Origin of the sequence: Desulfitobacterium chlororespirans DSM 11544, assembly GCF_900143285.1 — a bacterium.
In the GTDB taxonomy this organism is placed as follows: domain Bacteria; phylum Bacillota; class Desulfitobacteriia; order Desulfitobacteriales; family Desulfitobacteriaceae; genus Desulfitobacterium; species Desulfitobacterium chlororespirans.
This window is the reverse complement of the sequence record NZ_FRDN01000012.1, coordinates 57,672-173,014: the sequence shown is the minus strand read 5'-3', so window position 1 is coordinate 173,014 and position 115,343 is coordinate 57,672. Positions and strand designations below refer to the sequence as shown.

The window sequence follows — 115,343 nt, the reverse complement described above, 5'->3', positions numbered from 1 at the left end:
ACGCCCCTTCAGCTTCAACACGCTCCTTGGCCTGTGCCAGGGCCTGAGCGGCATCCTTTTTAATAAAACTAGGTAATCCCGTTTGAATTGCCCCATCTAAATACTCTGCAGCCTGGGCAAATTCACCCCGTTCATACGCTTTAACCCCCGTTAAGTACTGGATGCAAGCTTCCCCTTTTTCCTTGGCCTCCAGTGCTTTCAAGGTATTCTCATAACCCTCTCGATCCCCGATCACAAGGGCCAGCAGGGCTTTTTTCACTAATACCTGCTCTCCATATGAAGTGACTTGGACCGGCGAACTCTGGCTGCTTAATTCCTTGGCTTTCCCCCATTGACCTGTGAAGAGAGCTAAGTCATACTCTGTCTCCGACACCAAGGGATGTGTTGAGGATATATCTGCCGCCATTTGCCATGATTTCTGGGCCTGCTCCAATTTTCCCAAGGCCAGATAACTTCTGGACAAGGCAATGTTCTTCAATACCCGGTCCCCTGAGTTTAGGTCCCCCTCACTGATGCTTAACAAAGTATTAACCGCCTTCTCATGTTCTTCGCCATTACCCCAGCGCATTCCCTGGGCCAGCTTCTGAAGAGCAGGATTGTGAAGGACGGCGATGACCTTCTCCGCCTCATCGGGCCTATCTTTTAATAAATAAAGCTGAAACAGCCAGAAACGATGACCATCATCTTCATGGTGCACTAATTCCGACTCTATTTCCTCATACTCACCCTGATTAAGCTTTAGCCATAGTTCCCCTTCGGCAATGAAGGGGAGCTTCTTTAACCAAGCCGCATTTTTTTCTATCCAGGCCAGCTCCTGAGCAAGAGCAGCAAAATCATAGTGGTCTACCGCCCCCCGATAGGCACCGACATGTTGCAAATAGGGCAAACCGGCAAAAAGGAGGAGCAAGATCAGTATTCCGGATAGCAGAATTTGCAGAACTCGCTTCTTTCTCTTGTTGCGATGAGGTATTTTCTTTCTCTTTAATGTCCTTTCCATGTGGAAAAGCCCTCCCCTACCACTTCCGGAACATCGGAAATCGACAAAAATGCCTTAGGATCGCGAGTGCGGATAATTTCTTTGATCTGAGACATTTCCGTCCGGCTGATGACACAATAGACCACTTCTTTATCCTCTTTCGAGTAAGCTCCTTTAGCCTGAAAAAGCGTAACTCCCCGATCCAGCTTCTCCATAATATCCTGAGCAATTCCGTGGGGGTCTCCAGTGACGACCAGAACGCTTTTGGAGGGGTTCAGGCCCTCCTGCACCATGTCGATAACTTTGGTGGCTATAAACATATAAATCATCGCATACATGGCTCGCTCCGGGCCCAGAAAGACAGCGGCCGCTATAAAGATCAAAGCGTCAATGCCCATCAGAACCTGCCCGACACTAAAGGAGGTGGTGCGGCTGAAAAACACCGCCAAAATATCTGTTCCGCCCAAAGAGCCGCGGCTGCGGAAAATAATGCCCATGCCAATGCCACTGACAACACCGGCAAAGATACAAGCCAACAAAGGATCAGCGGTAGGATTAGGAATTGCCATGGTTACTTCTAAAGCTAAAGAAAAGGCTGCAACGCCGATGATGCTATACACCAAAAAAACTCGTCCAACCATTTTCCACCCGATAAGAAACAAGGGGATATTTAAAAGAATAACGACTTTACTGACAGGTAAATTGAACAAATAGTAAACAATAATCGCGATCCCCGTGACTCCTCCATCCGCTATCTTATTGGGAATGATCATGGAGTTGATGCTGGCGGCTACGATCACCGCTCCTATGATGATTGCCACAATTCTTTTCAAGTGAACCCACGTCACCCGTAGATAATCTTCTCTCCAGCTCAAAAAAATCCCACCCATCATGAAACTTTTCTTCCATCCATTACAATTGTTGAGATTATCATCTTATAGTGAGAAGAATCCCCTTTGATTATACTCCTAAGTATAGAGTATGCAATGAAAAAACGCCGCAATCCCTTGCGACGTCATTGTAACATATGGTGCGCCCGGCAGGATTTGAACCTGCGACCTCCGGCCTCGGAAACCGTCACTCTATCCCCTGAGCTACGAGCGCTCGAAAACAACCGCTATATCACTTTACTAAAAGTACCTGGCTTTGTCAAGACATAACGTGAAAGTCTAAAAAAACAAATTACTTTTACACTAAGGCCCTTTTGGTGACTGCATAGATTTCCTCGTGTATTTCCTCGATAGACTTCAGCCTATCTTCAGACACACAATCTATGGTCAGCCAGTTTTCCCTTACCCGGACTTTTTGGGCATTATCATAGGACTCCTTAAGATAACCCCTATTTTTCTCATGAATGTCCTGACTGGTAACCGAGGATTTGTCTGCACGGCCGGCAATAAAGCTGATACTCAGGTCAGGAGGCATGTTGAGATAAATAACCAGGTCCGGTTCAGGCAAACCCATTAAGCGATATTCGAAATCTTTCAGCCAATCAAGATAGCTTGCCCAGCCGGCGGGGTCTTTGATTTTAACAGCTTGGTGGATCATATTAGAGGTAGTGTATCGATCGGAGAGAATGATCCCACCCCGGCTGTAAAAATCCCCCCAGAGGGTTTTGTAAGAGGCATAGCGATCCACAGCATAGAACGTAGATGCTGCATAAGGATTTACCACATTAGGGTCCGTGCCGAACTCTCCTCCCAAATACATGGTGACCAGGGATGAGGAGGGGCTGGAATAATTGGGGAACTCCACTTTTTTTACTTGCAGCCCTTCATCTGCGAGGCGCCGCCATAGCTTCCGGGTCTGGGTCGCCTTGCCGCTCCCATCTCCACCTTCAATAATAATGAGTTTACCCATACTCTTACTCCATCCTCCCAGTCATTTGGCACCTTAGCCGAAGGGCCGCCGGAAATCGGCGGCCCCTGCATTTTGGAATATGATTAAAACCAGAGTTCTTTACTCCACAATGTCAGCGTACTGGAAGTACCAGTAGCCATAGGGAGAGTGCCAGGAACCTGTAATTTTGGGGCTTTGCAGATAGAACTCATTGTAATAAGCGATCGGTATGACGGCAGCATCAGCCATCATGTGATCTTCAGCCTGATGCAAGTAACCGGAACGTTTCTCGGGATCAACTTCTGCAGCAGCCTTACTCATCAGCGCATCATATTCAGCGCTCTTATATTTAGCATTGTTGTTGCCATTGGTACTGTACATCAGATCCAGCATATTGGAGGCATCATTGTAATCAAACAGCCATCCGTCACGGCTGGTTTGATAATCACCGGCACGACGCTGGGGAGTGAAGCTGGCCCACTCGACGATCTCTACATTCGTTGAGATACCCAATTCCTTCCAGGCTTGCTGGAGATATTGGGCGACCACTTTGTGATAAGCAGTATCGTTAGTGGAATAGGTGACGGCCGGGAAGCCTTTACCTTCGGGATAGCCTGCCTCAGCCATAAGTTCCTTAGCTTTGGCCAGGTTGCCTTCATGATCATCGATACTAATATAGGGTTTGCCGCCGTTGGCATTAGCCATAAAGCTGCTGCCATCCCAATCAGCTACGCCTGTGCCGATGAAATTAGGGGCAGCGGTATAGGTTCCTTGCATCAAGGTTTCAGCCACATATTTGCGATCAATGGCCAAGCTTAAGGCCATGCGAACACGGGGGTCTGAGAACTGGGGCAAGGTATTGTTGATGTCAAGATAATAGGTGCCAAGCAGCGGGTCAATATAGAAGTCATCCTTACCTTGAAGAGAAGGAATCTCCGCAGTGGGCACATCCTTGATCATCATGGCTTCGCCGGTCTTATAAGCGGCATAGGAAGCATTAGAATCCTCGATCAGGAGCAGTTTGATGGAATCCAGCTTGATGGAATCCGCATCGCGGTAATTAGGGTTCTTGGTGAAGAGGATATAGGAGCTGGGCACCCATTCAGAGATTTGGAAGGGGCCGTTACCGATATAGCTTTCAGGTTTGGTAGCCCAGGCGTCGCCGTGAGCTTCGATGGTAGCCTGTTGTACAGGGCTCAAAGTCGCGAAAGCGGCCAGCTTATCAAAGTAGGCGCAAGGATTGGCCAGCTCAACTACGAAAGTTTTGTCATCAGGTGCGGAAACAGCCAGGGCATCGGGATTGCCGTCGGCAGCTTCTGCAAATCCTTTGACCATACCCAGTACGGTTTCACCGTAAGGAGCAGCGGTAGCAGGATCGGCTACCCGTTTCCAACTATACACAAAGTCCTTGGCAGTCAGAGGTGAGCCATCAGACCACTTCAGGCCATCACGGAGATAGAAGGTCCAGGTCAGGCCATCTTCACTGGTCTTCCAGTCTTCAGCGGCACCAGGGATGATCTTGTTGTCTTTGTCCACATTGAGCAGACAATCAAAGGCAAACAGAAGCATGTTGCCACCATCTACGGCACTGTTCAGTGCGGGATCGATGGTCTCGGGGTTAGGGCCAATCTGAGCCACAAGCTGTTTAGGCTTTTTGTCGCCGTCAGCTTGAGCTGGGGCGGACTGTTTACCGCAAGCGGTAATCGTCAGAGCCAGGATCATGGTGATGACCAGTATTAGGGTACTTTTTCTTTTCATGACATTCTTTTCCTCCTTTTTCTTTTGGATATTTATCATCCACCGTGACATGGGCACGGTAAATAATTTAAAGGACGGAATCATTGCACCCGGTCCAGATGATGGCAGGCGGCAAAATGACCGGCCGAGACCTCGCGCCATTCCGGTTCCTCGGCGGCACACCGTTCGTCGGCGTAAACGCACCGGGTACGGAAACGGCAGCCGGAGGGGGGATTGACGGGGCTGGGGACATCGCCCTCCAGCACGATACGTTGGGTGCTGCGGGAAACCTTGGGGTCGGCAATCGGGATTGCTGATATCAAACTGCGGGTATAAGGGTGGACGCTGTGAAATGTCAGTTCATAGCTGTCAGCCAGCTCCACCAGCTTACCCAGATACATCACACCGATACGGTTAGATATATGCTTGACGACACTCAAATTATGAGAAATAAACAGATAAGTCAATCCCATACGCTGCTGAAGTTCTTCAAACATATTGACTACCTGAGCCTGAATGGATACGTCCAACGCCGAAATAGGCTCGTCACAAACGATAAACTCAGGGTTTACAGCCAGAGCACGAGCGATGCCCACCCTTTGGCGCTGGCCGCCGGAAAATTCATGGGGATAGCGGTTGGCATGTTCTGTATTCAGGCCCACCAAGCTTAAAAGCTCCACAATACGTTCCCGGCGTTCCTGGGCATTGGCTGCCAAACGATGAATATCGATAGCCTCTCCCACAATGTCCCCTACGGTCATGCGCGGGTTAAGGCTTGCATAGGGATCCTGAAACACAATCTGCATCTTGCGCCGGTAAGGCAGCATATTCACACGGGTGATATCTTTGCCTGCGTAAAGGATTTTACCCCCGGTGGGTTCATGCAGCCGCAGCAAAGTCCGCCCTGTCGTCGTCTTGCCGCAGCCCGACTCTCCTACAAGGCCCAGGGTTTCACCTTTATTGATATAGAAGGACACATCGTCCACAGCTTTGACAACTTTTTTCTCAAGCAGCTTTTCACTTTTCACCGGAAAATATTGCTTTAAGTGCTGTATTTCCAACAATTTATTATTATTATCAATCATGTTGAACCTCCGACTGCCCCTCGAATTTTGCTTTGTCCAGAAGCCAACACGCACTGTAATGTTCTTCGCTAAGCTTGGTATAGGCCGGCATAGTGCTCAGACAAATTTTCATACATGAACGACAGCGGGGAGCAAATGGGCAACCCGCCGGCGGATTGAGCATGTCCACCGGTAAACCTTCAATCGGCACCAATTGCTTGTGTTCCCGATCATTGATATTAGGCACGCTCAGAAGCAGGCCTTTGGTATATTCATGGGATGGCTGATAGAAAATTTCATCCGCGGTGCCGGATTCAATCACCTTACCGGCATACATAACAGCAATGCGATCACACATACCGGCCACAACACCCAGGTCGTGGGTAATCAGAATAATAGACATCCCCATTTTTTCCTTCAGATTGATCATAAGTTCGATGATCTGAGCTTGAATCGTCACGTCCAAAGCGGTCGTCGGTTCATCAGCGATCAACAGCTTGGGCTCACAGGCCAAAGCGATAGCAATCATCACCCGCTGGCGCATGCCGCCGGATAATTCATGAGGATATTGCTTTAAGCGTTTTTCTGGTTCGTTAATGCCTACTAACTGCAAAAGTTCCCGGGCACGCTCGTTGGCCTCTTTCTTGGTCTTCTTGGTATGGAGAAGAATGACCTCCCGGATCTGATTGCCGACGGTATAGACCGGATTGAGGCTGGTCATCGGATCCTGGAAAATGATCGATACCTCATTTCCTCTGATCTCACGCAGCTCCCGTTCCGTCATCTTATTGATATGATGTCCGTTGAAATAAAGATCACCGCCGATCAAGCGGCCAGGATGAGCCGTCAGGCCCATGAGACTGTATGAGGTAACCGATTTTCCGGAACCGCTCTCCCCTACAACCCCCAATACTTCGCCTTCACGAACATGCAGGGACACATCATTGAGTGCTTTTACCTCACCTGCAGGGGTAAAGAAGGAGAGCCTCTCGTTGCGTATATCAACTAAATACTCATTCATTATGTTTCTCCTTCCTTAACTCTTCATCTTCGGGTCGAATGCGTCCCGCAAGCCATCGCCTAATAGGTTAAAACTAAGAATGATCAGGCTGATCAGCAAAGCCGGCGCCATCAACAGATAAGGATAACTGTTCAGGCCGTTGAGGGCATCACTGGCCAGAGAACCTAAAGAAGGCAAAGGAACAGCAACCCCCAGGCCAAGGAAGCTCAGAAAACTCTCCGTGAAAATAGAAGATGGAATCTGCAGCGTGGTGGTAACAATCAAAGTTCCGATACAGTTGGTCAGAAGATGCTTGCGGATAATGCGGCCTGTACCGGCACCCAAAGCTCTGGCTGCCGTTACATATTCATTTTGCTTAAGGGCCAGCACCTGGCTGCGGACAATCCGCGCCATACCCACCCAATACAGCAGGGCAAACACCAGAAAAATACTGATGAGATTGGGCCCTACCGTCTGAATCCAGCCAAACCCGGGCTTTGTCGCCAGGATGCCCAAGGGATCCCGGATGGCGAAAGAAATCAGGACAATCAGGAGAATATCCGGTACTGTATAAATAATATCGACGAGTCGCATCATCATGAGATCTACCCAGCCGCCAAAGAAGCCGGACACAGCACCGTAAGTTGAACCAATGACCAAAATGATAGCGGAAGCGATTAAGCCTACCATTAAGGAAATACGGCTGCCCACCATCACACGGACAGCATAGTCGCGGCCCAAATTATCGGTTCCCAGAATATGGGGGAACACTTTTTCTCCGGCATCAATGCGCAGTTGTTCCTGAGTGGAGTAGGTCATGGGTTTGAGGTACTCAGAGCCCTTGGTCTGCTGCTCATATTTATAAGGATAAAAGCTGGGCACGATAAAAGAAAAAAACATAACGACCAGAATGACTGTAAGGCTGATCATAGCCACCTTATTTTTCCTGAGCCGCCGCATGGCATCCTTCCAAAAGCTGACACCGGGGCGCATTTGGGTGAGACTTTGCTTTTCTGCATCGGTTGCAGGCAGAAAATCTTCAACCTTTAATTGTAAGCTAAGCGGATTTTTTTCTGTCATTTTCTGCCCTCCCTACTTGAGTTGGATACGCGGATCAATAAATTTATAAAGAATATCGATCAATGCATTAATGGTAATAACAAGCGTCGCCAAGAAAATTGTGGTGCCCATAATTACTGTGTAATCACGGTTGACGATGGAACTGACAAATTGACCGCCTAAACCGGGAATGACGAAAATCTTCTCCACGATGAAACTGCCGGTCAGAGTAAAGGCCAGCATAGGGCCTACATAAGTGATAACAGGCAGGATCGCGTTGCGCAAAGCATGCTTGAAAAGGCTCTTCATCTGAGAAAGACCTTTGGCACGAGCTGTTCGCATATAATCCTGACCAATCACATCGAGCATGGACGAGCGCATCAGTCGTGTAATATAGGCTGTTGGATAGAAGGAAAGGGCAAATACGGGAAGGATATAATGAGCCGGTGTTGTGAGACCCATGGTCGGCAATACCCCTAAGTAGACGCCGAACACATACATACCTACGGTACAGATAACAAAACTGGGAAAGGCAATGCCGCAGGTGGCGATGACGATGATCAGGTCGTCGAGCCATTTACCCCGGTTAAGAGCAGCAATGCTTCCCAGAGGAATTCCAATCGATAGGGCTGCAAGCACTGCGATACCGCCCAGCTTGGCTGATACCGGAAACTTGCTGACAATAATATCGGTGACAGTGCGGCCACGTTGTTTTAAACTCAAACCAAAGTCGCCCTGAGCAGCACTTAACATGTAGTTTTTGTATTGAACAATCAGTGGCTTGTCCAACCCGAATTTCTCATGGAGCGCAGCCTGAGCTTGCGCACTAATGGACTTTTCTGCAACAAATGGACCACCGGGCACCATGTTCATTAGAAAAAAAGTTATGGTTGCAACCACAAAGATCGTCATCACTGCCAGAATAATTCGCTTAATAACGTATTTAATCATTCACTAATACTCCCTCGCTCTTTTCATAAATCTGAACCCGGCCACCCATTTTGCTCAAAACATCTAAACCCCAATTTTCATATAATTTCAACACAGACGCGTTTCAATTTTAACAATCGAAGTGAACTTTGTCAATTAGCATAGAAAGGCAAAAAACCTTCGCGCGGGCTTATACTAAAGCAAAGACACCTTTTAAAAAAACATTAAAGAACGACACTATCTACGACCGGAACAAGTCTGAACGCTCTCTTAGCGGTCGGCATTCTCTCCAGCAAAGTGATAAGGTTTTTTGGCTCATCCAATTATTGGCATCACTATCATAGCAAGAAGAGCTCTGTTGAAAGCCATGTAAACCTTGAGAGTATTGAAAAAAAGCACTCCTATCAATGATTGAATAGGAGTGCTTCGGATAAAAAAGCCTTGTTAATTTTAGCTCACTTTACTCATAACCCTCAATTTGTCGGCAAGAAGGGCGACAAATTCTGAATTGGTTGGTTTTTGTCGTTCAATATTCATGGAATATCCGAAAATGCGTTTTAAAGTCTCTGTATGCCCCCGCTCCCATGCTAATTCGATGGCATGCCGGATACCTCGCTCCACGCGGCTGGGTGCAGTATCATACTTCTTGGCAATGGCCGGATAGAGCTCCTTGGTTACCGCCCCCAATAATGACACATCTTCGACGACCATCAGAATCGCATCTCTTATGTATTGGTATCCCTTGACATGGGCCGGAATCCCGATTTGATGCATCATATTCGTCACTTCTGCCCCTAAATTAACACTTGTGCCTGCGTTGGTCACAGCATTCATTGTTGAAGTCATCGGAGTCGATGAGGAGGGTGCGCTTTGGGTCAAACTACGGATCCTCTTACCCAGAATCTCCAGATCAAAGGGCTTCAAAATAAAATAATCTACACCAAGCATCATGGCCTGATGGGTTAAGGATTCCTGACCAAAGGCGGTAAGCATGATAACCTTGGGCCGTGAAGCCGTCGTCCGTCCGTTTATTCTTTCCAAAACACCTAACCCGTCCAGACTCGGCATAACTAAATCAATGATGACAAGATCCGGTTCCTGAGCTTGAATCAGATCCCAAGCCTCGACTCCATTATACGCTACCCCTATCACCTCGAGATCATCCTGACTTTGGAGAAAATCCTGTAACATTTGGCACAAATTACGGTTATCGTCAGCGACGACAATTTTGATTTTTCTTCCCATTTTCTTTATCATCCTGCCTTATGGTAATTTTCCGGTCCCTATTATCTTGCTATAATGTCAATTCTCTCTTGTCTTCTGCCGGTGACCTTATTATACGTTAGCTGGGATGTCGAAATCGTAAAAAATAAGTAAACCGCATAATTAACCGATTATTCTTAAAGTCCTTATAATAGGGGATTTTCTGGATATTAATGTAAATTAAATCTCGTTATTTTATTCCATTTTTCCCCAGAAGGGTCAATCTGCCATGATTAATCACGAATATGCTAGAAAATTCATATAAAATCCGCTGCATTGAGATTGATGAAAAGATATTAATTAAAAAATGATCTGCATGACCATGACATCCAAACATTGCCCAAACTTCGTCCCCACTTCACGATACTTCCCGGCTTCCCAAAAACCATGCTTTTTAGCTAAGGAAATACTCTTTTCATTGGTGGAAGTAATAAGACCCAATAGCGTATGGTAACCTAATTTTTTTGCCTCCTGGCAAAGAACTTTCAGCAGTGCATCGCCCATGGATTGACCGGTCCACTCAGGAGCGATGTAGACGGAAAACTCTCCGCTTTGTTTGTAGGCCGCCCGTGGATGAAAAGGCGACAGACTCCCCCACCCTGTAACCTGCCCCTGGTTTTCCACTACATAGACAGGATAATAAGGGTCTTGATGATGATCAAACCAGACCTCTGCCGCCGCCAAGGAGCGCTCTTCCAGATCAAAGGTTGCTACCGTATTGAGGACAGCCCAATTATATATTTCATTGATTCGTTCCAAATCCTTAATTTGGGCTTGGCGCAGGATAAATTGTGATGGCATTTTTCTTCCTCATCCTTCCGTAATATGTATAACATCTCCAAAATAAGGGAACATTGAGTGTTGAGTTTAGCAAAGGAGGTCTATTTAATAATGACTGCATCAGTAGATGAAAACTGTATTGGTTGTGGTGCTTGTGCATCCATTTGCCCTGAAATTTTTCGCATGAATGACGAGGGGCTTGCTGAAGCGTATGTAAACCCTGTTCCCGGTGAACTGGAGGAATCTGCCCAGGAAGCTGCGGATGGTTGCCCCACAGATGCCATTCACCTTGACTAATACTACTCTATAGTATCACAGGGGGCGTATCATTTGGATACGCCCCCTGCTTTTTTACTCAAATTTATTTATTTAACTGTAGCCGCTGTTTGTTTTAGGCATTTACAACATTTTGAACAGCTTCTTGCAACCCTTCCAGGCCTACGCGATCAATAAGCCGTCCCAGGCGCTCCTGAGGCTTGGCGTTCTCTTTAAAATAGTCCATCACCGCATCAATGACGGGAATGAGCTGATCGGATTGGAGATTCTCCAGAAGCAAATCTCCTCGGCGCGGTTTGACGCCGCCATTTCCGCCCACATAGACATGATATCCCTTGCTGGTTCCCATGATTCCCAGATCCACATTCATGGAATCGGTACATTTATTGGGGCAGCCGGCAATCCCGATTTTAAATTTTGCAGGCAGGGACATACCATGGTAGCGCTTATCCACTTCCATTCCGATACCCAGGGTTTCCTGGAGACCTCGTTTGCAGAAAGTCATACCAGGGCACACTTTGACACTGCGAACACATAGTCCTATAGCATGTCCGGGATCCATCCCCAAATCATCCCAAGCAGCAGGGATGACTTCCGGCTTCAAGCCTACGATAGCAATCCGTTGGGCGGAAGTCACCTTAATTGCGGCAGCATTGTATTTTTCCGCTACATCGGCAATTTTTCGCAATATTTCGGGGGTAGCTACCCCGGCCGGAATATGGGGGGCAATAGCGAACGTCTTTTTATCCATTTGCAGAATGGCACCCTTGGGTTGAGCTTTAGCTTTGGCAGCTTCAGACATCTCCCCTTGCTCCACTGAATTAACAGCCTCCAGGAGCTTTTCAGGGTCGAGCTTGTGCATTTGCGCAGCATTAAGCAGGGTTTCATTTACCGAAAAAGGACACCCCAAACAATGCAACCCTAATTCCTGCATCGCTTCAACCGTTTTAGGGTTGGTGGCCATGATGTCCTTGAGTTTCATTTCTAATGTAAATTTCATTTTAAACACCTCGATATCCTTTAGCCATGAATTAACATAGGCAGACAATGCACACAAACGTGCTTTTCATCCCCTTGATGTACATAAGTTATAACAGGTGTAAGCTCACTGGTTGTTCCGCAATGTGAGCATTCCCGCTCAATATTTTCTTTTTTCGTATCGGCCATGTTTATATCCCCCTTTACAATTATGGCTTAAGTCTAACAAAAATTTATCCCTGCCGATGTGACCTACAGCACTCTTAAGTGTGTTTTTTGGAACACTTTCAGGTTTTACATCTCAGTTTAAACCGTTCTGAAGAGAAATATACTTAGAAAGTATCTAACGCAGATTTATGCTTTCTGACAATAAAAAAACGCGCTCCAAGGCGCGTAAGTTATTGAAGAGCTAAGGACTGAACATCCATCTTTTGAATTTGAATGATTTTCCATCCTTCAGAGGTGGCTCGGGTTTCCATTACATAAGTTTGCACGATTTTATCCTTGACCGGCGAGGTCCATTCTACATTGACCAAAACGCTGTTGGGCTGGGGAGAATCTGCTAACTCCATCTTCTTCAGGCTGATTAAGGGGTTATTTTTAACCTGAGCCTTCCATAATTCAAATTCCTGCTGCCCCAGTGGATTGAGTTCCTTATCCATGAGCAGCTGTTCTGCCAACTCCAGTTGTCTCGTGTCCAGGTAACCCCAAAAACGCTGTACAGCGGCCTGAGGTGAATCCGCATAGTGGGGTTGGGTCAGAGACACCATCACAGATTGAGGAGATTTCCAGGCAACAATCCCCAGTAAACAAACGAGTGTAATTCCCATGATCCAGACATAACGACTTCTAGCCATGTTTTCCCTCCTTGCTTGTCTTCCTACTCTATATCTATAGGAGGGAACTCTCTTTCATGTCATGTCTTAAGTAATTTTTATTTGACTAATTAAATACCTTGCGGAGGAAGCTGAGTACGAACTCAGGCAGACGGACATAGTAAACCTTCATTCAGATCACCTCTTTCCTTCTTTATTACTTTATGCAATCGGCCACCTGATGGGACTCAAATAATTTGGTAATTTTTCACTGCGTCTTCCAATTGAGCAACCAGTAATTTTTCCTCTTCGCTGCTGGCTGTAAAATAAAGCCGTCCGATAATGGAGCTGATGATTTTCAAGACATCCTCAACAACAAGTTTTTCACTCATAGCTAATTGGGCACTGGTCTCTACTAAAGCGATACCAAATTGATGACCGACCCCTTCTTTCATGGTCCTCATACAGGTTTTTCCCAGCAGTTTCATAACTAAAGAAGCCTCTTGGGCGTCGAGCTGCCGAATAGCATCAATAACGGTTGTTAATCCTTGCACCATTCTTAATCCAACATTGGCCCAATTCACTTGTTGATTATCCATGCTCTTCCCTCCATACAAGTGTTTTCCGTGCCATACTATATGCACAAAGCCTTGAATGGGTGAACACAAAAAGGATACAGAGCAATACTCTGTACCCCCATAATATCAACACTTTTTAAGGACAGTAAAACTTATCATTTCCCCAGCTTAGGCACTTTGAACGTGGAGACCATGAGAACGGCCAGCGCTGCCAAAGCCACAGGAAAAACTAACCAAGGCAGATTCCTGTAAAAAAGAACCATTAAGGCCATGAGTCCGCCGGCAAAGGTGATCGGCACGCCCAAAAAATGGGTGCTTATATTAAGAACATTAAACCGTGCCAAGCGGACTGCTCCACATAAAGCAAAAGCTGCGGCAAGAAGCATGCCCCAAACTCCCATATGGGCGGCCAGCACCAGTTGATAGGTTAAAATCGCCGGTGCCACGCCAAAGGAGACCACATCGCATAAAGAATCCAGTTCTTTGCCGAAATCTGAACTCACGGAAAGTTTACGGGCTACCTTTCCATCCATACTATCCATAAGCACAGATAAGAGAATAAACCCGGCAGCCATTTTATATTCGCCATTCATCGTCCAAAGCAAAGACAGAAATCCAAAGAACAAATTCCCTAAGGTAAAGAAACTGGGTATCATATCCATTTTAATGGGTTTGCCACTCACACAACGTCACTCTCCCAACATTTACTAACCTGACTTTGCTTCATCTTATCTCCAGCTGATGGGAGAACATCTTACATCTCATCTATACACCCTGGTAAGGCCCAGGAAGCTTGACTGCAATTATGCTTAAGTGTATCATCTTTTATCAAATTATAAAAGCAGTTCCTTTTGATATTCCTCGTCAAACCACAGATCAATTTTGTCGAGAATTTGCGACCTGCTGGTCCGGATATGAGTTTTGACCGGCAGGGAACTCAGGAAATGTCTCCCATAGCGTTTATGAATAACCCGGCCATCGCATAGAATCACCAGCCCTCGATCCGACTTAGAGCGGATTAAACGGCCAAAGCCTTGTTTAAACCGAAGTACGGCCTCGGGAAGAAGAAACTCGTAGAAGGGATTTCTCCCCTGTGCTTCAAGATACTCCGACCGCGCTGCAATGAGCGGGCGATTAGGCGGGCCGAAAGGTAGTTTTACGAGAATAACGCAGGACAATCCATCTCCAGGGATATCAATACCTTCCCAGAAGCTGCTGGCCCCCAACAAAACACTCCTGGAGTTGTTGAGAAATGCTTCGAGAATGGCCTGACGTCCTCCGTCTATACCTTGAGCCAGCAGTTCAATTCCTGAGCCTCCGAGGTAGCGGCTTAAAGGCAAGTGAATCTCCCGCAAAAAGCGATGGGAGGTAAAAAGCACCAGGGTCCTCCCCTGCATGCGCTCAGCTACCTCAGATATAAAAAGCGCCACTTCCTCTGTATTGAACAAATCACTTTGCTCCACATCCACTAAGTCCTTTACGACCAGCAGCTGCATCTGACGATCATAGTCAAAAGGAGAATCCACCAATAAAGACGGCGTACTTTCATCCAAGCCAATTTCCCGCAAAAAATGCTGAAAGGAATTGGCAATGCTGATGGTCGCGGAGGTCAACACAGCGCAGTCCAGGGTTGCAAACAGTTTCTCCTTAAGAAGGTTGCTCACATCCACCGGCGAGGTTTTCAGGAGAATCCGATTGCTTTGTTCCAGCCAGCTGACCCGGGTAGGTTGATCCACTTGCTGAGCAAGAACAAAACACTCTCGCATCTCTTCAAGATTTCGTATTCGCCCTGAAATCTCATGGGCAAGAGCGGCCGAGTCCTCATCATCCTGTGCATCAAGAAGATTAAGCATGGCTTTCAATAAATCCGTTATGATCTTAAGCCGCCCTAACAAATTTTCGATCTGCACGGCAACGGTTTGCCACCAGCTTTCCTGGTAGCAGTGAACGGTTAACCGATAGGAAAGTTCATTTCCCACTATTTGGGCAAAGGTGGCAAAAAGCTCCTCAGCCTGCTGATAGAGTTCATCACAGGCTTCCGGTAGTTTCTCAAGATAGCCGCGAAAACGCTCCCAAAGAGCCACAGAAAGAATGCGTTCCCACACTTGAGCCCTTGCTTTGACATTCCCGTAGAAGCTGCCTGCCATAGAACGGCTGAGCAAATTCAGGACCCGGGAAATCTGTTCCAGGCTGATCTCATTGCCTAATTGCTCCAAAGCCGCTTGATGGAGATGATGGGCCTCGTCTATGATCAATTCATGGTACTCGGGCAGGATATTCTTCTCCGTCCTGATATCCGAAAAGAGCAGCGAGTGATTAACGATGATCAAGTCGGCCTCTTCGGCGCGTTTACGGGACTGCAGCATATAACAGCGATTGGCGTGAGCGCATTTTCCGGGGATGCAGCTCTCTTCCTCGCAATTCAGACTCCCCCATAGCTTGCCCAGGTTAGGAATTTGGGAGACCTCCTGCCAATCCCCGGTGGTTGTTTCTCTAAGCCACACCATAACGCTGAGCAGCGCCAGCCGCTCACCTGGATCTAATTCCGTAGTGATGCCCAGGGTAAAAGACCATCTTTTCAAGCATATATAATTTGATTTCCCTTTTAATAAAGCCCCACGGAAAGAAAAGGGCAGGACCTGAGCAAGGAGAGGAAGATCTTTTTTGAATATCTGCTCCTGTAAAGGAATGGTATGAGTAGCCACCACGACTTTTTTGCCTGTTTTTTTAGACCACCACAGGCCGGGAATTAAATAGGCATAGGATTTCCCTGTACCCGTTCCAGCCTCGATGACGATATGGGTCGAGCCTGTTAAGGACTCACCCACGGCTTTAGCCATCTGCAGCTGGCCAAGACGGCTTTCATAACTTTTAAGTTTATTTTCCAGAATGCCCCCTGAAGAAAAGCAGGATTCAATCCATCCCACGTCTTCTGCGAAGGCTTCTTCCACCTCTAGATCTTCAAAAAGGCCTAAATCCTGCTCATAAAGCACTAAGTCGGTTCGAATCAGGCGTTCAGGAAATTTTCGCTTGACGGTTTTCTCTAATTCCCGCAAAAAGCCGGCCACCCGAGCGCTGCCGGCAAGGGAAAGGGCTCTTTGATAGAAACCCAAATCCAAAGTCAATCCTTTTTCCCAACAGACTTGCAGCAGCTCCCAAGCGGCCCGGGCGTCAAATAATGCCCGGTGGGCCTTTTCCAGGGGCGTCAAACCGAGGCTCTTGGTTAAGTCGCCCAGTTTGTATTTAGGCATATTAGGATAAAGGATGCGTGCAATCTCCAATGTATCCCAGAGAGTGTTTTCAAAATGAATAGTTAAGGCCCGCTCGAGAAACCCTAAATCAAACTCCACATTATGCCCCACGATAATGGCATCCTGGAAGAGAGCCAGAATTTTATCACGATAAGCCTGAAGGGAACCGGCTTGCTTTAGTTCCTCCGGAGAGATACCCGTCAGTCGTAAAATCCGCTCCGGAACTTGCCTCCGGGGTGAGATCAAAACGCTGAAAGCCTCCGCTTCCTCCCCCTCTTCAATGCTCAGGGCAGCAAATTCTATGATTTCATCGTTATAGATATCAAATCCGGTAGTTTCAATATCAATAACTACTATTTTTCTTTTAATCATTAATGAGCCCCTTTCTGAAAGTCATTTTACACATATTTGCCCGGGGAATCAATGCAGGACTTCAAAAAAAGGGTTTAGCTTTTTTAAAGCGAATTAATAATAATTGACATTAATGCAGCGTTCAGGAGGAAATAAACTTGATTAAGTTTCGCAGGATATCTTCACTGATGTGCCTTATTCTGCTGCTCTTTATTTTGAGCGGCTGCGCCGATAGACCTTTTTTAACTAAAGAGGGCACTTACAGCATCGTCTCCATTTCTCCAGAGGATACTATACAAAAAACGCCCATTGAATTAACCTGGAATTCGAATATCGCTGTCATGCAAAAACTTCTCCTTGAAGCCTCCTTTGTTTTAAGCGATCTCCATTCTATTCCTGAAGCAGAGCCTGGAGAAGCCTTGGCCCAGGAGGAGGCCACACTTGTACAAGCTGAAGAAAGCACTGCTGCCCTTACCGATGCCATAGAGCCGGCTCAGGATCTGAACGAACTCAAAATAGACAGCAAAGCTGAAATCCCGGGCAATCTACCCGGTGAGCCCGCCGGAGTCGTCCTTTTGGAAGCAACCTTTCCTGAGGTGAAATCCTTTGAGCTTCTCATTGATAATGAGCTCAAGACTCTACATATATCGTCTATTCAGATTGAGGTCATCGGTAATCATCCTAGTCGGGTCCTATTGAACCAAAGTATCGTCCTGCAAGGAATTCCCAATCCGAATCTCCAATCCGCTTTTGAAGAATATTTAAAGATGCAGCAGAAAACCGAACAAATACCTGGCAACGCCTAGGTTAAAACTCCATTTGACGCACCGAAAAACAAGAAGCTCGCTTGACAGCGGCTTCTTGTTGTCTTTATCGATCATTTAAATCACTATCAAGGGTTGGCTTTAACCGGACTGGGAAAATGGCGGCAGAATCGATTGAAGCCAAAGACATACATGGCTAATTTTTCGGGTCGCAAGTGCATCCATTCTGACACGTTCATTTCTTCACCGAAACGATTTCGCAGCACCCCGTCACTTTGTATCCAGCCGCTAGGGCCATCCTCATGTAATCTGACTTCCCAGATCGTTTTATTTTCCAGACATTGCACCGATGAAATATGCAGCCCGCATCGAGCATGGTAAATTTCAATGAGCTTGACAATTAAAGTCATCAAGGGGTCAACGTGATGTTCCGTATCCAAGGGAGTGATTTGAATCTCTTCCTTTATTTGTCTTGCTAATTCCTCAAGGCCTTCTTCCTTACGGTACCGTTGTTCAAGGGGGATATTCAAGTTTTTTGTATATAAAGATCCCGAGCGCAAATCAAAATGGAGGGGGTCATGTGCCTGGAGATTAACGATTAGCCGACTTCCATCCACTTGAATTTGTCCCGGTACACTTGACAGGAGCTGGTGAGCGATTTGGTAGGCAAGAATATGGGCAGATACTTCCCGCTCATCACGCTGTGTACAGCTTTGGCATTCTTTTACAGGATTGACCACTAACGCTACCCTCAAATCTAACACCTCCATAGTTTCTCTATTGAGTCTATCCCTATTATACACAAATCCTAAAGAAAAATCCTCACAATATTTTAAATTTTATAACAATTCACCGCAAAATTTTTGTGCTTTATTAGCCCTGTGAGAATAAACTCTATCGCCCCTGATAGGTACAAGAAAAGGAGATCCTGCTCTATCTCCTTTTCTGCCTTCAACCTCTTGCTTACATCATTCTTTTAAAATCTCTCATCAATGACATCAAACATCTGCGGGGTAGCCTGCTTAAAGGCTTTGTTCTCGCCAACTCCGGCCGCCCAATTTTCGTATGCGTTGAGATCATCCCATTTGGTCATCACCATAATCTCATTGGAATTGGTTTGTTCGTTGATGCTGGCGTATTTAAACCCGCCCACCTGCTCTAACGTGTCCAGACCGCTGCGAATATCCGATAATAACCGATCACGATCGGGTGCATCAAAAGTATGAACGATAGTAAGCATGCTGGTACCTCCTGAGCGAACATTTTATTTGCTTTTTATTCTATCCCAACCCTTTATCAATCATGCAATAATTATGAGCGCTTCACTTTTTTTCCTTGTGTTACATAGACTATTCTGTAAGGCTTTTCGATCATGGCGAAGAAAATTCTTACAGTCATCGTTTTTTGCTTCTTAAAATGCTATACTTGAATTGTGAATCGCATCAATGTGTGACAAGGAGGATCCTGATGAAGTTAGTTTATCTAAAAACAGACTTCCCGAACGGTCGATCCCATATCCTCATGCGCAATACTGAGTCCCCAATCCCCGAATTAAATCATTTTGTACTCGTACTTACCAATCGGGGAACCCTTTGGGTTGATGTTTTTTGGCCATATGATGATGAATCTGAGCGCTATACCCGGCGTATTTCCGAACAGCAATTTTGGCAGATATTCCGGGAGTGGCGTCTTAACGGAGTCCAACTTGGCGATACGGAGCAAGTAGCTGCCGTCTTAGCCAAGCGGCAATTAAACCTAAAAAAACAACAGGTCGATGCCTAATGAACAATAATAAGGCAGCCGGGATCATGATCTCGGCTGCCTTATTATTGTTCTAAATGAATTAGCTGGCGTTTATCACTTCTGTCCTCACTGGTTTAGTAAAGTCCGAATGTTTTTGCGCCATCAAAATTAGGAGCAATCATTTTCAGATCATCGGCTTTAATAGCATAGTCCATAAACTTTAAGCGAATATATTCTCCTTTTTCCAAAACATTGCTTTTGCCGGAGGCCGAAGCAATGCCGATGGCAAACCCATCATGCGTGGCTGTGTCGCTGTTAGGTACATTAAAAGCTGAAAATACATCCTCGGCGGTGATTCGGCCCAAGGCCTCTTCCAGAGCAACATATTCGGTTTTCAACTCCAATGACGGCTCTTTAAAAAGCAATTCCAGGGCCTCTTCCCTGGTTGGATAATCGCCATACTGTCTATGGCAACGTGTTGCACAGGTTCGGCAGGGTTGTGCACAATTTTCGATCGACATAGGAGTTGCTCCTTTCATGCCTGTAAGCGAAAAACTCAACCTTCGGCGATGGTGATTCCGCATTGCTCAGCCATGGCCCGCTTAGCCGGCCTGCTGTCACGGTATTCAATATTATCCTCACTAAAGGATGCTTGCTGACGAGTACCTTGCCAATAATCCACTTTTAGATTGACGGCCAGTGCAAATAAGGAGTTACCGGCCCCGGCCCGAATCCCCTGATTCTGCTCTTGTTCCGTCCAGCCGGCCGCTGTTGTTACATTAAGGGAGCGATAAAGCAAGCGGGCAATCGCTACCAGGCGTGCCGCCTCCTCAACAGAACACGCTTCCCAGTCATGCATGGGGATTGCCGGATCTGGAGTGAATTTTGAAATATACACACTGGCTAAATGGGGAAACTGAGCAATATCAAATAAGCTGTTAACATAATCTTCATAGCGGGTCTCCTTAGGCCCTAATCCGGCCATGATCCCTGAACCCATTGCCAGTCCCGCTTTTTGAATATCCCAGGCAAATTGCATCTTCTTGTCAAAATCGTCTCCGGGCTTCACCTTCCGAAAAACTTCCCGGTTGGTGATTTCAAATACGGCACCAATACTGTCGACGCCCCATGCTTTTAATTGTTCCATGGTCTCCACACTCATGGCGGCACCGCAGTTAACGTTGATTTTCATATCCGTCAAACCTGCTTCATAGATGCTGCGGACGATCTCCAGGACTTCTTGGCCTTCGCTTCCCAGAGTTGTTCCACCGCTGAGGTGAAACTTTTTTACCCCTTCCCTGCGAAAATACCGGGCTCCCGCCACAATCGCTTCCACCGGCAGGGGATTTTGATCTTTTTTCCGCCAATAGGGACAATAATTACAGAGGGGCCGAAGCCGGCAAGGCAAGACACTGGCGATCCCGCCGGTAAAGTGATACACATCCCCGGTTTCTGCTTTGCGAACAGCTCTGGCTGCGGCAAACAAGCTGTTCCGCTTCTCTTCCGTCTCAGTGTTTTGAAACAGGAACAAGGCCTCCTCCCGGGTTACGGGACGCTTCAGAACACTGTCAAGAACGTCATGAAAGTTCAAAATCCAGTCACCCCCCATTTAATCCAACGCTAAGGTCTTGGCGCCATCAGCATTGTTCACCATGATGTCCCAGTCAGAATCTTTCATCTCATAGTTCATAAACTGGGCATAAAAATCCTGAGCAGCTTCTTTGATGTTGATGTCTTTAAATAAGTCCGGATACATGGTTTTAGCCAGAGTCAGAACACCTAAAGCATTCTCCAGTTTGCCACCCCAAAGTGAGATACCGTGAGGCATAATGTAGAAATCGCCGTTTTTCAGAGCTGTTATGCCGGTAAAACGCTTATCGCTGCTCATTTCCTGATAACGGGGCTTTAGCTCTTCTCCGGTGGAAGCGACGGCATATTGGAAGATCAGATCGGGATTCCAGCCGACCAGCTTTTCTGCGTCCACTGTATTATAGAACTTATCGGAAAAAGCATCTTTAGCAACATTGATTCCGCCGGCCAGGCTGACACTCAGGCCTAAGATATTCATTTCATTAAACACTTCTGTAGTGGTGTTGCGCAGGCATAATACAGTCTTGCGCTCGGCATCCGGAATATCCTTCACCCGCTCAGCAACCAGATCCAGCCATTTTTTCTCCCAGGCCTGATAAGCCAGGGCCTTTTCTTTCTCACCCAGCAGATCGGCTATCGCCAGCAGTTCCTGCTCATTGCCTTCATAGGGATCTCCTTTAGAGGTGACTCCGTCTACATAAACAGGCAAATTCAGGGATTGCATCTGCGCATTGGCCTTTGCTGCCGCTTCCGGCGAGAAGATGATATCTGGCTGGGCCTTAACTAATTCTTCGACATTGACATCATCGAAAGAACCGTAATTCGGTAATTGGGCCAGTTCCGGATAAATTTCCCGGAGCCAGCCATATCTGGTCGTATCAGCCATACTTGTCACCAGATCTTTATGCCCTAAAAGCACGAAAATCTCAAAGGCACCCTTCCAGGAGGTAATTGCCACCGATTTGAGCTGAGCAGGAACTTTTACTGTATTGCCGGCCAGGTCCGTTACCTCCCGATATTCCGACTGAGCCTGTCCTTGGGCCGGATTATCACCGGTTTGAGTTTGCCCGGGGCTGCCGCAACCGGCCAGCAATCCCAGGATCATGGTTATTGACAAAAATGAGGCCACAATTTTTTTCTTAATTTTCTTCATGTTCTTTTCCCCTTCTTTTAATAGACTAATGTGATGACATGGTTTATATCATTGCTTATGCATTGATACCGTAGGTCAATCGACAATAAAAAAAGCGGCTTGCCTTTTCCAAGCAAACCACCCCGATAAAAATAAGCAACAAGAAAAACAGAACTCAATCTGCTTTTCTGTTTCCTTTTCATCCAGTGAAGGTCAGCTTGTTTCCTGACTGACCCCGTGAGCGATTTGCTCAGGCCCTTCCCTCATGAGAAATTCTTTTAGATGAAAGGGCTCGGAAACCATCGAATATTGTATTTTTATAACGAATATCACACTGACACAACTATGTTGGATTTACGCCTGACTGTTTCTGATCTTATTTTAGAAACAATCATCTCAACCTCTCAAGCGGATATAACATAAGATAACACAAAAGAATTTAAATATAAATAGCTTAATTGAAAATACATTCATTTTTATTTATGTTGCATTATATTGTTTTTCATCATTTTTCAAGAGACTATGCTAATTTTCAATTCATGAAATATAAGGGCATACCATCAGAATTACAAACTGATGGTATGCCCTTATGCTTCATATCCTCAACTTTTGGTACGATCTTTGGCAAGTTTATCCAGACGGTAAACAAACGCTAACAGTTCGGCCACAACTTGGTAGAGTTGTGGCGGAATTTCTTCACCATACTCCACTCTCATGAGGGTTTCCACAAGAACCTCATCCTTTTGGATGGGGATTCCATATTCGATGGCTTGTTCAATAATTTTGCGAGCAACTTCTCCAGTGCCTTTAGCAACCACTTTAGGGGCACCGCTTTGATCATAGGCCAGAGCAGCGGCTTTCTCTCTCATACTTGATAATCCACCCCCTCACGCAGCTCTCCTTTAAGAAAACGATGGAATTCATCGGCTGTCTCAAGCTGTCCCACCGTGATAGGATGCAAGCTCATTCCCATCTGATTAAAAATTTCACGGGTGTGGGCAAAATTTTCTTCGACCAAAGACTGCAAACGCTCCGGATTATCGCTAAATACCTTAAGGGTTAGTTGGGCTTCATAGATCCACCCTTCCAAGCCCAGTTCGCCTAAGGTGGGGGTCTCGGCATGAAGGGCCAGGCGGCAATGATCCAAGTCCAGTTTGTTACCTTTTCGAGAGGCCTTAATGGCTAAGGTCTGATTATAGAGTTCTCCTTCAGCTTGAAGAGGGATTTCCATAAGATAAAAGGGCGCTTCGGAATTCCCACCCTGCAAGAGGATCTGCTGTCCGGTTAAGCGCTCAAGAAGGTTAGTGGCAAGGGATTTCTCATCACCATTGGCGCCACCTCTTGTAAGTAAGGAGAGAAGAATTCCTTTAAGACTCCTCTTCAGCTCTGCCTGTAAATTACTCTTTTCAGGATCCTTAGAGCTGTCTAAATTCTTAAGCCTGCGTTCATAGTCCAAACCCAGCCCCCGAAAGAGGAGAAAGAGCTGCATAAAACCATCTTTGCTTAAACTGGACCATTGCGGGACAGTGTTGTTTACAAACGAAGCAATAAGTTCTTTGCTTGTAAGGCCTATTCTCTCAGCATCAGAATCATTTTGAACACCACCCGGGGCATTCAGGTTTTTACCTTCGCTTAACTGTACGACCTTTGCCTCATTGAGTACGGGGGAACTCTTCCCATCATTGGGTACCGGCGTACTCTTGCCATCATTGGCTACCGACGCACCCTTGCCATCACTGGGTATCGGCGTACTCTTTCCATCACTAGGTGCTGGCGTACCCTTTCCATCAAGGGGTACCGGTGTACCTTTTCCATCACCAGGCACTAGCGTACCTTTTCCATCGCTGGGCACCGGCGTTCCCTTCCCATCACTGGGCACTGGCGTACCTTTTCCATCGCTGGGCACCGGCGCACCCTTCCCATCACTGGGTACCGGCGTGCCCTTCCCATCACTGGGTACCGACGCACCCTTCCCATCGCTGGGCACTAGCGTACCCTTCCCATCGTTGGGCACTAGCGCACCCTTTCCATCGCTGGGCACTGGCATACCTTTTCCATCACTGGACACCGGCGTACCCTTTCCATCACCGGGCACCGGCGTTCCCTTTCCATCACCGGGCACCGGCGTTCCCTTCCCATCACTGGGCACTGGCGTACCTTTTCCATCACTGGGCACTGGCGTACCTTTTCCATCGCTGGGCACCGGCGCACCCTTCCCATCACTGGGTACCGGCGTGCCCTTCCCATCACTGGGTACCGATGTGCCCTTCCCATCACTGGGCACTAGCGCACCCTTTCCATCGCTGGGCACTGGCGTACCTTTTCCATCACCGGGCACCGGCGTGCCCTTCCCATCACTGGGCACTGGCGTACCTTTTCCATCGCTGGGCACTGGCGTACCTTTTCCATCACTGGGTACCGGTGTACCTTTGCCATCACCGGGTACCGGCGTAGCCTTACCATCACTGAGAATTTGCCGTAACAAATTCGATAGTGAATTTTCTTTGTTTTGTCCAAACTCAATATACAAGCGCTCTATTCCTTGAGGATCTAACAGAGCGGCTTTATCCCCAATGATACTTTTATCCCGTGCAAGTACGATACCACTTGCATCGATCCTTTGCACTGTTGCCAAAAATTTCTCTCCAGGCTGAGCGGAGGTCTCCAGCAAAGCCGGGATAACCTGCCCTCCGATGCGAATCTGGGCTTTTCCGCTGGGATCTCTATGGATTACTTCGATAAGAAATCTCTGACCAGGTTGAATGCTTTGATTTTTCAGTGGTAGATTAATTGACCCTAGACCTTGCAGTTCCACGAATTATCCCACTCCCCAATGAATTAGTCTTTCCCGAAGTTGAATTCCCCCTAGGTATTATATCGGAAACTTGCAGGCATTGGCTTAGCTCATCATTTCATCTGACTGAAGAATAAATATGCTGGGCTTTGATGATTTTGCCCTCAATCCAAATCATCCCCATGGAATACTGAGGCTGCCTTCGCTTATCTGTGGGCGAACCTGGATTAAACAAGAGGATCTCCCCTTGCTTTTCCTGGTAAGGAATATGACTGTGTCCAAAAATTATCAGCTCCACTTTATCCTGATCAAAGGTCCGCAAAGCCCTCTCGGGAGTAGAACGCCCCGGCCCATAAGCGCCATGAGTCACTCCGATCCTAATCTCTCCACAGGTGATGATCTTGTGATGGGGTAATTGTGCTAACTCCCATCCATCACAATTACCCTGAACTGCTTCCAAAGGAGCAATCTGCCCCAAGTCGCTCAGGAGGCTTGGGCACCCCACATCTCCGGCGTGAATAATGAGGTCTGCGACCTCACATTGTTCCCATACCCATTTCGGCAAGGCCTGACCACCCCTTAAATGGGTATCAGACAAAACTGCTATTCTCATGACCTTCATCCTTTCGATAATGCCTTAGCCAAAAAACGATCCCACTCATAAACAGTAAGGTAATAGTTCCACTGATGATAAAGGTCATCCTCGCTCCCCATAAATCGGATAATGTCCCGGCGTAAAGGCTTCCTATGGGAATCATACCTCCAAAAACCAGATTATAAACACTCATGACTCTTCCCCGATATTGACCGTCCACTGTAATCTGGATTAATGAATTAGCTGAAGCTGAAAAAATAATCATGGAGCAACCGAGAAAGGCTAAGAAAAAAGCACTGAAAAAATAAGTGTTCTGGAATCCTACCACCACATTAAAAATCCCTAGTCCAAAGCCCCCTACCAAGAGCAGGCGGGGTTGTGGTCCTCCCGCACTGCTTATAGTCACAGTTAACGCACCGATGAGGGCACCCAATCCTAAAGCGCTCATCAGAAGTCCATATCCTAAGGCTTCTGCATGTAAATCAATTTTGGCCAGGACCGGGATCAGTACATTAAAATTCATAGCAATGATGCTCAAAAAACCCATCATCATCATGACGATCAGAATGGAGGGTGTTTTTCTGATATAGTTCAAGCCATTGAGTATATCTTTCCTCAAGGTTTCTTGTTTAGGAGTGACCTTTTCCTGATGAGGAATGGCAGGAACAAAAATTAAAATTGCCAAAACACCGATAAAGCTCAAGCCATTAATCAAGAAACACCACATGGGTCCCCAGATTCCCATAATCAATCCAGCAATAGCAGGGCCAACTAAACGGGCACCATTAAAGATCGCCGAATTTAGGGCGATGGCATTGGCTAAGTGCTCTCTTCCTACCAATTCAATAATAAAGGATTGGCGGGTGGGGACATCCACTGTGTTGGACACGCCCAGGATGAAGGCCATCACAAGAAGCATCCAGTAGCGGAGGGAACCCGAACCTACCAAAAAAGCTAAGGTAAAGGCCAGCAGCATCATCACCATCTGGGTGGCAATCAGTACTTTGCGTTTCGGCAAATGATCGATCCAAGCTCCGGCTTGCAGGGAGAACAGCATGGTCGGTACAAACTGCATAGCGGCCACCAACCCCAGCAAAAACGGTGAATTTGTCAGCTGCAGGACCAACCAGGCCTGGCCGATATTTTGGGTCCATGTCCCAATCAGCGAAATAATCTGTCCACCCCAAAACCAGCGGAATGGAGGATGACTGAGTGCTGGAAATGCCCGATATAAAGAATTATTCCTATGTAAGCTTGCCATGTCGAACCTCGGTTAATCTTAATTATATTTCAATCAAATAAAGCATCGCCACAAATGCCCAAGGAGCCTTTTAACAAAAAAAGATATCTTTAACAAAAATTATAACATAATTTAAGGTGTTGCAGAAAACAATAACATTTAACTAATAAAGAAAACCCGGCTTCACCGAACCTTAAAGTATGCTTGCAAATAAGGCAAAGCCGCTGTTGCACTTATGCTTAGAAAGTATGGCGCAAGCTTATACTTTCTGACAGTGAGAAAAAGGCGCAGCTTTTGGCCCGCCCTTGGAGGGAAATCTAGTGATAATATCTGCCTACGGATTGTTGCTTTTTAATCGCTTTCCGCACTTCATTGGCGACCTTCCAGGTCTCTTGATATTGGGGAGTGATTAAGCTTAATTTCCCCGTATGTTTATCGATTAGGATATCGACTCCGGGCTTTCTTCCCTCTGTCGCTTCACCGGGATGCAAAATATCAATCCCTATTTTATTTTCATCATATTCCGGAGGGATTAAATAGTTAAGCACTTCTTCAGTGGCATCGATCAGTTCTATCACTTGTTCTTGAGGATATCCCTCTCTAAGTAAAATATCTCTCACTTGAGAAAGAGGGTGATCAAGAGTAAGCAGCATCTGGGCCCGTTGTACCAAATTATAGTCGATTTCCACGACGCCACCTCTTTTCATTTTTCTTTACAATTTCATTTTCCCCTTCAGCTCAGTTTGAAATACGAACTACTTCTTGTCGAACTTGGTGAAGATGACCATTTCCATCAAAATTTAATTTTGGAGGTTTGCATGAACAAATTTTTATCGCTACCGGCCGTTATCGCCGCTATTTCCGGCATTACAATGGCCATTCAAGGCACTTTGAATTCTCAACTTTATCAAAAAACTTCGATTTTAGCCGCCACTTTGGTTGTACACATCATTGGAACCGTGCTCGCACTGATTGCCGTAATGGTCGCCAGAGTCCCCCTCTTGGAGTATAATTGGTTATCCATTCCTTGGTATCTTTATCTTGGCGGTATTCTTAGTGTTGTGATTGTCGGCTTGGTCGCCTTAAGCATTCCCAAGATTGGCGTATGCAATGCGACCACAGCGATCATTATCGGCCAGGTAGGAGCTGCACTCATCATCGATCATCTGGGCCTTTTCGGCGCGGAACGTCTTGCCTGGAATCCTTGGCAATTTCTTGGGTTATTGTTCTTTGCCGCCGGCGCAAAGCTCCTCTTTAGTTGATCCACCCTTTAAATAATCCACCCTATGGTGTCTCCGTACTCTCATCCTGCTTTCGCCCGCGTCTCAATAGCTGCCATATTGGTTACGATCTGGTAGATTTCATTGGTTACGGTAAACTTCCGAATCTGACCGTTAGCAGCTAAAATAAGTGTATTTTTTCCTTCTCCCGTTTGATCCCTTTCAATTAAACGCAGAAGAAAAGCATACCCCTCGCTGGTCACGGAAAACTGTTTAAAATCTCCATCTGCCACAAAAAGCACCCAATAGCCGTTGGCGACTTCATTGCCAAGGTAAAGTGATGTAGACGAAGAACCGTAGGTATTCCCCGCCGAATAGAGATAGTTGGAGGTTGTATTTGTGTAAGGATCTATGGAGTAAGGATCGTCCGCAACATATCCGTCATAACCGGGATCATAGGTTCCGACGGTTGTGTCCGCCAACTTGCTCACGGGATCAGTAAGGCGTGAATAAACATCACTAAAAAAATTGGGGAAAAGAATAAACGCTCCTACGCCAATAATGAGTACCCAAAAGGCCAAAGCCTGTATATCCTGCCATAGTTCATTCCGCGGAGGCCGCCCCCAAGAATTCGGCATATGTATCCCTCCTTTTCTTATCCATGACCTTATTACTAATTATACGAATGAACGATGTCCGATATGTTTGTCCCCGAGGGGGAGCGGTCATTAAAGTTAGCTTGCATTACCGGCCATCTCCGACTAGAATAATACCGAGGTGTTCAAATATGGAGATACTTCGGGAAAAACTTAGCTTACTACCGGATAAACCGGGTGTCTATCTGATGAAAGATGCATCCGGCCAAATTATATATGTAGGGAAAGCGAAGGTTCTCAAAAACAGAGTCCGCTCCTATTTTACGGGATCCCATAATGGCAAAACCCAGTTGATGATCAGCCTGATTGCGGATTTTGAAACGATTATTACCGATTCCGAGGTAGAAGCATTACTCTTAGAGTGCAATCTGATTAAAAAACATAACCCCAAATATAACATTTTATTGCGCGATGATAAAACTTATCCTTTTATAACCATTACTGATGAAGCACATCCGCGGATACTGGTAACACGACAGGTCAAAAAAGGGGCAGGAAAATACTATGGTCCCTACCCTAATGCTACAGCGGCTAAAGAAGCGGCCCGACTGCTCAACCGTCTCTTCCCTTTTCGCAAATGCCGGCAGATCCCCAACAAGCCCTGTCTCTATTACCATCTTGGGCAATGCTTAGGACCCTGTCAGGTAGACGTCCCCAAAGAATCCTATGACAAAATCCGTAAAGAAACGGCCGCTTTTCTTAAAGGAGATCAGGGAGCAATTCTTAAAGCCCTGGAGAAAAAAATGAAAGAGGCCTCAGAAAATCTGGAATTCGAGAGAGCCAAAGAATACCGGGACCTGATGGAGGATCTCAAAAAAGTAGGCGAAAAGCAGAACATCACCTTAAACGACTTTGTCGATCGGGATGTGGTGGGCTATGCTTATACTCAAGATCAACTCTGTATCCAGATCTTTTATTTGCGTCAGGGCAAGCTGCTCTCCCGCGATAATTTCATTTTCCCTTATTATGAGGAGCCGGAAGAAGCTTTTGTCTCTTTTCTGGCTCAGTTCTACACAGAGAGTTCTGCTCTTCCTCAGGAAATTCTCCTGCCCCCGCTGGATATCAGTGTTTTGGCAAAGCTCTTCCCTATGGTAGTGCCGCAAAAGGGACAAAAGCGGGATTTGGTGCAAATGGCTATGGAAAATGCTCAAACCACCTTACACGAACAGATTTCCATCGAAATACGCAACTTGACGGAATGCACGCAAGCTTTGGCGGAAATCGGCAATGCCTTAGGCATCCCTTCCCTCCGCACCATCGAGTCCTTTGATATTTCCAATATTGCCGGTACCCATAGTGTAGCAGGAATGATTCAGTTTCTTGATGGCAAACCTAATCGTAGCCAGTATCGCAAATTTAAGATTCAACCCATGCCGAATATGGACGATACGGCCTCCATGCACCAGGTGATTGAGCGCCGTTATGCCCGCCTCCAGCAAGAAAACCTGCCGCTCCCGGATCTGATCCTGGTGGATGGGGGCAAGGGACAGATCCATGCCGCCCTGGCTGCTCTCCACAGCTTAAAAGCTGCGATCCCTGTTGCCGGTATGGTCAAAAACGACAAGCACCAGACTTCGGCCTTAATCGACTCTAAGGACCGCATTCACTCCTTGGATCGCCGTTCCGCCGGTTTTCGTTTGTTGGAACGCATTCAAAACGAGGTCCATCGCTTCGCTATTACCTTCCATAGACAGCAACGGACTAAAAGCATGACCCTTTCCGAATTGGACGGCATAGCAGGGGTCGGTCCCAAGCGCAGACAACAGCTCCTTAAGTTTTTTAAATCCATAGATAGTATCCGCCAGGCCACCCTTGAGGAACTGCAGCAATCCGGCCTTCCTGCCCTGGCAGCTGCGGCGGTCTATCAACATTTCAACTCTCATAAGGAGGAAAGCCATGATTCTTAATTACCGTGTGGAACTCTGCCGCCAATGCTACTATAAGCGGATGAAGCAATGTGCCAAGACGGACCTCTATATCCACAACCAGACATCGGCGGAGCCCGGAGGGGAATGCAAGAGCTATCTGCCGGTGCCCTGGCTGCCTTATTGACGATTAAAGCCAAATTACCAACCGGTTGGTAATTTGCTTCCGATCCGAAAGGATGGTCATAGCATAATTTAGCAGACGGAAACAGAGCTGGGAGAGCTAAAAAGGAGTATCACTCACTGCTTTAAAAAAGCAATGAGGCGATACTCCTTTAGTCTATTCCCCATTATGTTCCTTTGTCCCTATTGACAAGCCTATGAACTAGAAAACTCTTCTGGCCCCAAGGTAACGACCAGCGTAATAACTGTCCGATAAGCCGGTGATCTTAATGCCACTGCTGGCGGCATGAATAAAGTTGTCTTCACCTATATAGATTCCCACGTGGGAGGCTCCGCTGTCGTAAGTGGCGAAGAAGACCAAATCACCGATCTGAAGCTCATCTTTGCTGACTGCTGTTCCTATTCCATATTGTGCGTATGAGGTTCGGGGCAAGTCAATTCCTGAACCTTTTAATACATATTGAGTAAAACCGGAGCAATCAAAGCCATTCGTAGTCGTCCCGCCAAACACATAGGGGGTACCGATCAGCTCTTGGGCATTGTCGCTGATTTCTTCAGCTTTGGAACTGCCGCCACGAGAGATTTCCTGGACAGGAGCCACTGCAGCTTGTCTCAAAGCCCGCTCTTGGGAAAGCTTTTCGATGTCCATCGCTGCCGTCGTTTCTTCAGGGGTAGTCACGGTATCTTCCTGAGCCGCTTCTGTAAATTGCTGTGATTCCCTCTGACTATCCATATCGGCAGCTACAGATTCCGAAGCGTAAGCTAAGGTCATTGCTGCTTCACGTTGCAGGATCACATCCTTTTTTTCTGCTTGAACCCCAGGGGAGAGTACCGTATCGGCAACAGTTTGAGTTTGAGCCTGAAACAATGAAGCGTTCCTTAAGAGAACAGATTCGGAGCCTGTAACAGGCACAGCGGCACTTCCAGGCCCATAGATGCCCGGGAGGCTGCTTACCAATAAGGTGCCGGATAACACCACACTGGCCACCCATCCCCTCTTAAAGGAAGAGTCCATGAATTTTCCACCTTTCGTCGCTTACGAGGTTAGTTGACGGATTCGGGCAAAAAGGTGCAAGCCCTACGCATGACTGCGATTCACCCCAAAAGATTATCCCCCGTTCCAGACACACGGTCCGGATTCAGCCCACATTCCTTATGCATTGTAGTATTCGCGGAAAATGCCTTTAATCCTTCACACAATTAATTATAAAAGTGATATATTTTGGAAATTTATTCTATTAATATCAGACTATTCACTCATCTGCTTTTTGTGCCTAAAGAAAAGGTTAAAGAAAACCCCGAAAGCACTGCTTTCGCACTTGTTGCTTCGCCGAGCTTTATGTTTTCACGCCCACAAAAGGCGAAGTCGCTGGTTCCCCTTATGCTTAGCAAGTATACAGCGCAAGCTTATACTTCTGAAAGTGCATAAACGTAAAAACACCTCTCTCACGAGAGGTGCTGCTCTTTGAGCCTTAGGACACCAACGAATAAATATTGCGCCATAGGTCAAGTAGGTTTTCCCACTGAGCTCCTGCAGTTTCCTGACAGGCGGTTTCCCTTTTTCCTCAGTCCAGAATGTCACCATTTCCAGCACTTGATCGCCACTAAGAACGCACTTTAATCCTCATTAGTTTTCGCTCTAGAAGTTTTCCTTCACGCTCCGTGACGGTCTAGCCTCTTTTGCAGAAAAGAATTTCAGGCAAACTTAAGTTCATCGGCCAATGAACAGAAGTTCCTTCAGCCCTCCCAACTTCTCCACCTCAAGGCAGGCTACACTGCACTAAGTTCCTTCCTAATGCAGGTTCATACCCCAAGCCGTAACCAAAAGCAGCCACGAACTTAGGCCTCCACGGAAGAGGGTATCGCCCGCATGCCATTGCAGATCCCCCTCATCCTTAACTCCCAGCAGCAACCCTCGACTGGGCGTCGAAAGCCACCACCAGGAACTTCATCGGTATGCCCTTAGCGGATTCTTAGGCCCGCCTTCGACAGTCATTTTACGCACTAGAATAGCGCACCCTAGCTCAAAGAAGATTACATCGATTATTGTACACTGAAACGAACAATTTTTAAAACGACCTTTGCCTATTCATATTCTCGATTGCCTTTGATAATGAATGAAAAGAAGCAGCAAATTGAAAAAGAGAGCTTTGCGCTCTCTTTTTGGCTTATTAAAGCAATACCGGCAAAATCAATGGTGTTTTATCAAACTGATTTGGCTTCAGATGCAGGTTTTCCGTCAGAAAAGATTTTTCGCAGCATTACTTCGATACTTCCGGGCAAGTCCCGTGCCGCTTGTTGGATCTGAACAGACCGCCAGTGGATTTCCTCCAATAAAACCTGTGTTCGCGGTGCGGAAATATAGGCTTGTGGCTGTTCCGGAGCAAATAAGCCTTTGGCAGCCATAAGTAAAATGAAAATGATTAAAATACGTCCCAACCAGCGCAATGGATATACTTCCTTTCCTCAAAAAAGATATATCCATAGTTTAACCAGCTTAGTTTTTTTTAAGCCTCATTTTCTCCAGCTCGGACCAAAAATTCTCGGAATACAAAAAGAGCGGTTCAAAAAGCACCCGCGCAGTCTGGGTGTGGATATGCTCATGGTAGTGGCGAATCCTTTCACGGTAAAAGGATTCACAGGAATCCGGCCCGAAAAAAGGTTTTCCTTCTTTTCCCAACCAGACAAAAAGCCTGGCAATCCCCATCGGACCTACAAAATCTAATTTATCGGCATCATAAAGAATCTTTGCTTCCAAGGTTTCCGGTTCATAGCCTTCCCGCGAGTGAGAAAGGACAGCAGCTTTAACAGCGTCAATGGTGTCTTCCGGGTATCCGCATTTATGCAGGATGCCACCGGCCAAGGCCGCGCCGCTCTCAGCATGGGTTTTCGATAAGGTTCCGGAACGGCCAATATCATGAAGAATAGCTGCCAGCTCCACAATCAATAGATCGGCACCCTCCTGTATCCCAATCTGCTTGCCCCATGCTCTGACCCGGAGAGCATGTTCCAGATCATGAGCCTGATCTTTACGGCCATAAATTCCCTGCACAGCGTTAATTACCTGGCTTAGAGGGTCTTGATTCGTTTCCGGCAAGGCAATCCCCCCGATCGGAATTTGCGTACAAAATCTTTTCAAAATGATCGATACTGCTTTGGGAAAGGTTTTTACCATAGCGTACTGTAAGCATATTGGCCGGATGGGAACATATCTCCTCATCATCCGTCTCCCTTATGTGCAAACCTGCGCTTGACATAAGGCGGTCCATCACTTCACGGTACTCCCAAACCCGCAGCCCTGTCCTTTCCAAATCCCAGTGCCAATAATACTCTGTAGCTATGACGACATGATTCTCCATGGCGGGATCGGAAAAAGCGACTTGCAGCAGTTTTTTCCCCACCCCAAGCCCCCGGACTTTTGGGGAAACCTCGATGGCCCCTAATTCCAAAAGTTCCGGAGGGCCTTTAGCCCACCGCTCAAAACAATCCGGGGGATGAAAGGTTACATAGCCCATAATATCATTCTCGATTCGGGCAATAATAATGCGGCCATCAGGAATTTCACTGATTTCAATCAAGGCTTCTTTTTGGCGCTTCGGAGGGCGGAATGCCCTCAAATCATCGTCAAAACTCAATAGACTTAAGCTCTCTGCCGTAACCGGCCCTTCAACAATAAGCTCCCCCTTGTGGGTCGGAAAGGTCTGTTTCACCCTGTATCCTCCTTACGCAACCTTGGTATGGTTGGTTATGGATTAAGATTATACCGCTTAAGCTTATTGTACAGTGTTGCTAAGGAAATGTTAAGAGCTCTTGCCGCTCTTTTCTTTCCTTCCAGTGTAAATCCATAGCGCTCCAAAGCACTTCGTAAAAGGATTTCCTCCATTCGCTCCAAAGGCATTACCCCGTGGCTGAAGCCATCTTCTTTGGATATTCCCAAATTGTCGCTAAGATGACGCTGGGAGATATGGGATTCGTTGGACAGGTGCATGGCTCTGTTGATAATCTGCTTTAGTTCATCCACATTCCCCGGCCAACGATATGCTAAGAGAATTTCTTCTGCTTGTGGAGTTAGCCCCTGAATAGACTTTCTTAATTTCAAATTAAATACTCCGATATAGTGCTGGACTAAGGGAAGAATATCTTCTTTTCTTTGCCGTAGGGGTGGAACAGCAATCTCCCCTTGACTGGCATAATCATAGAGATCGGGATCAAAGGCCTTTTCCATTCTCATTAAATGAATATTTTGAGATGAGCTCAGAAATGCTCTGATTTTTCTCTTTTCTATTTTTTCAAGAGCTCTATAGAGCTGATTCTGTTTCTCAAGGCTGAGGGTTGCCACTTCACGAAAATAAATACTGCCTCCCTCATAACGGTCCAGCTGCTTGCACTCAGAACCGGGAGCAAGTATTTCGCGAATCATGTCCTCGTCCTTAATGCAATCCACCACAAGCAAGGGCTGCCGGGAGTGTTTACTCTCTTTATGCAGAAAGCCGGCTAAAAGTAGTTTACCCGTGCTGACCTCACCCTGAAACATAACCGGGTCACTTTCTTTAGCAGCTTTTCGACATCCCTCAACGGCCTGTCGCAGCCCTTTGCTCTCTCCGATGATATCCTGGCTCAAGGAACTAACGAGAAACATCGGCATATCTATCCCCCCCTACAATCACCCAAGACTTATCTGATACTAATACAATGTATTGTTTCTATTGTATACTACAACAGAATAGAACAAAAGATATTTTTCACTCTTTTACAATGTTTTTAAACGACAAAAAGGCCCTCATGACTGTTGATCATCAGGACCTGAATACTGAATTGTTTTTAAAGGGCTCTTTCTTAACTATGCTGCCAACTGGCGAGGTAGCGTTCTTGCTCCTCAGACAATTGATCGATGCTTAAACCTAAGGTTTTTAATTTTAACTCAGCCACTCTCCTATCCATCTCCGTCGGGACAGAGTAAACTTTTGGCTCCAGGGGGGCTTTTACTGTAGCAAGATAATGCAGGGCCAAGGCCTGCAAAGCGAAGGTCATGTCCATCACTTCGGCGGGATGACCGTCTCCTGCCGCCAAATTGACCAAGCGTCCTTCTGCCAGGAGATAGATCTTGCGCCCATCCTGAAGCAGATATTCTTCAATATTGCGGCGGACCTCACGACAACTTTGGGCCATGGCCGCCAACTGAACTTTATTGACCTCCACATCGAAGTGACCGGCATTGGCGAGGATTGCTCCATCCTTCATGACCTGGAAGTGCTCACTTGAGATGACATTCTTATTTCCTGTTACTGTGACGAAGAAATCGCCTAAAGGAGCGGCAGCCAGCATGGGCATTACTTCGAAGCCGTCCATCCAAGCTTCATTGGCTTTAATAGGATTGACTTCACAGATAATTACCCGGGCACCTAAGCCTTTGGCACGCAGAGCCACACCTTTGCCACACCAGCCATAGCCTACTACACAAACGGTCTTGCCGGCCACCACCAGATTAGTAGTGCGCATGATCCCATCCCAGACCGATTGGCCTGTGCCATAGCGATTGTCAAAAAGGTATTTCATCTCAGCATCATTGACCGCCATCATGGGGAAGGCCAATTCCCCGTTTTTCTCCATGGCGCGCAGTCTGAGGATGCCTGTCGTGGTCTCTTCAGCACCGCCCAGGACCTTAGGCAGCAGCTCCCGGCGCTCCTTGTGCAGGGTGGATACCAAATCTCCCCCATCATCAATAATATAATCCGGCTCAAAATCCAAAGCCTTGTGCAGATGCTGGTGGTACTCTTCATCGGTAGCGCCATACCAGGCGTGGGCTTGGACACCGCCGGCTACCAACGCAGCCACCACATCATCCTGGGTGGATAAAGGGTTGCTGGCTGCCACGGTCACTTCTGCTCCCCCGGCTTGAATCACTTTGGCCAGATAAGCCGTCTTGGCTTCCAAATGCAGGCAAATGGTGACTTTTTTGCCTTGAAAAGGCAGGGTTTTCTCAAACTCTTCTCTTAAGGTGTTGAGAACCGGCATATGGGCTTGCACCCAATCGATTTTTAATTGTCCTTGCGGTGCCAATCCGATGTCCCGAATCGTTGATTCCATATTGTCCTGGCTAAGCCAGGTCACCCCCTCTTTCAATTTTAATTTTACCTCTTCTTTTTAGTTTTGCTTTTTTGGGTTTTGCTTTTCTTTTTCTGCTTTTACTTTTGCTTTTCCTGTATAACTTCAGCCAAATTTTTGGCAATTTGCGTAAAGTCAGCGGATTCATAATCCTCTATCTTGCCCAGATCCGACATGGTGGCCAAGACCGGATCAATGGGCAATTGGCCCAGATAGGGAATCTCATTTTGAGCAGCTTCTGCTTCCCCATGGGGTTTTCCGAATATCTCAATCCGCTCCTCACACTGAGGGCAGGCGACATAGGCCATATTTTCTACCAAGCCATAGATCGTTGCATCGTATTTCTTGACCATATTGATAGCCTTACGCACAATCATCCCCGCCAGTTGTTGAGGGCTGGTTACGATGACCACACCGGATACGGGCAAGGATTGCATGACGGTAATGGGGACATCTCCTGTTCCTGGCGGCAAATCAATGAGCAGATAATCCAGCTCTCCCCAAACGACATCCGTCCAGAACTGCTGCACCAGCTGGGTAATGATGGAACCACGCCAGATCACCGGATCATCTTCGTTAGGAATCATGAGATTGAGGGACATCACCTTAATTCCATGGGGGGTTTCACCGGGAATAACCCCCACTTCATTCATATTGGCCTTATCCCTCAGTCCGAAAATTCTCGGAATGCTGGGTCCGGTTATATCCGCATCTAAAATCCCCACTTTAAAGCCTTGACGCATTAAACTCACCGCCAGCATGGAGGTAACGGAGGATTTCCCTACTCCCCCTTTGCCGCTCATGACCGCGATGACATTTTTGATATTGCTGGCTTGTTGTGCTTTGGTTTTCTCCGGTTGTGTAGAAGGGCAGCTTCCCGTAGTACAGGAACTTGCCGATGGGCAGGAGCCGCAGGCGTCACTCATGATCTTTTCTTCCTTTCTTTCTGCGAGTCAGCGTGTAGAGCTGAGTTCTTTTATAGCATAGATTTTGGGGCGGGTGTTTGTGCCTATGGGGGCGCATCGGCGGAGGGCGCGCTTGGTTGTCCGAGTTGTCCGATTGTCCGGGTCGCGTAGCTTTACGCACAACGCTCACTCCATAGCTCCAGGGCTGGTCAACTCGCTTTCTTAACAGCTACGCCAAACCTCAGGGTAATACCTGATGTGAACCGTGGCTCCGCTAAGTTAAGAAAGCTTCGTTGATCTGACCGCCCCTCCGCTAAATCCGTTTCGCTTTTGTGCGCAAAGCTACTGCTTGCGGGTTTCTTTCAGCCTTCCCCTGGGGTCTAGAGGTTTGGGAAGCCCGAGGCCTGACGTTTTTTGCAAGGCATTTCCGGGGGTCGGGTCAGTTCATCCCTCCTTCAGAGCCTTGCTTGATCGCCGACCCCGCCGCTATAGCGGCGTCGGTAAAGACGGAAAAGGCGGCTAGAGCAGGGCAATTTACTCCGCACTTCCTACAACGCTCTGCTCACCCAGACCCGAAAAACGGCCCAAGGATTTTGATTTACACTAGGGAAGCGAATTTAAGCGAGCGGAAACAAAACTTCGCGAAAAGCCCGCTGCGGAGTCGGGTTGGAAACAGGACGTTTCCAACCGGCCATTGAGCAGGAGCGATTTGGCCACGAAACCCGGACGAGGGTTTCGCCCAAGCCGCCACGCCACAGAAAGCTGCTTAGCGGCGCAGGTGCACCCGACGGAGCGGCGGGCTTTTCGCGTTAGTTTTGTCCGCGCAGCTTATGGAGCGACCGGTGTAAAGCAAAATTCTGGAGACTCAACTTCCGGGCAATCCTGAAGAATCGGCTTCCGGGCAATCCTGAAGACTTCCGGATACCTCCGGAGACTCAGCTTAAAGCAGCCCCTCCAACCGATCCAACAGGCTCGTAAAGACCTGCAAAGCCTCCCTTACCGGCACCGGCGTCTCCATATCCACACCAGCCTTGCGCAGCAATTCGATCGGATAATCGGAGCTGCCGCTGGACAGGAATTCGAGATAGCGCTCCACAGCCGGCTCCCCTTCATCAAGAATCTTCCTCGCTAAAGCCGTAGCTGCCGAGAACCCTGTGGCATATTTATAAACATAAAAAGCATTGTAAAAATGAGGGATTCTGGCCCATTCAATAGCAATTTGCGGGTCCATCACCACATCCGGTCCATAGTAATCCTCATTAAGCTTAAGATAGGTGCTGGATAACAATTCTGCGGTGAGAGCTTCACCTTGTTCCACCAGAGCATGGGTTTTCTTTTCAAATTCCGCAAACATGGTCTGACGGAAAACAGTGCCTCTGAACTGCTCCAGATAATGGTTCAGCAAATAGGCCAATAACTTGGGATCTTCCGTGGTTTTGAGCAAATGGTCCATCACCAGAGCTTCATTGAGAGTAGAGGCCACTTCAGCCACGAAAATCTTGTAACCGGCATAGATATGAGGCTGAGTGCGATTGGAAAAATAGGTATGGAGGGAATGCCCCATCTCATGGGCAATCGTAAACATCGAATCTAACGTATCCTGATGATTGAGCAGCACATAAGGGTGGGAACGGTAGGTCCCCCAAGAATAGGCACCGCTGGTTTTCCCCTGGTTTTCATAGACATCAATCCAGTGGGAAGTGAACCCTTCTTCCAAGACCTTGCCATAGTCTGAGCCTAAGGGTTTGAGCCCCTCCCGGCACATCGCCACGGCTTCCTGATAAGGAATCGTCATCTTGACCTCTGAGACAATGGGAACATAAATATCATACATATGTAGTTCGTCCAGCCCCAAGGCCTTCTTTCTCAGCTTTACATAGCGATGCATCTCCGGCAAAAACTCACGGACGGTATCGATCAAGGCATCATAGACCCCTAAAGGAACTTTATCATCATCTAAGGAAGCCTCAATGGCCGAAGGGTAACGCCTGGCCTTGGCGAAAAAAACGTCCCCTTTAATATTGGAGTTAAGGATGGCCGCCCAGGTATTAATTTGTTTTTGGTAGGTGCCATAGAGGGTTTCGAAAGCCTCTTGCCGCACCCGCCGGTCTTCGCTTTCCATGAACTGAATATAGTTTCCTTTGGTGAGCTCGACTTCCTCATCCTGCTCATTCTTAATACTGGGAAATTTAAGATCGGCGTTATTGGCCATACCAAAAATGGTGCTGGGACCTTCAGCTATCTCGCCCATTTCAGCCAGTAACTTTTCCTCTTGAGAACTTAATACATGTTCACGTTTACGCAAAATATCTTCTAAGGCGTGGTCATAAAGGGCCATCTTTTCATTCGCTTTGCGGAATTCCCGGAGTCTTCCTTCCGGCAAAGCGAGAATTTCCGGAACTATAAAAGCTAAAGCACTCCCCACCCGGACAGATAGAGCACCGGCCCGATCCGTCAAAGCCTGATAATAAGCATTCCGGTTGTCTTCATCCCGGCGCATCCGTGCATAGGTGTAGATTTCACCTACACTTTGCCCCACTTCATCCATCCAGTCAAAGCAGGTTAACAAAGCTTCGGCACTATCCCCCAAATGCCCTTGGAATGATTCAGCTCGTTGCAAAAGCTTTTCAGCTTTAAGAAATTCCTCTTCCCAAGCTTGATCACTAGGGAAAATATCCTCAAGATGCCATTTATATTGCTCAGAGATTTCTGAACGTGTTTTTAGTTTAGCTTGTTCCATAAGCATTCCCTCCTTATTGACTTACCCTAATGCTTATTATACACAGGATGGGGAAAATTTAGCAAAATTATTGTCAATAAAAAGTGAAACAGGCAGCGTACGTTCCACTGCCTGTTTCTGCCACCTCGTCCACCTTATCTCCCAGGAAGGTTCCCCAACCTTCCAAACATTATTTTAACGTGCTTGTAAGGTTTCTGCAAGTTTAAAGTGTACAAATATCTAAAAATCAAGAATTTACTAAGTTTTGCTTTTCAATTGCACCAGTTCTTGATATAATTGTTAAAATCGAATTTCCAAATCAACAACAACGATGAAAGAGAGCATCTGTTAGCCCAGACCTTCAGGGAACTAAAGCCGGAGACTGAAAGCTTTAGTGGTTGCTGGTAACAGATATTCACTCCGGAGTTGCGTTCCTGAACTTAAAGTAGGGAATGCCGGCCGCTTCCGTTAAGAGCCTTGATTCGTTCCAGGATCATGTGAGAGGCTGTTGTACATACAGCAAAAAGGGTGGTACCGCGTGACTTAACTCGTCCCTTATTCAGGGGTGAGGTAAGTCTTTTTTTATTTACTAATGAGAGCAAGACGAGGAGGATAAGACGATGAACATTGGCTATTTAGGGCCGAAAGGCAGCTTTTCTGAAGAAGCGCTTCAACTCTTTTTAGCGACTCAATCCGATCTATTGGAACCGCCGCTGAACCTTATGCCCTTTACGACCATTCCCAAACTATTAATAGCCTGCCAAAACCTGGAGATCGAAGGGGCCTTTGTCCCTCTGGAGAATTCCACCGAGGGCCAGGTGGGAGTGACCATGGATATGTTAGGCCAGACGGAAAGTCTGTATATCATGAGAGAATTTATATTCCCTGTGGACCAATGCCTGATCACCGCTCAGCCCCTTCATTTAGCTCAAATAGAGCAGGTCTATTCCCATGAACAAGCCTTGGGACAGTGCCGTGATTTTCTGGAAACTCATCTGGCTCAGGCCGAGCAATTATCTTGCCCTAGCACCGCTGAAGCCGTTACGAAAATAGCCCAGAATCCCGCTCAGCCTTGGGCTGCTATCGGACCCCGGCGCGCCGCGGAAATCTATAATTTACACTGTAAATCAGAAAAAATTCAGGACTCTATGCTCAATGCCACCCGTTTTATTTTTGTAGGACATCATCTTGCGGAGATGAATGAGGAGGATAAAACATCCCTTTTAATCATTACCGGAGATACCCCCGGAGCCTTAGCCCATGCCCTTCAGGAATTTGCCCTGCGCAATATTAACTTAAGCCGTATTGAGTCCCGCCCTTCCAAGAAAAAGCTGGGCGAGTATGTGTTCTTTGTGGACATTGACGGCTATGTCTTCTCCCCATCGATCCAGGAGGCTTTATGGGCTCTCAAAGACAAAGGGGTCAGCACTAAACTATTAGGCTCCTATCCTAAGGAAAAGCTTTCGGCCAAGGAATAACCAGTTAACTTTAAGCACCAACGACATACGCCGTTGGTGCTTTCTTAGTGCTGAACTTCCTTAGTGTAGAACCTTCTTCGCCCAGAATCCCCCGCGGAAATTCTTCGGTTCCTCAAAAATGACAAAGGCATTTGAACACAGGCTGTCGATCCTGTTTAACAGCTCTTTCTGGCGGTTGCGCTTGGCCAACACCATCATGACCATACGCGGCCCGGTTTTCCCTTCTCCCAGCCAGCTCGTCACGCCAAAGCCGGCGTCCCTCAGTTCCCCTGCCAGCCCCTGATATTCGCATTCTACGATGACCTGGGCCATAATATAGCCGAGGGCCAGCCGTTCTTCGATTCGGCTGCCCAGATAGACCCCCACTCCATAACCACAGCAATAAGCCGCAATATTCCAATAGCTGTCGAGGTTGTCCAGGATAATGGAAAGCCCCATGATATAGATGAAGACTTCCAGCACAGACAAAAGCGAAGCATAGACCCGCATGCCTTTAATCATTAAAATAAAGCGGATGGTCGTTAAGGTCACATAAGTTATATTAATAGCAATGATAATTAAAACAAACTGTAGAATTGAACCCATGCTATCACCACTTTCTCCCTTGTCAAGATTTTTCTCTTATGTCAAATCTCATTGTTCGGCATGAATAGATTATCTCCTTTTTTCTGAAAAGTTTTTCTTCTTAAGGGAAAAGAAAAAAGGGCTTATCTGGTGATAAACCCCGAAGATGCCAACAAGCTGTCAGATATATCCTATCTGTGCAATAGCTTATCTATTGGGAATGTAAACCTTCTGGATGAGTTCCGGAATCTCCTCAGGTTGCACCGGCTCCAAACCAAAGGTCTCTTGATCCTCTAACCCTTGCAGCCCTTTGGGTATGCACCAGCCGGTAATCTCCCTCAGCCTCCGTAAATTTGTCCATTCATCATCCGCTAAGGCATCGGCATCAATGCCCGCTAAGACGGTTTTGGCAAATTTGAAAGGACTGGCTGTTGAGGCAATCACGGTAAATGTGTTGTCTCCTGATTCCCGAAGATAATCTTGATATACTTTCACCGCTACAGCAGTATGAGGATCCAGAACATAGGCATGTTCTTTATATACGGATTGGATGACCGCCAGAACATCCGCCTCACCGGCCCATCCGGCAACGACTGCTTCTCTGGCTCTGGTTAAAGTATCTGTATCCACAGTAAATTCACCAAGTGCCTGAAGATCATCATACCACTTCCCTACTTTAGAGCCATCCCTTCCGGAAACTTCGTAGAGGAAGCGCTCAAAATTACTGGATATTAAAATATCCATCGAAGGTGAAGATGTCACGAAAAAGGGACGCTTGCGGTTATACACTCCTTGGCTGAAGAAATCTGTCAGCACATTATTCTCATTGGAGGCACAAATGAGTTGATGAATAGGCAGTCCCATTTCCTTGGCATAATAAGCGGCAAGAATGTTGCCGAAGTTCCCTGTGGGTATCACCACATTCATCTTTTCCCCGGGACGGATTTTTTGCGATTCCACCCCTTGCAAATAAGCCCAATAGTAATAGATGATTTGCGGCAAGAGCCTTCCCCAGTTAATCGAATTTGCCGAAGAAAAGGCAATGCCTTGTTCCTTAAATTTTTCTCTTAAGTCAGGATTGCCAAAAATCTCTTTCACGGCGGATTGACACTGATCGAAATTACCGGCAACGGGAACTACTTTAGTGTTGACCCCATCAGTTGTGGTCATTTGCCGCTCCTGAACAGTGCTCACCCCATGTTCAGGATAAAAGACCATGATCTCTGTACCCTCAACATTCTTAAACCCCTCCAGGGCGGCCTTTCCGGTGTCTCCTGATGTAGCGACCAAAATCAGCACCTTGTCGGTGTGGGTGAGAACCTGCATGCTTTCTCCCAAAAGATGGGGCAAAGCCTGCAAGGCCATATCTTTAAAGGCGGCAGTAGGGCCATGCCATAGCTCCAGTACTCCCAGATCTCCCACATTCACCAGGGGAGCCGGATTATCCGAATCGAAAACTCCATCCGTGTATATTTTTGAAGTCTCAACACATTTCTCCTCCGGAAAATCGGGTAGATAGCGTTTAAAAATCAATTGGGCCAGTTCAGGATAGGAAATGCCGCGAACTTCCTCCCAGTGGATTTGCGGAAGTTCTTTCGGAACAAATAACCCCCCTACCGGAACCATGCCCAAGGCAATCGCTTCTTTTCCAGTTTGATCAGGGAAATTCCCTCTCGTGCTTTCATACAACATGCATTCACTCCCCAAGACATTATCCGAATTGTATTCGCCAGAGATGGATATTTTTCCTTCTCCAGTATACCATATCTTTTTAAAATCATTCTCAAAAGTAACAGGAAGGAAGGATTCCTCTGTAGAATTAAGCTTAAGACAGACTCTAAAGAAAAGAGGTGCCTCAATGAGTGTCATGGAAACGACCCATCGTCAATATCGTCAGACCCTTATTTTTGGCTTAATTAGGATTGTGGAGGAGCTTTTTCCTCAGGAGGAAATAAAGATTCAATACTCCATTTTAGATGGTATTTATTGCGAGTTAGAGAACTCACCTCTTTCGCCTCGGGAAGTAGCGCAAATCGAGGAAAAACTCCATCACTGGTTGGACTCTAAGCCGAAGATCATGTCCTGTGCGGAAGAAGACGGCTTCTTTCACACGAAGGTCAATCATATCTTCGTCAAGTCTCTTTATCCCGCTATGCACCCGGCAGATACCTATTATCCTTTTATCCTCATCTTCTATCATCCCGGCTTTATTTTGCTCTTTTCTAATCCTGAGCATCCCTGCGAGCTGCCCAATTTTGTACCACCGGAAAAATTAACCGCTACTTTCCTGGAGTCCCAGCGTTGGGTGGAAAACCTCCATTTGGATAAGGTGGGTTCTATTAACCTTAATATCCAGAAAGGCAAGACCACGGAACTCATCTCTTTAGCCGAAGCCTTGCATGAGAAAAAAATTTCCTTAATCGCTGATCGCATTCTGGAGCAGCGCAGGAACCTCCGCATTATTCTCATTTCCGGTCCCTCTTCCTCTGGGAAAACTACCTTTGCCCAACGTCTATCCACACAGCTTCAGGTTAATGGCATCCGCCCCATTGCTTTGTCGTTGGATAATTATTTCTGCGATCGGGAACACACACCTCTTGATGAGTATGGACAATATGACTTTGAAGCTCTCGAGGCTCTTGATCTCCCCTTGCTGAACCAGCATGTCAACGCCTTAATCCATGGCGAGGAGATTGAGTGCCCTATTTTCGACTTTGTGGCAGGCCGTCGTCAACCCGAGGGTATACGCATGAAATTAGAACCTGATGAAATATTGGTCATGGAGGGGATTCATGCCCTCAACCCCCGGCTTTTGCCTTCCCTGGAACGCTCCCATCTCTTCAAAATCTATATCAGCGCTCTTTTTCAACCCAATATCGATACCCATAATCGTATCTCCACAACGGATGTACGCCTGATTCGCCGCTTGGTTCGTGATGACAAATATCGTGGCATCAACCCGGAGAAAACCCTCAATCAATGGTCCAGCGTACGGCGGGGAGAAAATAACAATATATTCCCCTACCAGGAAGAGGCGGACGTTATGTTCAATTCCAGTCTGCTCTATGAATTGAACGCTCTTAAGGCTTATGCCGAACCGCTTTTAATCAGCATTCCTAAGGATCATCCCTATTACGCCACCGCCTCCCATCTCTTAAGAGTGCTTTACCACTTTGAAATCCTGGATATAGCCAAAGTCCCCTTTAATTCCATCTTGAGGGAGTTTATCGGCGGCGGGATCTATTAGGCCTGCCGGCACCGGTGTCGGCAGAGTATTAAGAAGCTGACCGCCGCCCTTGAAAATATGACCAGTTCCCTAAGCATTCCTTTCTGTAACTAACATAATTTAGGATATTGTAAAAGAACCGTGGGGCTTGCACTCTTTTTGTGCAGGCCCCACGGTTCTTTTACCGTTTTAATTTAGTAATGGATACTATCTGCGCATTCCAAAACACCTGGAATTGTATTATAGTAATATGTAAATGGATTCTATCCACAATCGGTTTTATCTCCGATCCCTATGGCAAAGTCATAGCCCTTCTCCTTGGCCAGGCTCAAAAGATACTGGGGATTATCGATAAAGCGTTCCTTTTCCTTGCGTGCTGCCTTTTTTATAAAAGCTTCCAGCCGCAGTGCCTGGCTCCGGTTCTCCACAATCCAGGCCTGCCTAAGGGATACCGGCCGCCGTCCCCGGGTGTATTTCGCTCCGCTGCCTTGATTATGTTCTTGAATTCGGCGTTCCAGCCTTGGCGTCGATCCGGTGTAGAGTGTATTATCGGCACAGTGAAGAATATAAACCCAGTACATGGCGTTCCTAACGGACAAGGTTGTGCAGCCGGCCAATGCCTTCGATTTCAATAGCAATTGCATCACCGGTTTTCATGGGCCCTATGCCTTCGGGAGTCCCAGTCATGATCAAATCTCCAGGATTTAAGGTCATAATCTGGGAAATATAGCTTACCAATTTAGGAACAGAATGGATTAAATGGCTGGTTTGGGAAGACTGCCTTACCTCCCCATTCAACACTGAGCTGATCTTCACATTTCTATAGTCCAGGTCTCTGACGATCCAGGGCCCAATGGGGCAAAAGGTATCAAACCCCTTACTGCGGGTCCATTGCCCATCTTTCTTTTGCAGATCCCTGGCTGTAACATCATTGCCGCAGGTGAAGCCGAAAATATAGTCTTCAGCCTGATCTTCAGCGAGATCCTTAGCTGTTTTACCTATAACCACCACAAGCTCTGCTTCATAGTCGACCTGCTGACTCATCGCCGGCAGGATAATTTCATCCTCCGGCCCCACTAAGGAAGTGACAGGCTTCAGAAAGATGACAGGGTCATCATGAAAATCATGGCCCAATTCTTCAATATGTTTGGCATAATTCAAGCCAATACACACGATCTTGGTCGGCTCAACAGGTGCCAGCAAGCGAACCTGATCTGCCCGGAGGATCTGACCCGTTTTTTGGCAGCCTGCTTCCAAATAAGAGCGGTCAAGAAGAGCAATGGCTTCCCCTTGAAGCTGACCAAAGCAAATTCTATCCTCATATGAAAATCTAATGTACTGCATCGCACCGTTTTCCTTTCTTCATGATCTAATCTTGATCGCAAACTATCTTTTGATCACAAACCATCTCTTGATCATCAACTATCTATTAGGAGGCTAACATGAGCAACGTAAATTCTATTCTGAGCATCTTGGCGGCGACCTACCCCGAGGCCCATTGTGAACTCAACTTCTCCACCCCATTTGAGCTGCTGATTGCCACGATGTTGAGCGCTCAGGCTACGGATAAAAAAGTAAATCAAGTCACGGAAAGACTGTTTAGAGATTACAAAACCCCTGAACAGTTCTTAACCATGTCTTTAGCGGAAATGGAACAGGCTATCAAAGAGCTGGGGCTTTATCATAATAAAGCCAAAAATATTTTAGCTACCTGCCATATCTTAGTTGAAAACTATGGCGGAGAAGTCCCCGGCTCCATGGAAGCTCTGACTCAACTCCCCGGTGTGGGAAGAAAAACAGCCAATGTGGTACTCAGCAATGCTTTTCATATCCCCGCAATGGCCGTAGACACTCATGTTTTACGAGTCTCCAACCGGTTAGGGCTGGCCTCAGGGACGAATCCTGATCTGATCGAGAAGCAGTTGATGAGCTGTATTCCCCGTTCCCAATGGATTCAAGCTCATCATTGGCTCATTTGGCACGGACGGAGAATCTGTGCCGCCCGCAACCCCAAATGTCCGGAATGCCCCCTGTCACCACTATGCCCCAGCAGATTATTGCCGGCTTGAACGGAACTTCCTTCAGGAATAAACCAGAACCTCAGTTTAAACCAGAACCTCATTAATGAAGACGGTTCGGTTTTCAACCATATTATATTCTTTGCCTTGCCCGGCTTCATAATTCATCTCATCATAAACACGGACCACCGGCCGGGTAGGGATGCTGGGATTCTGATCCACCACTACACCGATTTCTCCCGTATTAAGCCGAACGGTGCTCCCGGTAGGATAAGCGGCGATATTGCGCAGGAACAGGCGGACCGGTTCCAAGGGAAACTGTTTACCCACAAGACCCATGAGGATTTCACAAGCTTCATGAGGCATAACTCGTTTCATCCCGCTGTTATCGGAGGTCAGCTTATCATAAAGATCGGCGATGGCCACGATTTGAGCCAAAGGATGAATTTCATCGCCTTTAAGCTGACGGGGATAACCGGTTCCATCAATATACTCATGGTGCTGAAAGGCTATATGGGCAACCACAAGGTTAAGCTCTTTGCGCTTCCTCAATTCTTCAAATCCCAAGGTGGTATGGGTCCTGTATTCTTCTTCCTCTTCTTCTGTACGTTGTTCGTGATTCTCCAGTATATTCTGGGGCAGGTGAACCATACCAATGTCATGAAGTAAAGCGCCGATAGCCAGGGTTTCCAGCTTTTCTTTATCCAGATGCATCACCTTGCCCAGAACTGTGGCCAAGACACAGACGTTGACAGAATGAGCAAAGGTGTAATTGTCTTTGCTGCGGATGTCCATCATGCTCACCAGGATATCTTTTTTAAACAGAATCTCTTCGACAATCTTGCTGACGATATTGCGCAAATGAAAATCATCCAGATTTTTTCCCAGCCGCACCCCTTGAGAAGCTTGCTCAATGATTGCCATAGCCTCCCGGCGGTTCTCTTCATCAATAACATCTTCGGGAATAACATCCTCAAACCGATCGTCCTCAATATAAACAATGGTGATCCCCATATCTCTCATCTTACTGATATAAAGTGGTGTAAGTTTAACCCCTTTTCCCAATAAGACCCGTCCATTGCTTGAATAAATGGTTTTACCCAAAACGTCACCGATTTTTAGGGAATTCACACTGACCTGACGCACTAAGTCTCCCCCTTTTGAACACCTTCTTATTATTCATCCTACACTATTAGCAGGTTTTTTTAAATCGCCTTAAGCCGTATATCAGAACAAAATTTTCTCATGAGAAAGAGGATTATTATGTTGGACGACATTATCCTGCTCTGTATCCTCGGATTTATAGCCGCCCTGATCGACGCCATTGCCGGAGGCGGAGGATTAATCAGCCTCCCCGCTTTGCTGCTGGTTGGTGTTCCTCCTCATCATGCCTTAGGAACCAATAAATTTGCCTCCACCATAGGATCTTTGACCAGCTCAATGACTTATGCCCGCTCTGGAAAAGTATTTTTTTCCGTGGTTAAATGGCAGATTCCTTTTACGTTGATGGGAACCTGTTTTGGGGTATGGTCTGTCCTGCACCTTTCTGCTGATTTATTAACCAAAGCCGTTCCTGTTTTGATTCTTTTAGTAGGTTTTTACACTTTATTGCAAAAGAATCTAGGGCTTGAGGATAGATTTCAAGGAGTAACGCCCTTAAAGCGGTTTTTGGGCTTCCTATTTGCTTTTGCTCTGGGCTTTTATGATGGATTTTTCGGTCCGGGAACCGGCTCTTTTCTAATCTTTGGCTTTATCACCCTTTATGGCTTTAATTTTATCGTCTCTTCAGCCAATGCCAAAGTCCTCAATTTCGTGAGCAACCTTGTTTCGCTTATTCTCTTTGCTTTAAGCGGCAAGATCATTTATACCTACGGAATCCCGATGGCTTTATCCATGTTTTTGGGTTCCCGAATCGGTACCACTCTGGCCATTCGTAAAGGCAGCGCCCTGATTAAACCCATCTTTATCACCATGTCTCTGCTGGTTGCCCTGAAACTCATGATTGAAAACTACAGGTAATTGAACCTAAACATGAAAGCCGCTCACAATGGGCGGCTTTTGTATCATTAACTTTTATATTGCTTATTACTTTAACCATTCTCTGGGTTTTACAGGATAACCGTCCGGTTCGTCAAGGGCAGGGTGTTCAGAATCGGCCACACCGAAAATTCTCACCCGAATCCAATTGCCCCCTGTGGCCGCATTAAGCAGCAGATAACCCTGAGTCGTGTTCCGAAAGCGGAAATCCAGCGCTCCATAAGCAACCGTAGCATCCTGCCCCACCGGAACATAGGAAACCGGCAGAGAATGGCTGTATCTTTCCAGTACTTCCAGCTTGGCCTGTTTGGTCGCTTGATAAAGAGTGGTCGAATCCTGGCAAATTCCTCCGCCATCATCTGTGACAACCCTATTGCCCATATACATTAAAGCCGGTAAATACCCTCTTTCAGGCTCACGTTTTCCCACCGTATCATTAAAGGAAAATTCACCACCCGGCGGAAGAATAAGTCCATTGATCGCTTCAGCAGCAAGCCGTACATTGGTAACCCGTTCATGAAAGGAAGGGTTAAAATAGGTGGTGTAATCCCCCAAAGGATCTTTGACCTTCTCTAATTCGGCCGTAGTAGGGTGAACCACTATGACCTCAGTAACAAGCGGCACAGTCTCCATGCCTTTGCTTTGCTGCAGTTGTTCCCATGATTTGTCCACATCAAGTCTGACTCCCAAACTGCCCTCTTCGATGACGATCTCGCCATTCTCATAATAGGCTTCAGCCGCCTTACCCGGCTGATCGATATCCAGGGCGAACTTGCGGAGCTGAACAAGAATCTCCTCTTGATTGAGTAGCTCAGGAGACGGGATAGTCCTTGACATTCTGTGCAGGTACTCAAAGGCATCCGTAATGACATTTCCGGTGGAAATGATGTATTGACTTGCCAGATAGTCCTTTAGATCTTGATCGGTTTGGTTTAGCTCCAAGGAATAAACCGTCCGGTCATAGACGACTGCCTTGGGGATTACTTCGGCAAGGACTGCATAGGCCTCTTCCTTGGTCATGCCACTCAGATCTTTTTCCCAAACCGTCAGCCCCTCGGGCGCTTTGGCATAGCCCGCGCCGTAGGTTACCGTAGCTCCCAAAAGTACGGACAAGCTAAGCTGACTAAATAAAATTACCAAAAGAAAGACCCATGGTTTCCTTCTTAACATAGCATAACCACAACTTAGTTTTTATGGAGTAATGAGGTAATTTCCATTAATTTGTTCCGCGTGGTAATCTGACGGATCGTCTCTTCAGTCATAGGCTCACCGGCGCGCAAAAGTTCACCATTATCTAAAACAATATCCTGAACTACGGCTTTACCCACAAAATACTGTAATTGACGCTGCTCAAAAAGGTTAAACTCCGTTACTTCATTTTGTTGTTCCGCCGCAGTTTCTTCAACTGGAGCAGCGATTGCCTGAGGCACTTGCTCTTCCACGGGATCAGCACTTATAGAGCTTACAGGACTTACAACATTTACAGTGCTTACAGGTTCGCTTACCACTTCTGCCTTTATTTCACCAGGGGTTCCTTCGATAATTAAAAGTTCCTTACCGTAAGTGATGATTTGCTCTCCGGCTACCTGATGCTCTTCACCTTGATTATCAGTAAACAGGCATTGGGCAATTTTTCCGGTCTCTTCATCGATGAGGATCTCTTTAACCTCGCCGCTCAATGCTCCTTTTTTGGTCAGCACTTTCGTTCCGATGACTTCTACACCTTGTTTAATCAGTTCCTGAGCCACATTATTGCCTGCCACACTTTGAATCACATCGGGATTAGGAACAGTCAAAGCAAATTCTCCTAAACCAACAATATCAGCATAAGCAATGACTTTCGCTCCAAAATAATCAGAGGGCTGATCCACTACAAAAAAATCCAAGCTTCCCTTTTGAGGGTTTAAAATGAAATCCTTAACCGTCCCCACTTGTGTTCCCTCTGATATACTAATAATTCGTAAACCTTTGATTTCAACACTTGCCTTCATCTACTTAATCAATCCTTCCTAAATTCCCCTGGAACAGGTAGATTTTCATTGTCCAGCCATTCCAACAGTTGGGTTCTCCACTCCGGGGGTGCATTTTGAATATACTCATTGATATAAGGGGTAACCTTATCCAACGCATCATAAATAGAGGAGCCATTCTTCCAATGCCCACAGGTCTCCACAATGAGGTAAAAAGCGATATCATAGGATGGCTTTTGGTCTAAGGCCAGCATAAACCATTCCGCCGCCAGGTGGAAACGCTCCTGTTCTTTGGCCTGAAACCCTTTTTCAATTAACTCTTGCAGGCTGAATTCCTTCATATGTATAAGCGGGGGCTCAGTTTCTTCAACCGGCTCGGAGGCCGAGAGAATTTCATCGTTTATGCTCTTTTCCTCAGGCCTTATTTCTTCAAGCTTGGTGACTTCTTCAAGTAAGTTCGCCTCTTCGCATAAGTTCGCCTCTGTTTCCACAGATTCATCTTCATCGAGAATTTCCATAGGCTCAGCATCACCGGCTTCTTCTTTAACAGCTTCTTCAGCAGCTTCCTGCTCGTGCTCCGGCAGCAGAACCTCAGGTGTGTCGGCTCTCTTTTCTTCCACCGGATCAGATGGGCCGTCTTCCGAAGGAAGGGATACCGTATCTTCTTCCTGATAGGATATGGCAGCTTCCTCCTGGTGAGATATGGCAGCTTCGTCCGGACAGAATACATCGTCTTCTTCTTTCGGTTCATCCACAGCGATGCTGCTTTCAGGCGGAGGTTGTGAGCGGTTTCTGATGGCTGTTATCCCCACGGTGAACAAAAGAAGGCCGCAAACGCCAAGGAGCCAATGAAGAACTTTTTCACAACGAAGAACAGTGGGAAAAACCAGAGCAAAGGTGATCATCAAAAAAGACACCAAGGCAGCTTCCCATTTTTTTAAATTGAATCGATAGGCCATCCGAGTCATGATTAGGATAAAGGGAGCACTGACAAGTATTACTGTTATCCAATATAACGAAATCTTCTGCTCCCCCCTCATTATCTTATACTATCTCGTATATTCGACATAAACCTAGTTTCTCCTTCTCTTTTGTACAGTTCCTAAATCATAGTTGAAACAGAGTCCACCCCAGAGCCGTGAGGATTGCGGCAAGATAAGCCGGCAGGATATATTTCATGAGCCGTTGGACATCCACACCTGCGACTGCGGATGTCACCGCCGCAAATCCCCAGGGTATTAATGCCGCACCGGTCCAGATCCCGACCACTTGGCCCAGAACGGCTAAAGGAACAGCAGGTATTTGCGAAACCTGACTCAGGGCAATCGCCATTCCCCCCACTAAAGGCAAACAGGAAAAGCCGGACCCATCCAAGGAAGCAAGGACCGCAGTAAAGGTGACCAGCCCAACCACCGTCCACTTAGTGAGCGGGATCCATTCAGCAAGCAGGATCGTATAATCATAAAAGAAACCCGCTCCTTCTTTAAGAAAAATCTGTTCACTCCCCGCGGCTGTTCCCATAAAAAAGAAACCGGCCATCATCACAATCGGAGTAAATACTCCCATAGCATAACGCAAGCCGTCCTTAATGTAATTAATAAATTGACTGAAAGCGTCCTTTCCCTCCGTAAGCACAGTGCAAATGCATAAAATAAGCAGAGTAACCCCACCAATTAACCCGCTGGCTTCATCACCATGAATCTTAAATGTTAGAATCATGAAGACAGTTCCTATATATCCTAAAGCCATTATTCCAGCCAAGAGCCGGCCACGTTCATGGGGAGCCTGCTGTCCTTCTGCCCCACCCTTGCCCTTCTTTTCTAAGGGTTCAGAACCGGGTTCGGACCTTGGGTAATCTGCCGCCCCTTGTTCCCCACTTAAAAAAAACCTTAAAGCGATATAGCCAAAACCCGCTCCGCAGATTCCGCTCAAGATGACCACTGGAAAAGATGCTGAAAGCAGAACCGTTACGGGAATTCCCGTGGCTTTGCTCACTAAGGAAGGGGCCCCTTGAATGATAAAATCACCGGACAGCCCTATACCTTTGCCGAAGATGGCTAAGCTTGCTGCCAGCACCAGAGGATGAATGCCAATTCTCCCCAGAATCGGCACCACAACTGCACCTAAAAGGGTTAGGGCCGGAGTCGGCCAGATCAAGAGGGTTAACACCCACATAGTGACCCCTACCGCCCAATAGGCCAAACTCATGGATTTTATCTTCAGCAGAGGACGCACTAAAATTTGATCTGCTTTGGTTTTTTGCAATAATTGGGTAAGGGCGACCACCAGCCCAATCAATACAATGACCCCGAGGAGATTGCTTGTGGCCAGGATAAGGGCTCGAAAAGATATCTGAACCGCCTCGATCCCATTGCGGCTTTCCGCCAGTCCCACTCCAAATAAGCCGATGGCTGCCGGAAGAATCGGGGGCTTACGAAAGAATAAGGTTACGATAATCATGAGAATAAAGAAAAAGAATACCCAATGAGCTAAAGTAAGCATGGCTCTCCTCCTTATCCTCTTAATGTACCACTAGGTTAAAGGAAGTATGCGCCCAAGGACAGAGAGCGCGCAACAAAAATAGACCGTCCCTTGGGGGGGACGGCCTATGCCTATCTTTTCAATTGATAGTTAAGCTTGTGCGGGCTTAACAAACTTTTTGGTTCCTTTTGGGGTATTAAAGGAATTAAAAGTCACATTAAAAATCTGACGACAAGATGCAAAAACAGCCACTCCGCAACTTAATAAAAACGCACCCAGAATGAACATCGCAATCCAACCTAACATAATTTCAGCCTCCTCCACTTGGTTATTTAAGTAGTGACAAGGTGTTCTATCTAAACTTCGTTATTTAATGCACTAGCTTTAGTTATATTATATGTGAAAACAAATGCATTGACAAGTGAAAGTTATTTTTTTCTTATATTAAAAATAGTCTGACGATTCGTACAGACTCAAATTCCCAAACGTTTGGGAATTTGAGGAAAAAGACCGCAGCCCCATGAATATTAAAGTTCATTGAGCTGCGGCCCCTTCTCTCAAATATTAATTTGATTGCTCCGGGCACAAGGTATTCCCTATTTCCCTGGGAACAATTTTCTGATCGGCAAAATCAGCCAGCCACTCTCTAAAGCGCTGATTCTCCTCCCAGGGAATATACACTTGAAGCTTGACCGTAGCCAGAAATTCCTCCTCGCCGGTGGCCCAGGAAAACTGTTTAAACCAATATTTCAACGGTTCATACCAATCATAGCCTGCTTCAATCTCATAGATAAGATGGGGTACCAACCGCCCTATGGAGGCCTTATCCATCAGTTGGCGTGCTGTCCCTCCATAGGCTCGTGTCAATCCTCCCGCGCCAAGGAGAACGCCTCCAAAATACCGAATGACCACAATGAGTACATCCCAGATCTGACGATATTGCAAAACGTCAAGCACCGGTCGGCCACCGGTGCCCTGGGGCTCTCCGTCGTCGGTGGATTTTTCCAGTTTTCCTTGATACAAACGATAGGCATAAACATAGTGCCGGGCATTAGGGTAATTTTGACGGATATCATGAAGTCTTTGCTCCACCTCTTCTACGTTCTTCACAGGGTGAACAACTCCAATAAAACGGGATTTCTCAATGACTTGCTCCCATGTTGAACTTTCGAAGACTGTAACATAGCTTTCCACAGCAATTACTCCCGTTCTCCGCTTTTGGCTTGGGTCTTGGTCATGAATTTTTCCACCTCGATGATAAAACGCTCATGGGTTCCGGAACCGATAAGTTCTTGATCATCGTATGCTTCCAGTTTAAAGACCAAACGACGACGATCGACTTCTATTAGTTCGGCATTAGCCCACACTTTCATGCCCAGAGGAGTGGCTGCCGTATGTTTAATATCCAGAGACACACCGACGCTGCTTTGCTCTTCTGACAATGTCAGCGCACTCACTGCTGCTTCTTCCATCATCGCTACTAAAGCCGGAGTAGCGAAGACATCCAATGACCCGCTTCCCATAGTTTTTGCCGTATTGGTTTGATCCACGATTTTTTCCGCTCTTCCCTTGACACCTATTGTTAACTCCGCCATCTTGATCACCTCGTCAATTTTATCACTACTATTTTACCATAATTTTATGCAGGAAACTTGGGCTTTCGGCCACTGACAATAGCCACTACCCCACCGGCAAGGTTTTGATAGCGGGTTTCTGTCAACCCGCAGCGAGCAAAGATATTGGCTAACTCCTGTTGTGCCGGGAATTCTACGGCAGAATCATGGAGGTATTGATAGGCTTTGGCTTTTCCAGCCCAGATTTTTCCCATCAGGGGAACGAGTTTATTGAAATAGAGCCAATACCCCTGCTTAAATCCCGGCATGGTTGGCTTGGCCATATCCAAGGAAACCACCATACCGCCCGGTTTGACCACGCGGATCATCTCCTGAACCCCTTTTTCCAAATCAGGCAGATTGCGCAGCCCCCAGCCTACCGTAGCTCCGTCGAAAGAGTTATCCGCAAAGGGCAGATTCATGGCATCGCCTTGCCGCAATTCAATGATAGAACGATAAGGGGAATCCGCTAAATTCTCCTGAGCTTTTTCCAGCATATTTTCAGAGAAATCCAAGCCGGTTATATGCCCTTGCTCTCCCACAGTCATAGCCAGTTCCAAAGAGAGCTGAGCTGTGCCGCAGCATATATCCACCATAGTCATGCCAGGTTTTGCTTCGACAGTCTGAACGGCCTTTTTGCGCCAGCCCTTGTCTAATCCGAAACTCATGAGAGTATTCATAACATCATAGCGTTTGGCAATAGAATTAAATGTATCCTGTACATAAGCAGCTTTATCTTTACCGGAAAAATCCATGAGTAATTCCTCGCTTTCATAGCCTCTATCGCAATCCTTCATTAGGATTGTAATGGATTATCTTTGGCTTGTCTACTTTACCCCGCCGCGGCTCAAAATCTCTTTAAGCCGGGTTTGGGAAACGTTCTGCCCCAGGGCTATACTCAGAAGCAAACGAACCTTCTCTGTGGAAAGATCTCCGGCAAAAAGTGCCCCATGGCGTTGAAGCTCTGCTCCGCCGCCGGGATAGCCGTAGATAGGAGCAGTTCGTCCAAATAAACAACGTGACGTAATGACCACAGGTATATTTTCTGCCGTAATCCTCCCTATAGAAGGAATAACCTCCGGAGGGAGATTTCCCCGGCCAAAGGCCTCGATGACGATACCCTCCACTTGAGCATCCACCATACATTCCAGCATTCTTCCGTCCATGCCGGTATAGCCTTTGCAGATCGTAACCCTGGCCAGTTTTTCAGGGAGGTCAAATTTTACCGAGGGCTCAGGTTTGCGATGCCATAACACCTCATCATGATCAATGCTTCCTAATGAACCTACTTCGCCGGAACTAAAAGCATCCACGTGGCTGGTGTGTAATTTCCGCACATCCCTGGCGGCATGAATCTCTTCATTGAGAGCGATCAATACCCCTCGTTCCTTAGCGTGGGGATCCATGGCAATGCGCATGGAGTTATGTAAATTGCGGGGGCCATCGGAATCTCTCTCTGAAGCATCTCTTTGGGAGGCTGTCAATATGACCGGCCGGCTGTCTTTGACTGTAAGCTCCAGAAAATAAGCTGTTTCCTCCAAGGTATCCGTTCCGTGAGTGATGATGATCCCCAGGCAGTCGGGATCGGCGAAAGCCTCTTCCACACGCTGTGCCAATTGCAGCATCCGCTCCGGATTAAAATTGCAACTGGCAAGATTGCTGAATTCCTCCACATCCCAAAAGGCTGATTCCCGCAATTCCGGTATACTTTCTAAAAGATCATGTCCGGTAACCGCCGGCACGGTCTTGCCCTGGGAGTCTTTGCGCATAGCAATCGTCCCCCCGGTGGCAATGAGTTTAACCTTTTGCATATCTTTCCCTCATTTCACAATGTGGCCCAGTGGTATTTTACCCCAAACTGTTCTCCAGGTGTACATTTTTCCTTATTTTTCTCATTAATAAATAGTGTTGGCAATGGCTCAGGATGGATTGAGAAGAATTTTGCAAATTCTCTTGTGCCTAAACTCAATTCCATCTATTATAAGAGTGAATAGAACCATTGACTAGGGAGGTAGAAAGATGTACGAATTAAAAAACCACACCGAAGATGTGGTGCAGCATGTCCTCAAAGAGTATATGCAAAAATTCAAACTACCTTGTGATTGTGAACGCTGCCAGGCCGATATCAAAGCCCTTACTTTAAATCAATTGCCGAGCAGGTACTGTGTTTCCCTCCGGGGGGAAATACTTACCCATTTGGAATTGGATTCCTTGCCGGACAAAACCCGGGTTCTTTCCGCTATTGTTCTGGCTGCCAAGCAGGTGGCGGATACGCCTTCACATTAATCTTACTTATCCTTCCTCCGGATAGAGTCTTACACACTGCCACATGCCATAATCAAGACGATGACCAGGAATTGAATGATCAACGCGGTGATTTTAAAAGGTGAGTTAGCCGTAAACTGAACCTCGATGGGAACGCTCTCTGATTTTTCCATCTCAACTCTCCTTTAAAAATTTTTGCTATAGATCCCTTCCCCGCTTTTTAAACAAAGCTATCTAATACTAACGAAACTATCTACTACTATTAGTATTCGATGTCGCGATATCATGTGAAGATCTTATTTGAATCAAAAGTGAGGTATCCGCTTTGCTTGACCCACGAACTCTCAGGCAGTTTACTTTGTTTTCGTCTCTGGCGGATGAGGATTTGCTTCCGCTGCTGCCTCAATTTAAAACCCGCAAATACAGAAAAGGCCAGATCCTTTTTATTGAAGGGGAGATCGGCTCCCAGGTCTATTTTATCTTAGAAGGCCAAGTCAAGCTCAGCAAGACCTTGCCCAATGGGGATGAACAAATCCTCGATTGGTGCGGCCCCAGGGACAGCCTTGCCGAAATTCTTCTGGTGGAACCGGGTTCCTATCCGGCCACGGCGGAAGTACTTAAAGAAAGCACGCTCCTTGTGCTTTCCAATCAGGGCATGGTTAAGATTCTCGAAAATCACCCCCGCCTGGCCGTTGCTCTCATTCGTAAACTCAATATGCGTTTGCGGATGAATCAAGAGTTTATCCGGATCTTAACCAGCCGGTCCACTGCGGGGATTTTGGCTATGCTGCTGCTGCGCATGGCTAAGCCGGCCTCATCACCCGGTGAGCCCATTTACTACGATGCCACCCTGACCAATAAGGACTTAGCCAGTATGATCGGTACTTCACGGGAATTGGTCAACCGCACCCTCAATCAGTGGAAAAAATCAGGCGTCCTTCGTCTTAATGAAGATCGCATGGAAATCCTTCGCCCCCATGAACTAGCGGACTGGCCATGAGGAAAGAGGCCGCGGGCTTGTGATCTTTTCCATCTCAAAGGACTGGAGACCATTCCAAATACCATCCCAGGATAATTCGGGATTGCGCCGCCAAAAGATCATGGCGGCTCTTACTTTTTCTACACTGCTTTCCTGGGCAATTAAACGCAAAAAACTTTTTCCGCCCCAAGCTTTCACCCATTCCCCATAACAATGCTGAAATTCGGGAGGATGCTTCTTCAGATGCTTGAGGGTAAAAAAGGAAGCAATGCCGATGAGAACGGCATCCTCATTGCCCCGTTGGCAGGATTGGCCATCCAAATCCTGACCTGCCAGAATAAGCAAGCTGTACAGAAAATGGACCCGCACCACTTGCCGCAAAATCTCGGGGCTTAATTTAAGTATCTCGGCAAGTCTTCCCAAAGGCCTCAGGAAGATTTTGGCGCAAGGATCAGTATAAGAGAGTGTGGCAAAGGCCGATAGCGGCAGCGGGAATAAATCCTCTAAGCCGGATTCCACTAATTTAGATATCAATTCATGTTCCAGTTGGGAAACTTTGCGATCCTGATGCTGAATCTTTTCCGATGTTTCGCGTAAAAAAGACTCAGCTTCTTTAGGTTGCTCAGGCAGTTCTTCCAACCATTCTTTCAGGCGGGCGCGACGGGGCATGAGGATCTCCAGCAGGGTGGCTGTCTCCTGGTGGAGGTTCTTAAATCCTTTTTTGATATCGTCGGGATCACGATAAAGACCCCGCATAAGCACTTCAGCTCCATGGGGCACCTCCATCGTTTCCTCAAAACGAATGACCGCCTCACCATTTCTCTCTGGGAAGCGAAGCCCCATAGCTTGTTCGGCCTCTAGGCGCAATGACATTCAGACTCCCCCCTTGGCCAGTTCTTGTTTCATCATATGGGCTTATCGCCTTCCTCATGCCATTTTTTGCAGGAAATCCTGCCATAATTTGACCCTGGAATAAGGGTTTGCTAAAATGAGAAGAACTCCTGGAAGAAATGAGTTGATTTTCGTGTCTGAGCGCACATACCACGGCTTAGTTTTGGATCGGTTTCAAGAAGAAGCCTTAGATGCTATTGACGAGGGGCAATCTGTCATTGTTGCAGCTCCCACCGGTACGGGAAAGACCCTTGTCGCCGATTACCTCGTGGAAAAAGTCATGTCCGAAGGACGCCGGATTATTTATACCGCCCCGATTAAAGCCTTAAGCAACCAAAAGTTTAAGGACTATAAGCAGCTTTTCGGCGTAGATAAGGTCGGAATTTTAACGGGAGACGTGGTGCTGAACTCGGAAGCTCCTTTGCTGATCATGACCACCGAGATTTTCCGCAATCAAGTGATCACCGGCGATCCCGCTTTAGAATCGGTATCCTACATCATCTTTGATGAGATTCATTGGCTTAACGATGAAGAACGGGGCACAGTCTGGGAGGAGTCGATCATCTTAGCCCCTCCCCATATGAAACTGTTAGGCCTTAGTGCTACCGTGGCCAATGCCCGGCAATTGGTGGATTGGATCGGCAGCATACGTCAGGAAGAGGTTGCCCTGATCCAGGAAAACCATCGTATCGTACCCTTGGAATACTATTATTTCGCCAAGGATACCGGTCTGGTCAATTACGAGAAGCTCTGGAAGTATTACCGCCAACGGATCCAATCTGCCCAGCCTACAGAAGGCAGTATCTTTGCCCCCACCCATCATCTGGATTTAATTAAAGTGATCCAAAAACACTATCTGCCTGCCCTTTATTTTGTTTTCAGCCGCAAGCAATGTGCTGATAAGGCTTCTGAGCTAGCTTTGATCGCCAATTATTTGAAACCCCAGGAAAAAAGACAAGTAGAGGACGCCTTCCTGGAACATTTCGGACCGGAAAGCGATTGGTACCCCTCCACCAGGCTTTTGCGACGCTTAGCCGTCAAAGGGATCGCCTTTCACCATGCCGGTCTGATGCCCTCGCAAAAAGTGTTGGTGGAGGAGCTTTTCCTCAAACGCCTCATTCATGTTCTCTACTGCACCGAAACTTTCAGCGTTGGCATTAACTATCCCGTTCGCTCCGTCTGCTTTGATACCCTGAATAAATTCGACGGCCGCAACTTTCGCCCCCTGGCCAATCATGAATTCTTCCAAATGTCCGGACGGGCCGGACGCCGGGGATTGGATGAGCGGGGTTACTCCTTTGCTTTAGTCGATCTGAATTACATGGAAAAGAACCCACCTCCGCGCTTTAACATCAATCGCCTGGAACCGCTCACCAGCCAATTTAAATTAAGTTATAACACGGTCCTCAATCTTCAGGCCACCCTTTCCTATGAGCAAATCCAGATTTACTTTCAAAAGAGCTTTGCAGCCCATAGCAATCTGCAAACTCACGGTCAGTTGATTGCTGAGCTGGCTCAACTGGAGGAACAATTCAACGGCAAAGGGGAGCATGTGTGCCGGCACACCGACTCCTTTGCCTGCCCTGTGAAATATCTGCCGAAAAAGAAAGAGCTTGATCGTCTCAAACGATCCTATCAAGCCTTGGGCCCCCGCCGCCAAAACCGGGTCTATGGCCGGGAAATGGCGCGCAAGATTAAAAACTGGGAAAGGCTCCTGGCCACACCCCCGCAAAAATGCCCCGGCGCCAAGCTGGCTCTTTGCGAGGAGGAAAGCAAACAACGGCGAAAGCTGCAGCAAAGGATGATTGAAATCCGTAAAGATCTGAAAACTCTGCCGGATCAGAACTTCTTTTTCAATGAATTCCAGTTTAAAAAGAATCAATTAATCCAAATGGGGTACATACGGGAGGACGAGCTGCTTCCCCGCGGTGAATGTGCCCGTCATATTTATGTTCAGGAATTATTGGTCACGGAGCTGATTTTTTCAGGACTTTTGGAAACTATGGATGATGACCAGTTGAATGCCTTATTATCGGCCATTGATTTTGAGGCCCGCAAGAACGATTACTTTCAAAGGCTCCCCGTTCTGGACTGGACTCCGCTGCAGGATTTAGCCCGTTACATTCAGAGTGTCTGCGGCCCGGAATCCGTCCGTTATGATCCCCGGGTAGCGGTCATCGTCTATTCCTGGAGCCAAGGGCTTTCCTTTGCCGAAGTTCAGCGTTTGTCCAATCTGGATGAAGGGGATATTATCTCTGTCATTCGCCGCACCATTGACCTGCTGCGGCAGATGAGGGATGCGGTTAGGGAGCCGGCTTTGCTTCAGCGCTTAAAGCTTTGCATGGATAAGCTGGATCGGGATGAAGCTGCCGTCCTTGCTTTATAGAATGCATAATCATGCCGGGAAAAGCTCATAATGGTCTTGAGGTGATAAATTTGAAAGATCAAGACGTTTTCAGAGAGACTCCAACACCTGTGCCAAATAGTCAAAATCCTGACCGCGATAGGATAGCCGATACGACCTCCGAGATGACCTCCGCTGCAATGGCCGGTCAAGATCAAGATAGCGCAGCACTTGGCTATCCAATGTCCATGCCCGGTGCCGAAAGCAATACGGCAGAACCGAGCTCCGCCCGGGCCGCCGTGACGGATAATGGTGAATTTGAGCCGGTCCAAACCGACAGGGATATGTCCATCTATCGGGACACCGGCGAGCCAGGATCTGACTATGAACTTCCTTCCGATACCATAAGCTGACTTGCTTTAACACAGACAGAAAGCCGCCCTGCTGACCGAAACTCAGCGAAGCGGCTTTTTTCTATGTCTATTGATAAATTGCAAATAATTCCCCCTGATTGATGCCTTACTCTGCCCGTGATATAATATTTGTGAACTAACATAAACATAATATAGCACTATAGACGATGCTGAATGGGGTTTTCGGGCCCCCAATACAATAAATCATAGGATGATGGAGGAATAACGCATGAGTATACTGGGGAGATTCAAAGAGATCATGTCAAGCAATATCAACGCCTTGCTTGATAAAGTGGAAGATCCGGAAAAGATGATCGAGCAGTGCCTGCGGAACCTGAACAGCGATCTGGGCAAGGTCAAGTCGGAAACCGCCACCATTATGGCGGAAGTACAGCGCGCCCAACGAGAGCTGGATGAATGCCAGGCCGACATTGAAAAAATGCAGTCTTACGCGCTCAAAGCGCTGGAAGCTGGCAATGAAGCGGATGCCAGAAAGTTTCTGACCCATAAAGCCTCTTTGCAAGCCAAGCTGGTCGGACTGCAGGAAGCCTACGATCTTGCCCAGGCCAACGCTGCCCACATGCGGCAAATGCATGATAAGCTGGTTTCAGATATCGGTGGACTGGAATCCCGCAAGGATATGATTAAGGGCAAACTAGCCGCAGCGAAGACCCAGGACCGCATGAACAAAATGATGTCCTCGGTTTCAGGTGCCAACGATTCCATGGCCAGTTTTGAGCGGTATGAAGCGCTGGCGGATAAGGCCCTGTACCAAGCCAAAGCCATGGCTGAGCTGAACAAGTCGTCCCAGTCTTCCATTAAGGATCTGGCAGCCAAATACGATACAGAGCCTGATACCAGCATTGATGATGAGCTTGCCGCCTTAAAAGCCAGCTTAAATAAGTAATTATGGGGGAAGCTGCCTGAGAAGAAATCATCCGAGGCAGCTTCTTTTTTGCATCATACCTCAAAGACTTGAACTATGTTCCAGGAAAAGAAGCAGCGCTGAAAGGAGCAGACGAATCCATGGTGGTACATTATAAGTGCCCGAATTGCGGAGCCGATATGGCATTTAACAGTACCAGCGGCATGCTGCATTGCGACAGCTGCGGTACAGATCAGAGCATCGAAGATATACCCAAGCAGGGTGATGCCCAAAACCCAGGAACTGCGACTTCTGAGGAGCACACCCCTTGGGCCGAGGGCGCAGTCAATCAATACCACTGCCAGAATTGCGGTGCGGTACTGATCACTGACAAAGACACTGTGGCAACTTCCTGCAGCTTTTGCGGTGCGGCAGTTGTTTTGAACGACCGCCTTAAAGGCAGTTTTGCCCCCGCCAAGGTTATTCCCTTCGCCATCGACCGTCAGCAGGCCCAGGAGGCCTTTAAAAGATGGTGCCGTAAGGGTTTGCTTACCCCTAAGGAACTGATGTCCGCCAACCGCATCAAGGGCATCACCGGCATCTATGTGCCCTTCTGGCTGTATGATCTTAATGGCTGGGGAGAAGCCACGGCGGAATGCACTAAGGTAAGGGCTTACTCAGACGCCGACTATAACTACACAGAAACCAGCTTTTTTCATGTGCACCGCACTGTTGACCTGAATTATCTGCAAGTGCCTGTGGACGCCTCACAGAAGATGGACGATGCCCTGATGGATAAACTGGAACCCTATGATTATGGCAGCTTAAAGGATTTCATGATGCCCTATCTGGCCGGTTTTCTGGCTGAAAAGTATGACTATGACAACCGGGAGCTGTTCCCCCGGGTGCGCGCCCGAGTGGAGGGCTATGTATCCGATTATATCAACTCCACCATCAGCGGCTATACCACCACCAACTTCATCAGCAAGAATATCAACATTAATGAAAAAAAGGCCGATTACGCCCTTTTTCCCGTGTGGATGGTTCGTTATGACTATGGCCGGAAGGAATACATTTTTGCTATGAACGGCCAGACCGGCAAAATCGTCGGCAAGCCCCCCCTCAGTCCGGGAAAAATTGCGGCCTGGTTCGCCGGTATCAGCACAACATCCTTTGTCATCATCAAAATCATTGCCATGTTGGCGGGGGGAGGGGTTTTATAATGGGCAAAAGAGCGGCAAAGCTTGCTCTGCTTTTGGTGATCATGCTGTATGCCGTCTATCCAAGCAGTGTGACGGCAGCGTTGCAGGATCAACATATTTTTGATGGCGCACAGCTGTTCACTGAAGACGAGCGCGCATCGCTGGAGGAAACCTGCCAGCAATATGGCTCGGAAAGCGACATCGATATTGTTATCGTGACAACCAGTGATCTGGACGGAAAAACCCCGCAGCTCTATTTGGAGGAATTCTATGATGCCAAAGGAGCCGATGGAGACGGCGTGTACCGTTCAGCAGCGCTGCTGCTGCTAAATATGACACCCGGTGCGCGCAGTGTGGAAATCCAAGGCTATGGCAGGTTGCAAACCTATCTGAACAATCAACGGATCGAATACATCCTGGATGATATTACGCCGCAGCTGGCTGACGGAAATTATTATGATGCCATGCTCGGATATGCTGAACAGACTGCTTCTTATATGCAGCAGGAGGTTCAAGGTTCCCCCGGAGTAAACCCTGGCAGCTCCCCCCACTATAACCCGCCCCAAAGCAACGGTGCCGGATACAGCAAGCAGGAAGACTCCATCTTTTTCAATACCTTTTTCCAGCTTGGCCTGGCGGCGGTGATCGGTGCCGCAGCGGTGAGCATTATGGCGGCCCGCTCCGGGGGCAGGATCACGACCAATAATCGTACCTATCTCGATCCGGCACATTCCCGTCTTCTTGACCACAGTGACCAGTATATCCGAACCACCGTGACCAAAGTAAGACGACCGAAAAAGGACGAGCACAACAACAGCGGCTTTGGTGGTGGCAGAGGCGGGGGCGGCGGAGTTTCTCCCGGAGGTCATTCCCACAGTGGCGGCGGTCGAAGCTTCTAACACTGAATTAAAGACGCGATTTTAGCATAGAAAGGATGGAAAATACATGGGATTTTTTTCAGGGCAGTTTTCCAATGTCGTAGAGTGGGAAGAATTTCGCGAGGACATGATCTTCTGGAAATGGCACAACCGCGAAATCAAAAGAGGCAGTAAGCTGATAATCCGCCCAGGGCAGGATGCTATTTTCCTTTTTAACGGCAGGATAGAGGGAATTTTTAAAGACGAGGGCGATTATGACATCGAGTCCCAGATTATCCCCTTTCTGTCCACCCTCCAGGGCTTTAAATTCGGGTTCAATTCGGGGATGCGCGCCGAAGTGCTGTTTGTCAACACCAAGGAATTTATGGCAAAATGGGGGACCAAAAGTGCCATCAACATTCCGACACCCCAGCTTCCCGGTGGTATTCCCATCCGTGCTAACGGAACATTTACTTTTAAAGTCAATGATTACGTTAAATTGATTGACAGAATTGCGGGTGTAAAGGATTCGTTCCTGGTGGAGGATGTCAGGCTGCGCATCATGGCGGTGCTGGACCAACTTCTGATGAAATGGATCGTCCAGGAAGGCAGGGATATGTTCAATCTGCAGTCCAACTCCTTCGCTATCGCTGACGGCCTGAAAACGGATCTGGATATGCAGATTTATGATCTGGGCATCACGGTAAGCCAGCTTACCATTATGAGCTTCACCTATCCGGAAGAAATCCAGCAAATGATTGCCAAAGCTGCCTCCCACACCATGATTGGTGATATGGGCCGCTATCAGCAGGTATCCGTACTGGACGGGATCGCCGGCGGCAAAGGACAGGGCGGCAGTGCTGCAGCCGATATGGCCGGTATGGCTATCGGGATGCAGATGGCCAATGAAATGATCAAGGGCATGAACAGTCCCCAGAAGGAACAGACGCAAGGGAGAGGCAGCCACGCACCCCAGGGTGGCAGCGAACCCGGTTTAATAAAGCCTAATTTCTGCCCCAACTGCGGACAGAAGACCGAGGGCGCCAACTTTTGCTCCAACTGCGGTCAGAAGCTGGTTTGAACACATTGGAAGCTGTTTCCGATAACCTTCGGCGGAGATAAGTCTGCTCCAATAACAGGCCTTCTCATGATTGCTGCTGCAATAGGTTATCCGCTTTATATAGCGATCATCAATTACTTTTCGTCCTTAGAATAGTGTCGAATCTTGAAGGGATACGACATTGAAGGATTAATTTCCCCAAGGAGGTGAGTGATGTGAGAGTATGGCTAACCCTGTTCTTGACATTATTCTTATGCGCGGGCTGCAGCAACCCGCAGATAGGTAATACTGCCGTACTCAGTCAGGCTGATCAGGATGCGGCGGTAGAAGTTGTAAGGCAGTATCTGGAAGGCATGAAAAACGATTTCGGCGTCATCAGTCTTGAGATAAACAGCCTCCAGGCCGTTCGGAACGATCAGCATATTCAAACGATCTTAAGCAGTGAAGCTGCCGTCACAATGGGCTTGACTGAAGAAAAGATCGCTTTGGTGGGCGCTTATCTTAATGCTCAGTATGACGGGACTAAGGTTCCTTACAACAGCGGAGAGAACCAATATATCGGCTTTACGCTGGTCAGGGAGAATACAGAAAGACCCTGGATCATAGCGAGTTACGGCCAAGGTTTGGGTGGCGTACCTCTTGTAGACCTTGAGAATCCCTACCCGGAGAAAAGCGCGGAGCTGTACGTCTGGAAAAATAAAGAATTGACCGGCAATGCCCATACTTATTTCACGGTATTTGATAATGATACCAATAGGCTAAACAAAAACAGGCCGGAAAGCGAGATCTATAATCTTGACGCGGCGAGCGACAGCATCGACTCTATCAATTTAAGGCTGGCGGGGATTCCCAACCTGACCTGCCTGGCGGTCTATCAAATGAACACGACGGATTTCACTAAAGACGAGATAGAGGACATCGTCGGCAAGCTTATTCTCAATACCGATCATCACTGTATAAGCCTTGGCCTATGGGAGCCGGATAGTTTGAGTTCGGTGAATGGTTCCCACATCATAAACAGCTTGAAAAGAAAGGGTTTTAACGGAAAGCTTAAAGATATTACGGACGATCTAATCCAGCATCCCGAACTGATTCCCTATGACGGGGTTCTGGGTGGAACGATGGGCTTCTACTTTCCGGAGGATATTCATGTCCTTACGGATAAATGGGTCTTTGCTTATTTTGAAGATGGCCATATCAGTGGCTATATGCTGCTGGAATATACTATAAATAATGACTCAATTTCCTGGCGGGTCATCGAGTCTTATTTGAACGGAGAATGAGCATATTAAAATATCCCGAATGATCTGGAGAAATGTGTATACGCTGTCACATCCATAATCCAACCGCATAGACTATAGTAGATGTCCGGGAAAATAAATAAAATTCACCAGGAAGTACGGACTGGTGACGGGCATCGCCTTGGACGAAAAGAATTCAAAATCTTCATCGATGAAGATTTTGCCTTACTCCCAGTCTGGGTTCTGTAAAGTTTATCCAATAAAATTGCAAAAAACCTGTCACATTTGACAGGTTTTTTTATACGGGGACATTATCCTTCGTATACTTCAAATTGATCTTTGCTTACACCGCAAGTAGGACATACCCAATCCTCGGGGATATTCTCAAAAGCTGTGCCAGGAGCTACTCCGGAATCCGGATCTCCTACTTCAGGATCATAGACATACTGACAGATGGTGCATACATACTTTTGCATCATAATTCCTCCCTTTCATGGTTTCATTAGATTAACTTTTGATTTTTATCCTCTGAGAGAATATCTTTTATATTATGTCCATTCCCTTTTTCATCATTCCATTAATAAGTAAGACTAGATGGAATTCCCATAAAATGAAATCCCGTACCGGTTCCACATGTATTTGCGGAAAGTCTCAGCACATTGACAAGGAGACTCATGCTCACAAAAGCCAACTTCCAGCTTCCCTAACAGATGATGATAGAGGATATGAACATTGATATAAACATGCTGTGATACCCTGCGCACTTTAACATACTGCACGAGGGTCAGAATAAATCCCACCAGCAGCAGGCTGTTGAGCCAGAAAGAAATCGCCGGGTACTTGGGAAAGAGCATGCCCCAAAGGCTGAGAAAACCGAACACAATAACAGCCATCAAGAAGGCGATTTCCCGATGCCTTACTCTCTGCAACTCGCTATATCTCCTTAAAAACTCTTCAAGGACACCCCGGATATGTTTAGGCACATGATTTGATTCTGCAGTATTCAAGACCCTTGACGGCACCTGCTGAACAAATACTCCCATTCCAGCTCCCTCACTTTGGCTAGTACTAGAGACTTCCTTCCCGAATCTTGCCGGTCAGATCAGAAATATCCCCTTGGTAGGTTGTCTGAATCCCCTCCACTGGCTCACCTACATAAAATGTCTGCATGCCAATCTCCTGAGCAGCCACATCCTCTACGGGATGATTGCCAACCATGAGGCATTCACTGGGCTGCAGGCCAAGATTCTCGGCTAACTCGGCATAGAAGCCCGTGTGAGGTTTGCAGTAATGAAAGGATTCTATAGACGGAATGACAGAAAAGATTTGGGGAGACAACTCTGCCCAACGAATCCGCTCTTCTATGGCCAGCAACGGCATAACCGGGTTGGCCGCAATAGCTACCGTATACCCCTTTTGTAAAGCAGTTTCTACAGCCTCTTTGCCATGGGGATTTAACTTGACTAAAAGACGTAAAGCCGGAAAGTCGGTGGTGTAGAAGGCTTCAAAAACCGGCCATAATGTATGATAAGTCAACCCGGTCGCTTTGGTAAAATCAGCAAAAAAAGTTTGCAGGTTGGTTTTACCCTCCTGAGGTTGTTTGATCATCACCTCAGTAGAACGGTTGAGCTGCTTGGCGAATTTATCAGGGAAAATATACTGTTTAAATCGCGGAGCCAAAAGTCCTATGTAGTTTTTCATGAATTCTTCCTGATCCATTAAGGTTAAGGTTCCATCTAAGTCAAAAAGAATAGCTTTAATCATTGTTTCTCCCAGCTCCCTGTTTATCGATAGTTTTATTTTACCACAAAATCTGCATTTCTAGGAAATATTACTTAAATAATTAAGGGAAGCACGGCTACGAGAGCAGTGCTTCCTTTTATCTTTCCCTTTTCCACCGGTTATTTAAAATTATTTTTGCTTTTGGCGTTTTTCCAGGAGCAACTCTGCGGTGTGCTTTACCTTGACCTTCAGGTCTGTTTGATCCAATCCTCCATTAATCTGCATCAGGCAGCCTGGGCAATCCACAGCCACAACATCCGCCCCAGTGGCTTCAATATTGCGAAGTTTTCTTTCCAGAATCGGTCCGGACATTTCCGGGAATTTGATGGAATAAGAGCCTGCAAACCCACAGCAACGATCTGACTCATTCATCTCCACCAGATCCACGCCTTTAATATTGGAGAGTATATTCCGTGGCTCCTCAATGACCCCCATTTTCCGTCTTAAGTGGCAGGAATCATGATAAGTAACTTTTAAGGGTACTCCGTCTCCCCCTTCCTCAAGGCCGCCTAAGACCGTCAGAAGCTTGGCGAAGTCCATGGATTTCTTACTGAGTTCTTCAGCGCGTTTGAGCAGAGCCGGATCGTCGGCCAGGAGCTCTTTGAAACTATCAATCAGGGCATGAGTACAGGTGGGGCAAGCCGAAACCACATAATCCACCTTTTCGGCATCCATGGCTTCGATGTTCATAATTGCCGATTTGCGGGCATTTTTGCGGTCGCCCATGTAAGATGCGGGAGCTCCACAGCAGGACTGACCTTCCGGGAAGGTAACCTTATAACCTTTTTCATTTAAAACCCTGACCACCCCTTCACCGATTTTGGGATAGACAAAGTCCACCAGACAACCGCCAAAAAAGGCAATGGTGCCTTTAGGGTTCTTAACATCCTGGTTCATCTTTCTGATCACATCCCGGAAAGGAACATCGGCAATCGTCGGCAGGCTTCTCTTCTCCGTCAGTCCTGACAAGAAGAAAGGCAAATGACGAATGGTGGGCTGACCTTTGGAAAAAGGCAGCTGGGCTTTCGATGCCACACGCAATAAAGAGTGGAAGAGGCGTCGGTTAGAGACCACATCCAGGATGAATTTCGGAGTCATGGGCAAGCCCTTTTGATCACCGATGCGATTGCGAATCTCCAGGATCATTCCCGGAATGTCCAGTTTACCGGCACATACTTCCGTACATTTGCCGCATTGGAGACAGAGGTTTTGCGGATTCTCGGCATCCTTTTCCGAATTAAGGAAAGCGGTCAAAATGGTGCCGATACCCCCGGTATAAATATGTCCGTAAACATGTCCGCCCACCAGTTGGAAAGCCGGGCAAACATTTAAGCAGGCAGCACAGCGGATACATTGGAACACTTGTTTGAACTGCTCATCGGCATACATTTTGCGCCGGCCATTATCCATAAGAATAATATGAAATTCTTTATCTTCTATGGAACCGTCGGGATAATAAGTGGGATTAGGACCGGTGATCATGGTTACATAACTGGTAAGCTGCTGAGCTGTGCCATTCCGGGGCAGGGTCTGCAGAATATATCCCGCATCTTCAAAGTTCGGGACAAATTTCTCTAAGCCGACCAGGAAAACATGGACACGGGGCCAGGTAGACGTTAAGCGGGCATTTCCTTCATTGGTCATCATCATCAAGGTGCCGGTTTCAGCTACCGCAATGTTGGCCCCCGAAATGCCCATATCCGCCTCCACGAACTTTTTGCGCATTTCCTGGCGGGCCGTCTTCACCAATTTAGCAATCACCGGATCGCTGGTATAGCTCAGATTATTATTAAAGGTGTCCGCAACCTGCTCTTTGGTCATATGGATAGCCGGCATAACCATGTGGGAAGGTCTCTGCCCTGCTAACTGGACGATCCATTCCCCTAAATCCGTTTCCTGGACATCAAAGCCTTCTTTAAGCAGAGCAGCATTGAGATGAATTTCTTCGGAAGCCATGGATTTGGATTTGACAATATTTTTAACTTTCTGCTGTTTGGCCAGCTCGATAATATATTGCTTGGCATCATCACCTGTTGCGGCATGAAAAACCTTAGCCCCCCGCGCAGTGGCAGCCTTTTCGAATTGCTCAATCATCTCATCCAGATGCTCGGCGGCATAGGATTTTACTTCAACAACCTTTTCCCGCAGGGCCGGAAAATCATACCCTTGGTAAGCTTGTTCCCGGTTTTTCCCATAGACATCCCCGAAACGGCCTAATGCCCCTCTAAGGATATCATTCTCCAGTGCATTCTCAATTTCTTGTTTAAAATGCGCATTAGCCATTGGCTACACCCTCCCCTGCCTGTTCATCCACAAATACGGCCACCAGCTGCTCAGGGCCGTGAACGCCGATGGTCAGGACCCGTTCAATATCCGAAGTCCGGCTGGGACCTGTGATAAAACCAACAAATCCCGGAATTCTGGGTTCGTTATGAACAGTAGCCAGAGCAGTCATAAGATTCGGCAACAGAGCCGATGTTTGAACTAAGGCTATATGTATGGGAGTAAATGAGGAACATAGGCGTTCATTCACATCTTCCGCATATTGAACCAAGGTCCCTAATTCAGCAACAGCCCATTTCACCTCTGTGATCCCCGCACCGACCGTAGGAGTAACTTCCGGATAGCGCTCCATATATACTGTTACCCCGTGAGCTGAAAGCTTCTCTGGCAAGTTCATCGCTTCAGCCATGGGAGAATTCACCATTGCTACGCTTTCAATTCCCTTTTCTTTCATGATTTGAGCAATAAGCTCCTCAGCCTCTTTGAGAGTTTTTACACGATGACTCTCGCCAGACACAGCTTGGAGCTTCGTCTGAAAACGCTCATATAAGAGATTCAAGTCTTCCATCAGGCACACCCCTTCTTCATTCTCTCTCTAAAAACTCGGGGCCCTACATACAGTATTTTTGGTCAGGCCACCATGCCAATAGGTTACCTCAAAATACAGAAAATTTCAATGTCTTTCTAAAATTTATTCAACATAAATTGTCTTTGGATAGGAAAAAGCAAGGAAAAGATGGTGTGAACCCATCTCTTCCTTGCTCAAAGGTTTTAGGTTATGGTGGTTTATGAAAAAATCAAGAAATATTCTCTTATTTATATTGGTTTGCCAATCTCTTTTTAAGTCCATCAGCAACTTCCTGAGGATCCATGGGGCGTCTGGCAATGCCGGAATCTATGGCTGCTTTAGCGACTGCGGCCGCTACGGCAGGAGCAACTTCCGGATTGAAGGTGCTGGGAATGATATAATCGGCACTGAGTTCTTCATCCTTGACAATACCGGCGATAGCATAGGCAGCAGCAACTTTCATAGCATCGTTGATATCGGTGGCCCGCACATCAATCGCTCCGCGAAACATTCCCGGGAAGGCCAGCACGTTATTGATCTGGTTGATCACGTCAGAGCGTCCGGTGGAAATAACTTTGGCACCGGCCTCAAACGCTCTTTCGATCGGCCAGATTTCCGGTATGGGATTAGCCTGGCAGAAGACGATAGGATCTTTAGCCATGGAACGGATCATGTCTTCATTGAGAACATTAGCCGCGGAAATTCCGATGAAGGCATCGGCACCAACCAAAGCACCGGCAAGATCGCCGCTGAATTTCTCAGGGTTGGTTGCTTTAGCGATTTCTTCTTTCCAAGGATTCATACCTGCTGTACGACCTTCGTAAATCGCTCCTTTAGTATCGCACATGATCACGTTTTTCAAGCCCATGCTCATGAGAAGCTTAATGATCGCGATACCGGCTGCACCCGCACCATTGGCAACGACTTTAATGTCTTCGATTTTCTTGCCTACGACTTTAAGGGCATTGACTAAGCCGGCCAAGGTAACAACAGCTGTACCATGTTGGTCATCATGGAAAATCGGTCCTTTGAAAATACCGCGTGCTTTAAGTTTTTCTTCGATTTCAAAGCATTCGGGAGCTTTGATATCTTCTAAGTTAACACCACCAAAGGTAGGTGAGGTTAATTCAACAATCTCGACAATTTTATCCACATCGGTTGTGTTTACGCAAAGAGGAAAGGCGTCAACATCCCCAAATGCTTTGAAGAGGAGTGATTTACCTTCCATAACCGGCATGGAAGCCGCTGCGCCCAGGTCACCGAGACCTAGAATAGCTGTTCCGTTGGAAACGATGCTGACATAGTTGGCGTGATTGGTGTAGATATCGAGGTTTTCCAGATCGGCGGCAATTTCCTTGACAGGTTCCGCAACGCCGGGAGAATAAGCAAGTGTGAGGTCATCCCGGTCTTGGGCCGGAACGGTAACACGAACTTCCAGCTTACCCGGCTGCACTTTGTGAAATTCTAAAGCTTCTTCACGCAGGTTTTTAATACGAGTCATCGTGACATCCCCTCTCATTTTCGATTAAAGGATAGTATATGTTCTACCTGAAAATGTATGACAAATCAGCAACGCTTACATATAATGAAACAGTGTTTCGCAGTTCTTCAATATGGGCGGCCGCTTCCTAAGAAGCGACCCGCCCTATTCAAATCTACGCTTGAAACAGCATGTTTATGACGGTTTATTTGCCGGCGTTTTTAGCATCAATTTCAGCTTGAGAAGCTAAGATATCTTTGGCATTGAGATAAACAGGGGTGTCGACCATTTTTCCATTTAAGGAAACGGCAGCTTTGCCTTTGGCCAGACCTTCTTCTTCAAAGACTTTTACGACGTCATTTGCCCATTTAACATCGGCAGGATCCGGAGCATACATTCTGTTGGAAGGTTCAACTTGTCCTGGATGAATGATCATGCGGCCTTCATAACCCATTTGCTTACCTTCGGCAACATTCTTTTCGAAGGCAGGGATATTGGCATAATCAACGAAAGGAGCATCGATAGCAACGATTCCGGCAGCGCGGCAGGCTACGCCCACTTTAGCACGGCCATATTGCTGTTCAACAGCTTCATTGGTGATTTTAACGCGCATGTCACGGCAATAGTCTACAGCACCAAAGATAGCATTGACATTGCGCTTGCTGGCTAAGCAGCATTCTTCAGCATTGGCAATACCTTTAGCGGTTTCCAGAAGCATGGAGATTTTAACGGTTCCCACAGGAATTCCGCGGCGCATTTCCAGCTCTTCCAGTTTCCACTCCAGACGTTGTACGTCTGCGGCACAACCGGTTTTTGCCAGGGTAACGCCATGGAGACCGGGCCAAACGACGGCTTCCAGGTCATCATTGGTTAAACCGGTTTCCCAGTTATTGAGACGAACAAATACTTGGGCGCCGCCTTTGGCACCATATTCTAAATTCTCTCTTACGATCTGACGAGCTGCTTCTTTTTCCGCGGGTGGTACAGCATCCTCTAAATCGAAGGTAATGATGTCGGCAGGAATTTCAGGTGCTTTAGCCACCATTTTAGGATTGTTTCCGGGAATGTACATAACGGATCTCATAACAGCCATGGTAGATATACCCCCTAATAATTTAATAATATTTCTAAGAGCATTTGCTCCTAGTTGCGAAGTGAATCAGCGGATGCCCGCCAGTTATTTGATGGTTATTCGATGGCTGACCGCCACTGAATCTGAACGCCACTCAGTGACGCTAAGTCATCGAATAACCGACTTTATGTTCCCCATTCCGGTATAGACGGGGCTATACCGTCTATACCGGAATGGTTTGCGGTGAATAATTCGAACTTATTTACCCAGCTTTTCCTTAAGGATCAACGGAATATCTGTCGGTCTTTCCGCTACAAAGCCACCAGCCTTGGTGATTGCTTCCATCTTGCTCTTGGCCGAACCGCGTCCACGCTCAACGATATTGGAGGCATGAGAGAAGCGTTGACCTTCAGGTGCCCAAGCACCAGCCACATAGATGACAAAAGGCTTTGTAAACTTGCCGGCGGCAATAACTTCCGCACATTCTTCTTCCTGGGTGCCGCCGATTTCTGCGTAGACAGCTACGCCATGAGTATCGGGATCTTCCTCGAAGAAGGGTAACAGATCGGCCATGGAGGTGCCAAGCACCGGCTCTGTTCCGGTATGAATAACGGTGCTGACCCCGAAGCCGCCTTCTCTAAGCACCCAAGGAATGGTACCTGATTGACCGCCACTGCGTGAAAATACACCGATATGGCCTTTTTGGAAAAACTTATTAGCCCACTCCACGTTGCCGCCCAGCCAGCCGACGACAGCTTCTCCCGGTGTGAGAATACCAATGGAACCCGGTCCAATCAATCTTGAACCTTTCCCTTTCGCATAGGCGATCATTTCCATAATGTCATGAATAGGAGTACCTTCTACGCAAGGAATAATGTTTTTAACTCCTGCATCGGCAGCTTCCATGACAGCTGTCTTTAAAGCACTTCCCGGTACGAAGATAACACTGAAATCAATGTCACCTTGTTCGCGGACAATCTCCTTGACGGTATTGAACACCGGAACACCGTAAATCTCCTGCCCCATTTTTCCGGGACTTGTGCCGCCGATCAGATTCGTACCATAGTCTTTCATATATTTTGTCCGCACCGAGCCTTCTCGTCCGGTAATTCCCTGGACAACCACTTTGGTCTCTTTGTTGATCAAAATGCCCATTCTTATCCCTCATTTAAACAAATTGCTGGTTTACCCAGTGTAACCTATCTATAGAGTTAGTCTTTCAATCGATCCTGTGATTATGCGCGTTTTGCCAAGTATGCGTCCAGACCGGCTACAGGAACTTCAATCGAGATAGCATCCTTGCCGCGGAATTTACAGGCAAATTCACAGGCCAGACATTCTGTGCCGAGACGAAGAACTTCTTCCTCAGTCCGGTGAGCCACTGAAGCTCTGCCTTGATCATCTATGCCCAGCAAACCTCTCGCATACTTTTTGCAGGCGTCTGCACATGCTTTTGTTTCGCACGCATCACACTTGCTGGTATCGATTGTGATTTTGCAACTTTTTTCAGCGAATTCCAGCACGTTATTTCCCTACTTTCCTTGAGCTTCTTTCTCAGCCCGATAGTCTTTGCTCAGAGCTAAGAGTCTTTCACCAATGAACTTCGTATCGGTTACATATTCTTTTCCGTAAATCTCGATTCTTTTCCCCGGTCCATCACTGGTCATCAGATCAGCCAGTCCGGTTTTGAGAATTTCCAGAGACTCATCTTCCCGGTTACCACAAAGAAGGAGCACACAAGGCAATCCTGGTTTTTGGGTGGGGAGGATTTCACGAAGCACTTTGACTATAGCATGAGCATGATGCCATTGTTCTTGGTTGGCCATCATAAAGCCCCCAAGGAGGTAGCCGTCGATATTAGGCTGGGAAAGCACCGATTTGGCAACACGATAAATTTTGGAAGCTACGGGGTTGCCGCTGGTGTCGGCATAGTTGGCCGGCTTCAGACCCACTTGATTGAGAGCATCCAAGCCCATCATGGCCGAACCGCCGCCGATGGGATGATAGCCAACATAGCCGGGGCTGACTTCATCGTATCCCATATTCATGAGGAAGCCTGTGCCACGGGCATCCGTTTCCTCAATGCTCCAACCGATGTAGTCCAACTCTGTGGGCTCACCAGGCAGGTCACGGGCGATGTCAAAGCCAAACTCGGGATGACGGCCTACGGAACTGTTGTCGATTTCCATCTTGCAGTCGGCACAGATGAGATTGCCATTCCCTGTCATCACGAAGGGGTTGATCTCAAGAGTCATACAGTCGTATTTCTTATAAGTTTGAGAAAGTTTCGTCAAAAATTTAGCAAACTTCGTTAATTCTTCCGGAGCTATTCCTGCTTTAGCAGCCAAATCCACTGCATCATAAGTCTGCAGTCCATTGATCGGGTCCACATTGATCTTCAGTAATTTCTCTTCCGGAACACTTTCGATATCCATACCGCCTTCAATGCTGAACATAAGCATTGGTGAACGGGCTTCCCTTGCTCCATTAACGACAAAAGAGCAATAGAACTCTTTTTTGATATCCAATTTCTCTTCTACAAGAACTTTGCGCACCGGTAAGCCTTTTACTGTTTTGGAGAGAATTTCAGCAGCAGCTGCTGCTGCCTCATCGGGAGTGTTAACCAGTTTAACAATCCCAGCTTTACCACGACCACCCGCTTGTACCTGACCTTTTACCGCAACAGGACCGCCAATCCATTCAGCGGCTTCTCTTGCTTCTTCGGGGGTCGATGCCGGACGACCCTTAGGTACCGGCATTCCTGCTTTTGCAAGCCATTCTTTACCTTGATACTCTAGAAATCTTGCCATGCATAAATCCCTTCCATACTGTTTTTTCTTGACCAGAGACTTTTTTTACCTGACTAAAGAAGTCTCTCACCCCTTCCCTTGACTCTACTTTAAATCAATGATTTTAGTTTGAGCACCATGGATAGGATAAGGAATACAAAGGTTGTTGTTTCACTCATCGAAACTCAGTTTCATTATTCTTTGTATAATCTTATTATCTATGGAACAGGTCTTTTAGTCAACCTTTTTGTGCATAAATTAGATAAGATAATCTATTGCGAATATTTGGAACTCTTTTTTCCTAATGAGTTGTGTTTTTCATTTTAATAAAACTACGTTTTACCATTCAAAACATTAGTTATTAACTTCTATATTCTCTACCAAAATCCTGCAAAGAATTCAAAAATTATTATACCTCCTGAAGGTCAGACCAATAGAAGGGAAAGCCTTTTTGCCGTTAAGGATTAAGAGTCTCTCCCGGATCATCATTCCAAGTATCATATTGCCTGAACCAGGCTCATATAATTCACCATAGATTGTCTTAGATCAGGAGGTTATGCATGCGTCAAATCCAATATGATTTGGAAATCATCTATGTCTATAAACTTTATTACTTCTTCTCTTTGCTTATCTTCATTTGCCCGACCAGTCTCATCTTAGGCTGGCGCTTTGGCCCAATGCTCGGGCTCTTGCTCTTTATCCTCGGTTTTCTTCTTGCCTATTTTTTAATGATGCACAAAAAAAGCTTTCCCACCCCGGACAAAAAGATCACCGCCCGCAAAATGGCAAAGGAAATCACTCAGGACTCCACACCCTTAGCAATTTCCCATTTTTCCAGTCAGCTTTATTTTTATTTCAATGAAAAGAAACAGGCTATCGCTTTATTGGAAAAATATCAAAACACCCATGATCCACTTTTGTGTGCAACCCTTGCCGACATTCTCCTGCGTGAGGGCCGCCCCCGGCATGCCTTAAGGATAGTTCACGATAACCCTCACCATACTTCAGACCCGCTTCTGCTTTGTGTACTGGGCCATATACTGCGGCAGATGAATGAATGGCAGGCTGCCATCAGGATTTACGAACTAAGCCTGGCTTTATCCAGAAAATCCGGGTTTCCCTGCAATGGCGCTAATCGGTTCACTCAGTTTCTGCTCACCTTAAGCTACACTGCCACGATTCACCATGCCCTCGGCGATTGTTATGCCATGTTGAAGAATTACTCCCAAGCGAAAAAGCATTACTTATTGGGGAATATTCGTATCTTTGATATTTCTCTTTGGCGAACCGGCAAGGTCCCCACGACTCATCCGGCATAAATTTACGCAAAAACACTATTTTTCATCATTCTTTATCTATTTAAACGGCTTGTTCTCTCCTAATTACAACACTTTTCACGGAAAGAATTTTTTATAATAGAGACAACTTAAGATAATACAGATTTCTCTAAAATATTTTTTCTTTGTCAATAGAATAAGTAATAGGAAGGTGAAATGGGTTATGTTGTCATCTCATGAGGATGCCCTAGAATTTATTCGTGAATTTGAGTCTTCTTGCCGAGAGGTTTTAATTGCTCAGGGTACAAGTGAACATGATTTAGCCACTGCTTACCTTGAGTTACAATGGAAATTTCTGCGCATGATACTCGACGACAGTGGAACCTTGTCACACCGCTCTGCCCGGGGAATCTGCCATAGCAAATCCTCTTCGATTGCCTGATTACAGGTTCAGCATCATGGCGTTTTCATCACAATTAGGAAATTTTACACAATGAATGCAGTCTTTCCATACCTTATGGGGCATGTCTTCTTTATTGATCATAATAAAACCACAGCGTTCAAAAAAACCAGGTTGATAAGTCAGAGTAAACACTCTGGGGCAAAGAATGGTTCGGGCATCAGTCAATAAAGCATTAACGAGGCTTCTGCCTACCCCTTGCCCCTGATACCCTTCCAACACGGCAAGAGTTCGTATCTCAGCCAAATCATCCCAGATAATATGCAGAGCGCCTATGCCGATGATCCTGTCCTGTTCTTCGACCACCAAGAATTCTCTGAGGCCTTCATAGAGTGAGTTACGTGACCGCGGCAGCATCAGCCCCTGGTCGGCAAAATGATTAACAAGCGACATCATCGCTTCTACGTCCGGTAATTTTGCTCTTCTTAAGTTCATAGTGTGTTCCTCCATACAATTTGTATAATTATACAACACATTCAATATTTATTACAGAACTTTTTAATTGAGTTCAGCAAAACTATCCCAAATGGCTTCGCCATGGAATAAGCAGTGCAGAACCCCCTGATGTTCATCGGTATACAGGGGGTTCTGCACTGTTATTATAGCTGTCAGAGTTCTCCGAACGCCTAAGAATACTCATCAATGATTCTCTCCCGGTAGGGGGCACTCCGGCAAACCAGCTCGTTAAGGCCTTCTGCTTGCCAATCATTGGGCAAAATCCACACCTGATATCTCTCCGGATACTTTAGCCAGGAAAGCCACAATCTCAGTTCTTCTTCAAAGTCCTTTAAGGTAAGCCAATGAATTTGCATATCCCAGGCCGTGTTGGTTTTGGTTTTATCAGGATGAAGCAAGGTGCTCTTTTCCAAAACGCTGGAGAGCAGAATCGCTTGACTGGCCTGTGTCAACGGTTTATCCAGGATGGGACAAATGACACTGATTTGGCCGTTTCCTTCGAAATAATGCCATTGGCCCAATTCCGCTATCCAGGATTCACTTCGATCCTTAGGCAGCCATGGCCAATCTTTGGGCGCCCCCCATAAGGAGGAAAGTATCCCGCCCCCTTGATAAAGCCATAAAGACAGTTGATCTTTCGGCTTGAGCTGCCCTTTGCGCTCCTTCTCCTCTAAATCGTCTAAAATTGTCAGGATTGCTGTACAGAATTCGCTGTTCAATTCTCCTGAAGCATCCACCCAGCCTTGACGCAGAAGGGACTGAGCCTTTTCATCATGTTTCAATCCCTTGAGCTTGGTTGTCAGTTCAAATTTCTTCCCCTTGCGTTTAATCTCAGCAATCTCGATGTTCCCCCGCAGATAGGAAATAGTCAGGGGTTTCAGCTCACATCGCACCCCCCGTTGGGCAAGTTTATCAAAAAATCCTTTCACCACAAAGAGTTGGTGCTGGGCTACCGGGTTTAATTCCTGCCTCCATTTCAGCCAGTTGGGCCGGCGTTCACCAACCGCAATCCGCTTCTGACCACCTGAAGGTGCTTCAGGTATCAAATAGAGACTGGGCGATAAGCGCTCCCGCCAATACACAGCCTTGGCATTGATGAGCCCTCCCATTTTTGCTAAAGCATGCAATAGAAAAGGTGAAAAATCAGGTGCAATAAAATAGATAACCGTTCGTGCCCCATTGCTCAAACGGTTCGCCCAAAGCATGCCGGCTAATAAAAACTCCTCTTCTTTCGGCAGAATTTGGCTGGCCACGATGCCAACCCGCAATGCAGTCTCCCCACCAAAGAAATAACTGTACTGCTGTGGCAGACGCAAATCTTTTCTTTTTTCAGCAGGGCACTCCTGCCAGTTTTGGGCAATAAAAACATCCGGATGCTGCTCCCAGATTTCAAGCCAATTATTCACAATGATCCTCCCTTAACTTTTGTCACACTACATATTTACGCGCAAACCAGGAATATCATGCCATCTTCAGGAGAAATTAGCCCATCCAGGATAATACTTCGTCAATGGGAAGCGCTTGGCATAGATGTCCGTCCCGCCCTGCCATCGATGTAGCATAGAACAGAGAATTCCAGATACTTTCAGCCGTTATTTCCACTGCTGCCTGAAAAAAGGGGTCCAGGTCCCAATCACTGAGCGGAGCTGCAAATTCCAAGCCGGTGTTGCTGACCATCAAGCAAAACTCTCCGCTCCCCATCCGCGATATCCCCCCCGTCCGGCCTAATCCCAAAGGGGCCCTTACCGCCAGCATATGCAATTGCCGGCAGCTGAGGGGGGCGTCCGTCATACCCACTAAAATAAGAGAGCCCGGAACCTGGCAAAGCATTTTTTGCTGGTTAGCCCTCTTCATCATTAAACCTATCGGAACACCGTTGATAAGCATCTCCTCTAAATGTCCAAAATTGGTCAAGGCCAACATACCCATTCTATATTCTTTGCCCTGGCTGGGAACAATACGTGAAGCACTGCCAATCCCGCCTTTCAGCTGGAATAAGCACATCCCTACTCCGGCCCCCACACTCCCTTGAACTATCGGCCCCGTTGATGCACGGTTCAGAGCTAAAATTCCATCCCAAGGCTTCACATGACGGCCACGGATATCATTCAGATAGGAGTCATCGCATTCAAAAACCACCAAATTAGGGGTTCGGGCATCATGGCCGATCTCCGGATTTTCCTGCAGCAAATAAGTCAGCATTCCTTGGGCCGCGTCATAGACACTTAAGGTATTGGTTAAGAAAATGGGAGAATTCAGCAAACCGGTCTCCTGGATATAAGGCACACCCAGAGACTTGCCAAAGCCATTCATGACGTGAATCCCCGCCTGGCAGGGCTCACGATAGATATTTCCCGGGTGAGGACGTATGGCTGTAATGCCGGTGCGGACAGGACCCACCCCGGGAATGAGGGGACCGTAACCTTTGATTAAGGAAACATGACCCACCAAGACTCCGGGCACATCCGTGATATCGTTATGTAATCCAGGTGCCAGCTCCCCCATCCATAAGCCGCAGGACCGGGCACTTCGCCGTTCCATTTATACCACCCCCTGACACTTTATGCGCCCTGGGGGATAGATCAGAACAGTCTCTTAACTTAGGCTCTGAGCTTCCGTTCACTCAGTCCTTCAAAAAAAAGATTAAGGATATCCTCCATCTCTTTCTCTAAATCTCCTTCTCCTGTAACAAACCAATGCAAAAAATGCTGCAGCACCATACCCTGCAGACTTTCTGCCAAAAAGACCGGATCATAGCGTTTATTGATTTCACCAATGCGCTGGCCATGGCTGATAATACCGATAATTCCATAGTGCAATCCTTTATCCAGCTCAGCTTCTTCCCTGTTTTTAAGCGCTACCCAGGCCAATTCCCTTTCTCGGATCATAAATTGAGACCAATTCCTCAGCACATGAGCCAAGCGTTCCTGAAGAGAGTACCCAGCCTCCCGGCCTGAAGCGATCAGCTCCTGATAGTTGCGCCGGGAATATTCCAAAACAACGGCCTCCTTGGACTGAAAGTAATTATAAAAGGTACCCTTGCCTACGTCAGCCAGTTGGGTAATCTGCTCTACTGAAGTTTGTTCATAGCCTTGTTGACGAAAAAGCTCCATGGCACACTCATAAAGTCGGGTATACGTCTCCAGTTTCTTTCTCTCCCGGCGAGATAACTCAGACATACTCAATCCTCCTTTTACAAATCCAGGAAAATAGCACCTCTTTCTTTATTCGTCACATTCCATTATTTTCCTTCTAAAGAAGGCCATGTCCGGCATATTTTCCAGCGTCCTGCCCCAGATGTTGTTAACACCGGTTCTAACACCGGTTAATGTACAATCAGCAGGGTCCGTTGTAAAATGGTATAAAGGATATTAGCAAATACTGAATTTCAGGGGGTCTCCATGTTTTACCGCGTCCACCAATTTTGGCAAGCCACCCACCCTATCATCACAGAAGATGAATTGGCCTGGGCCATATCCCTGCTGCCTGCCCCTTGCCTTCCTCTGTTCCAAGGTCAGCCCCTTCCGGAACAGCGTCATGCACTGGATGTGGCACAGGACTTATGGAATTCCGGGATTCGGGATTCACATCTTCTCATCGCCGCTCTTCTTCATGATTGTGGCAAGACAAGATATCCGCTCAAACTATGGGAGCGGGTTGCTATTGTTTTGCTGCAAAAGGCACCCCGTAAAATTTGGCATACTTTAAGCCACTCCTCCCTCCCACTTGCCGCCTCCTTGCAGGCGGCTGAAGCGCATCCGCTTTGGGGGGCCGAAATGGTGTCACACCTCAGCTTAGATCCCCGCATCGTCGATCTGATCAGGGAACATCACACGCCTCACAGCCAGGAAGGATATTTGCTTTACCAGGCGGATAACCGGCATTAATAGATAAAGAGAAGGCTTCTTAGTATTTAAGCCTTCTCTTTGTATTCCTCAATTTTTTCCTGCAACTGAACGATCTCCCGATTCTTGGAGAAAATCCATTTGGCAAACCGTGTATTGTCCCGTTGCAAACGGATATTTTCCTTTTCCAGCTTATGAATGAGAGCGACTTTTTCCCTCTCTACTTTTTCCAGCAGATTCATAAGGACTCTGCGGCTGACTCTTAGATGCTCCACCCGCTGTTCCAATTCCCCGATTCGTCCTTTGGCAGCCCTGAGTTCTTCGCGAAGATTTTTGACTTCTTCATGAATCTCCAAGTCTCTGTCCCCCCTAGCCATAGTCTACATAGGTATTCTATGCCAAGGTTGAACTTTTTAACCCTGGGCAGCCAGAAACTCTTGAACCCGCCGCACCGCCTCTTTCAGGACCTCCTGATCCTGAACCATGCCGATCCGCACATATCCTTCCCCGTATTCTCCAAAGGCAATACCGGGGACGACAATGACTCCGGCCTCCCGGGCTAAGGCAAAGGCAAAGCTGCGGGAATCCTGTGCTGTGGGTACCGGAGCCCAAATAAACATGGAGCCTTGGGGCGAGGGCATGAACCATCCTGCCTGAGCACACCCTTTAACCCAGATATCTCTCCGTTCCTCATAAGTCCGGCGGTTTTTTTCAACATTTTCCTGAGAGGCACTGAGGGCATAAGCACCGGCCTGCAGGGCAGGTTCAAATACCCCATAATCGATATTCGATTTCAACTCAGCCAAGGCCCCGATGATTTCCGCATTGCCCACTGCAAATCCCAGTCTGACCCCTGCCAAATTGTAGGTTTTGGAGACGGAGTGAAATTCGATCCCTATTGCTTTGGCACCCGGAACCTGAAGGAAGCTCACAGGACGGTAACCGTCAAAGGCCAACTCCGAGTAAGCAGCATCATGACACACCACAATCCTGTTCTTGCGGGCAAAATCAACGACCTCTTCGAAAAAGGACAAGGGGGCCACCGCCGCAGTGGGGTTGTTAGGATAATTAAGAAACATAATCTTAGCTGCCTGTGCCACCCCATCCTCAATGGCCGACAGATCCGGCAAAAAGCCGTTTTCCTCCCTTAAAGGCAGGGCAACCTTTTCTCCTCCGGCCAGGACTAATCCCGCCGTGTAGATGGGATATCCCGGATCAGGTATTAAAGCCACATCTCCGGGATCGCACAGGGCTAAAAAGATATGGGCGAGCCCGTCCTGAGAGCCCATTAAAGGCAGAACTTCTTTTTCCGGGTCCAAATTTACGCCAAAGCGCTCTTTGTACCACCGGGCACATCCTGACCGAAAACTCTCTGTCCCCCGGGTCAGAGTGTAGCCATAACTCCCGCCGTCAAGGACCCCTTCCGCCAAGACCTTGCGAATCTCTGCGGAGGGGGAGCGGTCAGGGCTGCCGATGCTAAGATTAATCAGCTGTTTTCCAGCCTTCTCCAACTCTTTTCTTAAATCATCCATTTCTGTAAATACAGATGCTCCTAAACTGCTTAAACGCCGCGCTTTCAATACCTTACCTCCCACTCATTGCCTCTTTCCAGTGATTTAGATATGATGCGAACAGGCCAGATTGGCCAAATTGCGGATTTGTTCCACGGTCCCATAGGAAGTTCCCCAGCCGCCTAAGCGAACACCTGGCTTGCGCTTTTCCCCATGAAAATCTGAACCACCTGTCATCAGCAATCCGTATTCTTTGGCTAGTGCCCGGTATTTCTTTTCATCTTCAAGGGTGTGTTCAGAGTGGCTTACCTCAACTCCTTGCAGCCCTGCTTTGACCCATTGCTCAATTCCTTTTTCCAGTTTACAGATGCCGGGATGGGCCAATACGGCAACACCACCGGCTTTGCGGATAAGCACGATTCCCTCTTCCGGGGTTATTTTTAACCGGGGAACATAGGCCGGCCCTCCGGTTCCTATATAGCGATCAAAAGCTTCAGCAATAGAGTTCACTATTCCTTTATCAACAAGAACCTGAGCAATATGGGGTCTCCCCACAGATTCCCCCTTGGTGATTCTTTCAACCTCAGCTTTCTGAATAGGTATCCCTAAATCCTGCAATTTTTCAATGATCGTATAGACTCTTTTGAAGCGAGCCTCCCTCAGTTCGGAAAGCTTGTCTTCAAGGATCGTCGCTTGGGGATTCATCTCGTAACCGAGAATATGAACCTCGACACCAGCCCACTCCGTATTGAGCTCGACTCCTCTGAGGATGTCTACATTGAAATGTTTGCCTGCTTGGCCGGCCTTTTGCCAGCCGCTTAGGGTATCGTGATCCGTTATTCCTACCGCCTTAAGTCCTAATTCCGCGGCCTGCTTAACCAGCTCCCAGGGCGTAAGCACCCCATCGGATGCACTGGTATGGCAATGCAAATCAGCTTCCGGATATCTAAGTTTAACTTCGGGCATGACCTTTACCTCTTTCCAGGGAATATACACTGACTATTTTAACACGGTAGAGAGCAAACGCATAAAGTTTTTATACATTATTTTCTCTATTTCCTGATCGTTAAACCCGGCGAGATGCAAGGCCTTAGCTAAATCTCCATATTTGTCCGCGCCCTCAAGACCTGCAGGGGTAGACTCGATGCCATCAAAATCCGACCCCAAGCCAATCACGTCGACTCCCGCCACTTCCGCAATATATTGGATATGGCGCACCACATCTTGCAGGCTGGCTTTAGGCTCCTGAGTTAAGAATCCCGGATAAAAATTCACTCCCACTACTCCCCCGTTTTGAGCAAGGGCCTTAAGCTGTTCATCAGTGAGATTGCGGGGGTGCGGACAAAGGGCGTAGGCACAGGAATGAGAAGCCAGGATAGGTTGGGTGCTGAGCTTGAGGACATGCCAAAACCCCGCTTCATTAAGATGGGATACATCGATCAGCATTCCCAGTTCATTCATCCGTTGAATGACTTTCTCACCGAATTGGGTCAGGGCGCTTTGGGTCAATTCCCCGGCGCCGTCGGCAATGGCATTTCTCTGATTCCAGGTCAGACCTAAGGCACGCACCCCTAATTCATAGATAATATCCAGGAGAAACAGGCTGTTGCCAAGAATCTCTCCCCCTTCAATACTTAATAAGCAGCCCACTTGAGAAGGGGCGAGGCGGCGCAAATCCTCTGCTTGTCTGACCAGAACCACACTCTCCCCATTGATCTGAATAAATCGGTGGACAGCATGTATGAGCTCCAATCCTCTCAGAGTGCCTCTCTCCGGTTTATATTGGCTCTCAATGAAAGCAGCCATGAACTGGAGCATGACTTTGCCTTCTTTGGCTCTTTGGATATCCCAATGCCCGCCCTCCTGAGGGGTGGTCAGACTTCTTTTTCCTTCTAAAAAATCGAGGATACTGTCACAATGACCATCGATGACCCAAACATCCTTCATACCTTATCCTCCCTTACACAATCAGAAACACCTGCCGCTTTAAGCCAACAGGTGTCCTGCTTCAAAACCATGAACACTTAAAAGATAACTTCCCTACCGAACCTTTCTTAGCGTGGTTCTACAATGAGCTTTATTGCCGTTCGCTCTTCCCCGTCAATTTGTATGTCGGTGAAAGCAGGAATACATACAAGATCGACTCCGCTCGGGGCAACAAACCCTCTGGCAATAGCTACGGCCTTTACAGCTTGATTGAGTGCACCTGCACCAATGGCCTGCAACTCCGCACCTCCCCTCTCACGGAGCACACCAGCCAAAGCACCTGCGACAGAATTTGGACTTGATTTTGCTGAGACTTTTAACACATCCATGAACGACAACCTCCTGTTCGAATCACTGACAGATATTCCTAACACACTAATTGTATTCTCCAGAAGGTGGAAAAAATCCTCTTTTTTCCGAGAGCTTTCAGACTTTTTTAAATATTTTTTCCAATCGTCAAAATTTACTCTTTCACCCGTTGAATAGCCGTGATGGAACGGGCTTTCCCTGTGGCCTCATCCACATCGATCACAACGGCATTAAGCTGTATGGGGCCTGCCGCTAATTCAAATTTAGCGGGAAGTTGGGTCAAAAATCGATTAATGATGGTTTCTTTTTTAACCCCTAAAACAGAATCCCGGGGTCCGGTCATCCCCACATCCGTAATATAGGCAGTCCCTTGGTGCAATAAGCGGGCATCTGCCGTCTGGATATGGGTATGAGTCCCCAAAACAGCGGAAACTTTGCCATCCAGGAACCAACCCAAGGCCACTTTCTCTGAAGTAGCTTCGGCATGAAAATCGACAATAATAAGGGGGGTTTCCTGCCGTATCTCATTGATCCAACGAATGGCGCCACTGAAGGGATCTTCAAGACTATTGAGAAATACCCGGCCGGAAAGATTGAGCACTCCGACCTTCTTACCCTTTGTCCTTATGTAACCATGCCCTTTTCCCGGTGCACCCACAGGGTAATTGGCCGGCCTGATCAAACGGGCTTCCTGGTCAATAAATTTCATGATGCTCCGCTGATCCCAGACATGATTGCCCATGGTGATAAATTCGATGCCATCGTCATAAAGCTCTTCGGCTATTTCCTTGGTTAATCCTTTACCCCCAGCGGCGTTTTCTCCATTGGCTATGGTTAAATCAATCCCATACTCTTTGATAAGCGGTTTAAGCAACACCTTAATCGCCTCACGGCCAGGATTGCCAACAATGTCGCCAATAAATAGTATATTCACTCCATAAATCCCCAATCATCCATCAATCCGATTATAGTATTGATATGTCCAAAAAAGAACCATCTAAAACCTAAACACTCGACATCTAACTATTATAGACTAAAACCCTTCCTTCCTCCCGAACCGCAATAAATCCTTTTTCTAAACGGCAGTCCCGGAAAGACTGGAGAATCTGTCCAATAACTTCCTCCTGAAAGATCTGCTCCTCCTCAGGAATCTCCGTATCATCATAGATAATGCTCTGAGCGATGTTTCTCACCAAATCAACGATCAGACCAATTTCCCTCTCGTTCATACTCTCAACATCCCGGGTAATGGTCACTAAGGTTACACCGCTTTCCAGCTTATGTTCTATCTTGCAGATCCGCATAGGATGGCCTTCTAATTTATGATAAGCCCTTAAAGCCTCTTGCAAGGTATCCAGGAATTTTTCTCCCTGCACGGGGCCCGATACCGTAAAGCGAAAGGTCAGGGCATGTTCCGGCTGTTGGTAACGGACGGAGCAGACCTCAGGATAGCGAATTAAAATGGATATCAGCAACCCAACTCCATCAGGTGCACATCCCCCATCTTGATAATGGAGGTTCAAACGTCCCATAGTGTCATCCTCTTTCTTATCATACTGACTATTTGCTCTGAATATTTACTGCTTCTCATCACTCCATAATAATTCGTCAATTTCCGATAAAGTCCTGCCTGATGATTTCAACCTTCCTGTTACTTATAAAATAATAAAGGACAGGCGATGTTCTCACCTGTCCGCAATGTTCAAGATTCAACTATTCCATGATTATTTCGCATAATCCACGGCACGAGTTTCACGAATGACGACAACCTTGATTTGACCTGGATATTCTAATTCATCCTCAATGCGTTTGCTGATTTCCCGAGCCACTTTCGGAGCCAGAACATCATCGATCTTATCCGGTCTTACAATGATTCGAATCTCACGTCCTGCTTGAATCGCGTAGGATTTTTCCACACCTTCATAGGTTTCGGCAATCTCTTCCAGCTTCTGCAGGCGCTTAATATAGGATTCGAGAGTCTCACGGCGAGCTCCTGGGCGAGCGGCTGAGACTGCGTCGGCAGCAGCCACTAAGACTGCTTCGATGGTCTTAGCTTCAACATCACCATGATGAGCTTCAATAGCATGAATAACTTCCCAAGATTCCTTATACTTCTTCGCTAGATCGACACCGATCTGAACATGAGTCCCTTCAGTATCGTGATCCACGGCTTTTCCTAAGTCATGCAGTAAACCTGCCCGCTTGGCCAGCTGTACATCGACACCCAGTTCGGCGGCCATTAAACCTGCCAAATGGGATACCTCCATAGAATGCTTGAGGACATTTTGACCATAACTGGTTCTAAACTTCAATCGTCCTAAGAGGCGAATGATTTCAGGATGTAAACCATGCACTCCTGTTTCAAAGGTCGCTTGCTCTCCCTCTTCACGAATACGCTGATCCACCTCTTTTTGAGATTTCTCAACCATTTCTTCGATGCGAGCCGGGTGAATCCGTCCATCGGCAATCAGTTTTTCCAGAGCAACCCGGGCAACTTCTCTGCGAATGGGGTCAAACCCAGAGAGAATGACCGCTTCGGGAGTATCATCAATAATCAGATCGATACCTGTTAAGGTCTCCAGAGTACGAATATTGCGTCCTTCCCGTCCGATAATGCGTCCCTTCATCTCATCACTGGGAAGGGCCACCACAGACACCGTGCTCTCAGCTACGTGATCCGCGGCACAACGCTGAATCGCCAAAGAGATAATATTCTTAGCCCGCTTCTCTGCTTCTTCCTTAGCCTTCGTTTCAATATCTTTAATCATAATAGCGGATTCGTAACGAACTTCTTCTTCCACACTATGCAGAAGAATTTGCTTCGCTTCTTCAGTGGATAGACCAGAGACCCGTTCTAATTCTTGTTTTTCTTTGGCTACGGTTTGCGTCAGGACCTCTTTGAGCTGATCCACTTCTTCTTCTTTACGATGAAGATTATCTTCCTTGCGCTCCAAAGACTCCATTTTGCGGTCTAAAGACTCTTCTTTTTGAATAACCCGTCTCTCCATCCGCTGAACCTCGTTGCGGCGTTCCCGTGATTCTTTTTCCACTTCATTGCGAATATGCATGACTTCTTCTTTAGCGGCAATGACAGCTTCACGGCGTTTTGCCTCAGCGGCACCCTGAGCATTCTCGATGACCCGTTTTGCCTCTTCTTCAGCTGAGCCGATGAGCTTTTCCGCGGCACTCTTACGAATAAGCCAACCTATAAAGCCACCCACAAAAAGGGATACCACGACTGCTATAACTATAAAGATTAATTCTGGTAGTTCCAAGTAGTTTTCACCTCCTAAACACATACTTATTTGGTTATCATTCTCCTAGTTCTCCATATAAAAACAAAAAAACTGGGACCATGCCAGTTCTTTAAAAGGAAACCTTTAATTAAAGGCAAAATACATTGCCCCTTTTTCCTACAAACCTACACGCCGCTAGTCCGATACCTCCATATATAATACTAACTACGATGCAATCTATAAGAAAACCTTAAAGGTCTGACTTTAAAAGAAACAGGCTCTTTTTAGTGTAATATCTTTTGAAAAATTTGTCAAGAACCACCTGCAATATAGATGTATAATACAAGTATTCTAAGAAACTATGTCCCTCTTCATCTTATCGTTGCTCCTCACATAAAGAAAACCCCGAAAGCACTGTTTTCGCACTTGTTGCCTTAAACACATGCTCACAAATGAGACGAAGTCGCTGGTTGCACTTATACCTTCTAAGCATAAGTGCAAAAAAACAGGAAGGACTCGCCTTCCTGTTACTCCCTCACTATCCCTTCAAGGATCTCAAAAACCATTTCCTGAGGGTAGCCTTTTTGCATAAGCTTTTGCCCGACCTTCTGTCTCAACATAAGTTCCCTGGGGATTTTCTCATAACTCTTTTTATGCCGGTAAGTACTCTCCCAGCGCCGGGATTCTTCAGCCCAAAGCCTTTGAGCATGTTTTCGGCAAAGCTCCGCCTCCTGTCCCGGTGAATAGGTTTCCCGCAAAGCCTGCTCTATGATAGCTTCCTCGATCCCCCGGCCTTTCAAATCATAGCTGATTTTCTTTTTGGCATAATTCGTTTGCTTGCTGAGGCAATAAGCACGGGCATACTCCTGATCGCTGAGATAGCCCCATTCTAAAAGCCTCTCGATGGCAGCTTCGATCTCATGACCTGGAAAGCCCTTCTTCGTCAGCCTTTGGCTGAGCTCGCAGCGTGTCAGCATCCTTCTCGATAAATAGGTTAAGGCGACATCCAATGCACCCTTCATCTTAGACGTCTTCCGGCTCCTCTTGGACATCCTCGGCAACCGGAGCGCTTACATTAGCAATGCTGGCCCGGATCCCTTGTTCGATTTCGGCGGCAATCTCAGGGTTCTTCTTTAAAAACTCCTTGACATTCTCTCTTCCCTGACCTAAGCGCTCACCTTTATAGGAGTACCAAGCTCCGGACTTATTAATGATATCTAACTCAGCGCCCACATCCACCATGCTGCCTTCACGGGAAATACCTTCTCCGTACATAATGTCAAATTCGGCTTGTTTAAAGGGCGGAGCCACTTTATTCTTAACAACCTTGACTTTGGTACGGTTGCCAATCATATCCTGACCTTGTTTCAAGGTATCCTGACGGCGTACTTCCAGACGGACGGAAGCATAGAATTTCAAAGCACGTCCACCGGTTGTGGTCTCTGGATTACCAAACATAATTCCTACTTTTTCCCGAATCTGGTTAATAAAAATGACACATGTATGACTCTTGCTGATGGCACCTGTCAATTTTCTCAGGGCTTGAGACATTAAGCGAGCGTGTAAGCCCACATGAGAATCTCCCATTTCCCCTTCAATCTCTGCTCGAGGGACAAGAGCCGCCACAGAGTCAATGATGATGACGTCGATGGCCCCACTGCGCACTAAGGCTTCGCAAATCTCCAGTGCCTGCTCACCTGTATCCGGTTGGGATACGAGAAGATTGTCGATGTTGACCCCTAAGGCCTTGGCATAGACTGGATCGAGAGCATGCTCCGCATCGATAAAAGCGGCTACACCGCCCAGCTTCTGGGCTTCTGCCGCAATATGCAAGGCGACGGTGGTCTTACCGGATGACTCAGGCCCATAGATTTCTATAACACGTCCTCGAGGCACTCCACCTACTCCAAGGGCTATATCAATGGCCAGGCAACCTGTCGGAATCACTTCCACTGCCATTTTGGCAGAAGCCTCCCCCAATCTCATAATCGACCCTTTTCCAAATTGCTTTTCAATCTGACTTAAAGCCGCATCCAGGGCTTTTAATTTATCGTTACCGGCCATCTCGTTTCCTCCTCAAGCGAATACTTTTAAATTTTTTACCACAAAAGACAAACATTTGTTCGATTTCCATTATACTTTTGCACGTGAAGCCTGTCAATCCTTTATTTAGAAGAAAATAACAGAGGGATTGATCACACTGGATGCAGGACGGATCATGCTCATCACCTCATGTTCCGTCCGCATTAGGAATTGCCCAAGTCTGAATCACTCCTTGGAGTTCGTCATAGCTTATCCCTATACTATAGCTGTCTTCCTGGCTTGGCAGGGTTCCTCGTGGAAATGTAACATCCAAATTATCGGGGAACAAAATAATGTACTCCGGCTTCAATGCAGCTTGCATTTCAGTCCGCAAAGCGGGAGCCCCAATATCAAATGTGTCTAAAAGCCGTTGCCGTGCTTCGCCCTCCGGTAAAGAGAACAATTCCCAGTTATTCAACACCTCTCCGGTTTCCCGGCTGAACACCGCACCTAAATGAACTTCCTGGGCCATTTGCCCATTAATGGGAAGGATGACCGATGTAAGAAAGCATATTATGCTGTCGTTAGACGCGGTGGGAACAATATCCTGACTGATGTAATGCTCACGGAATAATGTCCCCTTGTCTTGGCAAGCCAGATATTCAGCATAGGCATTTTCCAGTTCAGATGGGATGTTGTAGAGCAAGCCCTGTTCCTCATAAAATGCAGCAACAGCTCTCTGGGCAGGTTCGCTCAAATCATCGAAACTCTCCACTCCACCTACATAAACATTAGCCGGGCCGGTTGGGTCCTGAACGAGCAATAGTGTCGTTTCATCCGAAAGTTTGTAGGCAGCATGCCCAAAGGGGCCTCTTCTCCATAAGTTGACGCTCTCCCCGTCTGAGAATGTCATGACTTTCTCTTCAACCATTGCCCATTTTTCGGGTTCCTGCAGAGGTTGGCTGGAACAGCCTGTCAGCAGAAGCGAGCATAACAGTATAGTTATAGGAAGCCACTTTATTCTCACAAACAATCTCTCCCTTGCAGCCATCAAAGTAAAGATTACAGATCTGCCAAGTAGACACAGTAGTCCAAAATAACATTGCCTTGTTCATCCTTCTCGGTAAATCGCGGGCAGTTATATCTTTCGAAAAAATAAGCCCTGTTTTCATGATCGTTTTTAAAATTACCCATACCATTTTCCTGGAATCTAACAGCGCATTGCTCATGCATGCCATAGATGCCGCCCTCGTCCTCTTTGCCTTTAATCCAGCATACACCGATGGGGCCATCGTCCAAATCTATGTAATCATAGCCGCTGGGAACAGATGTATCTGAGGAAAAAAACAGACCAATCCAGTATTCGAAAGTGTTTTCAAAATTACTGCTGTCGCAGCGCATCAAGCCCAGGTAACCATTTTCAATATCCGGAGCCCCGCCCAGATTTCCAAGCTCTTCAAACCAGCCGTTTTGAAACCATTCCGCCCATTTGTGACCAAATCCACCAACTCTATCGGCATTAGTATAGCATTTGCCAATGAAACGCAATGAGGGCAGATGTTCTTTATAAACTTTGATGATCTCTGCCATTGTTCTTCAACCTTCTTTCATATCTTTATAACCTGATTAAATGAGAAATCTGCCAAAAAGAACAATTCAGGCTTTGATGGCAGATTTGGCAATGTCGCTCGTTTATATTCGTTTTCATCATTTCAGGGGATGCGACTTATTATTATAATCTTGCATTCATGCCGACTTTTTGTCAATGCATTTGTGTAAAATCCGGGCTTAGTTCAGTTATAGAACATCGACACCAATTTGTCCAGTTCCGGAATCGAGGTATTTGTTTCCCACTTGGAAACGGATTGACGTGATACTCCCCTCCTTAATTTTGATACTTGACAATTTAGCGACCGCCAGTTGCATCAGGGAACAAAAAGCCGCTGCTCAACGGACTTTACAGTCCGTTTGACAGCGGCCTATTGATTATTTTTGCGGAGGATAATGTATGCCACATCTATTTATCAGCACCCACATGAACTGCCAGTATCAAAACAATTTGTTTCACTTTTTCCTCCGCAGCCTCCAAACGCTCCGTAATGGGTGGAACGCTCGCCTGTTACCCTGAATGCGGAAGCGAAGCGGGTTTTGGCAAGCATGGCAGTTGTGTTGCCGCAAACCAAAAGCGGCTTGCCGGTAAAAAAGCGGTGATGGTCGTCAAGATCAAAAAAATGCGGGGAGCTGGGGATGCTGCCATTATAGACGGCAATCTGTCCATAATCTTCGCAAATATCCTCCAGGTCGTCTAATTTAAAGGCTCTGACTGTCCGCTCTGTAAAGTTTGCAAATCCCACTTTTTCTATGATCGCCTCATTATCCAAATCTATATTTCGGATAGATTTATAACGAAAATCGGTAAAGCCAACCCGCTGCATAATACGACGAAAATCCTCGTAATATAATGCACCGCCGATGCACTCGCCGCGCAATACCGGGTCAGCCGCAAGATATTCGGGTATGCGACGATCAGCAAATACATCTGAGAAATAAAGTTCCCCACCCGGCTTCAATACCCGCCAGATTTCTGCAAAGACCTTTTCCTTATCAGGAGAAAGATTGACAACGCAGTTCGAGATTACTATATCCACCGAAGAATCACTAATTCCGACCGTGCGTAAGTCCTCAATATAACCGTTCAAAAATTTCACGTTAGATTTTGCGTAGCCGAAGCGCTGGCGCTGTTCGTCCTCATATTTTCTTGCCACATCAAGCTGCTCCTGGGTCATATCAACGCCGATCACCTGCCCATACTCACCGACCAGCTGAGCTGCAACATATACGTCACGTCCACTGCCACATCCGAGATCAAGAACGGTCATGCCCTCAAGCAAGGGGGGTAACGGCGAGCCGCAGCCATAGTAGCGGTTGATAACCTCATCTGCTATCAAAGTGAGGGCTTTTTTTACTTCCTTTGGCATTGAGTCCGGCGAACAACAGCAGGCTTTGCTTTGCAAATCAGCTGTACTATGCAGAACTTTGCCGTAATACTCTTTGACATTTTCGATAACCTCATTCATAAGACACTCTCCTTTTCACAACACTTTTCATTTGCTCCTCCTGTGAGCATATGGGTTTCAGTTATGGCGTGCAGCAACACTAAGGCACGCTTTCTGCCATTTTCACTAATGGAATAGTAAGTCCATTTGCCTTCTTTCCGTGCAGAAATAACGCCGCTTTCCAGCAGAATCTTCATATGGTGGGAAAGGGTGGACTGTCCCACTTCTACCTCTTCAAGCAGCACACAGGCACATTTTTCACCGCTTTGGAGCATTTCCAAAATGGCAAGCCGGGTTTCATCGCAAAAGGCTTTGAACACTTTGGCGCTTTCCAAATGGTTTGTTTTCATACATAACGCTCCAATCTAAAATTTTCGATATGTTCATTATGTCTATCATATCGAAAAAAGTCAATATGTTTTGAAGTGTATTTCGCAATCTTCTAAAATGATTCTTTGAACTCCAAGCCGAAAATCAAACAGGACTGTCTTTCACTTCCGTAAAAAAACAGCCCTGTCTCTTTAGAGTTATAATGCAAAAAAGGGTTCTCATTTAAAGAGGAATCCAAACTATTTTTATTATTACTTCTCAAAACTTAATTGCCATGAGACACCGTATTTATCATTTACCCAACCGAATCTTGCACTAAACGGATAAGAGTCAAGGGGCATCAAGATTTGGCCGCCTTCCGAAAGCTTTTCAAACACCTTATCAATCTCTTCTTTACTATCACATGTTACATATAAGGATATCGCAGGGGTAAATGTAAATTCATGCTTGACATAGCTGTCTATACACATGTACTCTTGCCCGTTCAATGAAAATACAGCATGCATTACAGTACCCTCTTGACCGGCTTCATTCGCTCCATAACGGGTAATATTCACTATTTTAGAATTATCAAATAGCGAAATATAAAAGTTCATTGCCTCTTCAGCATTGCCATCTTGAAACATTAAGAAGGTAGTAATTTTTTGTTTTGAATTATTCATTTAGTTCTCTCCTTGATTTCATTCTCGACTACTTTTCAATCGGGTGTATCACATAGTCCTCCCTATTAATAGGAGCAATAAAACAAAACCCGTCCCCCAAAATCAAAGGTTCGGATTCCCAACTATCTGAGAAGATTTTTGTGTTGGAACGAAACCGATCTTCATTCCCTCGTTATCTCATATAATTTACTTATTGTTTTCCAATTACGTGCTGTTAAAGATACCTTCAGCTTGCCTAGCGACGTTGCGAGCTTTGAGTCCCTGATGCTTTCGTGACACAGCAAATAAATCTCGTTTGCCCCCAGCACCATCCGATCCCGTCCGGTATAGGTGCAGATGAGCCCATCAAATTGTTGGCGTATATCCGCCCCATCCAACAGATAAACATACAGGTGCTCCACGGCAGGGTTCGACGCCACCGCCTCGTTTATTTCTCCCTCGCTAAAGGGCAGGACCTCTACCATGTCGGCCATTTCCCGGGCGGTCCGCAGCATCACCGCGCACTCAAAGCCAAAGGCCGTAGAAAAGCCCTTTTGTATTTTCTGCATCGCTTGAGTTGCGTTATCTTCCGTATCAAACACGACGTTTCCACTTTGAATATAGGTTTGAACCTTTTGAAAACCAAGGTCGGAAAACAGCTTTTTTAGTTCCGTCATCTTCACGATATTTTTACCGCCGACATTGATACCTCAGTGTGCTATACCTTATGCCTGTTAATCTTACCAGCTCTCCAATTGTAACGTATGGAGAGGCCTTTTTCAAATCACAATCCCTGAAAAGCATCAGGGTGCATCCGAAATTCGTAATCGATTCCGAATTTCTCCCACCCTGGTAGGGAAGTGCGCTGGACAACAAAAAAGCCCCTGTTCAACGAACTTTACAGTCCGTTTGACAGCGGCCTCTTGTTTTTTATCTGGCTTTAGCCAGTTCCACGTTGACTTTCTTGAAAGTTACGTCAAAAAGATACATAACCGTTTCGCATTTTAAGAAGAATACAAACTAAATTTTCATTATTACTTATGAATGACGGTACTGCCTATATGCTGAATGTCAAGTGCAGTATCACTGAAGAGTTCTTCCGCCTTTATTATGCTCAACCAGATGAACTTTTCCGGCCTTTATAAAACAACCGACCCGTACTTATTATTAACGCAATAAATCCTAGTGCTTGTAACCAGGCAATTACAGCGTGTATCTCCAATCCACTGCGATACAGCCAGCCATGGAATATCCACCATAGGCGGATACCCGTTGCATATCGCAAATACGCATAAATGGATGCATACAGTACCCAACAACACCATAGGGCGGTATGTTTATTAACCGTCAGGCAAATTAGAGCACATACGAACAGAGGGGAACTTAAGAAAAGCGCGAACAGCAAATCGCCCAGAAGTGACAGGAGCAGGAATGCTACGAGGCCAAAGCCCAGAACAAAAAGGCCGACAATTTTTCGTGCGGGCAAGCTTTGGGGAGCGCGTATATCGGAAGCTGCGGTTTCGTGCTGCACGTCTTCCCCTTTTTCACCTCGGATCAATTCATCAAGAGAAATATTGAATACTACGCTCATCTTCACTAATTTGTCCAGTTCCGGAACCGAGGTATTTGTTTCCCATTTGGAAACGGATTGACGCGATACGTCCAACGTATTGGCCAAATCCCCTTGAGACATATTATTTTTCGTCCTGAGATTATATATACTTTCTCCCAGGTTCATAAAGCCCCTGCTTAACTTTGATACTCACATTTTACATTGCATTGTTACAAAAGTCGATCAATCCTGCTTGACAATTTAGCAACCGGCAGTTGCATGGGAAACGAAAAAGGCCGCTGTTCAACGGACTTTACAGCCAGTTTGACAGCGGCCTCTTGTTCTTTATCTGGCTTTAGCCGGTTCCACGTTGACCTTACGGCCTTTAATCATGTTCTGATGCATGCAGCTGAGAACCCGGCCGGCGTGTTGTTCCGGGACTTCCACAAAGGTAAATTTATCATAGATGTTGATCATCCCGATAATGTTGCCGGGTATTCCGCTTTCGTCAGCTATCCAACGGACGATGTCCTGAGGACGAACCTGTTGAAGACGGCCGATATTCATAAAGAGGCGGACCATACCGGGAGCTGCCCCAGTATTGCCAAAGGCAATATCATCTTCCTCTTCACTTCGCTCCTCAACACCCTCAACAGCAAATTTCAAAGCTGCTGCCGCTACATCCATGGAGTCGTACTCTTCCAACAAAGAGCCCACAATGGAACGATAGGTTCCCAGGTGGCTTCGCTGCAAAATCTTAACCAGCTGATTTTTGAGATTCTCCGCTTGCCGTTCACTGACATCGGCCAGGGTCGGTAATTCTTTGCGTACGATCCGGGTCTTGATCAAACGTTCGATCAAGCGGAGTTGACGGTATTCCCGGGAAGAAACCAAGGTAATAGCCTGGCCTTTTCTTCCTGCTCTGCCGGTACGCCCGATCCGATGGACATAAGATTCAGGATCCTGAGGAATATCGAAGTTAATAACATGAGTTACGTTATCGATATCCAGGCCCCGGGCTGCCACGTCAGTCGCCACCAGCAGCTCAACCTTGCCGTCACGGAACTTCTTCATGACCCGGTCTCTCTGCTGTTGGCTTAAATCACCATGCAAGGCGTCCGCAAAATATCCTCTTGCCTCTAAAGCAGCGACAAGTTCATCTACCCCTCTTTTGGTCCGACAAAAAATAATGGCTTGACCGATATCTTCCATATCAATAATCCGACAGAGGGCATCCACTTTAATTTTGTCCCTGGTTTCATAAAAGACCTGCTCAATCAAAGGCACAGTGAGCTCATCACGGCTTACGGCTACAGATTTAGGCTGGCGCATATAATTCTGAGCCAGTTTCTTAATTTCCGGCGGCATGGTGGCCGAGAAAAGCATCACTTGGCGCTCTTCTTTGGGAACTTGCTTAAGGATAGTTTCTATATCCTCGACAAAGCCCATATCCAGCATTTCGTCGGCTTCGTCCAAAACCACCATTTTTACATACTGCAGTTTTAGAGTTCCACGATTTAAATGATCAAGGATACGACCCGGGGTTCCTACAACCACCTGGCTGCCAAAGCGCAGCGCCCGGATCTGGCGGTCTATGGATTGACCTCCGTAAATGGGTAAGGGCTTAATATGGCGGTATTTCCCGATCTTGCTGATCTCTTCCGACACCTGAACGGCCAGTTCACGGGTTGGTGTCAGAATCAGGGCTTGAACCGCCTGAAACTTAGGGTTGATTTTTTCACAGATGGGAATCCCAAAGGCAGCAGTTTTACCGGTACCGGTTTGGGCCTGCCCAATTAAATCCATCCCATCCATAGCCACAGGAATAGCTGCTTTCTGAATCGGAGAGGGCTCCTCGAACCCCATTTCTGATAATGCTTGCAACACTTGCTTGCTTAAATTTATTTCACCAAAAGATTGTAAACGTTCTGCACTCAATTAAAAGTTAACCCCTTTCACTATTCAACATATAACGGCGAATCCAATCCAGGGCAGCTTGAACAGTAAGCTGACGGATCGAATCACGGCTTCCATGAAACTGAAACTTATTCGCTTTGACACCTTCCGAAGCAGCTAAGCCAATATAAACTAAGCCAACGGGCTTTTCCTGGCTTCCTCCTCCGGGTCCGGCGATTCCAGTAATACTAATACCAAGGTCGGCTTGGGTACGTTCCCTGATGCCTGCGGCCATCTCCCGTGCTGTCTCAGCACTGACAGCACCATAGTGGTGCAAAGTCTGGGAACTCACCCCCAAAAGACCTTCCTTCAGAGCGTTAGAGTAACTGATGACCCCGCCCAAATAGAAATCCGAACTTCCGGACTCTTGGGTAAGCTGTGCCCCCAAAAGTCCACCCGTACACGATTCCGCCGTGGCAAGAGTCAACCGATGTTTCTTTAAGCCCTTACTGACGAGTTCAAGCATGGTATCCTCATCCGTCCCGAATACCTTATCCCCGAGTCGCTCACGAATCACGCTTTCAGCTTGAGCGAGAATTGCTGCAGCTTCATCGGCATCCCCTCTGACTACTAAGCGGATATGCATTTCAGAATGCTTGCACAGCAAAGTCATGCCGGGCTCATGCCTTCCCATGAAATCCCGGAGCGTCTCTTCCAACTCCGATTCTCCCAAGCCCACAACCTTCATCACTCGAACGTACATTCTTGCCGAATCTCCCTGAGCTGTCTGCTCCAAAAATGGCCATACATAGTTCTTGAACATAGGCTCCATCTCCGTAGGAGGCCCCGGCAAGAGGATGATGGTCTTGTTATTCTTTTGGACAATAGCTCCCGGAGCCGTCCCACAGTGATTGGGAAGAATTTGAGATCCTTCAGGAAAGTATGCTTGTTTCTCTTCCGTTTTGGGCATTTGGCTGCCCCTCATGGCGAAAAACTCTTGAATTTTTTCGTGACTAGGCGGATCAAGAATCATGTTTAATCCAAAAATCTGCGCAATGAGCTCCTTGGAGAGATCGTCCTCTGTTGGCCCTGTCCCTCCGGTAATCATGAGCAGATCCGATCGTTCTATTCCTTGTTGGATTACCTTTTTCAACCGTTCCGGGTTGTCTCCAACCGTGGTATGGTAATCCACTTCAATTCCTAACTCAGATAACTTTCCTGTAAGATAGTGTGCACTCGTATTTAAGGTCTGTCCTAATAGTATTTCCGTTCCAGTTGCGATAATTTCAGCTTTCATGATATTTTATCACTCTCCCCACACAAACGCAAATATAAGTCATCGCTAATTTTGCCATATTGGGATAAACAGCATTCCTACTAAGATTATTTCTCTTCTTTGGGAAACTTATCCTCACAAAAAAAGTGGCAATTTCAGACGGAAATACAGCATTTTTCAGTAGTGGCTTCAAGCCCTTGTTGAAGGGTATGTATCCAGCCTTGCTTGACCGCTCTCGTTGATTCTTCACAACGGCACTGTCTATTTCACTGCCAGCAGATAGCTCTCGTCTATTCGACGACAGATTTCTTCAACCGGCACAGGAACATCAAGGATGATGGTGCACCAATGCTTTTTGTTCATGTGATATCCGGGATAGTATTTTTTATTATCTATTAGAGCCTCCAGCTCCTCCGGTTTAATGCGCAGATCAATGATTTCTACCACTTCATCTGACCCAATGCCCAGTTTTCGCTTTGAGACGGTAAGCAGAGCGCTGTACCACTTGCCAGTATCCTTTCTGCGCCAGATGGCATTTTCCGGGGATCTTTGCCACAAGAATTCAAGCTCATCGCCATAGGTATTGCGGACGTATTCAATCAATTTTTTGGCGTAGACCGATTTAAACACATTCGGCTCAAAACACTTATCTACAATATCCCTGAGAGTTTCTTCATATTGGCTTTTGACTTCACCAACAAAGCTGCCCGACACACCATCTGCAAGATGCAAGATATATGGTTCCCCAAAAGCCGGATCAATGATCTCGGTAGAAACCGCACCCTCCAGTGTGATGGTAACAGTCATTTTGAATTCACTGTGGGTCAACTTCGTGCAATAAACGTAGTCTGGGCCCTTTTGCACAAATCCGTAAGACGTGAGCTTTGGCAGACTAAGTTTTTTATTTTTGAAAATACTTTGGATAATATCTGTTATGTCACACACCTCCAAAATAAGTTTTACCATTCCATTATATAAATAACTTTTGCCCGAGGGCTGCCTCGCTAAATCCCTGTTTATCCATATAAACCAGCGATATATATGATATCATGCTTTTCAAAAAGACAAAAGATATCCCCCCTTTACGGGTCGATTCCCTTGCCAAACATAGCAAAATCAAAAGACATCCCGCTTGGGATGTCTTTGATTTTGGAACGAAAAGCAGAATTCAAACCGGCAACCTTATGAGTATGGATTAAGCGGCTTCCTCTTCAATCAGCAGGCGCAGCCTCTCTCCATTCAGAACTTCTTCAGTTTTCAGCACCTGAACCACTCTCTCCAGGATGCCCTTCTTATCAAGGATCACCTGGCGGGTCCTTTCTTCCAACTGTGCCAATATCTCGCGGGTAACCTGCTGGCGCTGATCGGCACCTAATTTGGCCACATCCACTACCCCAAGGCTGGACATCCCGGAGGCCAGCATCTTCTCCACCATATGCAAAGCCTGCTCATAGTCACCGGCAGCGCCTGTACTGCGTGCGCCCAGGATAGCTTCCTCGGCTATGGCTCCGGCCAGAGCGACCATAATCTGTTCTTCAATCATGGCCTGGGTGTAAAGATATAAATCATCTTTAGGATAGTGGCGCACATAACCTAAGGCGTTGCCCCGGGAGCGGATGGAGATTTGGGACACGGAATGGGGCCGTACAAATTCAGCAAGCAAAGCGTGGCCCCCTTCATGGATCGCTACCCGCTGCAACTCTTCATCCGTAGGCTTGCGATCCAGTTTTTCTCCTAAGAGCACCTTTTCCACAGCCTCCCGGAAATGAATCATGTTGACTTCCTGGGCATCATCCCTTAAAGCAAAGACTGCCGCTTCATTGGTCACACTTTCCAGATGAGCTCCGGAAAAATTATAGGTTTCCTGGGCAATCTGCTCCAGATCCACACAGGTGGCCAAGGGTTTGTTTTTCGTATGAATCCTGAGGATAGCCAGACGCCCTTCTTTATCCGGCAGGTCCACTTTGACCAGGCGATCGAAGCGTCCCGGACGCAAAAGAGCCGGGTCCAATGCTTCGGCGCGATTGGTGGCGGCAATCAGGAGAATTTGGGGACCTTGTTCATGGTTGCCCAGCCCATCCATTTCCACCAGCAGCTGGTTAAGGGTCTGATCGTATTCATGGTGGGAGACATTGCTGCCCCGTTTAGCCCCCAGAATATCCATCTCATCAATAAAGATGATCGCCCGATCCTTTTTTTCCTTTTTAGCTGATTCTCTGGCTTTTTTAAAGAGCTTCCTTACCCGCTCTGCCCCCACACCTGCGTACATTTCCACAAATTCACTGCCGGAAATGGCTAAGTAAACAGAATCCGTATAGCGGGCTGCCGCCTTTGCCAATAAGGTTTTTCCAGTTCCCGGCGGACCGGATAAAAGGATACCTTTCAAAGGCCGAATCCCCAGCTCCCTCATGCGTTCACTGTATAACAGAAAATCCAAGGCTTCCTGGAGTTCTTTTTTCGCGGCATTTTGACCGCCTATGTCTTCAAAGTCAACCGTGCTGCCGGAAATTCGGATGCCTTTTTCGGAACCTCCCACCATGGACCGGGGCATGAATTTCCAGAAAGCGACACCCAAAAGCACTAAAAGCCCGATAGGTAAAACATTATACCCGGCAACCCAAAGATAAAGGAACAAGCCTATGCCAACACCGATTGCGATATCCTTAGCCAATCCCATTCTCTCTCCTCCTTCCCAACTATCACTGCAAGAAGCCTCGCTCAATGCGCGCTTGTATAATCCTTGCCCACACTGGGCAGGAATGTTCCTTGCCCATGTCTCTCTATAACAGAAACCAATTGATGTTCCCCCTGGGTCAAGACGAGATAAATTCCTTCATTATCCATAGTCAGATTCATCATCACTCCGGCTTGCTCAGCCTGTGCGGCAAGAGTTTCCCGCATTTGCGTAAAATTTCCCATAGCCATTCCCTCTTGAATAGCAAATTGCATCTGCTGATACACTTCTTCCAATTCAGGCGTTCGTTGATCCACCAGACGGATGGGGTGTGTTCCGGAAATTGCCTTCAATTGAGTGCAAAGAGTTTGCAGATTGGTTACCTGGCCGGTATTGACCAGCATTTCCGAAGCACTTTGCTTATCCAGTATCTCCGCCGATAGCACCCCTGGAATCTGTTGACTTTCTTTAATCAGAGAACCTTCCAGCCATTTATTCTCATATAAAAGCTTACCGCTTAATAATAATCCGAAAATAAGCATACTTACTAAGCTGATGATGGTGATCCGCTGCTTAGTCATAAAGCGCCTCCACTCCCTTGTAATTTATAGAATTCCAAAATGTATCTATCATTCCTCTATAGATGCAGACTCAAATATATCAAAAAACGTATACTCATTTACCTCAATATTATAGCACGTCTGATGGACTATTTTTTCAGGCAATTCATGCCAATAATGCTAAAGAAAACCTGACTTCGCCCGAAGACACTATCGACCCGCTTGTTTGCCTTTAATCCATACCCGCCAATGAGGCGAAGTCGCTGGTTTCGCTTATGCTTAGAAAGTATATAATGCAAGCTTATACTTTCTAAGCATAAGCGAAAAAAAGCTTAGAAATAAGAACAGAGTTTTCCATCCCTTGGAAAACTCTGTTCTTTATTTTGGGATTTTATTTTTTCAAAAGCTTCTTTGATTTTACTAAATAATCCACACCCGAAACAATCGTAAAGAAAAGGGCGACATAGAGAAGCGGCTGTCCCAGATAGAGGTTGAAGAGAGATAAAGGCCAATCATGGAGCAGAATCAGGGAAATGGCCAAAACCTGGGATACCGTTTTAATCTTGCCCAGTTTGCTGGCCGCGATCACGGTACCATCAGCAGAGGCTATAGCTCTCAACCCTGTCACTGCGAACTCCCGGGCCAGAATAATCCAGCAAATCCACGCCGGCACATCCCCTAAGTCCACCAGTGCAATTAAAGCTGCCGAAACCAAAAGTTTATCGGCCAGGGGGTCCATAAATTTTCCCAGAACTGTAACCTGGCCTCTTTTACGGGCGATATAGCCATCCAAGCCATCCGTTGCAGCTGCCACGATGAAGATCATCGCCGCCACAAAATCCTGATGAGGAAAAATCGGCTGACCTTTAGGAAATTGGATGAGCAACAAGGCCATAAAGATAGGTATTAATATGATCCGCGCCATTGTGAGTTGATTGGGTAAATTCACTGCACAACCTCTCCCATTAAATCGTAGCTATCTGCTCCGGTAATCTTAACCAGTACAAAGTCCCCGATTTCAAGTTCCCCAGGTGAATCAACATAGACGACACCGTCGATCTCCGGAGCATCCCCTTCACTGCGGCCGACCCAGCGTTGATCCGGCAAGGCTTCTTCGATAAGAACCTTTAGGGTCTGCCCTACCCATCTCTGCTGCTGCTGGTAAGCGATATCGTGCTGCAGCTCCATGAGTTGATCACGCCGCTGTTGACGAATTTCCTCAGGCACCTGGTCCTCCCTTTGGGCGGCCGGAGTAGATTCCTCCTGGGAATAGGCAAAGGCTCCTAAGCGGTCAAAGCGGATTTTCTTAGCAAAATCTACAACAGCTTGAAACTCTTCTTCCGTTTCGCCGGGAAAACCGGTAATCATGGTTGTGCGAAGACGAATGTCAGGGATTTCCCGGCGCAATTTATGAATTAATCCTTCAGCATCCCGGATCGTACCCCGCCGATTCATTTCAGCCAGGACTTTATCATGAGCGTGTTGCAGGGGAAGATCGAGATAACGGCAAACTTTGGGCGTTTCCTTCATGACTGTGATCAGCTCATCCGTAAACAATTCCGGATAACAATACATAAGGCGAATCCACTCTATTCCTTCAATCCTGGCAATCTCTTTGATCAAGGAAGGCAGCCTATATTCACCATAGCGGTCCTTGCCATAGCGGGTAGTATCCTGAGCGATCAGTAAAACCTCTTTTACCCCTTCGGAAGCCATGGCTTCTACTTCGCGAAGGATGGATTCCTGGGTCCGGCTGCGAAAATGGCCCCGCACATGAGGAATGATGCAATAAGTGCAATAATTATCGCACCCCTCCGCTACTTTAACATAGGCATATTGCTTAGGGGATAAACGGACACGGGGCATGGTTTCATCATAGATAAAGGCCGGAGCCTCAGGGCTGATTCTCCTGACCTTGCTCTTCTCTGCTTCCTCAAGGGTCTCCAGAATCTCTGCGACATTCCCGGTCCCCATGATCCCATCCAGTTCGGGGATTTCACCTAAGAGCTCATCACCGTAACGTTGAGCTAAACACCCTGTGGCCACTAGAGTCTGACACTGTCCTTCTTCCTTATATTGAGACATCTGGAGAATCATATCGATGGACTCAGCCTTAGCACTTTCAATAAAAGTACAGGTATTGATAATGATAATATCTGCCTGCTCCGGCTCATTCACGATCTGGTATTTTGTCATCATATGACCGGTCATGATTTCACTATCGACTTGATTCTTCGGACATCCTAAAGTCACGACAGCAACTTTTTTGTTCAATGTCTGCACCTCTGCATATCATCATTTCTTCAAAACTCTTTTTCCGGCACTGTCAGAAAGTATAAGCTTGCACTGTATACTTTCTTTAAAATCTTGATTTGTGTGTAATTACTAATCTAGTATAAACTAATATTTCCCTAAGTGTCAAAACTAATTATCCTTGGTTCCGGTCTTAGGCAACACTTTTATTGCTAAAACCTGGCAATATTAGCAAGAGAGGCTTAGCAACTATTCCCTTTAATTTTCAAATGGATTACAGTAGAATGATGTGAGTAAGCTCTCTGGACAATATTACATAGTATAATAATCATTGCGAGGTGCTCAGTTTGTTAAACGATACTCTTTCACCTGTCGATCAATGCGGATGTGGGGATACAGGCTATTTAACCTCCCGCACCCTTCCCATCGCCCTCGATCATGGCGCTGGTAAAGTCATCAATGTACCTGTCTATTCCTGTGGGAGTTCCATGTGTGACGAATACCGCATCCCTTCGGCCGTGGCTTCCCGTCTCGATGAATTAGCCGAAGAAATGGAAGCAAAAGGAGTGCTTGTCATGGCTTTCTCCTGGGAAGCCTCTCCTGAGGACACCCTTGGGTATCAGGATTCACTGAGCCAAGGGTTTATATGGAAGTTCCAGAACCGCTCTTATGAAGATGCCCGGGTTCTTTTCGTAATCAATGGCGATACCTTGGTTCTGCAAAGTAAATTGGACCCCACTGAGTATTATCTTCTCAAGCGTCTCGAAGAAAGCAAGGACGGAGTTTTCTTTTCCTTCTCCAAATTTATCGAGGAGGATGAGGAGCTAACCTATGAAAAATATATAGAATTGGAACCTTCCTTTCAGAAAGAGCTGGGGGTTGTCAAAATGGAAGAAGTTGAGGACATGCTGAGCGAAGAGTTCGGGGAGCTCTGTGATTAAAAGCCTCACTGCTGATGGATAAAAAACATTGCCCGGGTCGCGTAGCTTTACGCCCAACGCGCACTCCATAGCTCCAGGGCTGGTCAACTCGCTTTCTTAACAGCTACGCCAAACCCCGCTGTTTTCTGCATGTAAACCAGTGGCTACGCTATGTTGAGAAAGCTTCATTGACCTGACCGCCCTTCCGCTAAATCCGTTCGCTTTTGTGCGCAAAGCTACTCTTATGGGGCTTTTTAGTTCTTCTTGTGGGGCTTTTGCCGCGCGGCTGAGCGGCGGAAGGGGCGTTTTTCCCGCTCGGGCCTAAGCTCTTTTTATACTGGGAGCGGGGGCGAATCAGACATTTAGGGCCATGGCCGATCAAGTCCTCCCGCTGGGCTGATTTCAGTGCCTTCTCCACCAAATCGTAATTCTTCGGGTTTCGGTATTGAATCAAGGCTCTTTGCATAGCCTTCTCCTCCATGGTCCGGGGTACATAGATCTTTTCCATGGTGCGGGGATCCAGCCCGGTATAATACATACAGGTGGATAAGCTGCCCGGAGTGGGAATAAAGTCTTGAACCTGCTCTGGGTTGACTCCCATATCCCGAACATATTCCGCCAGTTCGATGGCTTCTCTTAAGCCGCTGCCCGGATGAGAGGACATGAGATAGGGCACCAGGTACTGCTTTTTGCCAAGGTCTTCATTGATCGTTTTAAACTCATGGGCAAAACGCTCGTAGACTTTTTTCCCCGGCTTGCCCATCCTTTTCAATACCTTTTCGCTGATATGCTCGGGAGCAACTTTAAGCTGCCCACTTACGTGATGCTCACACAGTTCCCGCAAGAAGGATGTGTTTTTATCCGCCAGGACGGCATCATAGCGAATTCCGGAACGCACAAAGACTTTTTTAACCTTAGGCAGATTGCGCAAGCGGCGCAGGAGATCGATATATTCTGTGTGATCCACATCCGCCTTGGCACAAGGAGCAGGAAAGAGGCATTGCTTATGGGGGCATGCTCCGCGTTTAAGTTGGGCTGGGCAGGCTGGGCGGCGGAAATTGGCCGTGGGTCCCCCTACATCATGGATATAGCCTTTAAAGCGCGGACTCCAGGTCAACTGCTCTGCTTCTCTGACGATGGACTCGGCACTCCGTCCCTGGATAATCCGCCCCTGATGGAAGGTCAGGGCGCAGAAAGAGCATCCTCCATAACATCCCCGGGAGCTGACCAAGCTGAATTCCACTTCTTCAATGGCCGGGACTCCGCCTGCTCCCTCATAGACAGGGTGATAGGACCCAACATAGGGCAAAGCATAGACTCCGTCCATCTCGGATTGAGTCAAAGGATAGGCTGGAGGATACTGAATAACCCCGACCTGCCCATGGCTTTGATACATAGCTTTGCCATAATAGGGGTCCTGCTGATTATATTGCGCCCAGAAGCTTTCCGCATACTTCCGCTTATCTCCGACCACCTCCTGATAAGCAGGAAGCTGGATGATTCCTTCCGGAAGGTCCTTTTTCCAAGGAACCATGGTCCCTCTAACTCCTTGAACCTCAGCAATGGGTTCCCCGTCGTTTAAGGCATGGGCCACCTCCGCGATCGCATTTTCCCCCATGCCAAACACAAGCAAATCCCCCTGGCTGTCTAACAGGATGGAGCGCTTAACCTTATCACTCCAAAAATCGTAGTGGGCAAATCGCCTTAAGGAGCTTTCGATACCGCCGATAATCACCGGCAATCCGGGAAAAGCTTCACGGACTTTGTTGGTATAGACAATGGTGGCATGATCGGGACGTAACCCTGCCTGACCTCCCGGGGAATAGACATCTTTTTGACGCCGCTTCTTGGCCGCCGTATAATGGTTGACCATGGAATCAAGATTCCCGCCGGACACCAGGCAGGCCAGGCGAGGTCTGCCCAAAACTTGAAAGGCTTTCACATCACGCCAATTGGGTTGGGCAATAATGCCCACTTTATAGCCATGCTTCTCCAGCACCCGGGATATTATGGCAATACCGAAGCTGGGATGATCCACATAGGCATCTCCTGTAATAAGCAGGAAATCCAGCTCTTCCCAGCCTCGTTTTTTCATGTCCTGCCTGCTGATCGGTAGAAATTGGGGGATTTTAATCGGACTCACTCCTTAAACTAGTGAAATCAAAAACTCCCACAAGTGTGGGAGGTGTGAATGGTTTTAACGATAGTTGATAAATTGAAGGTCGATACCCAGGTCTTGTCTGCGCAATAAGGCGATGACTTCCTGTAAATCGTCTCTATTCTTACCTGTGACACGAACCTGATCTCCCTGGATCGAGCTGGATACTTTAATTTTGCTGTCTTTGATGATTTTATTGATCTCTTTTCCTTTATCCTGAGATATTCCTTGAACAAGCTTGACTTCCTGGCGGACCGTATCGCCGGCTGCCGGCTGAACCTTGCCATATTCCAGAGCTTTAAGAGAAACCTGCCGCTTAACCAGCTTGCTCTCCAAAATATCAATGACGTTGCGGAGTTTAAAGTCATCGTCAGAAACCAGTATAATTTTCTCGTCCTGCAGTTCAAGGGAAGATTTACTGTTTTTAAAATCAAAACGCTGTTCAATTTCTTTTTGCGCTTGGTGAACCGCATTGATTACTTCCTGTATCTCCACTTTAGAAACGATATCAAATGATGAATCCTTGGCCACGAATCTCTCTCCTTTGCATCCATGAATATATTCAACAAGCCTCAAGCCCTAAGGCAGGAAGCTGATTTGATTTTCACTGTCCTTCTTGAGAATGACGTTATTAACCACCTGTCCCTGAGCCCCAAGGCTTGGCCAGGTCTTGCCGTTAAGGGTTACCGTAAGCCCGCCGGCATTGCCGACCGTGACCAGTTCTATTTGGTCCTTTGCCTTTAACTCTTTAGTGACCCCTTGAGTAAAGGTTCCCTCAAAAGCAAACTGACCATCCACATTGACCCGGATCCAGCAGGGCTGACTAAAGACTAGCTGAGCCACCAGACCTTCATTTTCCTGGGCGATCACATTTTGGGGGTTGGGGGGAGGGGCTTGGGGCGGTGGGGTATTGTCCGCTGGGGGAGTGTTTTCCGGTTGTTGGACGACTTCTTCCTGAGGGGTAGTAGGCAAGGGTGTGACTATATCTTCCGGAGCAATCGTAGTGCCCGGATGTTTGCTCAGGGAGGCGATTCCGATCACGACCACAAGAGCAACAACTCCGGTCACGGCCACAAGCACAGGTTTAATCCACTGGGGCCTCCGGCGGGGCAGCGGCGGCGCCGGTTCAGCGGATAACGGTTTTTCCTGTTGCTGCCCTAAGGCTTTATAGTGCTCTAAAACCTCCTCCGGGCTTATTCCCAAATGTTTGGCATAAGTTCTTAAAAACCCTTTGGTATAAGTGTCGCCGGGTAAAATATGATAAGCTTCTTCTTCCAAAGCTTCCAGATAGCGGATTCTGATTTTGGTAACTTCTTCAGCCTGGGTTAAGCTCCACCCTTTATCCACACGAGCGTTGCGAAGGATTTGTCCCTCTCCTGCCATGATAAACCCTCCTTCTTAGTGTTTTAGCTAATATCAAAAGCAGAAAAACTAACGGCTACATCATCAATCCCAATCTCATCTTGAGGTTGATTACGAATCTCAATGATAAAATCCAGGTCTCTTTTGATCCGGCCATCCCGCAAAAATACATCAGGATGCTCGATGATCTTCGGTGTGGGTAATTCCATCACCCGGTTCAATAATTGCCAATGGGCATCATCTCCACGGGAAGTGCTTGTCATCCCATCAATTAAAAACACGGAATCTTCAGCTTCGTCCAGCATAAGGGTGGTCCGCAAGGTTTGCCGGATAATCGTCGAAGAAAGGAGTATCCACTTCTTATTGGCATAAACGCAGGCGCTGATCGCCGCTTCCGTTTTTCCCACCCGGGGAACCCCTCGGATACCAACCAACTGATTGCCACCCTCAACTAAAGTATCTCCTAAAAAGTCCACAAGCAATCCTAATTCTTCCCTAATAAAGCGGTAAGTCGGGGGATCGCTTTCTGCCTTATCCAAACGCCGCCCATGCCGCAAGGCCAGGCGATCAAAGATCGTCGGCGGGCGAAAAGCAGCGATCTCAATGGTATCGACATGCTGCAAAGCCTCTTGGAGGGCTTGAACCTTCTCCGGAGACGGATACTGAAGCAAAAACCCCCGGCGGTCCTCACCGATCCCATTGACGGTTAAGATATTGATCTCAAGCATTCCCAATAATGTGGAGACAGCACCCAGCAAGCCGGGTTTATTTTGCTGTATCACATATTCCAGATAAAGTTGTTCTTCTGAGTATACCCGACCACTGATCAAGGTAATCCTCCAATTCTTTGATCCCCTTTTCCGGATCTTCATTGCTTATGGAATCATCATAATCATTGCTGGGATGGTTAGGATAGGCATAAAGAGCGTCGTAGTATTTCAGCATTCCTTCTGTAAACTCTTCTAAATTTCCTTGTTCCAGCAAAGCGCTGTACTCGGCAATCGTTTTATGCCCCAGGTTTTTCGTCAGACGCCCAAGCGCCGACTTAATCTCCTGGTCAGCATAAGGATACTGGGTGTATTCCTTAATTAAGCGTTCAACCCGCTGCTGAATTGAGTCATAGATCAGGATTTGCGGACCCATTTTCATAGCCTCATAAACACTGGTCGGCAAATTGATGCGGCCAATGCGCTTACTCTCACATTCAACGATAATATAAGGAAAATTCGCTAACACCCTAAGCTCTTCGTACAAAGCGGCTTCAAAGGTTTTCTGAGAAGGGCCTGAACCCAAGCCCACCGACCCAAATACAGAGCCCCGATTATTAGCCAGGGACTCTAAATCAATGACCGGATAGCCGTCAGCCCTTAACCACTTTAATAGCTCAGTCTTGCCTACACCCGTATTCCCCCGCAGTACGACAACTTTAAAGGGAAACTCCCGGCTGAAGTAATCATGAACCAAATGGCGATAAGCCTTATATCCCCCTTGCAACCGGTAAACAGGCAAGCCCATCAGACCCAAAACAGTGGCTAAGGATCTGCTCCTCATCCCTCCCCGCCAGCAAAAAAGCACCACAGGCCGGCCCTTGGACCATTGCCTGGCTTGGTTATAAAGTCCATCCAACTTGGGACCGGCTATAGCCAGCCCTTGCTCCTTGGCTAAAGCGGGAGAGATCTGTACATAAGTAGTGCCAATCATGGCCCGTTCTTCATTATTAAACAGAGGCAGATTCCGAGCACCAGGTATGGTGGCTTCCTCATATTCACCTTCAGAGCGAACATCGAGAAGAACTATATCTTTAATTTTTAGCAACTCTTCAATCGTTATATCCTGAACCATCATATTTCCTTCTTAATTTATACTATTCTCTTTTATTATCATAAATCCTCTCAACAAAATGTGCAACTTTTACCCGATTTCTTCTTCTCCTAAACCAAACTTTTGGTCAAATTGTCCCTTGGTCAGCAAAACTTCCCGGGGTTTTGAGCCTTCATAACCGCCCACGACCCCTTTTTCTTCCAACAAATCCATTAAACGGGCCGCCCGGGTGTAGCCGATGCGGAGCCTTCTTTGCAGTAAAGAGACAGAAGCATTGCCTGCCTCGATAAAGAGCAGGGCCGCTTGATGAAAGAGCTCATCCCCAGTATCTTCCGCAGGCTTATCGGTTCCCAGCTCGATATTAGGAATCTCCTGGTATTCCGGTTTAGCCTGATTCTGCAGGAAGCGGACCACATTTTCCACTTCCTTATCGGCCAGGAAGCATCCCTGTACCCTGATGGGTTTGCTGGCTCCCATAGGATAGTAAAGCATATCCCCCCGGCCTAAGAGCTTCTCCGCTCCATTCATATCCAAGATGGTCCGGGAATCGATCTGAGAAGATACAGCAAAAGCAATCCGGGAAGGAACATTGGCTTTGATCAAACCGGTGATCACATCCACCGATGGACGCTGGGTAGCAATCAGGAGATGGATTCCCGCCGCCCGCGCCATCTGAGCCAAACGGCAAATCGAATCTTCCACATCTCCGGGGGCCACCATCATGAGATCCGCTAACTCGTCGATAATCACCACCACATAGGGAAGAGGCGGCGCCTCTTCTTTCTTTTCCTGGGTGCGCAGGTAATTATAGCGCACAATATCCCTGACCCCGGCGGCAGCAAACAGCTCGTAACGGGTCTCCATTTCCGTGACAATCCATTTTAGGGCTCCGGCCGCCTTTTTGGGATCCGTGACCACCGGTGCAATCAGATGAGGAATTCCGTTATAATTAGTCAGTTCCACCATCTTCGGATCTACCAATAAGAACTTGACTTCATCCGGCCTTGCTTTATATAAGATGCTATTGATTAAGGTATTGACACAGACAGACTTACCTGAACCGGTGGCACCGGCAATTAATAAATGGGGCATTTTGGTTAAATCCGCCACAATAGGACTTCCTGTAATATCTTTGCCCAGAACGACCGTCAGCTTACTGAGGGAATTCTGAAATTCCGGTGTCTCCAGTACTTCCCGAAAATGCACCGTCGCTATCTCTTTATTGGGCACTTCGATTCCCACCACCGATTTCCCCGGCACAGGGGCCTCGATACGCACATCGGTAGCCGCCAAACTCAGGGCGATATCATCGGATAAGTTGGTAATCTTGCTCACTTTAACCCCGGGAGCAGGCTGGGCCTCATAGCGGGTAATAGCCGGTCCTTGAGTTACGTGAGTTACTTTAATTTTAACCCCGAAGCTTTCCAGGGTCTCTTCAAGAATCTTCACATTATCCGCCAAATCTTTATTAATACGAGGGTTCTTCACCTTCATGCTTTTATTAAGCAAGGTTAAATTAGGAAGCTGAAAATCACCGCTCTCCTTCTGGGCCAATCTGGAAACAGGCGTTCCTGTGAGCTTGCCCGGCGGGCTCGCTTTTTGTTTCTTTTCTTCGGCAAAAGGAAGTACAGTTTGGATGACGGGAGTATCGGCAAGAGGCTTCTCTTCCTCCCCGCCATGATCCGCCTGATCCTGAAGGGTCTTAATAATCACCGGCCGCTCCACCAATTCGGGCTCCAGCACCTTTAAAGGCTCCGTGGTCGTTTTCGTCTCTTTCCTCTTGATATTCTTTTTTAAAGCTCTCTTTTCCATAGGCTCTTCCGGAAAGGCTTCTTCAGGATTCTCCTCAGTGTCCT

The 115,343-nt window shown here is 47.0% G+C and carries 118 protein-coding genes, 1 tRNA gene, 1 pseudogene, 2 riboswitches and 1 other annotated feature (2 of these 123 cut by a window edge); of the genes and pseudogenes, 24 read left to right on the top strand and 96 right to left on the bottom strand.

Going from position 1 to position 115,343, the window contains the following annotated elements:
- The 11 genes from BUA14_RS19095 to BUA14_RS19045 form a co-directional block, all read right to left on the bottom strand.
- A protein-coding gene (locus BUA14_RS19095) for a hypothetical protein (RefSeq protein WP_072774049.1) crosses the window boundary here: on the bottom strand, positions 1–997 show its 5' portion. 26 nt of this gene lie to the left of the window's left edge; the window shows 997 of its 1,023 coding nt (coding positions 1–997); it begins with the start codon at positions 995–997; its stop codon lies off the left edge, out of view.
- Positions 982–1,869: a YitT family protein gene (locus tag BUA14_RS19090; protein ID WP_072774048.1), complete on the bottom strand. Its 888-nt coding sequence runs from the start codon at positions 1,867–1,869 to the stop codon at positions 982–984. The genes BUA14_RS19095 and BUA14_RS19090 overlap by 16 nt, the downstream gene beginning before the upstream one ends.
- 135 nt (positions 1,870–2,004) lie before the next feature.
- Positions 2,005–2,080: transfer RNA gene (locus tag BUA14_RS19085), tRNA-Arg, on the bottom strand.
- Positions 2,081–2,164: 84 nt separating this feature from the next.
- Positions 2,165–2,836: a dTMP kinase gene (locus BUA14_RS19080; RefSeq protein WP_072774047.1), complete on the bottom strand. Its 672-nt coding sequence runs from the start codon at positions 2,834–2,836 to the stop codon at positions 2,165–2,167.
- A 99-nt stretch (positions 2,837–2,935) separates the two neighbouring features.
- Positions 2,936–4,573 carry a peptide ABC transporter substrate-binding protein gene (locus BUA14_RS19075; protein ID WP_072774046.1) on the bottom strand — a complete coding sequence of 546 codons (1,638 nt, stop codon included), beginning with the start codon at positions 4,571–4,573 and terminating at the stop codon, positions 2,936–2,938.
- A gap of 80 nt (positions 4,574–4,653) precedes the next feature.
- On the bottom strand, positions 4,654–5,637 hold the full coding sequence (locus BUA14_RS19070) for an ABC transporter ATP-binding protein (protein ID WP_072774045.1): 984 nt from the start codon (positions 5,635–5,637) through the stop codon (positions 4,654–4,656).
- Positions 5,630–6,637 carry an ABC transporter ATP-binding protein gene (locus BUA14_RS19065; protein ID WP_072774044.1) on the bottom strand — a complete coding sequence of 336 codons (1,008 nt, stop codon included), beginning with the start codon at positions 6,635–6,637 and terminating at the stop codon, positions 5,630–5,632. Before BUA14_RS19065 ends, BUA14_RS19070 begins: the two co-directional genes overlap by 8 nt.
- A 15-nt stretch (positions 6,638–6,652) precedes the next feature.
- On the bottom strand, positions 6,653–7,696 hold the full coding sequence (locus tag BUA14_RS19060) for an ABC transporter permease (protein ID WP_072774043.1): 1,044 nt from the start codon (positions 7,694–7,696) through the stop codon (positions 6,653–6,655).
- 12 nt (positions 7,697–7,708) lie between these two features.
- Positions 7,709–8,626 carry an ABC transporter permease gene (locus tag BUA14_RS19055; RefSeq protein ID WP_072774042.1) on the bottom strand — a complete coding sequence of 306 codons (918 nt, stop codon included), beginning with the start codon at positions 8,624–8,626 and terminating at the stop codon, positions 7,709–7,711.
- A 429-nt stretch (positions 8,627–9,055) separates the two neighbouring features.
- A complete protein-coding gene (gene spo0A, locus BUA14_RS19050) occupies positions 9,056–9,850 on the bottom strand; it encodes a sporulation transcription factor Spo0A (RefSeq protein WP_072774041.1) in 795 nt (264 codons plus the stop codon).
- A 318-nt stretch (positions 9,851–10,168) separates the two neighbouring features.
- On the bottom strand, positions 10,169–10,669 hold the full coding sequence (locus BUA14_RS19045) for a GNAT family N-acetyltransferase (RefSeq protein ID WP_072774040.1): 501 nt from the start codon (positions 10,667–10,669) through the stop codon (positions 10,169–10,171).
- Positions 10,670–10,759: 90 nt separating this feature from the next.
- Between BUA14_RS19045 and BUA14_RS19040 the strand changes: the two genes are divergently transcribed.
- A complete protein-coding gene (locus BUA14_RS19040) occupies positions 10,760–10,945 on the top strand; it encodes a ferredoxin (protein ID WP_072774039.1) in 186 nt (61 codons plus the stop codon).
- A 94-nt stretch (positions 10,946–11,039) separates the two neighbouring features.
- Here BUA14_RS19040 and BUA14_RS19035 read toward each other — a convergent pair whose 3' ends face one another.
- The 6 genes from BUA14_RS19035 to BUA14_RS19015 all read right to left on the bottom strand — a co-directional run bounded on the left by BUA14_RS19035 (position 11,040) and on the right by BUA14_RS19015 (position 16,918).
- Complete coding sequence (locus BUA14_RS19035; protein ID WP_072774038.1) at positions 11,040–11,924, bottom strand: DUF1858 domain-containing protein; 885 nt, start codon at positions 11,922–11,924, stop codon at positions 11,040–11,042.
- A gap of 20 nt (positions 11,925–11,944) precedes the next feature.
- On the bottom strand, positions 11,945–12,091 hold the full coding sequence (locus BUA14_RS28055) for a hypothetical protein (protein ID WP_005811986.1): 147 nt from the start codon (positions 12,089–12,091) through the stop codon (positions 11,945–11,947).
- A gap of 209 nt (positions 12,092–12,300) precedes the next feature.
- On the bottom strand, positions 12,301–12,759 hold the full coding sequence (locus BUA14_RS19030) for a hypothetical protein (RefSeq protein ID WP_072774037.1): 459 nt from the start codon (positions 12,757–12,759) through the stop codon (positions 12,301–12,303).
- A 206-nt stretch (positions 12,760–12,965) separates the two neighbouring features.
- A complete protein-coding gene (locus tag BUA14_RS19025; RefSeq protein ID WP_015944339.1) occupies positions 12,966–13,316 on the bottom strand; it encodes a recombinase in 351 nt (116 codons plus the stop codon).
- Between the two features lie 134 nt (positions 13,317–13,450).
- A complete protein-coding gene (gene pssA, locus BUA14_RS19020) occupies positions 13,451–13,978 on the bottom strand; it encodes a CDP-diacylglycerol--serine O-phosphatidyltransferase (RefSeq protein WP_072774036.1) in 528 nt (175 codons plus the stop codon).
- 150 nt (positions 13,979–14,128) lie between these two features.
- Positions 14,129–16,918 (bottom strand): helicase C-terminal domain-containing protein, encoded by a 2,790-nt coding sequence (locus tag BUA14_RS19015; protein WP_072774035.1) that lies wholly within the window; start codon positions 16,916–16,918, stop codon positions 14,129–14,131.
- A gap of 137 nt (positions 16,919–17,055) precedes the next feature.
- Here BUA14_RS19015 and BUA14_RS19010 point away from each other — a divergent pair, with 137 nt between their 5' ends.
- Complete coding sequence (locus BUA14_RS19010; protein ID WP_072774034.1) at positions 17,056–17,703, top strand: hypothetical protein; 648 nt, start codon at positions 17,056–17,058, stop codon at positions 17,701–17,703.
- Positions 17,704–17,789: 86 nt separating this feature from the next.
- Here the strand turns inward: BUA14_RS19010 and BUA14_RS19005 are convergent, their stop codons facing one another.
- Together BUA14_RS19005 and BUA14_RS19000 are read right to left on the bottom strand one after the other, a co-directional pair.
- Positions 17,790–18,425: a hypothetical protein gene (locus tag BUA14_RS19005; RefSeq protein ID WP_242954695.1), complete on the bottom strand. Its 636-nt coding sequence runs from the start codon at positions 18,423–18,425 to the stop codon at positions 17,790–17,792.
- 212 nt (positions 18,426–18,637) lie between these two features.
- A complete protein-coding gene (locus BUA14_RS19000; RefSeq protein ID WP_072774032.1) occupies positions 18,638–18,901 on the bottom strand; it encodes an antibiotic biosynthesis monooxygenase in 264 nt (87 codons plus the stop codon).
- A gap of 227 nt (positions 18,902–19,128) precedes the next feature.
- Between BUA14_RS19000 and BUA14_RS18995 the strand changes: the two genes are divergently transcribed.
- Positions 19,129–19,443: a hypothetical protein gene (locus tag BUA14_RS18995; protein ID WP_005811969.1), complete on the top strand. Its 315-nt coding sequence runs from the start codon at positions 19,129–19,131 to the stop codon at positions 19,441–19,443.
- A 95-nt stretch (positions 19,444–19,538) separates the two neighbouring features.
- Here the strand turns inward: BUA14_RS18995 and BUA14_RS18990 are convergent, their stop codons facing one another.
- The 8 genes from BUA14_RS18990 to BUA14_RS18955 form a co-directional block, all read right to left on the bottom strand.
- Complete coding sequence (locus BUA14_RS18990; protein WP_072774031.1) at positions 19,539–19,925, bottom strand: hypothetical protein; 387 nt, start codon at positions 19,923–19,925, stop codon at positions 19,539–19,541.
- A gap of 35 nt (positions 19,926–19,960) precedes the next feature.
- On the bottom strand, positions 19,961–20,995 hold the full coding sequence (locus tag BUA14_RS18985; RefSeq protein ID WP_178371744.1) for a biotin synthase BioB: 1,035 nt from the start codon (positions 20,993–20,995) through the stop codon (positions 19,961–19,963).
- A gap of 18 nt (positions 20,996–21,013) precedes the next feature.
- Positions 21,014–22,147 (bottom strand): ABC transporter substrate-binding protein, encoded by a 1,134-nt coding sequence (locus BUA14_RS18980; RefSeq protein ID WP_072774029.1) that lies wholly within the window; start codon positions 22,145–22,147, stop codon positions 21,014–21,016.
- A gap of 155 nt (positions 22,148–22,302) precedes the next feature.
- Positions 22,303–22,436, bottom strand: a riboswitch (molybdenum cofactor riboswitch).
- 292 nt (positions 22,437–22,728) lie between these two features.
- Positions 22,729–22,995: an EscU/YscU/HrcU family type III secretion system export apparatus switch protein gene (locus BUA14_RS18975; protein ID WP_072774028.1), complete on the bottom strand. Its 267-nt coding sequence runs from the start codon at positions 22,993–22,995 to the stop codon at positions 22,729–22,731.
- On the bottom strand, positions 22,992–24,941 hold the full coding sequence (locus tag BUA14_RS18970) for a hypothetical protein (RefSeq protein WP_072774027.1): 1,950 nt from the start codon (positions 24,939–24,941) through the stop codon (positions 22,992–22,994). Before BUA14_RS18970 ends, BUA14_RS18975 begins: the two co-directional genes overlap by 4 nt.
- Before the next feature lie 97 nt (positions 24,942–25,038).
- Entirely contained in the window at positions 25,039–25,542 is a 504-nt protein-coding gene (locus BUA14_RS18965; RefSeq protein ID WP_084078719.1) for a metallophosphoesterase family protein, read from the bottom strand.
- Positions 25,511–26,776 (bottom strand): MFS transporter, encoded by a 1,266-nt coding sequence (locus BUA14_RS18960; protein ID WP_072774025.1) that lies wholly within the window; start codon positions 26,774–26,776, stop codon positions 25,511–25,513. The genes BUA14_RS18965 and BUA14_RS18960 overlap by 32 nt, the downstream gene beginning before the upstream one ends.
- Before the next feature lie 296 nt (positions 26,777–27,072).
- On the bottom strand, positions 27,073–27,444 hold the full coding sequence (locus BUA14_RS18955) for a hypothetical protein (RefSeq protein ID WP_072774024.1): 372 nt from the start codon (positions 27,442–27,444) through the stop codon (positions 27,073–27,075).
- A gap of 129 nt (positions 27,445–27,573) precedes the next feature.
- Here BUA14_RS18955 and BUA14_RS18950 point away from each other — a divergent pair, with 129 nt between their 5' ends.
- A complete protein-coding gene (locus BUA14_RS18950) occupies positions 27,574–28,017 on the top strand; it encodes a DMT family transporter (protein ID WP_072774023.1) in 444 nt (147 codons plus the stop codon).
- A gap of 41 nt (positions 28,018–28,058) precedes the next feature.
- Here the strand turns inward: BUA14_RS18950 and BUA14_RS18945 are convergent, their stop codons facing one another.
- Entirely contained in the window at positions 28,059–28,613 is a 555-nt protein-coding gene (locus tag BUA14_RS18945; RefSeq protein ID WP_072774022.1) for a hypothetical protein, read from the bottom strand.
- Positions 28,614–28,714: 101 nt separating this feature from the next.
- On the opposite strand from BUA14_RS18945, the gene uvrC reads away from it, so the two are divergent.
- Positions 28,715–30,538, top strand: coding sequence for an excinuclease ABC subunit UvrC (gene uvrC / locus BUA14_RS18940; protein ID WP_178371743.1), 1,824 nt, complete (start codon positions 28,715–28,717; stop codon positions 30,536–30,538).
- Positions 30,528–30,683 carry a hypothetical protein gene (locus BUA14_RS28050; protein ID WP_178371742.1) on the top strand — a complete coding sequence of 52 codons (156 nt, stop codon included), beginning with the start codon at positions 30,528–30,530 and terminating at the stop codon, positions 30,681–30,683. Before uvrC ends, BUA14_RS28050 begins: the two co-directional genes overlap by 11 nt.
- 198 nt (positions 30,684–30,881) lie before the next feature.
- Here the strand turns inward: BUA14_RS28050 and BUA14_RS18935 are convergent, their stop codons facing one another.
- From BUA14_RS18935 to BUA14_RS18905, 7 genes are all read right to left on the bottom strand, one after another.
- Positions 30,882–31,694 carry a C40 family peptidase gene (locus BUA14_RS18935; protein ID WP_072774020.1) on the bottom strand — a complete coding sequence of 271 codons (813 nt, stop codon included), beginning with the start codon at positions 31,692–31,694 and terminating at the stop codon, positions 30,882–30,884.
- A 3-nt stretch (positions 31,695–31,697) separates the two neighbouring features.
- A riboswitch (cyclic di-AMP (ydaO/yuaA leader) is annotated at positions 31,698–31,834 on the bottom strand.
- 1,050 nt (positions 31,835–32,884) lie between these two features.
- Positions 32,885–33,127 (bottom strand): hypothetical protein, encoded by a 243-nt coding sequence (locus tag BUA14_RS28300; RefSeq protein WP_015944348.1) that lies wholly within the window; start codon positions 33,125–33,127, stop codon positions 32,885–32,887.
- A gap of 49 nt (positions 33,128–33,176) precedes the next feature.
- Positions 33,177–33,776, bottom strand: coding sequence for an HD domain-containing protein (locus BUA14_RS18925; RefSeq protein WP_072774019.1), 600 nt, complete (start codon positions 33,774–33,776; stop codon positions 33,177–33,179).
- Positions 33,736–34,389 (bottom strand): GNAT family N-acetyltransferase, encoded by a 654-nt coding sequence (locus BUA14_RS18920; RefSeq protein WP_072774018.1) that lies wholly within the window; start codon positions 34,387–34,389, stop codon positions 33,736–33,738. Before BUA14_RS18920 ends, BUA14_RS18925 begins: the two co-directional genes overlap by 41 nt.
- A gap of 35 nt (positions 34,390–34,424) precedes the next feature.
- Entirely contained in the window at positions 34,425–35,324 is a 900-nt protein-coding gene (locus tag BUA14_RS18915) for an AAA-type ATPase lid domain-containing protein (protein WP_072774017.1), read from the bottom strand.
- Positions 35,325–35,515: 191 nt separating this feature from the next.
- Positions 35,516–36,802 carry an adenosylhomocysteinase gene (locus tag BUA14_RS18910; protein WP_072774016.1) on the bottom strand — a complete coding sequence of 429 codons (1,287 nt, stop codon included), beginning with the start codon at positions 36,800–36,802 and terminating at the stop codon, positions 35,516–35,518.
- A 62-nt stretch (positions 36,803–36,864) separates the two neighbouring features.
- The gene (locus BUA14_RS18905) at positions 36,865–37,710 is read right to left on the bottom strand and encodes an Mrp/NBP35 family ATP-binding protein (RefSeq protein WP_072774015.1); all 846 of its coding nucleotides are present in this window, start codon (positions 37,708–37,710) and stop codon (positions 36,865–36,867) included.
- 645 nt (positions 37,711–38,355) lie between these two features.
- Between BUA14_RS18905 and BUA14_RS28995 the strand changes: the two are divergent.
- Positions 38,356–38,575: pseudogene (locus BUA14_RS28995) on the top strand (hypothetical protein).
- Between the two features lie 54 nt (positions 38,576–38,629).
- Here the strand turns inward: BUA14_RS28995 and pepF are convergent.
- Positions 38,630–40,429, bottom strand: coding sequence for an oligoendopeptidase F (gene pepF, locus BUA14_RS18895; protein WP_072774014.1), 1,800 nt, complete (start codon positions 40,427–40,429; stop codon positions 38,630–38,632).
- A gap of 301 nt (positions 40,430–40,730) precedes the next feature.
- Positions 40,731–40,967: a binding site (T-box leader), on the top strand.
- Positions 40,968–41,028: 61 nt separating this feature from the next.
- Between pepF and pheA the strand changes: the two genes are divergently transcribed.
- Positions 41,029–41,886 (top strand): prephenate dehydratase, encoded by an 858-nt coding sequence (gene pheA / locus BUA14_RS18890; protein ID WP_072774013.1) that lies wholly within the window; start codon positions 41,029–41,031, stop codon positions 41,884–41,886.
- Positions 41,887–41,946: 60 nt separating this feature from the next.
- On the opposite strand, the gene BUA14_RS18885 is transcribed toward pheA, so the two are convergent.
- Together BUA14_RS18885 and thrC are read right to left on the bottom strand one after the other, a co-directional pair.
- Complete coding sequence (locus BUA14_RS18885) at positions 41,947–42,471, bottom strand: DUF2179 domain-containing protein (protein WP_026183806.1); 525 nt, start codon at positions 42,469–42,471, stop codon at positions 41,947–41,949.
- Positions 42,472–42,657: 186 nt separating this feature from the next.
- On the bottom strand, positions 42,658–44,142 hold the full coding sequence (gene thrC / locus BUA14_RS18880; protein WP_084078727.1) for a threonine synthase: 1,485 nt from the start codon (positions 44,140–44,142) through the stop codon (positions 42,658–42,660).
- Between the two features lie 166 nt (positions 44,143–44,308).
- On the opposite strand from thrC, the gene BUA14_RS18875 reads away from it, so the two are divergent.
- A complete protein-coding gene (locus BUA14_RS18875; protein ID WP_072774012.1) occupies positions 44,309–45,697 on the top strand; it encodes a uridine kinase family protein in 1,389 nt (462 codons plus the stop codon).
- A gap of 242 nt (positions 45,698–45,939) precedes the next feature.
- On the opposite strand, the gene BUA14_RS18870 is transcribed toward BUA14_RS18875, so the two are convergent.
- Complete coding sequence (locus BUA14_RS18870; protein WP_072774011.1) at positions 45,940–46,257, bottom strand: GIY-YIG nuclease family protein; 318 nt, start codon at positions 46,255–46,257, stop codon at positions 45,940–45,942.
- 7 nt (positions 46,258–46,264) lie between these two features.
- On the bottom strand, positions 46,265–47,020 hold the full coding sequence (locus BUA14_RS18865; protein ID WP_072774010.1) for a fumarylacetoacetate hydrolase family protein: 756 nt from the start codon (positions 47,018–47,020) through the stop codon (positions 46,265–46,267).
- A 98-nt stretch (positions 47,021–47,118) separates the two neighbouring features.
- Here BUA14_RS18865 and nth point away from each other — a divergent pair, with 98 nt between their 5' ends.
- The gene (nth, locus tag BUA14_RS18860; RefSeq protein WP_072774009.1) at positions 47,119–47,745 is read left to right on the top strand and encodes an endonuclease III; all 627 of its coding nucleotides are present in this window, start codon (positions 47,119–47,121) and stop codon (positions 47,743–47,745) included.
- A gap of 36 nt (positions 47,746–47,781) precedes the next feature.
- On the opposite strand, the gene BUA14_RS18855 is transcribed toward nth, so the two are convergent.
- Positions 47,782–48,840 (bottom strand): HD-GYP domain-containing protein, encoded by a 1,059-nt coding sequence (locus BUA14_RS18855; RefSeq protein ID WP_072774008.1) that lies wholly within the window; start codon positions 48,838–48,840, stop codon positions 47,782–47,784.
- 117 nt (positions 48,841–48,957) lie between these two features.
- Here BUA14_RS18855 and BUA14_RS18850 point away from each other — a divergent pair, with 117 nt between their 5' ends.
- The gene (locus tag BUA14_RS18850; RefSeq protein ID WP_072774007.1) at positions 48,958–49,713 is read left to right on the top strand and encodes a TSUP family transporter; all 756 of its coding nucleotides are present in this window, start codon (positions 48,958–48,960) and stop codon (positions 49,711–49,713) included.
- A 66-nt stretch (positions 49,714–49,779) separates the two neighbouring features.
- Here BUA14_RS18850 and vanW-I read toward each other — a convergent pair whose 3' ends face one another.
- From vanW-I to BUA14_RS18810, 9 genes are all read right to left on the bottom strand, one after another.
- Complete coding sequence (vanW-I, locus tag BUA14_RS18845) at positions 49,780–50,901, bottom strand: glycopeptide resistance accessory protein VanW-I (protein ID WP_072774006.1); 1,122 nt, start codon at positions 50,899–50,901, stop codon at positions 49,780–49,782.
- A gap of 14 nt (positions 50,902–50,915) precedes the next feature.
- The gene (locus BUA14_RS18840; RefSeq protein ID WP_072774005.1) at positions 50,916–51,722 is read right to left on the bottom strand and encodes a PRC-barrel domain-containing protein; all 807 of its coding nucleotides are present in this window, start codon (positions 51,720–51,722) and stop codon (positions 50,916–50,918) included.
- 8 nt (positions 51,723–51,730) lie between these two features.
- Positions 51,731–52,618, bottom strand: a complete 888-nt coding sequence (locus tag BUA14_RS18835; RefSeq protein WP_242954690.1) for an MFS transporter — start codon at positions 52,616–52,618, stop codon at positions 51,731–51,733.
- Positions 52,619–52,808: 190 nt separating this feature from the next.
- A complete protein-coding gene (locus BUA14_RS18830; RefSeq protein WP_072774003.1) occupies positions 52,809–54,203 on the bottom strand; it encodes a citrate transporter in 1,395 nt (464 codons plus the stop codon).
- 129 nt (positions 54,204–54,332) lie between these two features.
- On the bottom strand, positions 54,333–54,488 hold the full coding sequence (locus BUA14_RS28040; protein WP_178371739.1) for a hypothetical protein: 156 nt from the start codon (positions 54,486–54,488) through the stop codon (positions 54,333–54,335).
- A 258-nt stretch (positions 54,489–54,746) separates the two neighbouring features.
- Positions 54,747–55,376: a YigZ family protein gene (locus BUA14_RS18825; protein WP_072774002.1), complete on the bottom strand. Its 630-nt coding sequence runs from the start codon at positions 55,374–55,376 to the stop codon at positions 54,747–54,749.
- Between the two features lie 5 nt (positions 55,377–55,381).
- Positions 55,382–55,777, bottom strand: coding sequence for a thioesterase family protein (locus BUA14_RS18820; protein WP_072774001.1), 396 nt, complete (start codon positions 55,775–55,777; stop codon positions 55,382–55,384).
- 44 nt (positions 55,778–55,821) lie between these two features.
- Entirely contained in the window at positions 55,822–56,550 is a 729-nt protein-coding gene (locus BUA14_RS18815) for a demethylmenaquinone methyltransferase (RefSeq protein ID WP_242954689.1), read from the bottom strand.
- A 72-nt stretch (positions 56,551–56,622) separates the two neighbouring features.
- Entirely contained in the window at positions 56,623–57,606 is a 984-nt protein-coding gene (locus tag BUA14_RS18810) for an asparaginase (protein WP_072773999.1), read from the bottom strand.
- Between the two features lie 208 nt (positions 57,607–57,814).
- On the opposite strand from BUA14_RS18810, the gene BUA14_RS18805 reads away from it, so the two are divergent.
- Positions 57,815–58,081, top strand: a complete 267-nt coding sequence (locus BUA14_RS18805) for a late competence development ComFB family protein (protein ID WP_005813007.1) — start codon at positions 57,815–57,817, stop codon at positions 58,079–58,081.
- Between the two features lie 29 nt (positions 58,082–58,110).
- Here the strand turns inward: BUA14_RS18805 and BUA14_RS28785 are convergent, their stop codons facing one another.
- Positions 58,111–58,233, bottom strand: coding sequence for a hypothetical protein (locus BUA14_RS28785; protein WP_282433380.1), 123 nt, complete (start codon positions 58,231–58,233; stop codon positions 58,111–58,113).
- A 152-nt stretch (positions 58,234–58,385) separates the two neighbouring features.
- Between BUA14_RS28785 and BUA14_RS18800 the strand changes: the two genes are divergently transcribed.
- Positions 58,386–59,060 (top strand): Crp/Fnr family transcriptional regulator, encoded by a 675-nt coding sequence (locus BUA14_RS18800; RefSeq protein WP_072773998.1) that lies wholly within the window; start codon positions 58,386–58,388, stop codon positions 59,058–59,060.
- Here the strand turns inward: BUA14_RS18800 and BUA14_RS18795 are convergent.
- Positions 59,043–59,912 (bottom strand): hypothetical protein, encoded by an 870-nt coding sequence (locus BUA14_RS18795; RefSeq protein ID WP_072773997.1) that lies wholly within the window; start codon positions 59,910–59,912, stop codon positions 59,043–59,045. The two genes, BUA14_RS18800 and BUA14_RS18795, sit on opposite strands and share 18 nt — an antisense overlap.
- 115 nt (positions 59,913–60,027) lie before the next feature.
- Here BUA14_RS18795 and BUA14_RS18790 point away from each other — a divergent pair, with 115 nt between their 5' ends.
- From BUA14_RS18790 to BUA14_RS18760, 7 genes are all read left to right on the top strand, one after another.
- Positions 60,028–62,316, top strand: coding sequence for a DEAD/DEAH box helicase (locus tag BUA14_RS18790; RefSeq protein WP_072773996.1), 2,289 nt, complete (start codon positions 60,028–60,030; stop codon positions 62,314–62,316).
- Between the two features lie 41 nt (positions 62,317–62,357).
- Complete coding sequence (locus BUA14_RS18785) at positions 62,358–62,687, top strand: hypothetical protein (protein ID WP_242954694.1); 330 nt, start codon at positions 62,358–62,360, stop codon at positions 62,685–62,687.
- A 229-nt stretch (positions 62,688–62,916) separates the two neighbouring features.
- Complete coding sequence (locus tag BUA14_RS18780) at positions 62,917–63,594, top strand: PspA/IM30 family protein (RefSeq protein ID WP_072773994.1); 678 nt, start codon at positions 62,917–62,919, stop codon at positions 63,592–63,594.
- A 119-nt stretch (positions 63,595–63,713) separates the two neighbouring features.
- A complete protein-coding gene (locus tag BUA14_RS18775; protein ID WP_072773993.1) occupies positions 63,714–64,775 on the top strand; it encodes a TFIIB-type zinc ribbon-containing protein in 1,062 nt (353 codons plus the stop codon).
- Entirely contained in the window at positions 64,775–65,653 is an 879-nt protein-coding gene (locus tag BUA14_RS18770; protein ID WP_072773992.1) for a TPM domain-containing protein, read from the top strand. The genes BUA14_RS18775 and BUA14_RS18770 overlap by 1 nt, the downstream gene beginning before the upstream one ends.
- A 46-nt stretch (positions 65,654–65,699) precedes the next feature.
- On the top strand, positions 65,700–66,692 hold the full coding sequence (locus tag BUA14_RS18765) for an SPFH domain-containing protein (RefSeq protein WP_072773991.1): 993 nt from the start codon (positions 65,700–65,702) through the stop codon (positions 66,690–66,692).
- Positions 66,693–66,886: 194 nt separating this feature from the next.
- Positions 66,887–67,954, top strand: a complete 1,068-nt coding sequence (locus BUA14_RS18760; protein ID WP_178371738.1) for a DUF4829 domain-containing protein — start codon at positions 66,887–66,889, stop codon at positions 67,952–67,954.
- A gap of 269 nt (positions 67,955–68,223) precedes the next feature.
- Here the strand turns inward: BUA14_RS18760 and rd are convergent, their stop codons facing one another.
- The 10 genes from rd to BUA14_RS18710 all read right to left on the bottom strand — a co-directional run bounded on the left by rd (position 68,224) and on the right by BUA14_RS18710 (position 77,907).
- Positions 68,224–68,388, bottom strand: a complete 165-nt coding sequence (gene rd, locus BUA14_RS18755; RefSeq protein WP_072773989.1) for a rubredoxin — start codon at positions 68,386–68,388, stop codon at positions 68,224–68,226.
- Between the two features lie 114 nt (positions 68,389–68,502).
- Complete coding sequence (locus BUA14_RS18750; protein WP_072773988.1) at positions 68,503–68,955, bottom strand: hypothetical protein; 453 nt, start codon at positions 68,953–68,955, stop codon at positions 68,503–68,505.
- 25 nt (positions 68,956–68,980) lie between these two features.
- Positions 68,981–69,676 carry an HAD family hydrolase gene (locus BUA14_RS18745; protein ID WP_072773987.1) on the bottom strand — a complete coding sequence of 232 codons (696 nt, stop codon included), beginning with the start codon at positions 69,674–69,676 and terminating at the stop codon, positions 68,981–68,983.
- A gap of 147 nt (positions 69,677–69,823) precedes the next feature.
- Positions 69,824–71,977: an L-lactate dehydrogenase (quinone) large subunit LdhH gene (gene ldhH, locus BUA14_RS18740; protein ID WP_072773986.1), complete on the bottom strand. Its 2,154-nt coding sequence runs from the start codon at positions 71,975–71,977 to the stop codon at positions 69,824–69,826.
- A complete protein-coding gene (locus BUA14_RS18735; protein WP_072773985.1) occupies positions 71,970–72,545 on the bottom strand; it encodes a LutC/YkgG family protein in 576 nt (191 codons plus the stop codon). Before BUA14_RS18735 ends, ldhH begins: the two co-directional genes overlap by 8 nt.
- 244 nt (positions 72,546–72,789) lie before the next feature.
- Positions 72,790–74,046: an NAD(P)-dependent malic enzyme gene (locus BUA14_RS18730; protein ID WP_072773984.1), complete on the bottom strand. Its 1,257-nt coding sequence runs from the start codon at positions 74,044–74,046 to the stop codon at positions 72,790–72,792.
- Positions 74,047–74,230: 184 nt separating this feature from the next.
- Positions 74,231–75,118 carry an HpcH/HpaI aldolase/citrate lyase family protein gene (locus BUA14_RS18725; protein WP_072773983.1) on the bottom strand — a complete coding sequence of 296 codons (888 nt, stop codon included), beginning with the start codon at positions 75,116–75,118 and terminating at the stop codon, positions 74,231–74,233.
- A gap of 237 nt (positions 75,119–75,355) precedes the next feature.
- Positions 75,356–76,252 (bottom strand): succinate--CoA ligase subunit alpha, encoded by an 897-nt coding sequence (locus BUA14_RS18720; RefSeq protein ID WP_072773982.1) that lies wholly within the window; start codon positions 76,250–76,252, stop codon positions 75,356–75,358.
- Positions 76,253–76,332: 80 nt separating this feature from the next.
- Positions 76,333–76,620: a hypothetical protein gene (locus tag BUA14_RS18715; RefSeq protein WP_005812969.1), complete on the bottom strand. Its 288-nt coding sequence runs from the start codon at positions 76,618–76,620 to the stop codon at positions 76,333–76,335.
- 9 nt (positions 76,621–76,629) lie between these two features.
- Positions 76,630–77,907, bottom strand: coding sequence for an ATP-grasp domain-containing protein (locus tag BUA14_RS18710; RefSeq protein WP_072773981.1), 1,278 nt, complete (start codon positions 77,905–77,907; stop codon positions 76,630–76,632).
- 539 nt (positions 77,908–78,446) lie between these two features.
- Between BUA14_RS18710 and BUA14_RS18705 the strand changes: the two genes are divergently transcribed.
- Positions 78,447–79,205, top strand: coding sequence for a tetratricopeptide repeat protein (locus tag BUA14_RS18705; protein WP_072773980.1), 759 nt, complete (start codon positions 78,447–78,449; stop codon positions 79,203–79,205).
- A gap of 181 nt (positions 79,206–79,386) precedes the next feature.
- Positions 79,387–79,605, top strand: a complete 219-nt coding sequence (locus BUA14_RS18700) for a hypothetical protein (RefSeq protein WP_005812963.1) — start codon at positions 79,387–79,389, stop codon at positions 79,603–79,605.
- Here the strand turns inward: BUA14_RS18700 and BUA14_RS18695 are convergent, their stop codons facing one another.
- The 4 genes from BUA14_RS18695 to BUA14_RS18680 all read right to left on the bottom strand — a co-directional run bounded on the left by BUA14_RS18695 (position 79,606) and on the right by BUA14_RS18680 (position 83,258).
- Positions 79,606–80,058 carry an N-acetyltransferase gene (locus BUA14_RS18695; RefSeq protein WP_072773979.1) on the bottom strand — a complete coding sequence of 151 codons (453 nt, stop codon included), beginning with the start codon at positions 80,056–80,058 and terminating at the stop codon, positions 79,606–79,608.
- Between the two features lie 191 nt (positions 80,059–80,249).
- Entirely contained in the window at positions 80,250–81,485 is a 1,236-nt protein-coding gene (locus BUA14_RS18690; RefSeq protein WP_072773978.1) for a hypothetical protein, read from the bottom strand.
- 76 nt (positions 81,486–81,561) lie between these two features.
- Positions 81,562–82,620 (bottom strand): DmpA family aminopeptidase, encoded by a 1,059-nt coding sequence (locus BUA14_RS18685; RefSeq protein WP_072773977.1) that lies wholly within the window; start codon positions 82,618–82,620, stop codon positions 81,562–81,564.
- Positions 82,621–82,679: 59 nt separating this feature from the next.
- Positions 82,680–83,258 (bottom strand): TetR/AcrR family transcriptional regulator, encoded by a 579-nt coding sequence (locus tag BUA14_RS18680; protein WP_072773976.1) that lies wholly within the window; start codon positions 83,256–83,258, stop codon positions 82,680–82,682.
- Positions 83,259–83,480: 222 nt separating this feature from the next.
- Here BUA14_RS18680 and BUA14_RS18675 point away from each other — a divergent pair, with 222 nt between their 5' ends.
- Positions 83,481–83,966, top strand: coding sequence for an HD domain-containing protein (locus BUA14_RS18675; protein WP_072773975.1), 486 nt, complete (start codon positions 83,481–83,483; stop codon positions 83,964–83,966).
- Between the two features lie 26 nt (positions 83,967–83,992).
- Here BUA14_RS18675 and BUA14_RS18670 read toward each other — a convergent pair whose 3' ends face one another.
- From BUA14_RS18670 to rimO, 24 genes are all read right to left on the bottom strand, one after another.
- A complete protein-coding gene (locus BUA14_RS18670) occupies positions 83,993–84,301 on the bottom strand; it encodes a translation initiation factor 2 (protein WP_178371737.1) in 309 nt (102 codons plus the stop codon).
- A gap of 36 nt (positions 84,302–84,337) precedes the next feature.
- Entirely contained in the window at positions 84,338–85,504 is a 1,167-nt protein-coding gene (locus tag BUA14_RS18665) for an aminotransferase class I/II-fold pyridoxal phosphate-dependent enzyme (RefSeq protein WP_072773974.1), read from the bottom strand.
- Between the two features lie 36 nt (positions 85,505–85,540).
- Entirely contained in the window at positions 85,541–86,401 is an 861-nt protein-coding gene (locus BUA14_RS18660; RefSeq protein WP_072773973.1) for a PHP domain-containing protein, read from the bottom strand.
- Positions 86,402–86,434: 33 nt separating this feature from the next.
- The gene (locus BUA14_RS18655) at positions 86,435–87,382 is read right to left on the bottom strand and encodes a dipeptidase (RefSeq protein WP_072773972.1); all 948 of its coding nucleotides are present in this window, start codon (positions 87,380–87,382) and stop codon (positions 86,435–86,437) included.
- 107 nt (positions 87,383–87,489) lie between these two features.
- The gene (gene spoVS, locus BUA14_RS18650; protein ID WP_011459952.1) at positions 87,490–87,750 is read right to left on the bottom strand and encodes a stage V sporulation protein SpoVS; all 261 of its coding nucleotides are present in this window, start codon (positions 87,748–87,750) and stop codon (positions 87,490–87,492) included.
- Between the two features lie 134 nt (positions 87,751–87,884).
- Positions 87,885–88,664: a TIGR00282 family metallophosphoesterase gene (locus BUA14_RS18645; protein WP_072773971.1), complete on the bottom strand. Its 780-nt coding sequence runs from the start codon at positions 88,662–88,664 to the stop codon at positions 87,885–87,887.
- 85 nt (positions 88,665–88,749) lie between these two features.
- A complete protein-coding gene (locus tag BUA14_RS18640; protein WP_072773970.1) occupies positions 88,750–89,262 on the bottom strand; it encodes a hypothetical protein in 513 nt (170 codons plus the stop codon).
- Between the two features lie 192 nt (positions 89,263–89,454).
- Positions 89,455–91,029 (bottom strand): ribonuclease Y, encoded by a 1,575-nt coding sequence (gene rny / locus BUA14_RS18635; RefSeq protein ID WP_072773969.1) that lies wholly within the window; start codon positions 91,027–91,029, stop codon positions 89,455–89,457.
- Between the two features lie 464 nt (positions 91,030–91,493).
- Entirely contained in the window at positions 91,494–91,988 is a 495-nt protein-coding gene (locus tag BUA14_RS18630) for a regulatory protein RecX (protein WP_072773968.1), read from the bottom strand.
- A gap of 1 nt (position 91,989) precedes the next feature.
- A complete protein-coding gene (gene recA / locus BUA14_RS18625; RefSeq protein WP_072773967.1) occupies positions 91,990–93,030 on the bottom strand; it encodes a recombinase RecA in 1,041 nt (346 codons plus the stop codon).
- 166 nt (positions 93,031–93,196) lie between these two features.
- Positions 93,197–94,015, bottom strand: coding sequence for a hypothetical protein (locus tag BUA14_RS18615; RefSeq protein ID WP_072773966.1), 819 nt, complete (start codon positions 94,013–94,015; stop codon positions 93,197–93,199).
- A 35-nt stretch (positions 94,016–94,050) separates the two neighbouring features.
- The gene (locus tag BUA14_RS18610; protein ID WP_072773965.1) at positions 94,051–94,578 is read right to left on the bottom strand and encodes a hypothetical protein; all 528 of its coding nucleotides are present in this window, start codon (positions 94,576–94,578) and stop codon (positions 94,051–94,053) included.
- Between the two features lie 434 nt (positions 94,579–95,012).
- Entirely contained in the window at positions 95,013–96,065 is a 1,053-nt protein-coding gene (locus tag BUA14_RS18605; protein WP_072773964.1) for a methyltransferase domain-containing protein, read from the bottom strand.
- Entirely contained in the window at positions 96,062–96,394 is a 333-nt protein-coding gene (locus BUA14_RS18600; protein ID WP_072773963.1) for an ArsR/SmtB family transcription factor, read from the bottom strand. The genes BUA14_RS18605 and BUA14_RS18600 overlap by 4 nt, the downstream gene beginning before the upstream one ends.
- A gap of 231 nt (positions 96,395–96,625) precedes the next feature.
- Complete coding sequence (locus tag BUA14_RS18595) at positions 96,626–97,036, bottom strand: VOC family protein (RefSeq protein WP_072773962.1); 411 nt, start codon at positions 97,034–97,036, stop codon at positions 96,626–96,628.
- A 161-nt stretch (positions 97,037–97,197) separates the two neighbouring features.
- Complete coding sequence (locus tag BUA14_RS18590) at positions 97,198–97,692, bottom strand: DUF1697 domain-containing protein (protein WP_072774091.1); 495 nt, start codon at positions 97,690–97,692, stop codon at positions 97,198–97,200.
- Positions 97,693–98,129: 437 nt separating this feature from the next.
- On the bottom strand, positions 98,130–98,753 hold the full coding sequence (locus BUA14_RS18580) for a helix-turn-helix domain-containing protein (protein ID WP_072773961.1): 624 nt from the start codon (positions 98,751–98,753) through the stop codon (positions 98,130–98,132).
- A gap of 159 nt (positions 98,754–98,912) precedes the next feature.
- Complete coding sequence (locus BUA14_RS18575) at positions 98,913–100,505, bottom strand: DEAD/DEAH box helicase (protein ID WP_072773960.1); 1,593 nt, start codon at positions 100,503–100,505, stop codon at positions 98,913–98,915.
- A gap of 7 nt (positions 100,506–100,512) precedes the next feature.
- Complete coding sequence (locus BUA14_RS18570) at positions 100,513–101,760, bottom strand: competence/damage-inducible protein A (protein WP_072773959.1); 1,248 nt, start codon at positions 101,758–101,760, stop codon at positions 100,513–100,515.
- A gap of 240 nt (positions 101,761–102,000) precedes the next feature.
- The gene (locus BUA14_RS18565) at positions 102,001–102,546 is read right to left on the bottom strand and encodes an MmcQ/YjbR family DNA-binding protein (protein ID WP_207649556.1); all 546 of its coding nucleotides are present in this window, start codon (positions 102,544–102,546) and stop codon (positions 102,001–102,003) included.
- A 388-nt stretch (positions 102,547–102,934) separates the two neighbouring features.
- A complete protein-coding gene (locus tag BUA14_RS18560) occupies positions 102,935–104,416 on the bottom strand; it encodes an AAA family ATPase (RefSeq protein WP_072773957.1) in 1,482 nt (493 codons plus the stop codon).
- A gap of 41 nt (positions 104,417–104,457) precedes the next feature.
- Positions 104,458–104,994, bottom strand: a complete 537-nt coding sequence (locus BUA14_RS18555) for a hypothetical protein (RefSeq protein ID WP_072773956.1) — start codon at positions 104,992–104,994, stop codon at positions 104,458–104,460.
- Between the two features lie 370 nt (positions 104,995–105,364).
- The gene (gene pgsA / locus BUA14_RS18550) at positions 105,365–105,922 is read right to left on the bottom strand and encodes a CDP-diacylglycerol--glycerol-3-phosphate 3-phosphatidyltransferase (protein WP_072773955.1); all 558 of its coding nucleotides are present in this window, start codon (positions 105,920–105,922) and stop codon (positions 105,365–105,367) included.
- Positions 105,919–107,247 carry a 30S ribosomal protein S12 methylthiotransferase RimO gene (rimO, locus tag BUA14_RS18545; RefSeq protein ID WP_072773954.1) on the bottom strand — a complete coding sequence of 443 codons (1,329 nt, stop codon included), beginning with the start codon at positions 107,245–107,247 and terminating at the stop codon, positions 105,919–105,921. Before rimO ends, pgsA begins: the two co-directional genes overlap by 4 nt.
- Positions 107,248–107,564: 317 nt before the next feature.
- Here rimO and BUA14_RS18540 point away from each other — a divergent pair, with 317 nt between their 5' ends.
- On the top strand, positions 107,565–108,167 hold the full coding sequence (locus BUA14_RS18540; protein ID WP_072773953.1) for a hypothetical protein: 603 nt from the start codon (positions 107,565–107,567) through the stop codon (positions 108,165–108,167).
- A 187-nt stretch (positions 108,168–108,354) separates the two neighbouring features.
- Here BUA14_RS18540 and BUA14_RS18535 read toward each other — a convergent pair whose 3' ends face one another.
- The 6 genes from BUA14_RS18535 to BUA14_RS18510 form a co-directional block, all read right to left on the bottom strand.
- A complete protein-coding gene (locus BUA14_RS18535) occupies positions 108,355–110,289 on the bottom strand; it encodes a YgiQ family radical SAM protein (RefSeq protein WP_072773952.1) in 1,935 nt (644 codons plus the stop codon).
- A 54-nt stretch (positions 110,290–110,343) separates the two neighbouring features.
- Entirely contained in the window at positions 110,344–110,835 is a 492-nt protein-coding gene (locus BUA14_RS18530) for a YajQ family cyclic di-GMP-binding protein (RefSeq protein WP_072773951.1), read from the bottom strand.
- 48 nt (positions 110,836–110,883) lie between these two features.
- Positions 110,884–111,687, bottom strand: a complete 804-nt coding sequence (locus tag BUA14_RS18525; RefSeq protein WP_072773950.1) for a helix-turn-helix domain-containing protein — start codon at positions 111,685–111,687, stop codon at positions 110,884–110,886.
- A 23-nt stretch (positions 111,688–111,710) separates the two neighbouring features.
- Positions 111,711–112,496: a DUF3388 domain-containing protein gene (locus BUA14_RS18520; RefSeq protein WP_242954688.1), complete on the bottom strand. Its 786-nt coding sequence runs from the start codon at positions 112,494–112,496 to the stop codon at positions 111,711–111,713.
- Positions 112,432–113,511: a tRNA 2-selenouridine(34) synthase MnmH gene (gene mnmH / locus BUA14_RS18515; RefSeq protein WP_084078715.1), complete on the bottom strand. Its 1,080-nt coding sequence runs from the start codon at positions 113,509–113,511 to the stop codon at positions 112,432–112,434. The genes BUA14_RS18520 and mnmH overlap by 65 nt, the downstream gene beginning before the upstream one ends.
- Positions 113,512–113,577: 66 nt before the next feature.
- Positions 113,578–115,343, bottom strand: the 3' portion of a protein-coding gene (locus tag BUA14_RS18510) for an FtsK/SpoIIIE family DNA translocase (protein ID WP_072773948.1). The gene runs 574 nt beyond the window's last position; only the last 1,766 of its 2,340 coding nucleotides appear in the window; its start codon lies off the right edge, out of view; the stop codon is at positions 113,578–113,580.

What these genes read in the sequence shown, in the direction of transcription:
- BUA14_RS18965 (WP_084078719.1), bottom strand. Translation starts at nt 25,542, where the DNA reads ATGAAGGTCATGAGAATAGCAGTTTTGTCTGATACCCATTTAAGGGGT.
- BUA14_RS18710 (WP_072773981.1), bottom strand. Translation starts at nt 77,907, where the DNA reads ATGGCAAGATTTCTAGAGTATCAAGGTAAAGAATGGCTTGCAAAAGCA.
- BUA14_RS19070 (WP_072774045.1), bottom strand. Translation starts at nt 5,637, where the DNA reads ATGATTGATAATAATAATAAATTGTTGGAAATACAGCACTTAAAGCAA.
- BUA14_RS18595 (WP_072773962.1), bottom strand. Translation starts at nt 97,036, where the DNA reads ATGAATAATTCAAAACAAAAAATTACTACCTTCTTAATGTTTCAAGAT.
- BUA14_RS19040 (WP_072774039.1), top strand. Translation starts at nt 10,760, where the DNA reads ATGACTGCATCAGTAGATGAAAACTGTATTGGTTGTGGTGCTTGTGCA.
- BUA14_RS18980 (WP_072774029.1), bottom strand. Translation starts at nt 22,147, where the DNA reads ATGAAGAAAATTAAGAAAAAAATTGTGGCCTCATTTTTGTCAATAACC.
- BUA14_RS18850 (WP_072774007.1), top strand. Translation starts at nt 48,958, where the DNA reads ATGTTGGACGACATTATCCTGCTCTGTATCCTCGGATTTATAGCCGCC.
- BUA14_RS18670 (WP_178371737.1), bottom strand. Translation starts at nt 84,301, where the DNA reads ATGGCTAGGGGGGACAGAGACTTGGAGATTCATGAAGAAGTCAAAAAT.
- BUA14_RS18580 (WP_072773961.1), bottom strand. Translation starts at nt 98,753, where the DNA reads ATGAACCTGGGAGAAAGTATATATAATCTCAGGACGAAAAATAATATG.
- BUA14_RS18590 (WP_072774091.1), bottom strand. Translation starts at nt 97,692, where the DNA reads ATGACGGAACTAAAAAAGCTGTTTTCCGACCTTGGTTTTCAAAAGGTT.
- BUA14_RS18805 (WP_005813007.1), top strand. Translation starts at nt 57,815, where the DNA reads ATGTACGAATTAAAAAACCACACCGAAGATGTGGTGCAGCATGTCCTC.
- BUA14_RS19015 (WP_072774035.1), bottom strand. Translation starts at nt 16,918, where the DNA reads ATGATTAAAAGAAAAATAGTAGTTATTGATATTGAAACTACCGGATTT.
- BUA14_RS18780 (WP_072773994.1), top strand. Translation starts at nt 62,917, where the DNA reads ATGAGTATACTGGGGAGATTCAAAGAGATCATGTCAAGCAATATCAAC.
- BUA14_RS18830 (WP_072774003.1), bottom strand. Translation starts at nt 54,203, where the DNA reads ATGCTTACTTTAGCTCATTGGGTATTCTTTTTCTTTATTCTCATGATT.
- BUA14_RS18945 (WP_072774022.1), bottom strand. Translation starts at nt 28,613, where the DNA reads ATGCCGAATTCTTGGGGGCGGCCTCCGCGGAATGAACTATGGCAGGAT.
- BUA14_RS19025 (WP_015944339.1), bottom strand. Translation starts at nt 13,316, where the DNA reads ATGGATAATCAACAAGTGAATTGGGCCAATGTTGGATTAAGAATGGTG.
- BUA14_RS18915 (WP_072774017.1), bottom strand. Translation starts at nt 35,324, where the DNA reads ATGCCGATGTTTCTCGTTAGTTCCTTGAGCCAGGATATCATCGGAGAG.
- BUA14_RS28050 (WP_178371742.1), top strand. Translation starts at nt 30,528, where the DNA reads ATGATTCTTAATTACCGTGTGGAACTCTGCCGCCAATGCTACTATAAG.
- rny (WP_072773969.1), bottom strand. Translation starts at nt 91,029, where the DNA reads ATGTGTTTAGGAGGTGAAAACTACTTGGAACTACCAGAATTAATCTTT.
- BUA14_RS18655 (WP_072773972.1), bottom strand. Translation starts at nt 87,382, where the DNA reads ATGAAGGATGTTTGGGTCATCGATGGTCATTGTGACAGTATCCTCGAT.
- BUA14_RS18700 (WP_005812963.1), top strand. Translation starts at nt 79,387, where the DNA reads ATGTTGTCATCTCATGAGGATGCCCTAGAATTTATTCGTGAATTTGAG.
- BUA14_RS18730 (WP_072773984.1), bottom strand. Translation starts at nt 74,046, where the DNA reads ATGACTCGTATTAAAAACCTGCGTGAAGAAGCTTTAGAATTTCACAAA.
- BUA14_RS18810 (WP_072773999.1), bottom strand. Translation starts at nt 57,606, where the DNA reads ATGCAAAAGGTTAAACTCATTGCCACCGGGGGGACGATTGCTATGCGC.
- BUA14_RS18745 (WP_072773987.1), bottom strand. Translation starts at nt 69,676, where the DNA reads ATGATTAAAGCTATTCTTTTTGACTTAGATGGAACCTTAACCTTAATG.
- BUA14_RS19060 (WP_072774043.1), bottom strand. Translation starts at nt 7,696, where the DNA reads ATGACAGAAAAAAATCCGCTTAGCTTACAATTAAAGGTTGAAGATTTT.
- BUA14_RS18560 (WP_072773957.1), bottom strand. Translation starts at nt 104,416, where the DNA reads ATGGGATTGGCTAAGGATATCGCAATCGGTGTTGGCATAGGCTTGTTC.
- BUA14_RS18735 (WP_072773985.1), bottom strand. Translation starts at nt 72,545, where the DNA reads ATGGAAGACTTGAATCTCTTATATGAGCGTTTTCAGACGAAGCTCCAA.
- BUA14_RS18630 (WP_072773968.1), bottom strand. Translation starts at nt 91,988, where the DNA reads ATGAAGGGTGCATTGGATGTCGCCTTAACCTATTTATCGAGAAGGATG.
- BUA14_RS18820 (WP_072774001.1), bottom strand. Translation starts at nt 55,777, where the DNA reads ATGGCGGAGTTAACAATAGGTGTCAAGGGAAGAGCGGAAAAAATCGTG.
- BUA14_RS18990 (WP_072774031.1), bottom strand. Translation starts at nt 19,925, where the DNA reads ATGTCGATCGAAAATTGTGCACAACCCTGCCGAACCTGTGCAACACGT.
- BUA14_RS18795 (WP_072773997.1), bottom strand. Translation starts at nt 59,912, where the DNA reads ATGTCATTGCGCCTAGAGGCCGAACAAGCTATGGGGCTTCGCTTCCCA.
- pheA (WP_072774013.1), top strand. Translation starts at nt 41,029, where the DNA reads ATGAACATTGGCTATTTAGGGCCGAAAGGCAGCTTTTCTGAAGAAGCG.
- mnmH (WP_084078715.1), bottom strand. Translation starts at nt 113,511, where the DNA reads ATGATGGTTCAGGATATAACGATTGAAGAGTTGCTAAAAATTAAAGAT.
- BUA14_RS18995 (WP_005811969.1), top strand. Translation starts at nt 19,129, where the DNA reads ATGAAGTTAGTTTATCTAAAAACAGACTTCCCGAACGGTCGATCCCAT.
- BUA14_RS18680 (WP_072773976.1), bottom strand. Translation starts at nt 83,258, where the DNA reads ATGTCTGAGTTATCTCGCCGGGAGAGAAAGAAACTGGAGACGTATACC.
- BUA14_RS19045 (WP_072774040.1), bottom strand. Translation starts at nt 10,669, where the DNA reads ATGCCATCACAATTTATCCTGCGCCAAGCCCAAATTAAGGATTTGGAA.
- BUA14_RS18705 (WP_072773980.1), top strand. Translation starts at nt 78,447, where the DNA reads ATGCGTCAAATCCAATATGATTTGGAAATCATCTATGTCTATAAACTT.
- thrC (WP_084078727.1), bottom strand. Translation starts at nt 44,142, where the DNA reads ATGTTGTATGAAAGCACGAGAGGGAATTTCCCTGATCAAACTGGAAAA.
- BUA14_RS18935 (WP_072774020.1), bottom strand. Translation starts at nt 31,694, where the DNA reads ATGGACTCTTCCTTTAAGAGGGGATGGGTGGCCAGTGTGGTGTTATCC.
- spo0A (WP_072774041.1), bottom strand. Translation starts at nt 9,850, where the DNA reads ATGGGAAGAAAAATCAAAATTGTCGTCGCTGACGATAACCGTAATTTG.
- BUA14_RS18865 (WP_072774010.1), bottom strand. Translation starts at nt 47,020, where the DNA reads ATGCAGTACATTAGATTTTCATATGAGGATAGAATTTGCTTTGGTCAG.
- BUA14_RS18565 (WP_207649556.1), bottom strand. Translation starts at nt 102,546, where the DNA reads ATGACTGTTACCATCACACTGGAGGGTGCGGTTTCTACCGAGATCATT.
- BUA14_RS18885 (WP_026183806.1), bottom strand. Translation starts at nt 42,471, where the DNA reads ATGGGTTCAATTCTACAGTTTGTTTTAATTATCATTGCTATTAATATA.
- BUA14_RS28055 (WP_005811986.1), bottom strand. Translation starts at nt 12,091, where the DNA reads ATGGCCGATACGAAAAAAGAAAATATTGAGCGGGAATGCTCACATTGC.
- BUA14_RS18685 (WP_072773977.1), bottom strand. Translation starts at nt 82,620, where the DNA reads ATGGAACGGCGAAGTGCCCGGTCCTGCGGCTTATGGATGGGGGAGCTG.
- BUA14_RS18790 (WP_072773996.1), top strand. Translation starts at nt 60,028, where the DNA reads ATGAGAAGAACTCCTGGAAGAAATGAGTTGATTTTCGTGTCTGAGCGC.
- BUA14_RS18725 (WP_072773983.1), bottom strand. Translation starts at nt 75,118, where the DNA reads ATGGCTGTTATGAGATCCGTTATGTACATTCCCGGAAACAATCCTAAA.
- BUA14_RS18555 (WP_072773956.1), bottom strand. Translation starts at nt 104,994, where the DNA reads ATGACTAAGCAGCGGATCACCATCATCAGCTTAGTAAGTATGCTTATT.
- BUA14_RS28040 (WP_178371739.1), bottom strand. Translation starts at nt 54,488, where the DNA reads ATGTTAGGTTGGATTGCGATGTTCATTCTGGGTGCGTTTTTATTAAGT.
- BUA14_RS18765 (WP_072773991.1), top strand. Translation starts at nt 65,700, where the DNA reads ATGGGATTTTTTTCAGGGCAGTTTTCCAATGTCGTAGAGTGGGAAGAA.
- BUA14_RS19000 (WP_072774032.1), bottom strand. Translation starts at nt 18,901, where the DNA reads ATGCTTACTATCGTTCATACTTTTGATGCACCCGATCGTGATCGGTTA.
- BUA14_RS18640 (WP_072773970.1), bottom strand. Translation starts at nt 89,262, where the DNA reads ATGGGACGTTTGAACCTCCATTATCAAGATGGGGGATGTGCACCTGAT.
- BUA14_RS18570 (WP_072773959.1), bottom strand. Translation starts at nt 101,760, where the DNA reads ATGAAAGCTGAAATTATCGCAACTGGAACGGAAATACTATTAGGACAG.
- BUA14_RS18950 (WP_072774023.1), top strand. Translation starts at nt 27,574, where the DNA reads ATGAACAAATTTTTATCGCTACCGGCCGTTATCGCCGCTATTTCCGGC.
- BUA14_RS19065 (WP_072774044.1), bottom strand. Translation starts at nt 6,637, where the DNA reads ATGAATGAGTATTTAGTTGATATACGCAACGAGAGGCTCTCCTTCTTT.
- BUA14_RS18905 (WP_072774015.1), bottom strand. Translation starts at nt 37,710, where the DNA reads ATGAGTGACGCCTGCGGCTCCTGCCCATCGGCAAGTTCCTGTACTACG.
- BUA14_RS18610 (WP_072773965.1), bottom strand. Translation starts at nt 94,578, where the DNA reads ATGGCAGAGATCATCAAAGTTTATAAAGAACATCTGCCCTCATTGCGT.
- BUA14_RS18660 (WP_072773973.1), bottom strand. Translation starts at nt 86,401, where the DNA reads ATGCCCGAAGTTAAACTTAGATATCCGGAAGCTGATTTGCATTGCCAT.
- BUA14_RS18600 (WP_072773963.1), bottom strand. Translation starts at nt 96,394, where the DNA reads ATGAAAACAAACCATTTGGAAAGCGCCAAAGTGTTCAAAGCCTTTTGC.
- BUA14_RS18750 (WP_072773988.1), bottom strand. Translation starts at nt 68,955, where the DNA reads ATGGGAGTATTTGTTCAGCAGGTGCCGTCAAGGGTCTTGAATACTGCA.
- BUA14_RS19080 (WP_072774047.1), bottom strand. Translation starts at nt 2,836, where the DNA reads ATGGGTAAACTCATTATTATTGAAGGTGGAGATGGGAGCGGCAAGGCG.
- BUA14_RS18770 (WP_072773992.1), top strand. Translation starts at nt 64,775, where the DNA reads ATGGGCAAAAGAGCGGCAAAGCTTGCTCTGCTTTTGGTGATCATGCTG.
- nth (WP_072774009.1), top strand. Translation starts at nt 47,119, where the DNA reads ATGAGCAACGTAAATTCTATTCTGAGCATCTTGGCGGCGACCTACCCC.
- BUA14_RS18875 (WP_072774012.1), top strand. Translation starts at nt 44,309, where the DNA reads ATGAGTGTCATGGAAACGACCCATCGTCAATATCGTCAGACCCTTATT.
- recA (WP_072773967.1), bottom strand. Translation starts at nt 93,030, where the DNA reads ATGGCCGGTAACGATAAATTAAAAGCCCTGGATGCGGCTTTAAGTCAG.
- rd (WP_072773989.1), bottom strand. Translation starts at nt 68,388, where the DNA reads ATGCAAAAGTATGTATGCACCATCTGTCAGTATGTCTATGATCCTGAA.
- BUA14_RS18840 (WP_072774005.1), bottom strand. Translation starts at nt 51,722, where the DNA reads ATGAAGGCAAGTGTTGAAATCAAAGGTTTACGAATTATTAGTATATCA.
- BUA14_RS18525 (WP_072773950.1), bottom strand. Translation starts at nt 111,687, where the DNA reads ATGGCAGGAGAGGGACAAATCCTTCGCAACGCTCGTGTGGATAAAGGG.
- BUA14_RS18960 (WP_072774025.1), bottom strand. Translation starts at nt 26,776, where the DNA reads ATGGCAAGCTTACATAGGAATAATTCTTTATATCGGGCATTTCCAGCA.
- BUA14_RS19075 (WP_072774046.1), bottom strand. Translation starts at nt 4,573, where the DNA reads ATGAAAAGAAAAAGTACCCTAATACTGGTCATCACCATGATCCTGGCT.
- BUA14_RS19055 (WP_072774042.1), bottom strand. Translation starts at nt 8,626, where the DNA reads ATGATTAAATACGTTATTAAGCGAATTATTCTGGCAGTGATGACGATC.
- BUA14_RS18695 (WP_072773979.1), bottom strand. Translation starts at nt 80,058, where the DNA reads ATGAACTTAAGAAGAGCAAAATTACCGGACGTAGAAGCGATGATGTCG.
- BUA14_RS18775 (WP_072773993.1), top strand. Translation starts at nt 63,714, where the DNA reads ATGGTGGTACATTATAAGTGCCCGAATTGCGGAGCCGATATGGCATTT.
- pepF (WP_072774014.1), bottom strand. Translation starts at nt 40,429, where the DNA reads ATGGAACAAGCTAAACTAAAAACACGTTCAGAAATCTCTGAGCAATAT.
- vanW-I (WP_072774006.1), bottom strand. Translation starts at nt 50,901, where the DNA reads ATGTTAAGAAGGAAACCATGGGTCTTTCTTTTGGTAATTTTATTTAGT.
- BUA14_RS18975 (WP_072774028.1), bottom strand. Translation starts at nt 22,995, where the DNA reads ATGAGAGAGAAAGCCGCTGCTCTGGCCTATGATCAAAGCGGTGCCCCT.
- spoVS (WP_011459952.1), bottom strand. Translation starts at nt 87,750, where the DNA reads ATGGATGTGTTAAAAGTCTCAGCAAAATCAAGTCCAAATTCTGTCGCA.
- BUA14_RS19035 (WP_072774038.1), bottom strand. Translation starts at nt 11,924, where the DNA reads ATGAAATTTACATTAGAAATGAAACTCAAGGACATCATGGCCACCAAC.
- BUA14_RS28785 (WP_282433380.1), bottom strand. Translation starts at nt 58,233, where the DNA reads ATGGAAAAATCAGAGAGCGTTCCCATCGAGGTTCAGTTTACGGCTAAC.
- BUA14_RS18605 (WP_072773964.1), bottom strand. Translation starts at nt 96,065, where the DNA reads ATGAATGAGGTTATCGAAAATGTCAAAGAGTATTACGGCAAAGTTCTG.
- BUA14_RS18720 (WP_072773982.1), bottom strand. Translation starts at nt 76,252, where the DNA reads ATGGGCATTTTGATCAACAAAGAGACCAAAGTGGTTGTCCAGGGAATT.
- BUA14_RS18815 (WP_242954689.1), bottom strand. Translation starts at nt 56,550, where the DNA reads ATGGATTTTTCCGGTAAAGATAAAGCTGCTTATGTACAGGATACATTT.
- BUA14_RS18870 (WP_072774011.1), bottom strand. Translation starts at nt 46,257, where the DNA reads ATGTACTGGGTTTATATTCTTCACTGTGCCGATAATACACTCTACACC.
- BUA14_RS19030 (WP_072774037.1), bottom strand. Translation starts at nt 12,759, where the DNA reads ATGGCTAGAAGTCGTTATGTCTGGATCATGGGAATTACACTCGTTTGT.
- BUA14_RS18675 (WP_072773975.1), top strand. Translation starts at nt 83,481, where the DNA reads ATGTTTTACCGCGTCCACCAATTTTGGCAAGCCACCCACCCTATCATC.
- BUA14_RS19090 (WP_072774048.1), bottom strand. Translation starts at nt 1,869, where the DNA reads ATGATGGGTGGGATTTTTTTGAGCTGGAGAGAAGATTATCTACGGGTG.
- ldhH (WP_072773986.1), bottom strand. Translation starts at nt 71,977, where the DNA reads ATGGCTAATGCGCATTTTAAACAAGAAATTGAGAATGCACTGGAGAAT.